This window comes from Streptomyces sp. NBC_00775 (genome assembly GCF_036347135.1).
Classification (GTDB): domain Bacteria; phylum Actinomycetota; class Actinomycetes; order Streptomycetales; family Streptomycetaceae; genus Streptomyces; species Streptomyces lutosisoli.
Genome location: NZ_CP108938.1, coordinates 9,862,423 through 9,976,793, shown reverse-complemented (window position 1 = coordinate 9,976,793; position 114,371 = coordinate 9,862,423). Strand labels below are relative to the sequence as shown.

At 69.7% G+C, this 114,371-nt stretch carries 92 protein-coding genes and 6 pseudogenes (2 of these 98 only partly in view); 36 read left to right on the top strand and 62 right to left on the bottom strand.

Going from position 1 to position 114,371, the window contains the following annotated elements; all coding sequences use genetic code 11:
- Positions 1-325, bottom strand: the start of a protein-coding gene (locus OIC96_RS44295; protein WP_330302399.1) for a basic amino acid/polyamine antiporter. Its footprint begins 1,094 nt before the window's first position; only the first 325 of its 1,419 coding nucleotides appear in the window; the start codon lies at positions 323-325; its stop codon lies beyond the left edge, outside the window.
- A 131-nt stretch (positions 326-456) separates the two neighbouring features.
- On the opposite strand from OIC96_RS44295, the gene OIC96_RS44290 reads away from it, so the two are divergent.
- Positions 457-1,551, top strand: a complete 1,095-nt coding sequence (locus OIC96_RS44290) for a baeRF3 domain-containing protein (RefSeq protein ID WP_330302400.1) — start codon at positions 457-459, stop codon at positions 1,549-1,551.
- A gap of 69 nt (positions 1,552-1,620) precedes the next feature.
- A complete protein-coding gene (locus OIC96_RS44285; RefSeq protein WP_330302401.1) occupies positions 1,621-2,646 on the top strand; it encodes a Gfo/Idh/MocA family protein in 1,026 nt (341 codons plus the stop codon).
- On the opposite strand, the gene OIC96_RS44280 is transcribed toward OIC96_RS44285, so the two are convergent.
- Together OIC96_RS44280 and OIC96_RS44275 are read right to left on the bottom strand one after the other, a co-directional pair.
- Complete coding sequence (locus OIC96_RS44280) at positions 2,636-4,666, bottom strand: phosphocholine-specific phospholipase C (RefSeq protein WP_330302402.1); 2,031 nt, start codon at positions 4,664-4,666, stop codon at positions 2,636-2,638. The genes OIC96_RS44285 and OIC96_RS44280 overlap by 11 nt on opposite strands.
- A gap of 238 nt (positions 4,667-4,904) precedes the next feature.
- Positions 4,905-5,975 (bottom strand): medium chain dehydrogenase/reductase family protein, encoded by a 1,071-nt coding sequence (locus OIC96_RS44275; protein ID WP_330302403.1) that lies wholly within the window; start codon positions 5,973-5,975, stop codon positions 4,905-4,907.
- 116 nt (positions 5,976-6,091) lie between these two features.
- On the opposite strand from OIC96_RS44275, the gene OIC96_RS44270 reads away from it, so the two are divergent.
- Entirely contained in the window at positions 6,092-6,772 is a 681-nt protein-coding gene (locus OIC96_RS44270) for a TetR/AcrR family transcriptional regulator (protein WP_330302404.1), read from the top strand.
- 319 nt (positions 6,773-7,091) lie between these two features.
- On the top strand, positions 7,092-8,558 hold the full coding sequence (locus OIC96_RS44265) for a PP2C family protein-serine/threonine phosphatase (RefSeq protein WP_330302405.1): 1,467 nt from the start codon (positions 7,092-7,094) through the stop codon (positions 8,556-8,558).
- 30 nt (positions 8,559-8,588) lie between these two features.
- Here the strand turns inward: OIC96_RS44265 and OIC96_RS44260 are convergent, their stop codons facing one another.
- Positions 8,589-10,088: a DNA-binding protein NsdB gene (locus tag OIC96_RS44260; RefSeq protein WP_330302406.1), complete on the bottom strand. Its 1,500-nt coding sequence runs from the start codon at positions 10,086-10,088 to the stop codon at positions 8,589-8,591.
- Between the two features lie 233 nt (positions 10,089-10,321).
- Here OIC96_RS44260 and OIC96_RS44255 point away from each other — a divergent pair, with 233 nt between their 5' ends.
- The 3 genes from OIC96_RS44255 (at position 10,322) to OIC96_RS44245 (ending at position 16,337) form a co-directional block, all read left to right on the top strand.
- On the top strand, positions 10,322-11,464 hold the full coding sequence (locus tag OIC96_RS44255; protein ID WP_330302407.1) for an aminoglycoside phosphotransferase family protein: 1,143 nt from the start codon (positions 10,322-10,324) through the stop codon (positions 11,462-11,464).
- A 313-nt stretch (positions 11,465-11,777) separates the two neighbouring features.
- Positions 11,778-13,757, top strand: coding sequence for an N-acetylmuramoyl-L-alanine amidase (locus tag OIC96_RS44250; protein ID WP_330302408.1), 1,980 nt, complete (start codon positions 11,778-11,780; stop codon positions 13,755-13,757).
- Between the two features lie 261 nt (positions 13,758-14,018).
- Complete coding sequence (locus OIC96_RS44245; protein WP_330462152.1) at positions 14,019-16,337, top strand: SpoIIE family protein phosphatase; 2,319 nt, start codon at positions 14,019-14,021, stop codon at positions 16,335-16,337.
- A 70-nt stretch (positions 16,338-16,407) separates the two neighbouring features.
- Here the strand turns inward: OIC96_RS44245 and OIC96_RS44240 are convergent, their stop codons facing one another.
- From OIC96_RS44240 to OIC96_RS44205, 8 genes are all read right to left on the bottom strand, one after another.
- A complete protein-coding gene (locus tag OIC96_RS44240) occupies positions 16,408-16,905 on the bottom strand; it encodes a hypothetical protein (RefSeq protein ID WP_327426428.1) in 498 nt (165 codons plus the stop codon).
- A 102-nt stretch (positions 16,906-17,007) separates the two neighbouring features.
- Positions 17,008-19,911, bottom strand: a complete 2,904-nt coding sequence (locus OIC96_RS44235) for an ATP-binding protein (RefSeq protein ID WP_330302409.1) — start codon at positions 19,909-19,911, stop codon at positions 17,008-17,010.
- A 145-nt stretch (positions 19,912-20,056) separates the two neighbouring features.
- Positions 20,057-20,656, bottom strand: coding sequence for a CGNR zinc finger domain-containing protein (locus tag OIC96_RS44230; protein WP_330302410.1), 600 nt, complete (start codon positions 20,654-20,656; stop codon positions 20,057-20,059).
- 127 nt (positions 20,657-20,783) lie between these two features.
- Entirely contained in the window at positions 20,784-21,026 is a 243-nt protein-coding gene (locus tag OIC96_RS44225; protein ID WP_099502242.1) for a DUF397 domain-containing protein, read from the bottom strand.
- An 83-nt stretch (positions 21,027-21,109) separates the two neighbouring features.
- A complete protein-coding gene (locus OIC96_RS44220) occupies positions 21,110-22,276 on the bottom strand; it encodes a thiolase domain-containing protein (protein ID WP_330302411.1) in 1,167 nt (388 codons plus the stop codon).
- A complete protein-coding gene (locus OIC96_RS44215) occupies positions 22,273-23,328 on the bottom strand; it encodes a thiolase domain-containing protein (protein WP_330302412.1) in 1,056 nt (351 codons plus the stop codon). Before OIC96_RS44215 ends, OIC96_RS44220 begins: the two co-directional genes overlap by 4 nt.
- Positions 23,329-24,270 carry a Zn-ribbon domain-containing OB-fold protein gene (locus OIC96_RS44210; protein ID WP_330302413.1) on the bottom strand — a complete coding sequence of 314 codons (942 nt, stop codon included), beginning with the start codon at positions 24,268-24,270 and terminating at the stop codon, positions 23,329-23,331.
- A 48-nt stretch (positions 24,271-24,318) separates the two neighbouring features.
- A complete protein-coding gene (locus OIC96_RS44205) occupies positions 24,319-25,119 on the bottom strand; it encodes a crotonase/enoyl-CoA hydratase family protein (RefSeq protein WP_327426434.1) in 801 nt (266 codons plus the stop codon).
- 186 nt (positions 25,120-25,305) lie between these two features.
- Between OIC96_RS44205 and OIC96_RS44200 the strand changes: the two genes are divergently transcribed.
- Entirely contained in the window at positions 25,306-26,925 is a 1,620-nt protein-coding gene (locus OIC96_RS44200; RefSeq protein WP_330302414.1) for an acyl-CoA synthetase, read from the top strand.
- A gap of 39 nt (positions 26,926-26,964) precedes the next feature.
- On the opposite strand, the gene OIC96_RS44195 is transcribed toward OIC96_RS44200, so the two are convergent.
- Genes OIC96_RS44195 through OIC96_RS44185 form a run of 3 tightly spaced genes read right to left on the bottom strand, consistent with a single transcriptional unit; the run spans position 26,965 to position 32,859 of the window.
- Positions 26,965-29,832, bottom strand: coding sequence for a TIR-like protein FxsC (locus OIC96_RS44195; protein WP_330302415.1), 2,868 nt, complete (start codon positions 29,830-29,832; stop codon positions 26,965-26,967).
- Positions 29,825-30,775, bottom strand: a complete 951-nt coding sequence (locus tag OIC96_RS44190) for an AAA family ATPase (RefSeq protein ID WP_330302416.1) — start codon at positions 30,773-30,775, stop codon at positions 29,825-29,827. The genes OIC96_RS44195 and OIC96_RS44190 overlap by 8 nt, the downstream gene beginning before the upstream one ends.
- A 26-nt stretch (positions 30,776-30,801) precedes the next feature.
- Positions 30,802-32,859, bottom strand: coding sequence for a hypothetical protein (locus OIC96_RS44185; protein ID WP_330302417.1), 2,058 nt, complete (start codon positions 32,857-32,859; stop codon positions 30,802-30,804).
- Between the two features lie 599 nt (positions 32,860-33,458).
- Here OIC96_RS44185 and OIC96_RS44180 point away from each other — a divergent pair.
- Positions 33,459-35,429, top strand: coding sequence for a sulfatase (locus tag OIC96_RS44180; protein WP_406501298.1), 1,971 nt, complete (start codon positions 33,459-33,461; stop codon positions 35,427-35,429).
- A gap of 89 nt (positions 35,430-35,518) precedes the next feature.
- On the opposite strand, the gene OIC96_RS44175 is transcribed toward OIC96_RS44180, so the two are convergent.
- On the bottom strand, positions 35,519-36,307 hold the full coding sequence (locus tag OIC96_RS44175; RefSeq protein ID WP_330302419.1) for an IclR family transcriptional regulator: 789 nt from the start codon (positions 36,305-36,307) through the stop codon (positions 35,519-35,521).
- A 107-nt stretch (positions 36,308-36,414) separates the two neighbouring features.
- On the opposite strand from OIC96_RS44175, the gene OIC96_RS44170 reads away from it, so the two are divergent.
- The 3 genes from OIC96_RS44170 (at position 36,415) to OIC96_RS44160 (ending at position 40,308) form a co-directional block, all read left to right on the top strand.
- Entirely contained in the window at positions 36,415-37,374 is a 960-nt protein-coding gene (locus tag OIC96_RS44170; protein ID WP_330302420.1) for a 5-dehydro-4-deoxyglucarate dehydratase, read from the top strand.
- Between the two features lie 196 nt (positions 37,375-37,570).
- On the top strand, positions 37,571-38,908 hold the full coding sequence (locus OIC96_RS44165; protein ID WP_330302421.1) for a gluconate:H+ symporter: 1,338 nt from the start codon (positions 37,571-37,573) through the stop codon (positions 38,906-38,908).
- Positions 38,909-38,976: 68 nt separating this feature from the next.
- Positions 38,977-40,308 carry an enolase C-terminal domain-like protein gene (locus tag OIC96_RS44160; RefSeq protein ID WP_330309973.1) on the top strand — a complete coding sequence of 444 codons (1,332 nt, stop codon included), beginning with the start codon at positions 38,977-38,979 and terminating at the stop codon, positions 40,306-40,308.
- A gap of 24 nt (positions 40,309-40,332) precedes the next feature.
- Here the strand turns inward: OIC96_RS44160 and OIC96_RS44155 are convergent, their stop codons facing one another.
- Positions 40,333-40,791 carry a hypothetical protein gene (locus tag OIC96_RS44155; RefSeq protein ID WP_330302422.1) on the bottom strand — a complete coding sequence of 153 codons (459 nt, stop codon included), beginning with the start codon at positions 40,789-40,791 and terminating at the stop codon, positions 40,333-40,335.
- A gap of 33 nt (positions 40,792-40,824) precedes the next feature.
- The gene (locus OIC96_RS44150; RefSeq protein ID WP_330302423.1) at positions 40,825-42,321 is read right to left on the bottom strand and encodes an acyl-CoA synthetase; all 1,497 of its coding nucleotides are present in this window, start codon (positions 42,319-42,321) and stop codon (positions 40,825-40,827) included.
- A 130-nt stretch (positions 42,322-42,451) separates the two neighbouring features.
- Here OIC96_RS44150 and OIC96_RS44145 point away from each other — a divergent pair, with 130 nt between their 5' ends.
- A complete protein-coding gene (locus tag OIC96_RS44145; RefSeq protein WP_330302424.1) occupies positions 42,452-44,884 on the top strand; it encodes a penicillin acylase family protein in 2,433 nt (810 codons plus the stop codon).
- Between the two features lie 66 nt (positions 44,885-44,950).
- Here OIC96_RS44145 and OIC96_RS44140 read toward each other — a convergent pair whose 3' ends face one another.
- From OIC96_RS44140 to OIC96_RS44125, 4 genes are all read right to left on the bottom strand, one after another.
- Complete coding sequence (locus OIC96_RS44140) at positions 44,951-45,874, bottom strand: RNA polymerase sigma-70 factor (protein WP_330302425.1); 924 nt, start codon at positions 45,872-45,874, stop codon at positions 44,951-44,953.
- 17 nt (positions 45,875-45,891) lie between these two features.
- Positions 45,892-46,812 (bottom strand): NAD-dependent epimerase/dehydratase family protein, encoded by a 921-nt coding sequence (locus tag OIC96_RS44135; RefSeq protein WP_327426446.1) that lies wholly within the window; start codon positions 46,810-46,812, stop codon positions 45,892-45,894.
- A gap of 118 nt (positions 46,813-46,930) precedes the next feature.
- The gene (locus OIC96_RS44130) at positions 46,931-48,487 is read right to left on the bottom strand and encodes an acyl-CoA synthetase (RefSeq protein WP_330309974.1); all 1,557 of its coding nucleotides are present in this window, start codon (positions 48,485-48,487) and stop codon (positions 46,931-46,933) included.
- A 62-nt stretch (positions 48,488-48,549) separates the two neighbouring features.
- Positions 48,550-49,662, bottom strand: a complete 1,113-nt coding sequence (locus OIC96_RS44125) for an NAD(P)H-dependent flavin oxidoreductase (RefSeq protein WP_330302426.1) — start codon at positions 49,660-49,662, stop codon at positions 48,550-48,552.
- A 183-nt stretch (positions 49,663-49,845) separates the two neighbouring features.
- On the opposite strand from OIC96_RS44125, the gene OIC96_RS44120 reads away from it, so the two are divergent.
- Entirely contained in the window at positions 49,846-51,666 is a 1,821-nt protein-coding gene (locus OIC96_RS44120; protein WP_330302427.1) for a serine hydrolase, read from the top strand.
- Positions 51,667-51,705: 39 nt separating this feature from the next.
- Here OIC96_RS44120 and OIC96_RS44115 read toward each other — a convergent pair whose 3' ends face one another.
- The 5 genes from OIC96_RS44115 to OIC96_RS44095 form a co-directional block, all read right to left on the bottom strand.
- Complete coding sequence (locus OIC96_RS44115; RefSeq protein ID WP_330302428.1) at positions 51,706-53,280, bottom strand: phytoene desaturase family protein; 1,575 nt, start codon at positions 53,278-53,280, stop codon at positions 51,706-51,708.
- Positions 53,281-53,390: 110 nt separating this feature from the next.
- Positions 53,391-55,670: a serine/threonine-protein kinase gene (locus OIC96_RS44110; protein WP_330302429.1), complete on the bottom strand. Its 2,280-nt coding sequence runs from the start codon at positions 55,668-55,670 to the stop codon at positions 53,391-53,393.
- A gap of 62 nt (positions 55,671-55,732) precedes the next feature.
- The gene (locus tag OIC96_RS44105; protein WP_330302430.1) at positions 55,733-56,590 is read right to left on the bottom strand and encodes an oxygenase MpaB family protein; all 858 of its coding nucleotides are present in this window, start codon (positions 56,588-56,590) and stop codon (positions 55,733-55,735) included.
- Positions 56,591-56,866: 276 nt separating this feature from the next.
- Positions 56,867-58,240, bottom strand: a complete 1,374-nt coding sequence (locus OIC96_RS44100) for a chloride channel protein (protein ID WP_406501301.1) — start codon at positions 58,238-58,240, stop codon at positions 56,867-56,869.
- 693 nt (positions 58,241-58,933) lie between these two features.
- On the bottom strand, positions 58,934-59,377 hold the full coding sequence (locus OIC96_RS44095) for a DUF7144 family membrane protein (RefSeq protein ID WP_330302432.1): 444 nt from the start codon (positions 59,375-59,377) through the stop codon (positions 58,934-58,936).
- A 273-nt stretch (positions 59,378-59,650) separates the two neighbouring features.
- On the opposite strand from OIC96_RS44095, the pseudogene OIC96_RS44090 reads away from it, so the two are divergent.
- Positions 59,651-60,159 (top strand): annotated as a pseudogene (locus OIC96_RS44090) (phosphotransferase); the annotation flags it as partial.
- A 525-nt stretch (positions 60,160-60,684) separates the two neighbouring features.
- On the opposite strand, the gene OIC96_RS44080 reads toward OIC96_RS44090, so the two are convergent.
- The 5 genes from OIC96_RS44080 to OIC96_RS44060 form a co-directional block, all read right to left on the bottom strand.
- A complete protein-coding gene (locus OIC96_RS44080) occupies positions 60,685-63,114 on the bottom strand; it encodes a beta-glucosidase family protein (protein WP_443058477.1) in 2,430 nt (809 codons plus the stop codon).
- A gap of 112 nt (positions 63,115-63,226) precedes the next feature.
- Complete coding sequence (locus tag OIC96_RS44075; protein ID WP_330302434.1) at positions 63,227-64,045, bottom strand: carbohydrate ABC transporter permease; 819 nt, start codon at positions 64,043-64,045, stop codon at positions 63,227-63,229.
- Positions 64,042-64,947: a carbohydrate ABC transporter permease gene (locus OIC96_RS44070; protein WP_330302435.1), complete on the bottom strand. Its 906-nt coding sequence runs from the start codon at positions 64,945-64,947 to the stop codon at positions 64,042-64,044. The genes OIC96_RS44075 and OIC96_RS44070 overlap by 4 nt, the downstream gene beginning before the upstream one ends.
- Positions 64,948-64,988: 41 nt before the next feature.
- Positions 64,989-66,272, bottom strand: a complete 1,284-nt coding sequence (locus tag OIC96_RS44065) for an ABC transporter substrate-binding protein (protein WP_330302436.1) — start codon at positions 66,270-66,272, stop codon at positions 64,989-64,991.
- 269 nt (positions 66,273-66,541) lie between these two features.
- Entirely contained in the window at positions 66,542-67,576 is a 1,035-nt protein-coding gene (locus OIC96_RS44060) for a LacI family DNA-binding transcriptional regulator (protein WP_330302437.1), read from the bottom strand.
- A gap of 236 nt (positions 67,577-67,812) precedes the next feature.
- On the opposite strand from OIC96_RS44060, the gene OIC96_RS44055 reads away from it, so the two are divergent.
- Positions 67,813-70,080: a glycosyl hydrolase family 95 catalytic domain-containing protein gene (locus OIC96_RS44055; protein ID WP_330302438.1), complete on the top strand. Its 2,268-nt coding sequence runs from the start codon at positions 67,813-67,815 to the stop codon at positions 70,078-70,080.
- Positions 70,081-70,158: 78 nt separating this feature from the next.
- Here OIC96_RS44055 and OIC96_RS44050 read toward each other — a convergent pair whose 3' ends face one another.
- The 4 genes and pseudogenes from OIC96_RS44050 to OIC96_RS44040 form a co-directional block, all read right to left on the bottom strand.
- Positions 70,159-71,157: a LacI family DNA-binding transcriptional regulator gene (locus OIC96_RS44050; protein WP_330302439.1), complete on the bottom strand. Its 999-nt coding sequence runs from the start codon at positions 71,155-71,157 to the stop codon at positions 70,159-70,161.
- A gap of 221 nt (positions 71,158-71,378) precedes the next feature.
- Positions 71,379-71,705 carry an SRPBCC family protein gene (locus OIC96_RS49995; protein WP_443058609.1) on the bottom strand — a complete coding sequence of 109 codons (327 nt, stop codon included), beginning with the start codon at positions 71,703-71,705 and terminating at the stop codon, positions 71,379-71,381.
- A 25-nt stretch (positions 71,706-71,730) separates the two neighbouring features.
- Positions 71,731-71,907 (bottom strand): annotated as a pseudogene (locus OIC96_RS49990) (SRPBCC family protein); the annotation flags it as partial.
- A gap of 110 nt (positions 71,908-72,017) precedes the next feature.
- On the bottom strand, positions 72,018-72,515 hold the full coding sequence (locus OIC96_RS44040; protein ID WP_330302440.1) for a winged helix-turn-helix transcriptional regulator: 498 nt from the start codon (positions 72,513-72,515) through the stop codon (positions 72,018-72,020).
- A gap of 106 nt (positions 72,516-72,621) precedes the next feature.
- Here OIC96_RS44040 and OIC96_RS44035 point away from each other — a divergent pair, with 106 nt between their 5' ends.
- On the top strand, positions 72,622-73,518 hold the full coding sequence (locus OIC96_RS44035; RefSeq protein WP_330302441.1) for a short-chain dehydrogenase/reductase: 897 nt from the start codon (positions 72,622-72,624) through the stop codon (positions 73,516-73,518).
- A 34-nt stretch (positions 73,519-73,552) separates the two neighbouring features.
- Here OIC96_RS44035 and OIC96_RS44030 read toward each other — a convergent pair whose 3' ends face one another.
- Positions 73,553-74,236 carry a TetR/AcrR family transcriptional regulator gene (locus OIC96_RS44030; RefSeq protein ID WP_330309975.1) on the bottom strand — a complete coding sequence of 228 codons (684 nt, stop codon included), beginning with the start codon at positions 74,234-74,236 and terminating at the stop codon, positions 73,553-73,555.
- Between the two features lie 260 nt (positions 74,237-74,496).
- On the opposite strand from OIC96_RS44030, the gene OIC96_RS44025 reads away from it, so the two are divergent.
- The 5 genes from OIC96_RS44025 to OIC96_RS44005 all read left to right on the top strand — a co-directional run bounded on the left by OIC96_RS44025 (position 74,497) and on the right by OIC96_RS44005 (position 80,615).
- Positions 74,497-75,471, top strand: coding sequence for an enoyl-CoA hydratase/isomerase family protein (locus OIC96_RS44025; RefSeq protein WP_330302442.1), 975 nt, complete (start codon positions 74,497-74,499; stop codon positions 75,469-75,471).
- A 7-nt stretch (positions 75,472-75,478) separates the two neighbouring features.
- The gene (locus tag OIC96_RS44020; RefSeq protein ID WP_330302443.1) at positions 75,479-76,402 is read left to right on the top strand and encodes an alpha/beta hydrolase; all 924 of its coding nucleotides are present in this window, start codon (positions 75,479-75,481) and stop codon (positions 76,400-76,402) included.
- Between the two features lie 36 nt (positions 76,403-76,438).
- Positions 76,439-77,911 (top strand): class I adenylate-forming enzyme family protein, encoded by a 1,473-nt coding sequence (locus OIC96_RS44015; protein ID WP_330302444.1) that lies wholly within the window; start codon positions 76,439-76,441, stop codon positions 77,909-77,911.
- 425 nt (positions 77,912-78,336) lie between these two features.
- Complete coding sequence (locus tag OIC96_RS44010) at positions 78,337-79,035, top strand: SDR family oxidoreductase (RefSeq protein ID WP_330302445.1); 699 nt, start codon at positions 78,337-78,339, stop codon at positions 79,033-79,035.
- Between the two features lie 128 nt (positions 79,036-79,163).
- A complete protein-coding gene (locus OIC96_RS44005) occupies positions 79,164-80,615 on the top strand; it encodes a DHA2 family efflux MFS transporter permease subunit (protein ID WP_330302446.1) in 1,452 nt (483 codons plus the stop codon).
- Positions 80,616-80,661: 46 nt separating this feature from the next.
- On the opposite strand, the gene OIC96_RS44000 is transcribed toward OIC96_RS44005, so the two are convergent.
- Positions 80,662-81,534: an alpha/beta fold hydrolase gene (locus OIC96_RS44000; RefSeq protein WP_330302447.1), complete on the bottom strand. Its 873-nt coding sequence runs from the start codon at positions 81,532-81,534 to the stop codon at positions 80,662-80,664.
- An 82-nt stretch (positions 81,535-81,616) separates the two neighbouring features.
- Between OIC96_RS44000 and OIC96_RS43995 the strand changes: the two genes are divergently transcribed.
- Positions 81,617-82,222, top strand: coding sequence for a CGNR zinc finger domain-containing protein (locus tag OIC96_RS43995; protein WP_330302448.1), 606 nt, complete (start codon positions 81,617-81,619; stop codon positions 82,220-82,222).
- A 16-nt stretch (positions 82,223-82,238) separates the two neighbouring features.
- On the opposite strand, the gene OIC96_RS43990 is transcribed toward OIC96_RS43995, so the two are convergent.
- Positions 82,239-82,712: a winged helix-turn-helix transcriptional regulator gene (locus tag OIC96_RS43990; RefSeq protein ID WP_330309976.1), complete on the bottom strand. Its 474-nt coding sequence runs from the start codon at positions 82,710-82,712 to the stop codon at positions 82,239-82,241.
- A gap of 113 nt (positions 82,713-82,825) precedes the next feature.
- On the opposite strand from OIC96_RS43990, the pseudogene OIC96_RS43985 reads away from it, so the two are divergent.
- Positions 82,826-83,395 (top strand): annotated as a pseudogene (locus OIC96_RS43985) (TetR/AcrR family transcriptional regulator); the annotation flags it as partial.
- Between the two features lie 165 nt (positions 83,396-83,560).
- Here OIC96_RS43985 and OIC96_RS43980 read toward each other — a convergent pair.
- Entirely contained in the window at positions 83,561-84,427 is an 867-nt protein-coding gene (locus tag OIC96_RS43980) for an alpha/beta fold hydrolase (protein WP_330302449.1), read from the bottom strand.
- Positions 84,428-84,984: 557 nt separating this feature from the next.
- Here OIC96_RS43980 and OIC96_RS43975 point away from each other — a divergent pair.
- The 3 genes from OIC96_RS43975 to OIC96_RS43965 all read left to right on the top strand — a co-directional run bounded on the left by OIC96_RS43975 (position 84,985) and on the right by OIC96_RS43965 (position 88,719).
- Entirely contained in the window at positions 84,985-85,854 is an 870-nt protein-coding gene (locus tag OIC96_RS43975) for an alpha/beta fold hydrolase (protein ID WP_330302450.1), read from the top strand.
- Positions 85,855-85,921: 67 nt separating this feature from the next.
- Entirely contained in the window at positions 85,922-87,391 is a 1,470-nt protein-coding gene (locus OIC96_RS43970) for an amidase (RefSeq protein ID WP_330302451.1), read from the top strand.
- Between the two features lie 80 nt (positions 87,392-87,471).
- Entirely contained in the window at positions 87,472-88,719 is a 1,248-nt protein-coding gene (locus OIC96_RS43965; protein WP_330302452.1) for an NADH:flavin oxidoreductase/NADH oxidase family protein, read from the top strand.
- Here OIC96_RS43965 and OIC96_RS43960 read toward each other — a convergent pair.
- From OIC96_RS43960 to OIC96_RS43950, 3 genes and pseudogenes are all read right to left on the bottom strand, one after another.
- A complete protein-coding gene (locus tag OIC96_RS43960; RefSeq protein WP_443058594.1) occupies positions 88,714-89,208 on the bottom strand; it encodes a nuclear transport factor 2 family protein in 495 nt (164 codons plus the stop codon). The two genes, OIC96_RS43965 and OIC96_RS43960, sit on opposite strands and share 6 nt — an antisense overlap.
- Positions 89,200-89,400 (bottom strand): annotated as a pseudogene (locus OIC96_RS43955) (nuclear transport factor 2 family protein); the annotation flags it as partial. The gene OIC96_RS43960 and the pseudogene OIC96_RS43955, both read right to left, overlap by 9 nt.
- A 33-nt stretch (positions 89,401-89,433) precedes the next feature.
- Positions 89,434-90,381 (bottom strand): NADP-dependent oxidoreductase, encoded by a 948-nt coding sequence (locus OIC96_RS43950; protein ID WP_330309978.1) that lies wholly within the window; start codon positions 90,379-90,381, stop codon positions 89,434-89,436.
- 93 nt (positions 90,382-90,474) lie between these two features.
- On the opposite strand from OIC96_RS43950, the gene OIC96_RS43945 reads away from it, so the two are divergent.
- A complete protein-coding gene (locus tag OIC96_RS43945) occupies positions 90,475-91,434 on the top strand; it encodes a GlxA family transcriptional regulator (RefSeq protein ID WP_330302453.1) in 960 nt (319 codons plus the stop codon).
- 46 nt (positions 91,435-91,480) lie between these two features.
- Here OIC96_RS43945 and OIC96_RS43940 read toward each other — a convergent pair whose 3' ends face one another.
- The 8 genes and pseudogenes from OIC96_RS43940 to OIC96_RS43905 form a co-directional block, all read right to left on the bottom strand.
- Positions 91,481-92,377 carry an aminoglycoside phosphotransferase family protein gene (locus OIC96_RS43940; protein ID WP_330302454.1) on the bottom strand — a complete coding sequence of 299 codons (897 nt, stop codon included), beginning with the start codon at positions 92,375-92,377 and terminating at the stop codon, positions 91,481-91,483.
- Between the two features lie 127 nt (positions 92,378-92,504).
- Positions 92,505-92,998, bottom strand: a pseudogene (locus OIC96_RS43935) (PaaI family thioesterase).
- A 115-nt stretch (positions 92,999-93,113) separates the two neighbouring features.
- On the bottom strand, positions 93,114-93,704 hold the full coding sequence (locus tag OIC96_RS43930) for a TetR/AcrR family transcriptional regulator (protein WP_330302455.1): 591 nt from the start codon (positions 93,702-93,704) through the stop codon (positions 93,114-93,116).
- 139 nt (positions 93,705-93,843) lie between these two features.
- Positions 93,844-94,419 (bottom strand): TetR/AcrR family transcriptional regulator, encoded by a 576-nt coding sequence (locus OIC96_RS43925; protein WP_330302456.1) that lies wholly within the window; start codon positions 94,417-94,419, stop codon positions 93,844-93,846.
- 53 nt (positions 94,420-94,472) lie between these two features.
- On the bottom strand, positions 94,473-95,555 hold the full coding sequence (locus OIC96_RS43920; protein WP_330302457.1) for an SMP-30/gluconolactonase/LRE family protein: 1,083 nt from the start codon (positions 95,553-95,555) through the stop codon (positions 94,473-94,475).
- Between the two features lie 167 nt (positions 95,556-95,722).
- Positions 95,723-96,538 (bottom strand): oxidoreductase, encoded by an 816-nt coding sequence (locus OIC96_RS43915; RefSeq protein ID WP_330302458.1) that lies wholly within the window; start codon positions 96,536-96,538, stop codon positions 95,723-95,725.
- A 195-nt stretch (positions 96,539-96,733) separates the two neighbouring features.
- Positions 96,734-96,934 carry a hypothetical protein gene (locus tag OIC96_RS43910; RefSeq protein WP_330302459.1) on the bottom strand — a complete coding sequence of 67 codons (201 nt, stop codon included), beginning with the start codon at positions 96,932-96,934 and terminating at the stop codon, positions 96,734-96,736.
- Positions 96,931-97,710 (bottom strand): NAD(P)-dependent oxidoreductase, encoded by a 780-nt coding sequence (locus tag OIC96_RS43905; protein ID WP_330302460.1) that lies wholly within the window; start codon positions 97,708-97,710, stop codon positions 96,931-96,933. Before OIC96_RS43905 ends, OIC96_RS43910 begins: the two co-directional genes overlap by 4 nt.
- A 161-nt stretch (positions 97,711-97,871) precedes the next feature.
- Here OIC96_RS43905 and OIC96_RS43900 point away from each other — a divergent pair.
- Positions 97,872-98,027: pseudogene (locus OIC96_RS43900) on the top strand (MerR family transcriptional regulator); the annotation flags it as partial.
- Positions 98,028-98,165: 138 nt separating this feature from the next.
- Here the strand turns inward: OIC96_RS43900 and OIC96_RS43895 are convergent.
- Positions 98,166-98,666 carry a PaaI family thioesterase gene (locus tag OIC96_RS43895; RefSeq protein WP_330302461.1) on the bottom strand — a complete coding sequence of 167 codons (501 nt, stop codon included), beginning with the start codon at positions 98,664-98,666 and terminating at the stop codon, positions 98,166-98,168.
- Between the two features lie 104 nt (positions 98,667-98,770).
- Here OIC96_RS43895 and OIC96_RS43890 point away from each other — a divergent pair, with 104 nt between their 5' ends.
- A complete protein-coding gene (locus OIC96_RS43890; RefSeq protein ID WP_330302462.1) occupies positions 98,771-99,238 on the top strand; it encodes a winged helix-turn-helix transcriptional regulator in 468 nt (155 codons plus the stop codon).
- A gap of 112 nt (positions 99,239-99,350) precedes the next feature.
- Here the strand turns inward: OIC96_RS43890 and OIC96_RS43885 are convergent, their stop codons facing one another.
- The gene (locus OIC96_RS43885) at positions 99,351-100,916 is read right to left on the bottom strand and encodes a long-chain-fatty-acid--CoA ligase (protein ID WP_330302463.1); all 1,566 of its coding nucleotides are present in this window, start codon (positions 100,914-100,916) and stop codon (positions 99,351-99,353) included.
- A 356-nt stretch (positions 100,917-101,272) separates the two neighbouring features.
- On the opposite strand from OIC96_RS43885, the gene OIC96_RS43880 reads away from it, so the two are divergent.
- Positions 101,273-101,497: a hypothetical protein gene (locus OIC96_RS43880; protein ID WP_330302464.1), complete on the top strand. Its 225-nt coding sequence runs from the start codon at positions 101,273-101,275 to the stop codon at positions 101,495-101,497.
- A 26-nt stretch (positions 101,498-101,523) separates the two neighbouring features.
- Here the strand turns inward: OIC96_RS43880 and OIC96_RS43875 are convergent, their stop codons facing one another.
- The 3 genes from OIC96_RS43875 to OIC96_RS43865 form a co-directional block, all read right to left on the bottom strand.
- The gene (locus OIC96_RS43875; RefSeq protein ID WP_330302465.1) at positions 101,524-101,952 is read right to left on the bottom strand and encodes an ester cyclase; all 429 of its coding nucleotides are present in this window, start codon (positions 101,950-101,952) and stop codon (positions 101,524-101,526) included.
- Between the two features lie 185 nt (positions 101,953-102,137).
- Positions 102,138-103,202 carry an alkene reductase gene (locus tag OIC96_RS43870; RefSeq protein WP_330302466.1) on the bottom strand — a complete coding sequence of 355 codons (1,065 nt, stop codon included), beginning with the start codon at positions 103,200-103,202 and terminating at the stop codon, positions 102,138-102,140.
- A gap of 290 nt (positions 103,203-103,492) precedes the next feature.
- Positions 103,493-104,284 (bottom strand): SDR family NAD(P)-dependent oxidoreductase, encoded by a 792-nt coding sequence (locus tag OIC96_RS43865; RefSeq protein ID WP_330302467.1) that lies wholly within the window; start codon positions 104,282-104,284, stop codon positions 103,493-103,495.
- Between the two features lie 269 nt (positions 104,285-104,553).
- On the opposite strand from OIC96_RS43865, the gene OIC96_RS43860 reads away from it, so the two are divergent.
- Both OIC96_RS43860 and OIC96_RS43855 read left to right on the top strand, forming a co-directional pair.
- Entirely contained in the window at positions 104,554-105,132 is a 579-nt protein-coding gene (locus OIC96_RS43860; protein WP_330302468.1) for a TetR/AcrR family transcriptional regulator, read from the top strand.
- A gap of 679 nt (positions 105,133-105,811) precedes the next feature.
- A complete protein-coding gene (locus tag OIC96_RS43855) occupies positions 105,812-106,825 on the top strand; it encodes an NADP-dependent oxidoreductase (RefSeq protein ID WP_330302469.1) in 1,014 nt (337 codons plus the stop codon).
- A gap of 257 nt (positions 106,826-107,082) precedes the next feature.
- Here OIC96_RS43855 and OIC96_RS43850 read toward each other — a convergent pair whose 3' ends face one another.
- Both OIC96_RS43850 and OIC96_RS43845 read right to left on the bottom strand, forming a co-directional pair.
- Complete coding sequence (locus OIC96_RS43850) at positions 107,083-108,093, bottom strand: enoyl-CoA hydratase/isomerase family protein (RefSeq protein ID WP_330302470.1); 1,011 nt, start codon at positions 108,091-108,093, stop codon at positions 107,083-107,085.
- A 66-nt stretch (positions 108,094-108,159) separates the two neighbouring features.
- Positions 108,160-109,320 (bottom strand): iron-containing alcohol dehydrogenase, encoded by a 1,161-nt coding sequence (locus tag OIC96_RS43845; protein WP_330302471.1) that lies wholly within the window; start codon positions 109,318-109,320, stop codon positions 108,160-108,162.
- Positions 109,321-109,448: 128 nt separating this feature from the next.
- Between OIC96_RS43845 and OIC96_RS43840 the strand changes: the two genes are divergently transcribed.
- Positions 109,449-110,411: a LysR family transcriptional regulator gene (locus OIC96_RS43840; RefSeq protein WP_330302472.1), complete on the top strand. Its 963-nt coding sequence runs from the start codon at positions 109,449-109,451 to the stop codon at positions 110,409-110,411.
- 137 nt (positions 110,412-110,548) lie between these two features.
- Here OIC96_RS43840 and OIC96_RS43835 read toward each other — a convergent pair whose 3' ends face one another.
- Complete coding sequence (locus tag OIC96_RS43835; protein WP_330302473.1) at positions 110,549-111,151, bottom strand: TetR/AcrR family transcriptional regulator; 603 nt, start codon at positions 111,149-111,151, stop codon at positions 110,549-110,551.
- 169 nt (positions 111,152-111,320) lie between these two features.
- Here OIC96_RS43835 and OIC96_RS43830 point away from each other — a divergent pair, with 169 nt between their 5' ends.
- Positions 111,321-112,034, top strand: coding sequence for an SDR family oxidoreductase (locus tag OIC96_RS43830; RefSeq protein WP_330302474.1), 714 nt, complete (start codon positions 111,321-111,323; stop codon positions 112,032-112,034).
- A 123-nt stretch (positions 112,035-112,157) separates the two neighbouring features.
- On the opposite strand, the gene OIC96_RS43825 is transcribed toward OIC96_RS43830, so the two are convergent.
- Entirely contained in the window at positions 112,158-112,433 is a 276-nt protein-coding gene (locus OIC96_RS43825) for a hypothetical protein (RefSeq protein WP_330302475.1), read from the bottom strand.
- A 129-nt stretch (positions 112,434-112,562) separates the two neighbouring features.
- A complete protein-coding gene (locus tag OIC96_RS43820) occupies positions 112,563-113,393 on the bottom strand; it encodes an enoyl-CoA hydratase/isomerase family protein (RefSeq protein WP_330302476.1) in 831 nt (276 codons plus the stop codon).
- A 310-nt stretch (positions 113,394-113,703) separates the two neighbouring features.
- On the opposite strand from OIC96_RS43820, the gene OIC96_RS43815 reads away from it, so the two are divergent.
- Positions 113,704-113,958: a hypothetical protein gene (locus OIC96_RS43815; RefSeq protein WP_330302477.1), complete on the top strand. Its 255-nt coding sequence runs from the start codon at positions 113,704-113,706 to the stop codon at positions 113,956-113,958.
- 410 nt (positions 113,959-114,368) lie between these two features.
- Here OIC96_RS43815 and OIC96_RS43810 read toward each other — a convergent pair whose 3' ends face one another.
- Positions 114,369-114,371, bottom strand: partial view of an alpha/beta fold hydrolase gene (locus OIC96_RS43810; protein WP_330302478.1) — the 3' end only. Its footprint extends 864 nt past the window's final position; the window shows 3 of its 867 coding nt (coding positions 865-867); the start codon falls outside the window, past its right edge — the gene reads right to left on this strand; the stop codon is at positions 114,369-114,371.

Sequence of the window (114,371 nt, the reverse complement as noted above, 5' to 3'; positions counted from 1 at the left end):
CGACGCAGGCGCTGGCCCAGTAGCCGAAGGCCGAGAAGAAACCCAGGTACTCCCCGAAGCCCGCCTTCGCGTACGCGTAGACACCCGCGTCGAGGTCGGGTCTGCGGATCGCCAGCCGCTGGAAGACGAAGGCGAGCATCAGCATGCCGGTACCCGCGACGGCCCAGGCGATCAGGGCACCGGCCACGCCCGTCTCCTGGGCGAATCGGCTCGGCAGGGAGAAGACCCCGGCCCCGACCATCGAGCCGACGACCATCATGGTGAGGGTCAGCAGCGTCAGTTTGGCGGCCGGCGGCGTCCGCGTTTCCGTGTCGACCTGCGTCATGGGCGTCCTACGGAGACGGGCATCGTCGTACGGCGACCACGATGCGGGGGAACGTCATCTGGCGACGCGAGCGACACTAACAACCAAATGCTCCAAATGCCCGATAAGCGAATCGGTTCTATGGTTCTGGTATGGAGCACGCACTCAGCCCCGCGACCCTCACCGAGCTGCGCAGGCCGCGGCCCTATCCGGCGGTGTCCGTGCTGACGCCGACACACCGCCGTGAACCGGACAACGCTCAGGATCCGGTCCGGCTGCGCAATGTGGTGGCCGAGGCCAAGAAGCAGCTGGAAGCCGATCCCTCGGTCACCCGCGAACGGCGTACGGATGTCGTCGAGCAGCTTGAGCGGGCCCTGAGGGAGGTCGATCTGGCGCACGCCGAGGACGGCCTCGCGATCTTCGCGGCGCCGGGCGAGCACCAGGTCTGGTCGCTGGCCCGCACCGTGCCCGAACGCGTGGTGCTCTCGGACACCTTCCTGACCCGCAACCTCGTCGCCGCGCAGGCCTCGGAGCGGCCGTTCTGGGTGCTCGCGGTCTCCGCCGACCGGGTCACGCTGTGGAACGGCGGCGCGGATCATGTCGTCGCGGACGACTCCGGCGGCTTTCCGCTGAGCCGGGACCGCGAGAACTTCGACGCCGAGCGCCAGGAACAGATCGGCGACATGCCGAGCACCTTCCGCGACGAGGGGATCCGGCGCTTCCTGCGCGACGCCGACACCGCCATGAGCGCCGTCCTGCGCGAGCAGCCGCGACCGCTGTACGTCACCGGTGAGACCGCCGCGCTCTCCGCCCTCGACGAGATCGGCACCGTCACCAAGGACGCGGCGCACATCCCGCACGGCGGCCTCGCGCACGGGACTCCCCAGGCCGTATGGCAGGCGGTACGTCCACTGGTCACCGCCGACGTGAAAAAGCACACCGACGATGTGGCGCGGGAACTCGTAACGGCCCGCGGACGCAAGGAGTTCGCCGCCGGAGTCGACGAGGTGTGGCAGAACGCGACCGAGGGCCGGATCCGGCTGCTCGCCGTCGAGGAGAACTACCGTGTGACGGTGCGCGACGGCGGCGACCATCTCGTCCCGGCCGAGAGCGGTGACCTGGACGCCCGCGAGGACATCGTCGACGAGATCGTCGAACAGTGCCTGGAGACCGGCGCCGACGTCCGCTTCGTCCCCGACGGCAGCCTCGGGGACGCGAAAGGCATCGCCGGGGTACTGCGCTACTGATCTCTCCGGCCGACAATCGGACCACATGGATCACATGGACCGAGCTGTCGGCGGAGAGGTGCGGAGCGCGTGAGTGAACTGTTGGGTGTGGCGGTCCTGGGTGCCGGACACATGGGAGCCGACCATATACGTCGGATCGACCGTGTGGTGAGTGGTGCTCGGGTCGCCGCGGTGGCGGATCCCGAGACCGGCCGGGCCAAGGACGCCGTGGCCGGGATCGACGGTGTCGCGGTCCATGCCGAGGTGTCGGCGGCGCTCGACACACCCGGCGTACAGGCGGTGCTGATCGCCTCCCCCGGACCCGCGCACGAGGAAGCCCTGCTCGCCGCCTTCGAGCGCGGCCTGCCGGTGCTGTGCGAGAAGCCGCTGGTGCCGGAGTCCGCGGGCGCGCTGCGGGTGGTGGAGGCCGAGGCGCGGCTCGGCCGGCGGCTGACCCAGGTCGGGTTCATGCGCCGGTACGACGCCGAGTATCAGCGCCTCAAGTCCCTGCTGGACAGCGGGCGGCTGGGCCGTCCGCTGATGCTCCACTGCACGCACCGCAATGTCTCGTCGCCGCCGGACTTCACCTCGGCGATGCTGGTCAACAGCTCCGTGTCGCACGAGATCGACGCGGCCCGCTGGCTGCTGGGCCAGGAGCTCACGGCGGTGAGCGTGCTGCGCCCGCGACCGTCCTCGCATGCCCCGGCGGGCCTCATCGATCCTCAGTTCGTACTGTTCGAGACCGCGGACGGCGCCCTGGTCGACGTCGAGGTCTTCGTCAACTGCGGCTTCGGCTACCAGGTGCGGTGCGAGGCGGTCTGCGAGTCGGGGAGCGCCCGGATCGGGGAGGGGCACACGATGGTGGTGACGTCGGCGGCCGGTGCGTACGAGGAGGTGGCGCAGGACTATCTCGTACGGTTCGCCGACGCCTACGACCGCGAGGTGCAGGCGTGGGTGGACGCCACCCGGGCGGGCCGGGTCACCGGGCCCAGCGCCTGGGACGGGTACGCGGCGTCCGCCGTCGCCGAGGCGGGGGTCCGGGCGCTGGAGAGCGGCGGCCGGGTGACCGTCGAACTCGCCCCGCGCCCGGACCTCTACGCGTTTATCAGCCGCTGACGCTCGCCGCGCCCGACTCGATGTGCCCGGTGAACCGGCGCGACCAGCTCGCGTCGGAGTCGACGGTGATCGTGAAGTCGTACCAACCGTCCTGGTACGCCACCGCGTTGAAGAAGTCCTCCGTCGAACCGCCCGCGGCGACGGTGTATGTCCAGGGCCCGTCGCCGCGGTAGTGGTTCGAAGTGATCGTGAACTTCACCGAGGACGCGGAGGAGTTGGCCATCTTGAAGTAGATGGCGGTCTTCCCGGTGCCGGGTTCGGTCGCGTAACGGGTGCTCACCTCGGCCGACTTGCCCGCCAGCGTCGCGTCGCCCTTGAAGCGGCGCAGGAAGCGGTTGGGGCCGGCCATGGAGATGTCGTACTTGCCGTCGCCGTACCCCGAGCCGATGCTGAAGTAGTCGGAGGCGGTGCCGCCCGCGTCGACCGTGTACTGCCACGGCGTGGTGTCGCGGTAGGCGTTGGGGTGGACCGAGAAGTGCGCGGCGCTCTTGGCGGGGGTGCCCTGGTTGGCCATGGTGAACCAGGCGAGGATCTTGCCGCTCGCGCCGAACTCCAGGTGGTCCAGGTGGCCGCCCGGCTGATACGGCAGGGCGCGGGCGGGCCGGGTGCCGGACTCCTGGGCGGGCAGCGCGTTGGTGGTAGGCACCGGGTTGGGCAGCGGGCCGCAGGTGTCGTACCCGATGACGCTCGTCGCGGGCAGCGAGGCGGCGCCGTACACCGGATGCGCGAAGTCGAAGACGCCGGCCAGGTCGCCGGTGACCTTGCGGCGCCAGGCGCTGATGTTGGGGCACGCGGCGGGCTTGCCGAGGGCGCTGGTCCAGGTCTCCAGGAAGCGCAGGACGGAGGTGTGGTCGAAGACCTCCGAGGAGACCCAACCACCGCGTGTCCAGGGCGAGATGACCAGCATGGGGACGCGGAAGCCGAGGCCGTACGGGACGCCGTTCAGGAACTCCCCCGCGGTGCCGGCGGGCGGCGCCGGGGGTGGGACGTGGTCGAAGAAGCCGTCGTTCTCGTCGTAGTTGAGGAACAGGACGGTCGAGTCGAAGACGTTCGCGTCCGCGGCGAGCGCCTTGTAGACCAGGTCGACGAAGTGGGCGCCGTCGCCGGGCGGGGCGTACGGATGCTCCGAGAAGGCCTGGTTGGCGACCACCCAGGAGACCTGGGGCAGGGTGCCCGCGAGGACGTCGGCCTTGATGGCGGCGGCGATGTCGTCGGGCGTGGAGCCGGTGACCTTCGGCACGGAGGCCATGCCGCGGTCGTACAGCGGGTCGCCTGCCTTGGCCGAGGCGAACTTCTTGAAGTAGGCGCAACCGTTGTCGCCGTAGTTGTCCTGCGCGTTCTGGTAGACCTTCCAGGTCACCCCGGCCGCTTGCAGCGCCTCCGCGTAGTTCTGCCAGGTCAGTCCGGACTCGTCGCCCCCGTCGTAGCTGGAACCGTCGACCTTGCCGCTCCACAGGTACGTACGGTTGGGGCCGGTGGCGCTGAGCGAAGAGCAGAAGTAGGCGTCGCAGATGGTGTAGTTGTCGGCGAGCGCGTAGTGGAACGGGATGTCGGAGCGGTCGAGGTAGCCGAGCGAGCGTACGTTGCCGACGCCCGAAACCCAGTTGTCGAGCCGCCCCTTGTTCCAGGCGGAGTGCTGCGAGGACCACGAGTGCGGGAGGTCGCCGTTGCACTGGGCGAGGGTCTCGCCGTCCTTGCCGCCCGCGGCGGGCGTGGAGCTGAGCTTCCACGGGTACTGTCTGCCGCTGCCGTTCGGCTGGTTGAAGACGGAGTTGCCGCCGGACAGGGTGATGCCGCTGCGGTCGTCGAAGCCGCGGACGCCCTTGAGGCGGCCGAAGTAGTGGTCGAAGCTGCGGTTTTCCTGCATGAGGATGACGACGTGCTGTACGTCCGAGATCGTGCCGGTCGCCGTTGCCGCGGTGTCGGCGGCCGCCGCCGGACGCGAGCCGACGCCCATCGCGGCGCCTGCCGCCACGGATGCGCCGAGCCCCACAAAGCCCCTTCGGCTGATCGGTGTCATTCGCCCGCCCTCGTCACTGGAGTGCCCCTGCGGCACACCGCGCGCAAGCGTGCACGGGGTGATCGTCAAGGTCCATACCTGTGTGGTGAGGCGCGGGTGAACAGCGGTCGAACCTCGCCGAGTGGACGGATCCGACGCGTCTGCGGCCTTGCTGCCCGGCACGGCACCGCGAGCACGATCCGGCGCGAGTCCGCCCGTGACACCGCGTCAGGCCGCGGTCGGAAGGTCCGCAGGGATGTCACGGGGCGTGGGGCGCGTCCCGGTCCGGGTCGGGGACGAGGATCACCTTGCCGGTGACGGTGCCGGACTCGGCCAGCCGCATGGCTTCCGCGGCCCGGCCGAGCGGGATGCGGGCCGCGACCTGCGCGGTGATGGCGCCGTCGGCGAGCAGGGCGAAGACCTGGCCGAGGTCGGTACGCAGGCGCTCATGGAAGGCGGCCGAACGGCGCTTGCCGGCCCAGATGTTGTAGAAGTGCGTACGTCGGCCGTTGGGCAGGAACTTCCAGAGGAGCAGCCGTCCGATGAGCTTGAGGATCGGCAGCTTGGAGGATCCGGCGATGTCCCGGGTGGCCGCGCTGCCGTACGAGACGAGCGTGCCGCCCCGGGCCAGCAGACCGAAGGAGTCGACGATGCCCTCGCCTCCTACGTGGTCGAAGACGGCGTCGACGCCGCCCGGCGCCAACTCCCGCACCCTGGCGGGCAGATCGGGCGCGCGGTAGTCGACCGGGGTGGCGCCGAGCGCGCGCACCGCGTCGTGATGCCGGGGCGAGGCGGTGCCGATGACGCGGATGCCGGCGTGGGTGGCGAGCTGCACCAGCGTGGAGCCCACGCCGCCGTTCGCCCCGTGCACCAGTACGGTCTGGCCCGCGCGGACCCTGGCGATACGGTGCAGCATCTGCCAGGCGGTGATGCCGTTGACGACCACCGTCTCGGCGTCGCCGGGATCCAGTGTGCCGGGGACCTCGACGAGATCGGTGACGGGCAGTACGACCCGGCTGGCCCAGCCGCCGACCTTGGTCAGAGCGGCGAAGCGCCGGCCGACCAGTGACGCGTCCACCCCCGCGCCGACCCGGACCACGACGCCGACCAGGTCGTAGCCCGGCACGAAGGGGAACGGCGGCTGGTCGTAGTACTTGCCGCGGCGCATCTGCTGCTCGGCGAACGACACTCCGGAGGCCTCCAGGGCGAGGACGACCTCACCTGCGGTGGGCTGCGTCGCGGGACGCACACGGATCTCGAGGCCCGAGGGCTCCACGACTCCCGGGAGGACGACTTCGGTCACCACATCGGCCACAGTCTCCGTGTCCATGACGGTCAGAGCTCCTTCGTTATAACTTCTCGTGTTCGTGATAGGTTCTAACGAGAGCTTGCTCCTCTATATTCCGTAAGTCAAGGGCCACCCGAGAAGACGAAGAAGGCGACGACATGGCGGCAGAGAACCGCACGGAGCCCGGCCTGCGCGATCGGTTCCGCGCGCAGGTACGGCAGGAGGTCAAGACCGCGGCACTGCGACAGCTGGCCGAGGGAGGCCCGGAGGCGCTGTCGCTCAACGCCATCGCCAAGCAGGTGGGCATGACGGGGCCCGCGCTCTACCGCTACTTCACCAACCGGGACAGCCTGCTGACCGAGCTGGTGATCGACGCCTACGGGGACCTGGCGTCCGCACTCGCCCGCGCGGCCGACGCCGGCGCGACGGACGCGGTCGCCCGTCTGACCGCGGTCGTCCGGGCCTTTCGCACCTGGGCGCTGACCGAGCCACACCGCTACCGGCTCCTGTTCCGGGCACCCCTCCAGGGCTACGACGCACAGTCCACGAACCTGGTCGAGGCCTCCCAGCCCGCCATGACCGTCGTACTGGAGGTGGTGGGCGCCCTCGCGAAGCCGGACACGGCGGTTCCGGAGGGCCCGGCAGCCCAGTTCCGGGAGTGGATGAAACGGCACGGAATCGAGGACGTGCCGGAGGCGGTCGCCGCGCGAACCACCATGCTGTGGGCCCATCTGCACGGCCTGGTGAGCCTGGAGATCGAGGGCAACTTCAGCTCGATGGGCATCGACCCGGCCACTCTCTACGAGACCGAGGTGAAGGACTTCGTGCGCTCGCTCTGAGCCCCGGCTCGGCCTGATCCGCGTTTGACGGATCCCACAACGGAGCAGGCTTCGCACATATGCCCCTCGAACAGAAGAATGAAGGGCGGGCACGCGCACCCGGCAGACCATCAAGTCACGTACGCCATCTACGACTTGACCATGCCGGACGCGTACCGAATCGGTCCCACGCAGCCGGTCCGTGAGGACTGCGGCATATGCCAGAAGCACCACCGTATCGGGTGTTGCCAAATCCCTTACAGCGCGTCGCGGGCTGTGCAACAGTCGTAACGGTCCTTCCGTCAGCCTTGGTCGTACCGTCCCCGCATCGGAGTACGCAATGCCCTCCCATCTCTCTGCGGACCGCCCAGCCGCTCAGCCGCCCCAGCGCGGCACGGTCGACGCGCTCATTTCGCAGACGCGGCGGCTGCGCGGCGAGGTGGACGCCGTACGGCGTGACGCGCCCGCCGACGGCGAGGATCCGCAGGGACGCTGGCAGCGTGCGCTGTGCAATCTGGCGATGCATCAACTGAACGATCTCGACGAGCACTTGGGCCAGTTGCGGGACGGACCACCGCCTGTGCCCGTCCAACCCGCAGCCGTCCCCGCCGCCCGAGCCGTGCCGGCCGCATCCCGGCGCGGCTCGCTGCTGAGCCGGGTCGGCAGCGCCGAGTGGAACCTGCTGACGGACGAGGCCAGTTGGTCCGGTGAGCTCTATCAGATCCTGGGCCGCGATCCCGCCGCTCCCCCGCTGACGCTCGACGAACTTCCGTCGCTGGTGCTCGACGAGGACCGGCGGATGCTGACGGCGATGGTCACGGAGTGCCTCATCGACGCCAAGCCCATCGACGGGGAGTTCCGCATCATGCGCCCCGACGGCGGGGTGCGGACCGTACACATGATGGGCGAGCCCGTGCTCGACGCCGACGGCAGCACCGCCTCGATGTGGGCCGTGCTGCGCGACGTCAGCGAACTGCGCCGCAGCCAGCGGACGGTGAGCGAGACCCGTGACTCGCTGCAGCGCGAGCGGCACATCGCGCAGACCGAGCACCGGCTCGCGGTCGAACTGCAGGAGGCCGTACTGCCGCCGTGGCGCGGTTCCCTGCGGTTCCCGCAGGGGGGTCCCGGGACCCTGGACCTCGCCGCGCACTATCTCCCGTCGTCGACCAGCGCACTGATCGGCGGCGACTGGTACGACGCCCTCGAACTCCCCGACGGGGACACCCTGTTGAGCGTCGGTGACCTCACCGGCCACGGAGTCGCCGCGACCTCGGGCATGGCGATGCTGCTCGGCGCCCTGCGCGGTATGGCCGTGACAGGCACCCGGCCGGGCCAACTCCTGTCCTGGCTCAACCAGTTGCTCGACGCCTCCGTCCAGCCGGCTCTGGGCAGCGCCGTCTGCTGCCGCTACCGGCCCGAGACCCGCACCCTCAGCTGGGCGCAGGCAGGACACCCCGCCCCGCTGCTGTTCCGCAACGGGACGGGGCGCGCGCTGCCGGCACCGGACGGTGTGCTGCTCGGGGCGACCACGGGTGCCGTCTACGGGCAGGCCGAAGAGCCACTCGAAGAGGGCGACCTGCTGCTCCTGCACACCGACGGACTGGTGCCGTGGCGATCGGGGTCCCCCCGCTCGGGAGCTGCCGAGAGCGGAGGAGGAGCGGCGGCCGTCCAGAGGCTGCTCGACCTGGCCCCGCGCTTCGACGGGACCCGCACGGCCCAGGACTGTGTACGGATGGTTGTCGAGGAATTCGGCGAGACCGAGCGCGAGGACGACGCCTGCGTGCTCATCGCCCGGGTCGGCTCCTGAAGCCAACCCGTGTTGCCGACACGGGCCCCCTTACGCCCGCGCGCTGCCGCCGCCCCGTGGCTTCAACGAGCCGTTGGGCAGGGCGAGTTTGATCTCCTCCCGCAGATCGTGGATCTTCGGATAGCTGGAGTACTCCCCGGTGAGCCGGTACATCTCGCGCAGCCGGTCCCAGGTGCGGTGGGATGAGTTGGATCCCATCGACGTCAGGGCCAGTCGCGCGTACCGGTCGGCCTGTTCGGGATCGTCGGCGATGAAGCAGGCCGACGCCAGGGAGATGTGGTCGAAGATCTTCGACCGCTCCCGCCCCGACTCGCGCAGCTTCAGTGCCTCCTTGGCATGACGCTGGGCGGTGGCCGCCGCGGCCGGCTCGTGTTCGGCGAGGGTGCGGTAGGCGAGCGCCTGCATGCCGTGCATGTCGGCCTCGTCGAACAGCTGCATCCAGCTCGGCGGTGGTACGTCACCCCGGTCGGAGACGAACAGGTCCTCCGCCCGGCCCAGGGTGCGCCGCATGGCCTGGCCCTTGCCCATGGAGGCCTGTGCCCAGGCTTCGATGGTGTAGAGCATGGCCTGGGTGCGGGGCAGGGTCTCCTCGCCGGAACCGGACTTGGCGAGTTTCATGAGATCGAGTGCGTCGTCGGGCCGGCCCAGGTGCACCATCTGGCGAGCCGCTCGGGAGAGCGCCTCCCCGGCGCGGGGCCGGTCACCGCCCTCACGGGCCGCGTGGGCGGCGATGACGAAGTACTTCTGAGCCGTGGGCTCCAGGCCGACGTCGTGCGACATCCAGCCCGCGAGGACGGCGAGGTTGGCGGCGACGCCCCACAGGCGCCGCTGGAGATGGTCGGGGTGCCGGTAGGAGAGCATGCCTCCCACTTCGTTGAGCTGGCCCACCACAGCCTTGCGCTGGAGACCGCCGCCGCGGGCGGCGTCCCAGGCCCGGAACACCTCGACCGAGCGCTCCAGTTCCTCGATCTCCTGCGACCCGATGGGGGCGGCCTCGTAGCGGTCGAACCCAGCGGGGTCGGCGTGCAGGGGATCGTCGAATCGGGGAGCGTCGGCGGACAGCGTCGGATCGGTGTGCAGCCAGTCGTGCATAGCAGTGCTGAGTGCGGATCCCGCGGCGAGCGCGGCACCCGCGCCCACCAAGCCGCGTCGGTTGAGCATGAGGTCCATTCCCGTGAATTCGGTGAGGACCGCAGCAGTCCGCTCGGGCGCCCAGGGCACTCCGTCGGGATGATCCACACTCCCGCCGCCTTGCCGTTTCCCCGCGCGCCCGTGCCGGACCAGACCGAGGTCCTCGATGGTCACGACACGGCCGAGATGCTCGGTGAACAGGGCCGCCAGCACCCGCGGTACGGGATCGCGCGGGATCTCTCCCGTGTCGATCCAACGCCGCACCCGTGAGGTGTCGGTCGCCAGTTGGGGGTGGCCCATGGCCGCCGCCTGCCGGTTGACCATTCTCGCGAGTTCGCCCTTGGACCAGCCGACGAGGCCGAACAGGTCCGAAAGGCGGGTGTTGGGTTGTCCGTTCACGTCAAGCCCCCAGGTTCTCGGCTGATTTGACAGTAACCGCCTGTCAGTTGCTGAGCGACTATTCGCCAGGGTTCGCCAGGGTGCGCCAGATGGTGTGCCACTCGGCATCGGGTGTCAGGTAGGAACGCGCCACCCCGACCCGGTTGCCTCAGGGACATTCCCCAGGGTGCACCAGGGCGGCCGGGGCGGGTAGCGCGGCAACTTGCAGGCACACGAAGGGATCTGTTTCGCCCATGTACACAGCATCGTCCTCCGTGTCCGCTCCGCCCCGGTCGCTGCACCCCCGCCCGGCGGGCAGCGGCCCCTACCTCGACCCCGCGCGCCCGGCGGCGGCTCCCGTACTCGGCGCCGGCAGGACGCGGCGCGTTCCGGGGCTCGGCACCCAACCGCTCAGCGGGAGAATCGACTTGTCCGGCCCTCAGGGCGCGCAGCTGCGCACGGCGATCGCGTCGGTGCACCGGATCTGCCCGGAGTTCGCTCCGGTCCAGGTGCTGCGCCGCAGCGGACGCTCCGTGCTCCTGGTCGGCACGACCGGGCGCAGCACGGCCGTCGCCAAGTGTTTACTGGACCACTCCCCCGTCTGGGCCGAGCGGGTCCGGCATGAAATAGCGGCCTACCGCTCGTTCGTGCGGCACCGGCCACCGGTCCGGGTGCCCCGGCTGATCGCGGCGGATCCGGACAACTGCACCTTGGTGATCGAGCGGATGCCGGGCCGGGTGGCCGCTCTCCAGCGCCATCCGGCCGAGGCTCCGCCCCGCGCGGACATCCGGGCGGCACTGGGCGCGATCTGCCGGCTGAACGCGTGGCGGCCACCGGCGGGAACGTTCGACGCCCCGCTGGACTACGCGGAGCGGATCTCCCGTTTCCATGAGCTGGGTCTGCTCACGGACCGGGACATGGGCGATCTGCAGAAGCTCGTGCACGGCATCGCCCACTCGGCGGGCCGGCAGGGCATGGGCCAGTTCTGTCACGGCGACGCCCTCCTGTCCAACGTTCTCCTCTCACCGGCCGGTCCAGTGCTGGTGGACTGGGAGCATGCGGGCTGGTACTTGCCGGGATACGACCTGGCGACGCTGTGGGCGGTGCTCGGGGACGCTCCCGTGGCGCGCCGTCAGATCAGTCAGCTCGCGCAGTCGGCCGGTCCGGCGGCACGGGACGCCTTCCTGGTGAACCTGATGCTGGTACTGACCCGTGAGATCCGTACGTACGAGACGGCCGTGCAGCGCTCGATGCACGACACGACCCCGGCGGCACCGGGACCGGCCCACCCGGGTGCTGCGCCGTCCGGCGAGGAACAGCGGCTGCTGCTGAGGCGGCTGCACGACGACTGCCAGTTGGCCCGACGGGCCGTCCGAGCGGCGGTCGGCACTCGCTGACGGGGACGGAGGTCCGCGGTTGCGCCTGGACAGCGGCGCACCGCGGGCCTTCGTCATGTCCGGGTGTTGCCCGCCATCTGGCGTCCCCGTTTCCGCGGTCCCTGTTTCCAGGTGTCCCCCGTTCGGGTTATTGGTCCACTCCACTGACGCCCCGCAGGCCGGGTCACCGCCGCCACGAAACCCGCCACACCCGCCGTTGACATGGGAAATCGCCTGCCTCTGGGCATGATTGACGGATCGTCGGAGAGCCGATACCACTGACGCGTTCGGCCCCCGCACGCCCCACCGCGCCCGACCGTCCCAGGAGGCTGCTTTGCGAGGATCCGCCCCCGGCCCCAAGGCCACCGCCGGGCACAGACGCACGCGCAGGACCGCGGGCGCCGTCGCCTCGGCGGCGCTGCTGCTGCCGCTGCTCGGCGCGGCCCCGTCCGGCACCACCGAGCAGGTCTCCTCCGCACAGTTGCAGAGGGCCTTCGGCGCCGCGGCCGCCGAGTACCACGTGCCGCAGAGCGTCCTGCTCGCCGTCTCCTATCTGCAGTCCCGCTGGGACGCGCACGCCGGTGCCCCGAGCGTCAGCGGCGGCTACGGCCCGATGCACCTCACCGACGCCCGTACGGCGATCGCCGAGGCACCGCACCACAGCGAGGGCACGGAGGACGCCCGCGGCGACAGCTCGCGCGCTGCCCTCCTCCCCGACACCAAGGTGCCGGAGAACTCCGAACTCCCGGCCCGGCTCAAGACGTTGACGAAGGCGGCCGAGCTCACCGGCCTCCCGGCGGAGCAGCTGCGTACGGACGCCGCCGCGAACGTCGAGGGCGGCGCCGCGCTCCTCGCCGCCGCGCAGCAGGACCTCGGCGAGCCGCTGAGCGACGACGCGGCCGCCTGGTACGGGGCGGTGGCACGTTTCTCGGGCGCGGACGACACGGCGACGGCGGCGACGTACGCCGATGACGTCTACGAGGTGATGCGCGGCGGCGAGGAGCGCACCACGGACGCCGGTCAGCAGATGGCGCTCGCCGCCCAGCCCGAGCTGAGCCCCGACACGGCACAACTCGGGCGGACGGGGCTGCGTACGGTCTCCGCAGATGGCACGGAGTGCCCCAAGAAGGTGTCCTGCGAGTGGATCCCGGCCCCGTACGCGGAGTTCGGCGAGGGTGACTACGGCAACCACGATCTCGGCGACCGGCCCGCGTCGCAGAGCATCAAGTACATCGTCATCCATGACACGGAAGGCACCTGGGACGGCGTCCTGAAGCTGGTCCAGGACCCGACCTATGTGTCGTGGAACTACACCCTGCGCTCGACCGACGGTCACATCGCCCAGCATGTGCAGGCCAAGGACGTGGCCTGGCACGCGGGCAACTGGTACGTCAACGCCAAGTCGATCGGACTGGAGCACGAGGGCTTCCTGGCCTCGCCGGACGCCTGGTACACGGAGGAGATGTACCGGGCCTCGGCGCGGCTGGTGAAGTACCTCTCCAAGAAGTACGACATCCCGCTGGACCGGCAGCACATCCTGGGGCACGACAACGTGCCGGGCCCGACGACCGCCACCGTCCCGGGTATGCACACCGACCCGGGCCCGTACTGGGACTGGCAGCACTACTTCACGCTGCTGGGGCACCCCTTCCACCGCACATCGAAGCACGGCGGCGGGCTGGTGACCGTACTGCCGGACTTCACCGACAACCAGCCGGTGTACACGGGCTGCGTCACCAAGGGCGTGCCCTGCGCGGCGCACGGCTCCAGTGAGGTGCGCCTCTACAGCGCGGCGGACGAGAACGCGCCCCTGATCAAGGACATCGGGCTCTATCCCAAAGGCGACGCCTCGACCACCGGTGTGAACGACGTCGCCTCGCGTGTCTCCACCGGGCAGCGGTACGCGGTCGCCGGCCGTGACGGCGACTGGATGGCGATCTGGTACCTGGGCCAGAAGGCCTGGTTCAAGAACCCGCAAAAGCAGCCGACGGCGGTGAACGCGTCAGGGCTGGTCGTCACGCCCAAGGACGGCCTCACGGAGATCCCCGTCTACGGGCGCGCCTACCCGGAGAAGGAGGCGTACCCGACGGGCGTCCCCGTCCAGGCCGTCTCGCCGCTGCCGTACAAGCTGCTCGAAGGCCAGCGGTACGCGGTCGGTGACAAGGTGCCGGGCGAGTACTTCTACGCGCCGACCTTCGACACGGCAGGGCACACGGTCGTGATCGGCACGGACATGTACTACGAGATCCAGTTCGGCCACCGGGTGGCGTTCGTGCGGGCTGCGGACGTGGAGGTGATTCCGTCGCACTCGTGACGGCTTGACCGGTTGACGGCCGGGGCCGGGTCCGCTTGCCGCGGGCCCGGCCCTGTCCGTCGCTCCGGCCGGGCCGCCGATCCGGCCGGTGGTCCCGAAGCGGCAATTGCCGGTGGCGAAGGCAATGACATCCGGTCACCGGAAGCGCTGTCGATGGACAGCTTCGGCCGTGCTCGGGCCAGTAAGCGACATGTAACCGCACCCGCAGTCCATGTGAGATGGGATGCCCGAATCACGGTAAGCGGCACACCTGGGGCGGGCATGGGCGACTTTGTCGGAGAGACTTCAACTCGGCCCGCCGATGCGGCAGGCCCTCACCACTGTCGGTACGACATCGAGCAGCACAGGGCGGGTCCAGGAGGCGCGGAGGAGAGGTTTCGCGGGCTGCTCGAAGCGGCGCCCGACGCCATGGTCATCGTCGACGACACCGGCACCATCAAACTCGTCAACGCCCAGACCGAAGCCCTCTTCGGATACCAACGCGAAGAACTCCTCGGCCACCCCGTCGAACTCCTCGTTCCCGGCCGTTTCCGCGCCCACCACACCTTCCACCGCGACGGCTACGCCAACAACCGCCAAGTACGCCCCATGGGCGCCGGACTCGAACTCCACGGCCTCCGCAAGGACGGCACCGAATTCCCCGTCGAAATCAGCCTCAGCCCCCTCGAAACCACCGACGGCCTCCTCGTCTCCGCCGCCGTCCGCGACGTCAGCGACCGCAAGGCGGCGGAGGAAAGGTTTCGGGGACTGCTCGAAGCGGCGCCCGACGCCATGGTCATCGTCGACGACACCGGCACCATCAAACTCGTCAACGCCCAGACCGAAGCCCTCTTCGGATACCAACGCGAAGAACTCCTCGGCCACCCCGTCGAACTCCTGGTCCCCGGCCGTTTCCGCGCCCACCACACCCACCACCGCGACGGCTACACCAACAACCGCCAAGTACGCCCCATGGGCGCCGGACTCCAACTCCACGGCCTCCGCAAGGACGGCACCGAATTCCCCGTCGAAATCAGCCTCAGCCCCCTCGAAACCACCGACGGCCTCCTCGTCTCCGCCGCCGTCCGCGACGTCAGCGACCGCAAGCGCGCCGAAGCCCGTATCAACGAGCTGGCCGGACTGGTGGAATCGTCCCAGGACGCGATCCTCGCCAAGACCCTGAACGGCGACATCACTTACTGGAACGCGGCGGCCGAGCGGCTGTACGGATATTCGCGGGCCGAGGTCGTGGGCCGGCACGTGTCGCTTCTGGCGCCGTCGGAGCGCCGGGACGAGATAGACGTACTCCTGGACCGGCTGCGCAACGGGGAGAAGGTCGAGCACTTCGAGACACTGCGGCTCACCCGCTGCGGTGGCCTGCTGGACGTCGACATCACCCTGTGGCCCACCCGTGCCCCGGACGGCGCGATCATCGGGGCCTGCGCCATCGTCCGTGACATCAGCGACCGCAAGCGGGCCGAGGCGGAGCTGACCTTCCTCTACGAGCAGCAGCGGCATATCGCCCTCACCCTGCAGCGCAGCCTGATGGGCACGCCGCCCGCCATCCCCGGTCTCTCCACGGCGAGCCGCTACCGGCCCGCCACCCAGGGGGCCGGGGTGGGCGGTGACTGGTTCGACCTGATCCCCCTGGGGGCCGGCCGGGTCGGGGTGCTGATCGGCGACGTGATGGGCCGCGGTCTGGATGCCGCCGCCGTGATGGGGCAGCTGCGGTCCGCCGCGCATGCCCTGGCCAAGACCGGTATGCAGCCCCGCCAGCTCATGCAGGCCCTGGAGGCGGTCGTCGGGGACCTGGACGTGCCCGACCAGCTGGTCACGTGCTGCTATCTCATCATCGCCGCCGACGCGGGGGAGGTGACGGTCTGCTCCGCGGGGCACCTGCCGGTGCTGGTGGCCACTCCCGGCGACGGCGCCCGGTCTCTCCCGGCGCCCGTGAACGCGCCTCTCGGTGTCGGCGACGTCCTCTATCAGCAGTCCACCGCGGTCATGCCGCCCGGTGCCACGCTCGTCCTCTACACCGACGGTCTCATCGAAACGCCGGGCTCCGACATCGAGGACCAGCTCTCCAAGCTCACCGCGACCCTGGGGGCCCTCTTCGTCACTGTCCCGGACCTGGAGGACGCCGCCGACCAAGTGCTGGCCGCCCTGCTGCCCGACGCCGAGGGTCATAACGACGACGTCACCCTGCTGTTCACCCGGCTGCCCGACGGGCCTCTGTCGTCCGTCACGACGGACCTGCCCGCCGTTGCCGAGTCCGTGCCCGAAGGCCGTGCCTTCCTCAGCAAGGCCCTCACCTCATGGGACTGCGCGACCACCGCGGACGACGCCCGGCTTCTTCTCTCCGAGGTACTGACCAACGCCGTCCAGCACGCCCAGGGGCCGATCGGCCTGCACGTGTGCCGGACCACCACCGATCTGACCGTCGAGATCAGCGACAGCAGTCCCCATCTGCCCCAGCCCCGTCCGGCGGCCGAGGACGAGGAGTCGGGCCGGGGCCTGATCCTCGTCCGCGCTCTCGCCGACGACTGGGGTGTGCGCCCCACGGACGAGGGCAAGACCACCTGGTTCACGCTCAGGCTGTGAGGCAACGGGTGGGCAAGGCCGAGGGCTTGGGCTGTTCACCCGGGATCCCGGCCTTGCCCGGCGGTCACGTTCAGCTCTGCTGGAACAGCTCCGCCGGCAGCGGCTTCAGCAGGGCGTACAGGTCGTCGGTGATGGGGCGGTCCCAGGCCGCAATGGTCACCAGTACGTTGTCGCTGCGGTCGAACTGCACGCAGGAGATGCGGGTCTCGGAGAGCTTGAGGCGGCGCACGATCAGGAGGTTGTCGCCCTGCATCACCGGCATGTCCTCGGTGCCGGTGACGGTGACCTCCTCCTCGTTCTCCAGCGCGATCAAGAGCTGGGCCACCTCGAAGGGGACCTCGTCCTCGGCGATGTCACGGGCCGGGGAGCCCTCCGGCAGATTGCCGATGATCATCGCGGGACCACGGCCGCCGAAGAGGTCGTAGCGCAGGAAGACGCCCTGGCAGCTGCCGTCGGGCGCGGGCAGCAGGCCGGCACCGAGATTGCCCGGCCAGTCGCCCGGGTCCATGGCCAGAACGTCGAAGTCGGGCCCGGCGGGAGTGGCGCTGCGGCGGCGGAGGAAGGACATGCCGCAATGGTACGTGCACGGGCGTGAAGCGGGCCCCGGGGGCGCCCCTGTGAGCGGCCAGGGAGATGGCTGTTCCCCGGTGTTGGGGACAGCGGTACCCGGTTACGGCGCCGGTTGTTCGCCCAGTGCGGCGGCGAGTCCCGTACGGTCCGTGCCGACCTTCCGGTAGACCGCCGACAGCATGCGTACGACGGCCTGCTCGTCGGTGTGCAGTTCCTCGGCGATCCGGGCCGTGTCGAGGCCACGGACGGTGAGTGCGGCGGCGGCCCGTTCACGGGCGGTGAGCGTGTCCGTCTCGGTGCTGTGCAGGCGCCGCGGCCGCAGACCGGCGGCCGCCAGCTCGTCACGGGCCTCCTCGACCAGCCCGTCGGCTCCGCACTGGACAGCCGCGTCGAGCCCCCGGTAGAGGTGTTCGGCGGCTTCCTTGGGGCGGCCGACACGGCGCAGCTCGGTGCCGAGGGCGACCAGGGCGCAGGCGAGCTCGTACGCGGCCGGGGAGCGCTCCAGGTGGCCTACGGACTCTTCGAGGAACTTGACGCGGGCCGAGCCGGAGGAGACCTCGGCGGCGGCGCGCAGTGCCTGGCCGATCGCGGAGGGGGTGCCGTACTGGCGGGCGCGGTTCACCGCTTCGAGTGCCGTGGTGACGGCGCGTTCCGGGGCGTCGTGGCTCTCGGCGCGGGCGAGGTGGAGCTGCCAGGGGCACCAGGCGGGGTTGCGCATGCCGCGTGGGTCGAGCCGGCGGCCGGCGGCCGCGAGCTCGGCGGCGGCGTCCTTGGTGAGGCCGCGGGCGAGCAGCAGCTCGCCGTGCACGGTCTGGGCGTCGGGAAAGGTCACGGCGGCCGGGAAGGGCGCCTCGAACGCGTAGTCCTCGGCGGTCCGTGCGGCCTCGGTTGTCCGGCCGCGGGCGAGCAGGACCTCGATGAGAGTGCCGACGGCGTACCAGTGGACGGGGGTGCCGGGCCCGACCCGCTCGGCGAGCCGGAGGCCCGCGCGGACGAAGTCCTCGGCCTCTGCGAGCCGGCCGCGGCGGTAGCGGACGTACCCGAGGATGGTGTAGCCGAAGGAGAGGTGGGCGCCGTGCCAGCCCTGGGCCTCGAAGTCGGCGATTCCGGTGGCGAACAGCTCCTCCGTGCGCCCGGGCCGGTCCGCGTACATGAACGTGAGGGCGACCAGGACGGGCACCTCGAAGCCACGGTCGGCCTCGGCCCAGCCGAGCCCTCCGGCGAGGGCGCGTTCGGCGTGGTGGAGGGCGATGTGGGCGGGTTCGCCGCGCAGGGTGGCGTCCCAGGCGCGCAGCCCGATGACGTACCGCTCGGTGAGCTCGCGGCCGGTGAGCCGGTCGGCGAGACGGGTCAGGCGGCGGGAGCGGGCGGGCGAGTCGGGTTCGTCGGAACGGAACGCGTCCCACATGAACTGCTCGGACTGCATGCGCAGCCGCACCCGGGCGTCGCCGGTCACGCGGATCTCACGGGCGAGGGTGTCGGAGGCCTCACCGAGGCGGTCGCTGTGGGCGAGGACCTGGGAGAGCCGGTAGACGATGTGGTGGCGCAGCTCCGGATCGGTGATGGGTTCTTCGAGGGCGGCGCGCAGATGGTTGACCGTGGTCGCCGGTTCGGTGAGCAGGGAGGCGCAGCCCAGCTCGTACAGGACGGCGGCCCGGTCCTCGAAGGGCGGCGGTTCGCGCAGGGCGCGGGCCAGACAGCGGCGGGCGGCGTCGGGGGCTCCGGCGCGGAGGGTCTCGCGGGCGGCGGCGCGCAGCTGCTGGACGACCCAGGTGTCGCCGTCGGGGTGGGTCTCCAGGAGGTGGCGGGCGGCGGCGGACGGGCCGAGGCCCTCGTCGATGACGCACCAGGCGGCCTGACCGTGCAGGGCGACGCGGACGCCGCCGGGAATGGCGCGGTAGACGGCGGTGGCGATGAGCGGGTGGACGAATTCGAGCGTGCCCCCGGCAGTCACCGGGCCGGTGAGGATGCGGGCGCCGCGCAGGGCGTCCGCGGCGTCGGCGGCCTCCTCGGAGCCGAGGCCGGCGACGGCGGCGGCGAGCGTCGGCTGGATCTCGGTGCCGAGCACCGCGCAGGCCCAGGCGAAGCGCACGGTGGAGGTGCCGAGGCGTTCGAGGCGGGCGATCAGGCCGCTGCCCTTGACGGCGGCGGCGAGGTCGCGCAGCAGATGCGCCCCCGCCTCCGTGGGGGTCAGTCCGCGGTCGCGGACCTTGGCGGTCAGCTCGACCGCCTCGAAGGGGTTGCCCGCGGTGACCGCCCAGCACTCGCGGCAGAACGCGTCGTCGGCCTGGGTGCCCAGATCCTCCCGTACGAGACGGGCGACGGCCGCCGCGCTGAGCGGTTCGAGGTCGATGGGGCGCTGCCCGGCGCGTCCCGGCAGTCCCCTGAACGCCTCGGCGTGGTCGGGGAGTTCGTCGGGCCGGTAGGCGACGGCGAGCAGCAGTGGGAGTTCCTCGGCGCGCGGCGCGAATCCGGCGAGCCAGCTCAGTGACTCCGGGTCGGCCCAGTGCGCGTCGTCGAGGACGAGCACCATCGGGGCGCGCTGCACCGCGAGGTGCGTGAGTACCCAGTCGAGGCCGTCGCGCAGGCCCTGCTGGTCGGGCGGGGCGCCCTCGGCCGGCGCGCACAGGCCGAGCGCGGGGCCGACGATCGCGTACCAACTCCCCAGCGAGGCCCGGAGTTCGGACTCCGACGACCCGGCGAGCTGGGGTTGCAGGAGCTGGCGGGCGACATGGAAGGCGACGCCCTGCTCCTGGTCGCCGCCGCGCGCGGACAGCACGGTGCAGCCCTTGGCGGCGGCGCGCCGCCGTACTTCGGCGAGGAGGGTCGTCTTGCCGATGCCCGCGCGTCCGGCGAAGGCGAGGAGCGCGCCGCGAGGACGCTCCGGTGGCTCACCACCGTCCCTGCGCACTCCGGTGAGCTCGCTCAACGCCTCTTCGGCGGCGGCGAGTTCACTCTCACGCTCGAAAAGCGTCCGACGGCTCCGTACGCTGCGCTGTCCCATGGGGCACCCCCTGCCACGGTGGTGCAGCCGGCGCGGGGAGCAGGTGCGCACCGTGACCTACAGGCAGCTCAGCGTACGCCCGGAGCGGCCCGGCCGCGCCCATACGACGACTACTGACCGGAACCGTCGGCCAACGGCCTTCGGCCTATGCGGACTTCTTGTGCCGCTCGTGGTGCCGGGCGACCCTGGCGCGGTTTCCGCACGACGGTTTGCACCACTCCTGGCGTGGGTGTTCCTTGATGAAGTACCGCACGCAGCGCGGCGCGTGGCAGGCGCGCAGGCGTTGCCGGTCGGGGCTCGCGAGGAAGGCGACGGCGGCTCGGGCGAGCAGGGCGGGCAGGGGTGCGTCCGCGCCCACGGCTTCCTGCCGTACGACGGGATCGGCGTCCTCGGCCCAGCCGAGGACGGGGACGGTCGGGACGAGCGCCGCCGCCGTGTTCAGGCACTCCACGGCCTGCGGTACGGGCAGCAGCCGGGCGGCGTCGGCCGGGCTCGGCTCGCCGGGGCGTACGGCGCGCGCGAAGAGGGCGCGGACGGCGGCGCGCACGTCGCGTACGGCGGTGAGCGTCACCGGATCGGCGACGAACCGGCCGGCTCCCGGCAGGGCGTCGGGGTGCGCCTGGACCCAGGCCGTCAGCCCGGCGGGATCGGTGAGATCGTCGGCGACACCGCCGTGACCGTCGTGCCGAATGGTCAGCGCGAGGTCCAGGGCGAGCCTGGCGTCCCCGCTGATCGAGTCGTCCATGGCGCTAATGATAGATCCAGCGGCTTCCATTAGCGCACGGCGGAGAGGCCCTCAGTCCCGGGCCGCAGCCGAGGCAGCCGCCCCTCCCCTGTACGCAGGTGGCGGGGCGGCCCCGACCGCTGTCAGCTCAGGTCAGATCGAACTCGCCCTCGCGCGCCCCCGATACGAACGCGCCCCATTCCGCGGGTGTGAAGATCAGAGAAGGGCTCTCGGGCCGACCACTGTTGCGCATCGCGATGAAGCCCTCGACAAAAGCGATCTGGACGTCTCCCCGCCCTCGGCTGCTGGACTGCCACTCCGCGTTGCTCAGGTCCAGCTCCGGCTTGTCCCAGCCCGCGAGCGGGTGCTGCTCAATGGTGCTTTCGGCCACGTCCGTGCTCCTCCCGGTTCGTCGTCCGCCGTCAGCCTAGCGATCGGTTCGGGCGGCGGACAGGCCACGTGAGGGGGACGGTTTCAGGAGGCGGGCGGCGCGGCGCCGACCAGCCACATCGAGAAGAACTGGGATCCGCCGCCGTAGGCGTGCCCCAGCACCCTGCGAGCCCCGTCGACCTGGTGATCTCCGGCCTGACCGCGCACCTGAAGTGCCGCTTCGGCGAAGCGGATCATGCCGGAGGCGCCGATCGGATTGGTGGACAGGACACCGCCCGACATGTTGACGGGAAGGTCCCCGTCCAGCTCCGTGACCCCGGACTCGGTGAGTTTCCAGCCCTCGCCCTCCTCGGCGAAACCCAGGTTCTCCAGCCACATCGGCTCGTACCAGGAGAACGGCACGTACATCTCGACGGCGTCGATGTCCCGGCGCGGGTCCGCGATACCCGCCTGCCGGTACACATCGGCCGCGCAGTCCTTGCCCGCCTGCGGGGACACGAAGTCCTTGCCCGCGAAGAGAGTGGGCTCACTGCGCATGGCGCCGCCGTGCATCCAGGCGGGCGGCCGGGGCGAACGGGCCGCCCCCGCCCGGTCGGTGAGGATCATCGCGCAGGCCCCGTCCGAGGACGGGCAGGTCTCCGAGTAGCGGATCGGGTCCCACAGCATCGGCGAGGCCTGGACCTTCTCCAGCGTGATGTCGTGCTCGTGGAGATGCGCGTACGGGTTCTTCAGCGCGTTGCGGCGATCCTTGTACGCGACGAGCGAGCCGACCGTGTCGGGCGCGCCGGTGCGCCGCATGTACGCGCGCACGTGGGGTGCGAAGAATCCGCCGGCCCCGGCGAGCAGCGGCTGCTGGAAGGGGATCGGCAGCGACAGGCCCCACATGGCGTTCGACTCGGACTGCTTCTCGTACGCCAGGGTCAGGACGGTTCCGTGGACGCGCCCCGCGATGAGGTTCGTGGCGACCAGGGCCGTCGATCCGCCGACGGAGCCCGCCGTGTGCACCCGCAGCATCGGCTTGCCGACGGCGCCGAGCGCGTCCGCGAGATACAGCTCCGGCATCATGACGCCCTCGAAGAAGTCGGGCGCCTTGCCGATGACGACGGCGTCGATGTCGGCCCACGTCAACTCGGCGTCCTCCAGGGCCCGCCCGGCCGCCTCGCGGACCAGTCCCGCGATGGACACGTCCCGCCGTGCCGCCACGTGCTTGGTCTGGCCGATGCCTACGACGGCCACGGGCTCCTTGCTCATCGGGCATCCCCTTCGAGTACGGCGACCAGGTTCTGTTGGAGGCAGGGGCCCGACGTGGCGTGGGCGAGCGCCCGGTCGGACTCGCCGCGGTGGATGCGGGCGGCGGCCTCACCGATACGGATGAGCCCGGCCGCCATCACCGGATTGGCGGCGAGCGCTCCCCCGGAGGGGTTGACGTCCACGCCGTCGTCAAGCCGGAGCGCCTTGCGCAGGACCACTTCCTGGGAGGTGAAGGGGGCGTGCAACTCGGCGGTGTCCACGGGCCGTTCGAAGGCTCCGGCCCGCTCGGCGGCAAGGCGGGTCGACGGCGAGTCGGTCAGATCGCGTACGCCGAGGCTGTGTGCCTCGATGCGGTGGTCGATGCCCCGGATCCAGGCGGGCCGTTCGCACAGTTCACGGGCCCGCTCGCCCGCGGCGAGGATCACGGCGGCGGCACCGTCGCCGATGGGCGGGCAGTCGCCGGTGCGCAGGGGACGTACGAGGTATTCGCCCTGAGCCCTCGAACCCCTCACCTGCGCGTGGGAGTTGGTGGCCGCCGACGAACGGCTGCGGGCGGCAACTCCGGCGAGCGCGGGCTCGTCGGTGTCGCCCGCGTCGATGAGCGCCTGCGCCTGAAGCGCGGCGAGCGCGACGGAATCCGGCCACAGGGGGGCCACGTAGTACGGGTCGAGCTGCCGGCTCAGGACGTCCCGTACGGAGCCGGGCGACGACTTGCCGTACGCGTACACGAGCGCGGTGTCGGCGTCGCCGGTCAGCAGTTTCGTCCACGCCTCGTACAGCGCCCACGCCCCGTCCATCTCGACGTGCGACTCGGAGATCGGCGGCCAGGCGCCCACCCCGTCGAGCGCCATCGTGAAGGAGAAGGCGCGGCCCGCGAGATAGTCGGTGGAGCCGGAGCAGGTGAATCCGATGTCGCTGGTCTTCAGGCCGGTCCGGTCGAGGACATCGTGCAGGACCGGGATGAGCATCTCCACCTCGGAGAGCTCGTCACTGGTGCGCCGATGGTCGGTCTGCGCGAAGGCGACGACGGCGATGTCCCTGATGGGCGGCATCTACACCAGCTCCTTGTACGTCTCGTAGTCCGCGTCCGGCTCGCCGGTGGGCCGGTAGTGGTCGGGATAGCCGCCACCGTCCGTCCACACCGGCTCCACACGCAGGCCCATCCGCACCTCGTCGTAGGGGATGCCGCCGATCCGGCCGTGCAGCGCGAGGTCGGCGCCGTCGAGGGCGATGTGCGCGTAGACGTACGGCACTTCGATGTCGAGGTTCCTCGCCTTGATGTTGACGATGCAGTACGTCGTGACGGTGCCGCGCGGACCCACCTCGACCTGTTCGGCCGTGGCGACGCCACACGTGGGGCAGGCACCCCTCGGCGGGACGTACACCTTGCGGCAGGACGGGCAGCGTTCGCCGACGTTGCGCCGGCCGGAGAGGGCGTTGATGTAGCCGGACTGGGCGCGGCCGGGTGAGTAGACGTAGTCGAGGCGGGCGGGGGCGACGATGCCGGTCACCATGTCCTCGAACCGGCCGTCGTGGCCGGTGAGTTGCTCCGCCGTCCCCTCGTACGGTTCGAAGCAGGCGATGTCCGTGATCCCGCCGGAACGCTCCTTCGCCCAGCGGATCCGGACGCGCATGCCGGTGCGTACGGCGTCGGGGCCCGGGGCGTCGAGGGCGTGCAGGAGGGCGGTGTCGGCACCGTCGAGTCGCACCAGGACCCAGGCGAAGGGGGTGCCGAGGGGCTGGCCCCTGCGGGGTTCGTGGTTCCAGGCCCAGGTGGTGACGGTGCCGGTGGGGGCGACCTCGACGAGGTCGTGTATCTCCTCGGCGGTGACGGGGTCGTACTCGACGGGCGGGACGAGGGTGCGGCCGTCGGAGGTGCGCACGCCGAGGACGACGCGCTCGCGCAGGCCGGTGAGGAAGGCGCTCTGGACGGGGCCGAGCGAGCGGGTGAAGGGGAATTCGACGACGAGGGGGGCTTTGAGGACTTCGGGCATCCCGGATGTCTCCTTCGGAGGTCGGATGGGCCATGCCTCCGTGGGAGGTCAGGCGCGCCGGTAGACGGGCGGGCGCTTCTCGGCGAAGGCCCGGGAGCCCTCCTTGGCGTCGGCGGTGTCGAAGATCGGCCAGCCGCGCCCCAGTTCGGCCGCGAGGCCGTCGGTCTCGGTCATCTCGGCGGTCTCGTACACGGACGCCTTGACGGCCTCGACGGCGAGCGGGCCGCAGGCGTTGATCTGCTCGGCGACGGCGAGGGCCTTGTCCAACGCGGTGCCGTCGGGCACGACATGGCCGATCAGGCCGATGCCGGCGGCCTCCCGGGCCGAGTACGGGCGTCCGGTGAGCAGCATTTCGAGGGCGTGGGTGCGCGGGATCTGGCGTTGCAGCCGGACCGTGGACCCGCCGATGGGGAACAGGCCGCGCTTTACCTCGAAGAGCCCGAAGGTCGCCGACTCGCCGGCGACGCGGATGTCGGTGCCCTGGAGGATCTCCGTGCCGCCCGCGACGCAGTACCCCTCGACGGCGGCGATCACCGGTTTGCGGGGGCGGTGGTGGCGCAGCATCGCCTTCCAGTGCAGATCGGGGTCGGCTTTCAGCCGGTCCCGGTACTGCTCGCCCTCCATGCCCTTTCCGGCCAGCGCCTTGAGGTCCATCCCGGCGCAGAAGGCACCCCCCGCGCCGGTGAGCACGATCGAGCGGATCGCGTCGTCCTCGTCGGCCTCGACCCAGCCGTCGTACAGACCGACCAGCATCGGCAGCGAGAGCGCGTTCCTGGCCTCGGGCCTGTTGAGTGTGAGCACCAGTGTGGCGCCTTCGCGCTGCACGGTGAGGTGTTCCGTCCCACCCATTGCCGTCCTCCCGTCTCGGATGCGAGAACAGGTTGCAGGAGGCGTCGAGCCAGTACAAGGGTTTTCTGACAGACAGTCAGATTTCTTCTGCCGGGACCCTTCACAGTTGGGTCGGGCTTTGCTCTGATGACCGTCGAGCCCAGGCCCTGTCGGGGCAGCCATGGACGTTCGGGGTCAGGAGGAGCGGTGGAGTACAACCTTGCCGACCTGTTCGAGTCGGTCGTCGACGTGGTCCCGGGCCGCGAGGCGCTCGTGTACATCGACCACCCCGGCACGGGTGCGGAGCGCCGGCTGACGTACGCGCAGCTGGACGCGGCCGCGAACCGTGTCGCGCACCACCTGATCGACAGCGGCATCCGCCCCGGCGAGCACCTCGGGCTCCACCTCTACAACGGTGTCGAGTACCTGCAGACCGTGCTGGGCTGCCTGAAGGCACGGATCGTGCCGGTCAACGTCAACTACCGCTATGTGGAAGAGGAGTTGGTCTACCTCTACCGCGACGCCGATCTGGCGGCCCTGGTCTTCGACGCGGAGTTCACGGACCGGGTGGCGGCGGCGCTGCCGCATGCCTCGGCACTGCGCCATCTCGTGCGGGTGGGGATTCCCGCGCCCGACGCGGTCGCGTTGGACGCGGTGGACTTCGCGGACGCCGAGGCGGCCGGATCCCCCGAGCGGGGTTTCCCGGCGCGTTCGGCGGACGACCAGTTCATCATCTACACCGGTGGCACGACGGGCATGCCCAAGGGTGTGATGTGGCGGCAGGAGGACCTGTTCTTCTCCGGCCTCGGCGGTGGCGCTCCGACGGGCGAGCCGGTCAAGCAGCCGGAGGAACTCGCCGAGCGCGTCGCGGCGGGCGGCGAGGGCATCACCTTCTTCCCCACTCCCCCACTGATGCACGGCACCTCGACGCTCACCGCCTTCATCGGCTTCAACTTCGGCCAACGGATCGTGATCCACCGCAAGTTCGTGCCCGAGGAAGTCCTGCGGACGATCGAGAAGGAGAAGGTCACCAGCATGTCGCTGGTCGGCGACGCGATGCTGCGACCGCTGATCGACGCGTTGAGCGGGCCCCTGAAGGGCACGGACTGTTCCTCCATGTTCAGCGTGTCGTCCTCCGGCGCGATCATGTCGGACACGGTGCGCGAGCAGTTCCAGGCACTCGTCCCGAACGTGATGCTGCTGAACAACTTCGGTTCGTCGGAGTCCGGCTTCAACGGCACCGCGACGGCGGACTCGGGCCCGGAGCGCGGCTTCCGGATCCGCGTCAACTCCCGTACGCAGGTGGTGGATCCCGTCACGCACGAGCCGGTCGCGGCCGGTGAACCGGGGCGGGTGGCGCAGCGCGGCCATGTACCCCTCGGCTACTACAACGACCCCAAGAAAACCGCCGAGACCTTCTTCCAGAAGGGCGACGAGCGGTGGGTGCTCCTGGGCGACATGGCCACGGTCGACGAGGACGGCATCGTCACCGTCCTCGGCCGCGGCTCCCAGTGCATCAACACCGGTGGCGAGAAGGTCTATCCGGAGGAGGTCGAACAGGCCCTCAAATCGCATCCGGACGTGTACGACGCCCTGGTCGCCGGCGTGCCCGACGAGAAGTGGGGCAACCATGTGGCGGCGGTCGTCCAGCTCCGCGAGGGCGCGAACCACCCGTCCCTGGAGGACATCCAGACGCACTGCCGCTCCCACCTCGCGGGCTACAAGATCCCCCGCCAGCTCGTCGTCACGGAGACCATTCAGCGGTCGCCGAGCGGCAAGGCGGACTACCGGTGGGCGCGGTCGGTGGCCGCGGAGGCAGCGCACTGAGAGTTCGAGTGTCCGAGAGCCACTACTCCCTCTCTATGGTCAGGTTTCCTCTTCACCGTCGGGTCCGGCCTCGGGGTACGACTGGGGGGCGGGGCCCCGCAGACGAGGGCGGGGCATTGAGGGTGGGGTCACCCCCAATTGCTTGAGGTACTGCCGGGTCACGTGCGCGACGACGGCCGGGAGGATGTCCGTGAACGCCTTCAGGGTGGGTACGCCGTTGACGGCGAGCTGGCAGTCGGTGCGCCGGCCCCGGTCCAGGATCGACGGCAGCGTCCGCTCCAGGTCCGCCGCCAGCTTGCGGCCCTCCTCGCCGTGGCACTGCATGTCGGACCGGTTCCAGGGGACGATCGCGCTGACCCAGGGCCGGGCGCTCGCGTCGAACGCCGCGAGCCTGCGCCGCCGCTCCTCGTCGGTGAGCGCCCACCGGTCGATGAGGAGGATCTCGGGCGTCGGCACCCTGCCCGCCTCGTCGAGGGTCTCGTCAGCGATCTCGTCGTCATCGAACGAGGAGACGGTGACCCGGTAGTCGAGCGACCGGATCAGGTCCTCCGCGAGCGAGGCCAACGGACGCGTCGACGCCGCGTGGTAAGGATTCCAGTCCTCTGCGTCCTCGCCATACGACCGGGGGTCGCGGTGCTCGGGGATGCTGTGCCGGGTGGGCGCCACCACGGTCAGACGGATGTACCGTGGGCCCTCGCTGCGCGGCCGGAAGGCAACCGGCGTACGAGCGTAGTCGCGGGGCTGGCCGGGCGGCAGCGGCGACTCCCGGGCCACCTGCACGATCCGCTGGGCCAGTCCGAGTACCACCTCCTCGTACTCGTCGCGAAGCCGTTTGAGCTTGATCAGACCATAGATGCCGTTGGCCGCGTAACGTGCACCGAACGCGGCCTGATCCACATGTATATGCCGTACGGAGTCGGGGAGTTGAGCGACTTCTACATGCGTCCACAGAGCGGGCACGAAGGCCGACACCGAACCGGCACCTGCGGTCCTCGCCTGTAGAACACGTTCGTTGAAGGCGAACCATTCCCGGCCGCAACTCTCACTCGTGAAGTAGCGCGGCGACAACAACGGAACGAACACCCGGCAGCTCGCCAGATTCTCACTGAGCTTTTCCGGCCACCCCTCCCCCGAGCGCAGCTCCTGGTCCATGAAACCCGCGGGCGTGCCCGCCGGAAGGTCCGTGAGCGCCATGATGTGGTCGCACAGATCCGTGAAGAGGACGTGCACCCAGTGATCCGGATCGCCGCCGCCGGGCCCCCAGGCCGGCGTGTGGGCGTAGCTCAGGAAGAAATACGGCCGACGGTCCGGCGTCGACTCGGTCGCGGCCACCAACCGGGACTTCGCGGGTTCCTGGCGCCGTCGACCGGACCCCGCACCGCCCTCCGCCGACAACCCCAGCAGCTCCAGCGTCCGCAGGGACGCGCTGCCGAACTCCTGGAGTTCCGCAGGAAGGCCGACCCCGCCGTCCGGGTCGTGTGCCACCGCGAGCAGTTGTCCGCTCCGGTTCTCCCGAGCCGCCATCCGGCGGCTCAGCCCCCGGTGGATCCGCCAGACGTCGTGCTCCGCGAGATCCTGCCTCAACCGGCGCCGCGCGGTTTCCGGAAGGCTCAGTTCGACCGTGCCCAGCTCGTCCGCATCGAGTGAGAAGAGTCCACTGGTGAGCAGTTCGGCGACATCGGCCACCGTCGATTCGGGCACGAGTTCCTGACGGATGAGGTGTAGCAGACGCATGCTCAGACGGTCGAAGGTGGAGCACAGGACCGCCAGCCGTGCCGCCGGGGGCGACGCCGTGCGCAGGAACCTCTCCGCGGTCACGGAACCCTGGGGCCTGCGCGCACTCCCCTCGGGCCGTCCCTTGCGGGGCACCAGCACCGCGCCGCAGCCTTCGGGGTCCGTACGCATGAGCGTTCGTGACCAGCGGTCCAGCGCATGGGGCGACATAGACAACACGGGAATGGGCAGCCAGTCGCCCTCCTTCTCGTCGTCCCCCTCCCGGGGCAGCAGCGGTGGCCGGTCGAAGTCCAGCCGGGAATTGACCGAGCCGGGGACCCCGTTCGAGACCCGGACGGTCGGCAGATCCAGCCCTGTTCTGCGCCACAGCTTGGTCGGCAGCGGATTGAGCAGGGCGACGGGCGTCGACGCAGCCCACTGGTACAACTGCCGCCACACCGCAGCCTCGTGCCAGCCCGGTGAGGCGCAGTCGGACACGGTCACCAGCAACCGGCGGGCGTCGGGGGACTTCAGCTGACCTGGGCTCATCAACCTGCCCTGGCCGTCGCGGAGTTCGGGGCGGCCGTCCGCCGCGAACCCGAGACTGCGCACCTGGAGTGTCCGGAACGCGCCCAGCCGGTCCAGGACGGCCGTGAAGTCGGCGACGCTCTCCCGCCACACCTGCATCGCGAGAGAGCGGTCGACCACCAGGACGAGGTCGAACCATCGCTCGGGGGCGGGCGTGAACACGGGGAGCAGTTCGCCGCTGCGGGCGTAGTCGTCGACCGTCGCGTCGATGTCCAGGGCCGGCCTGCGGCCCTGCCGCCACCGACGCTTCCAGGGCCGCAGGGCTCGGGTCACCTCCAGCGGCGACGGCAGGCCGGAGGCGCGCGCTGTCGCCACCGGGTCGCCCCGGACCCGCGAGTTCGCTCCGCCGAGCCGTTCATGCAGCGCTCGTTCCGTACTGGTGGGAGGCGGAGCCACGTCCCGCGTCGCGGCATCGGCGGCGGGTGGCGCGCCGGCCGACTGCGGCGACGACCGTGCGGCGGATTCGTCCTCCTTGTCCCCGTCCATGCGCGAGGCGAGCCAGAGCAGGTCGGCCAGCGCCGTGCCGTCGAGCCCGGGCATCAGGCCGCTCAGCGCGGCCACCGACCGTGCGATCCCGTCCTGGTCCGGGTGACCCTGATCAGGCACGGGACAGCTCGCGCAGGACGAGGTCCATGACTTCGCGCTTCTCCGCCCCTGCGAGGGTGCCGCTGCCGATCAACAGGTGGACGGCGTTCAGCAGTTGGTCGATGGCCAGGCTCTCGCCCGCCGTGAGGCGCTGGTGGAAGTCCTCGATCAGCGTGTCGGCCGCCGTGGCCCGTTTCGTGCCCGTGCCGATCCGCAGGTGTGCCTCCACCACCCTGCGCAGTTCGTCGACCGAGGGCTTCGGCATGGTGAACCGGATGCAGCGCCGCAGGAAGGCGGCCGGAAAGTCGCGTTCACCATTGCTCGTCATCACGATGAAGGGGAAGCTGTCGCATTGCACGAATCCCCCCTTGATGGGACTGAGAACGGGATCGCGCGGGTCACTGCCCCACTCGCGCACCTCTACGGCGGCCTGGAGGTTGCCGGTGCTGTACCGGGTGAGTTCGGGGATCTCGAACTCACCCCGCTCCAGTACATCGAGGAGATCGCTAGGCAGGTCCAGGTCACTCTTGTCGATCTCGTCGATCAGCAGGGCTCGCGGATGCTGGACGGGCAGCAGAGCCGTACCCAGCGGGCCCAGCTGCAGGAACGGTGCGATGTCATCCGCGCCGCCGAGACGTTGCGCGTGAATGCGCCCCAGGGCGTCGTACCGGTACAACGCTTCCTTGAGCGTGCTGCCCGAGGTGATGTGCCAGCGCAGTACGTCGCCGAGCTTGAGCTCCGCCGCCACCTGCTCGACCACCGTGGACTTGCCCGAGCCCGCCGCCCCGGTGAGCAGCAGCGGCCGGCGCAGCACGAGCGCGGCATTGACGGCCTTGACCAGGCCGGGCGGCGGTCGAAACTGCTGGTGGAGAGCCTGCCGGGGGAAGCTGCGCCAGGGAGGCGGATCGCCGAGATCCACATCCCGGGGCGTGCCGTCCCCGACGTAGAAGGGCTGCCAGGTCATTCGGAGTTCTCCCCCTCGCTAGTGGACTACGCGAACCAGTCGCAGAAGTCGAGCCATTCGTCGTCGTGCCAGACCGTCCGCCATTGGGCCAGGTGCTCCCAGCCGTCGAGTTCGGCCCGCGTCCCCTCTTCCCGGCTACGGCGGTAGGCCTCGCTGAACTCGTCGGGAAGGAGATGCCAGAACCGGTCGAGGCTCTCCTTGAACTGGTCCGGAACACAGCCCTCGGCCCCCGGCCAGAGCACGATCGGGGCGTACGCGAGCAGCAGCTCCATGATCTGCTCGAACCTCTGGGGCCGGTGTTTCAGAGCGACCGCCCGCGCGTACGGCCCGCGCCCCAGCCTCTTTCTGAGTTCCTCGGCCCGTTCCGTCTCCCGTGCGCCGAACCAGTCGACGGGCGCGTGTCCCGCTTCACACCCGCTCATCTTGGCCAGTTGACGTCTGGCACGAGGGTTGATCCATCGCAGGTGGGACGGCGGACAGATGCGCTCGCTCCAGCGCAGTACGACATCGTGCCAGTCGCCCAACCGCTCCCCGTAGTCGGTCTCCTCGGGCCGCCACCGCAGCAGCAGCCCCGCGGAAGCGGCGATCTCGACCCGCCGGAGCTCTACGCCGAGCTTCCTCGCCTGCGTGGACGCCCAGTCCACCACGTCCGCCAGGCGCTCCTCGACCCCTGCCTGGCTGGGCAGACAGTCGAACTCCTGGTGCGTGTGCATCTCCCCGTGGTCCAGCAGCCACGCGTCGAGGGTCTCGGGCCATTCGTCCGCGACAGCCGCCCCCAGGCTGACGACGAGCCGAAGCCTCATCCCGGCGCTTCTGCGCTCCACCCGCTCGAAGGCATCACCGAGTTCGACGGCGCCCACCTCGTCCGCCCAGGCGGTCAACTCGGCACAGTCCTTGGACAGTTGGTCCTCGACGGCGAGTGTCGCGACGAAGTCCGCCAGAGGGGCGGCACTCATCCCCCTGGCACCCGGATCGACGGACGGGACACGCAGGCGCAGGAACTCGACCGCATCCCTGAGCAGCGCGCTCCCGGAGGTCTCCGGGAGCCGTTCCGCGGATCGGCCCGCTGCGGCCCACAGGGCTCTCTGCAGCCGCTCGGAGGTCAGCCGCTGCCCCGGCCAGGAGGTGGTCAGCAGCTTGATGGTGCACAGGCAGTCCAGCAGCCCGCGTACGACGCCCAGGCACCAGTCCAGCTCGAACCCGAGGCCCGACGAGCGCTCCGGCAGGATGTCCAGCAACCCCTCCAGCGCCTCGGCGCCGGTGACCGCCGTCGTCAGCAGCGCCGAGCACCCCAAGGGGGCCAGTGCCTGATCCAGCGACTCGGTCGCCACGGGCCCCAGCACCGATACGGACCGCGGCGGACGGCTCGCGTTGCGCGCCAGCCAGAGCCGCTCGCACCCCTGGGTACCGACGTGCTCCACCTCGTGCGGGACCGTCCTGGGCAGCGCATTGCATACGGCACCGACCACGGCATCGGAGCGCAGGAACTCGCCCGCTCCGACGATGCCCTCCGTGAGCAAGTGGACGACAGTCTTGGAGAAGGTCAGCGGGGAGGCCTTCCACGCGACCCCCTCGCACATGATCATGGAGAGTCGGGCCGAACCCTTGCAGACCCCGCCGTCCGTCCCTCCGGGGCCTGGGCCCGCGCCGTCGGGTCGACAGGTGTTGACGAGGGCGAACACTCCGGGAAGTCCCGGTGTTCTCAGCACCTGGGTCAGCAGTGCGCCGACGTTCACCGCGGTATCGATCTTGTCGGCCTGGGAGTTGCCCGCCATCAGGTAGAGGGGGGAGTCGCGGCCGGGCGTGATGCCGTACCCGAGCAGGACGAGGACGAGCACGGCCCCCGCCCGCCCGGCCCGCTCCGCCGCACCCCGGATCGCGGTCTCGATCTGTACCGGGCGAAGGGACGGACCGTACAGAAGTGAGGGTTCGCTGCCAGAACTCTCCCGGCACGCCCCCCGCCTCTGGTCCACGAGCAACCCGTGCAAGGACTCCGCCACCTCATCCAGTTCGTCGAGCGGTCCCAGATCCAGGCACTGCGGCGCGACGACGAGGACATGTCGGCGGGGAGTCGGTGTCTTCATCGTCGGGTGGCCGTCTCGATCGCCTCGACCACGGGACCCGCGGCCGTGGGCTGCGCGAGGCACTGAACCTCGGGGCGCACCCGGACGCTGTCCGAGCCCACGGGTCTGGTGACGGGCGGCGTGGAGAGATGGCCGGACCGGATAGCTCTCTCCATCCGCGGCCGACCGACGCCGAGACCGTGCCGGTTCCAGGATTCGAGCATCAGACGAGGCTTCATGTTCCCCCCGAAAGCCTCGGCCCGGGGCCTCCGGGCGCGTACTCAAGGCTAGCAACCACCGTGCGGACAGGGCCCCTTGTCGACGCACATCGCGCGCAGGACGAGTTTCTGCGGCGTCGGCCGGGCCCGCCGAGTCAACGCCAGTCGGACACCATTCAGCGCTCGCCGAGCGGCAAGGCGGACTATCGGTGGGCCAGGTCGGTCGCGGCGAACGCAGCCGACTGACCCGGGCGCCCATCCTGCGGCGTACTCTTTGCGCGCTGTTGACCTTCCCGGTTGAACGGGAGGCGAAGGCCGACCGTACGGATGATGACGCCGCCGCCCTGCCCCGGGGCGTGTCCGCGGTGTCAGCACGGGGCTTCGCACGGAAGGACCATCGGCGTGTCGCACTTCACGCGCTCTCGTCAACTACCGGAACAACCGGAGACGGAGCCGCATTCGGACGCCGACACGGCTGCCGCAACGACCGCGGACGCGGATACCGACACAGCTGCGGAAGCTGATACGCCAACGGATGCGGATATCGACACGCCTGGAAGTGCGAAGGCGGACGCGGAAGCCGACACGCTTGCGGAGACCGACGCGGATGAAGAGGCCGATCCGGGCGCGGAGGCCGATGCGGATGCGGATGAGGGCGGCGACACCTCTGACATAGCCGGCGCCGGTGGTGGGCGGCGAGGCTGGTGGGGCTGGCGGGTCAAGTACCCGCGTGCCGCACGGGTCGTGACCGTCGGGACCTCGGTCCTCGCCGGTGCCCTGGTGCTCTTCGCCCTCCTCGTGCCGAACCAGCTCGACCGCCTCTCCTTCGACGCCTTCCTCCGCATCCCGGCGGAGGGAGTCCTCCTCGCCGCCCTGCTGTTGGCGCTGCCGCCGAAGCCGCGGCGGATCACGGCGGTCGTCGTCGGTGTGCTGCTCGGCCTGCTGACCATCCTGAAGTTCGTCGACATGGGCTTCTACTCGGTGCTGGCCCGGCCGTTCGACCTGGTGCTGGACTGGATCCTGCTGGACGACGCCGCGGAGTGGGTGAAGGAGTCGTTCGGCCGGACCGGCGAGGTGATCGCCGTGATCGCGGTCATCGCGCTCGTCATCGCCCTGCTCGTCCTCATCACCCTCGCGGTCGTGCGGCTGACCGACCTCATGGTCCGCCACCGGCCCGTCGCCACCCGGACCACGCTGGTCCTCGGCACCGCCTGGATCACCTGTGTGACGGTCGGCGTGCAGTTCACCGACGTACCGGTGGCCTCGCAGATCAACGCCGAGCTCGTCCAGAACCGGGTGCACCAGGTGCAGGCGGGCCTGCGCGACGGGAAGGTGTTCGCCAAGGAGGCCGCCGTCGACGCCTTCGCCGACACCCCGCCCGACCAGTTGCTGACCGGACTGCGCGGCAAGGACGTCCTGTTCACCTTCATCGAGAGTTACGGCCGTACGGCGATCGACGACCCGGCGATGTCCGAGCAGATCGACTCGGTTCTCTCGGAGGGGACCAGTTCGCTGAAGGCGGCCGGGTTCTCCTCGCGCAGCGCCTGGCTGCGCTCCCCTGTCACGGGCGCCGGGAGCTGGCTGGCCCACTCCACCTTCCTGTCCGGCCTGTGGATCAAGAACCAGCAGCGCTACCGGAGTCTCACCACCAGCGACCGCTCCACGCTCACCAGCTACTTCCAGAAGACCGGTGCCTGGCGCACGGTCGGCATCGTGCCGGGTGTCCGCCGGGCCTGGCCGGAGGGCAAGTTCTTCGGCCTCGACCACATCTACGACTCCGAGCACCTCGGCTACAACGGCCCGTACTTCAGCTGGACGCCGGTGCCCGACCAGTTCAGCCTGGAGGCCTTCGAACGCCTGGAACACGGCAAGAAGGACCACAAGCCGATGATGGCCGAGATCATCCTGGCCTCCAGCCACAACCCCTGGGCGCCCATCGCCCACATGATCGACTGGAACGACCTCGGCGACGGCTCGGTCTTCGACCAGATCAAGAAGGAGGGCAAGGACCCCAAGCAGGTCTGGAAGAACCCGGAGAGCGTGCGCACCGAGTACCGGCGCGCCATCGAGTACTCGCTGCACAGCCTCACCGAGTACGTCGAGAAGTACGGCGACGAGAACACGGTGCTCGTCTTCCTGGGCGACCACCAGCCCGTTCCGACCGTCACCGCCGGCAGCACGAGCCGGGACGTGCCCATCACGATCGTCGCGCACGACCAGAAGGTGCTGGACAGGATTTCCGACTGGGGCTGGACGGACGGTCTCAAGCCCGCCAAGGACGCGCCGGAGTGGCGCATGGACACCTTCCGCGACCGCTTCATGACGGCATACGGTCCGCATCCCGACTCGTCGGCGACGGCCTCGACGCCCTGACCACCCGCGATCCGGCGTCCGCGGCCCCACGGCCGCGGACCCGACCGCGCCCGGTCACGCCGGTCGGCCGCGCCCGAGCCGAGTGACGGTCACCGCCAGTCGGGCATGCCCGAGGCGGGTGACAGGAAAGTTTCGATCTTCGTACGTGTCTCCCGCATGACGCCGACGATGCGGGCTTCGTGTTCCTCGGTGAGCCGGGCCACCGGCACCGAGCAGCTGATGGCGTCGGTGGCCGGAGTGTCGTAGCGCAGGGCGAAGCCGAAGCCCGCGATGCCGGGCACGGTCTCCTCGCGGTCGACGGAGTAGCCGCGGTCGCGCACCGCGGCGAGGTCGGCGAGCAGGGTGGCACGACCGGTGTGCGTGTTCTCGGTGAGGGCGGCGAGCGGCTCGGCGGGGAGCGGGAGCCCGTCGTCGGGGCGCTCGGCGAGGAGTGCCTTTCCGAGGGCGCCGGCGTGGGCCGGAATCCGGCGGCCGACACGGCTGAGGGTGCGCGGGTATTCGTGAGACTCGCGGGTCGCGAGGTAGACGACGTCCGAGCCGTCGAGCCGCGCCATGTGGATCGTCTCGCCCAGCGCGTCCGAGGCCTCGTCGAGATACGGGCGGACCATCCGTACGTACCGGTCGCTGTCGAGGTAGCTGGTGCCCGTGAGCAGCGCGCGGATTCCGATGCCGTAGAGGGAGCCGGTGGTGTCGGAGCGGACCCAGCCGCAGTCGACGAGGGTCTGCAGCAGCTGGTACATGCTGCTGCGCGGCACGCTCAGCTCCTCGGCGAGTTCGTCCAGGCGCGAGGGACGGTCGCCGCGGTCGGCGAGCAGTTCCAGCAGCGCGACGGTACGGGCCGCCGACTTCACTCCACGGACCCCTGGGCTCTCCGGCATGGGCCCCATCGTAAATGCGCGCCGTCGCACCCATTGACCTCGCAGGGTTCACGAACCTACCCTCCATTCTCATACATAGACGCCATCTGCATATAGGGATGAGATTCATGACAGGGTTCAGCGCGGAGGTCGAGGGCGTGGTCCAGCGGCTGCGGGACGGCATGGCGGGTGGGGTGCTGTCCTTCCCGCTCACGAGCTTCCGGGAGGACGGCGAACTCGACCTGGAGTCCTACCGGGCCTACCTGACAGCCCAGTTGGCCACCGAGCCGGGTGCGGTGTTCCCCGCCTGTGGAACCGGCGAGTTCAGCGCGTTGGACGAGGACGAGTACCGCGCGGTCGTCGAGGCCACGGTCGAGATCGCGGGCGGTCGGCTGCCCGTGGTCGCCGGCATCGGCTACGGCTGGGCGCAGGCGGTGCGGTTCGCCCGGATCGCCGAAGAAGCGGGCGCGGACGCCGCGTTGGTGCTGCCCCACTATCTGGTCGAGGCCCCGCAAGACGGCCTGGTCGAGCAGCTGCGCCGGATCGCCGCCGGCACCCGGCTGCCGCTCATCGCCTACCAGCGCGGCCCTGTCGCCTTCACCCCCGACGGCCTGCGCCGGATCGCGGAGATCCCCACGGTCGTCGGCCTCAAGGACGGGCACAGCGACCTCGACCGGCTCCAGCGCCTCACGCTCGCCGCCCCCGACGGTTTCCTCTTCTTCAACGGCGCCGCCACCGCCGAGATCCAGGCCCGCGCGTACGCCACCGTCGGCGTCCCCGCCTACTCGTCGGCCGTCCACGCCTTCGCGCCCGAGATCGCGGACGCCTGCTTCACCGCCCTGGGGGACGGCGACGACGCCACCGTGAACAAGCTCCTGGCCGAGTTCTACGTCCCCCTCGTCGAGCTGCGCGACCGCGTGCCGGGCTACGCCGTCTCTCTGGTCAAGGCCGCCGCCCGGCTGCGCGGCCTTCCGGTCGGCCCGGTACGCGCCCCGCTCACCGACCCCCGTCCGGACGACCTCGCCGAGCTGGAGAAGATCCTCGACCACGGGCTGGCCCTGGTCGGAGCGGTACGCCGGCCGGCCTGATGAGCCCGGCGGATCCTCCGGCCGCTTGATCCGCAGCCCGAAGCGTCAGCACCTCGAAGCATCCGTGCCCCGAGGCGTCCGCACCTCGAAACACCCGTGCCCCGAGGCGTCCGCACCTCGAAACACCCGTACCCCGAGGCGTCCGCACCTCGAAACACCCGCGCCCAGAAGCGTCACAGTTCAAAGGGGAACTGCCTTGCCTCTGCTCGTAGTCGGAATCAGCGTTCTGACTCTTCTCCTCCTCATGACCAAGCTGAGACTGAACGGCTTCGCCGCCCTCCTCCTCGTGGCGGTCGGCGTCGGCGTCGTCCGCGGCATTCCGCTGGAGAAGATCCCGGACGTCCTCTCGGAGGGCATCGGCGGCCAGATCGGCGACACGATGCTGACCATCGGGCTCGGCGCCATGGTCGGCCGTGTCATGGGCGACTCCGGCGCCGCGCAGCGCATAGCCGGCAAGCTCCTGGACGCCTTCGGACCCCGCTGGGTCCAGGTGGCCATGGTGGTCACGTCCATGCTCATCGGCGTCACCATGTTCTACGAGGTCGCCTTCATCATCATCGTGCCCATTGCGTTCACCCTGGTGCGGGTCACCGGGGCGAGGCTGCTCTGGGTCGGGCTGCCGATGTCGATCGCCCTGTCCACCATGCACAGCTTCCTGCCGCCGCACCCTGGCCCCACCGCCGTGGCCTCGACCTTCCACGCATCCATCGGACTGACCCTGTTCTACGGCCTGTTCATCGCTGTCCCGGTCGGTGCGCTCATCGCGCTCGTGTGGCCGCGTCTGCCGTTCATCAAGGTGATGAACCCCGCCATCCCCAAGGGGCTGGTCAGCGAGCGCGAGTTCACCGACGAGGAGATGCCGGGACTGGGCTGGTCGCTGGGCGTGGCCCTCTTCCCCGTCGTCCTGATCGCCGGCGCCGCGGTGACCGATCTGGCCACCTCCGCCGAGACCCCGTTCCTGCACTTCGTCGCCTTCATCGGTTCGGCACCGATCGCCCTGCTGCTGACCCTGCTTCTGGCGGTCTGGGCGTTCGGACCGCGGGTCGGCCGGAGCCTCGCCGAGGTCAGCGCCTCGTGCACCTCGGCGGCCCAGGCGATGGCGATGATCCTCCTGGTGATCGGGGCCGGGGGCGCCTTCAAGAACGTCCTCGTCGAAGGCGGGATCTCCGACTACATCAAGGACGCCACGGACAGCTGGTCCATCTCGCCGATCATCCTCGCCTGGCTCATCGCGGTCATCCTCCGCGTCGCGCTCGGCTCGGCGACGGTCGCCGTGGTCACAGCCTCCGGCGTGGTGCTGCCGCTACTGGCGGGCAGCGGGGTCCATCCGGAGATGATGGTGCTCGCCGTCTCCTGCGGCTCCATCGCCTTCTCGCACGTCAACGATCCCGGATTCTGGCTGTTCAAGGAGTACTTCAACCTCTCAGTCATCGACGCGATCAAGGTCCGCACCAGCTATACGACAGTGCTCGCGATCCTCGGCCTGGGTGGCGTCCTGGCCGTCGAATGGGCCCTCGACGTCCTCAGCCTCTGAACACCGCCCCCGCGACACCCCCGTACACAAGAACTTTGATGAGCAGGAAGACGAGTATGAGTACGAGCATGAACAAGCAGCCGACCGTCACCGAGTTCTCCGTCTACCCCGTCGCCGGCCGGGACTGCATGGAGCTGAACCTCTCCGGCGCGCACGGCCCCTACTTCACCCGCAACGTCCTCGTCCTCAAGGACTCCGAGGGCCGTACCGGTCTCGGCGAGGTCCCCGGCGGGGAGAAGATCACCCGGACTCTGCGGGACGCAGAGTCGCTGGTCGTCGGCGCGAGGGTGGGCGACTACAAGCGTGTCCTGCACGAGATCGGGGACCGCTTCGCCGACCGCGACGCCGGCGGGCGCGGCGCCCAGACCTTCGACCTGCGTACGACCGTCCACGCGGTGACCGCGGTCGAGTCGGCGCTCCTCGACCTGCTGGGGCAGCACCTGGACGTGCCGGTCGCGGCGCTGCTCGGTGACGGACAACAGCGGGAATCCGTACGGGTGCTGGGCTATCTCTTCTACGTCGGTGACCCTGATCGCACGGACCTGGAGTACGTCCGCGAACCCGACTCCGCCGTCGACTGGTACCGGATCCGGCACGAGGAGGCCCTCACGCCGGAGGCCATCGTCCGGCAGGCCGAGGCGGCCTACGACCTGTACGGCTTCAGGGACTTCAAGCTCAAGGGCGGTGTCCTGGCAGGTGCCGAGGAGGTGAAGGCCGTCCGCGCGCTCAAGGACCGTTTCCCCGAGGCGCGGATCACCCTCGACCCGAACGGCGCGTGGTCGCTGCGCGAGGCGATCGAGCTGTGCGAGCCCCTGGTGGGTACGCTCGCCTACGCCGAGGACCCCTGCGGGGCCGAGGGCGGCTACTCCGGGCGCGAGATCCTGGCCGAGTTCCGCCGCGCCACGGGCCTGCCGACCGCGACCAACATGATCGCCACCGACTGGCGGCAACTGACCCACGCGCTGGCCCTGCAGTCAGTCTCCATCCCGCTGGCCGACCCGCACTTCTGGACGATGCAGGGCTCGGTGCGGGTGGCCCAGCTGTGCAACGCGATGGGCCTGACCTGGGGCTGCCACTCGAACAACCACTTCGACATCTCACTGGCCATGGTGACCCACTGCGGAGCCGCGGCCCCGGGCGCGTACAACGCCCTGGACACCCACTGGATCTGGCAGGAGGGCCTGGAACGCCTCACCACCGCCCCGCCCCGCATCGTCGACGGCGAGATCGCCGTCCCCGACGCCCCCGGCCTGGGCATCCAGCTCGACATGGACCGCCTCCTCACGGCCCACGAGCTCTACCAGCAGAAGGCGCTGGACGCGCGCGACGACGCGATCGGGATGCGGTACCTCGTCCCCGACTGGGAGTTCGACGCGAAGCGGCCCTGCCTGGTGCGCTAGCCGGTGGCCCGGCTGCCGGCACCGTCAGAGAGCGATCGGGCGATAGGCCAAGATCTCGTCCACGATCCGCTCGGGCGAGGCATCCTCAAGGCCGGCCGGCGGATGGTGGATCAGGTCGGAGGCTCGTGGGTTCGTGACGTTGGCTTCCAGTACCCGCAGGTAGAACTCGTCCTCCGGGTCTCCGTCCAGAATCCTGCGCACGATCTCGACGAGTTCCTCGCGCGCGACGTCGGGCACCCTCGGGTACGCCGGCCGGGCGGCCTCCAGCGTGAAATCCTCCAGGTCACGCCATCCGGCGTATCCGGTGAAATCGGCTGAGTCATACGTGTGACCGGTCGCGTTGTTGAACGCGGTGATCGCCTCGTCCGCTTCCGCCGCACCATCGCCGAACACGAGAGTCTCGATCCGCTCGATCTCGTCAGCGAGCGCCCGCAGGCGAACCTCCGTGACGGGTGGGGGCAACAGCTCCGGTCGAAGATCCACCGACCCATTATGCGGCGTACGGCTGCGGGTCGGTCACTGGCTGAACCGGTCCCGCAGCTCCCGTTTGAGGATCTTCCCGCTGGCGTTGCGGGGCAGTTCGTCCACGAACAGGATTCGTTTGGGGGCCTTGAAGTGGGCGAGCTTCTCGCGGGCGTGGGCGAGGAGTTCGGATTCGGTCACCTCGCCGCGGGGGACGACTACGGCGGTGACGGCCTCGATCCAGCGCTCGTCGGGGAGGCCGATCACCGCCACCTCCGCGACCTGTTCGTGCGTGTAGAGGGCGTCCTCGACCTGGCGTGAAGCGACCAGTACGCCACCGGAGTTGATGACGTCCTTCACCCGGTCGACGACGGTGAAGTATCCGTGGGCGTCCCGCACGGCGAGGTCGCCCGAGTGGAACCAGCCGTCGCGGAAGGCCTCGGCGGTCTCCTCCGGCTTGTCCCAGTACCCTTCGCACAACTGCGGTGAACGGTAGACGACTTCACCCGGTGTTCCGTCGGGTACGTCCTTGCCGTTCTCGTCGACCACGCGCGCGTCGACGAAGAGGACCGGGCGGCCGCAGGAGTCCATCCGGCCCTTGTGCTCGTCGGGGCCGAGGACGGTGGCCAGGGGGCCGATCTCGCTCTGACCGAAGCAGTTGTAGAAGGCCAGCTTCGGCAGCCGCTCGCGCAGCCGTTCCAGGACGGGGACCGGCATGATCGACGCCCCGTAGTAGGCCTTGCGCAGCCCGCTGAGGTCCCGGGTCGCGAAGTCGGGGCGGTTCGACAGGCCGATCCACACGGTGGGCGGGGCGAACAGGCTGTCCGCGCGGCCGGTCTCGATCAGGTCGAAGAGCTGATCGGCGTCGGGCGAGTCGAGGATGACGTTCGACGCGCCGATCGCGAGATACGGCAGCAGGAACACATGCATCTGCGCCGAGTGGTAGAGCGGCAGCGAGTGCACCGGCCGGTCCCCCGCGCTCAGGTCGAGGGCGGTGATCGCGCTCAGGTACTCGTGCACCAGGGCGCGGTGCGTCATCATCGCGCCCTTGGGCAGGGCGGTGGTCCCGGAGGTGTAGAGCAACTGCACGAGGGTGTCGCCGCGCGGCTCGGCACCCTCGTACGCGGGTGCCGTGTCCAGCCGCGCGAGCAGCGAGTCGTCGGCGTCGCGCAGCGGCAAGGTCCGTACGCCGTCCGGGAGTTGCCCGGCGAGGTCCGGGTCGGCCAGGACCAGCGCGCTCCCGGACTGGCCGACGATGTACGCGAGGTCGTCGCCGGTGAGGTTCTGGTTGACCGGCACGTGCACGAGCCCCGCGCGGGCGCAGGCGAGGAAGCCGATCAGGTATGCGTCCGAGTTGTGGCCGTAGGCACCGACCCGGTCGCCCGGCGCGAGCCCCTGGTCGAGGAGGACGCTCGCCGCGCGGGAGACGGCCTCGTCGAGTTCCGCGTAGGTCCAGGAGCGCTCGCGGTAGTCGACCGCGACGCGCGCCGGGGTGCGCCGGGCGCTGCGCCGCAGCACCCCGTCCACCGTGCTGCCGTGTCCAGGCGTCATGACACATGATCCTCGGTCCGCGTCTCAGGGAGGTCAAGTCAACGCACGGAGGTCGAACAGATACGCCAACACCGCACATACCCGTTGGTACGCTCAACCGCCCCTTCCCTCAATGACGTTGGGAGGCACGATGCGCACCCGCCTGAGACGGCTCGTCATCACGGCCGTCGCCCTGCTCACCGCCACGACCGCACTGCCCGCGGCCGCGGCCCAGCAACAAGACCGTCAGGAACATCCCTCGCACGGCGGCCTGTCGGCCGTGATCCGCTACACCGAGTACGGCATACCGCACATCGTCGCGAAGGACTACGCCAACCTGGGCTTCGGCACCGGCTGGGCGCAGGCCGCCGACCAGGTGTGCACCCTGGCCGACGGCTTCGTGACCGTGCGCGGCGAGCGGTCCCGCTTCTTCGGGCCCGACGCGGCGCCCGACGGTTCGCTGTCCTCGGCGACCAAGAACCTCTCCAGCGACCTGTACTTCCGCGGTGTGCGGGAGACGGGCACGGTGGAGAAGCTACTCGCCGAGCCCGCGCCGCTCGGGCCGGGCCGCGACGTCAAGGACCTGATGCGCGGCTGGGCGGCCGGCTACAACGCCTGGCTCGCCCAGAACCGGATCACCGACCCGGCCTGCCAGGGCGCCGACTGGGTCCGCCCGGTGACTCCCGTGGACGTGGCCGCGCGCAACTTCGCGCTGGCCGTCCTCGGCGGCCAGGGGCGCGGGGTCGAGGGCATCACGGCAGCCCAGCCGCCGACGACGACGTCCACCGTGACGAGTACGCCCGCCGGGTCGAGCGCCGCCACCCTTGACGCGAAGAGCACCGCCGAAGCCGCGCGGGAGCTCTTCGACACCGCCGACATGGGGTCCAACGCGGTCGCCTTCAGCGGCGCCACGACGGCGAACGGCCGCGGTCTGCTGCTCGGCAATCCGCACTATCCCTGGCAGGGCGGCCGCCGCTTCTGGCAGATGCAGCAGACGATCCCCGGCGAGCTGAACGTCGAGGGCGGCGCGCTGCTCGGCTCGGCGACGGTGTCCATCGGGCACACCGCGCATGTGGCGTGGAGCCATACCGTCGCGACGGGCATCACGCTCAACCTCCATCAGCTGACGCTCGATCCGGCCGATCCGACGACGTATCTGGTGGACGGCAAGCCGGAGCGGATGACGAAGCGGACCGTCACCGTCGACGTGTTGGACGGCACGCCGGTCACGCGCACCCAGTGGTGGACCCGGTACGGCCCGGTCGTCACCTCGCTCGGCGCGCAACTGCCGCTCCCCTGGACGTCGACGACGGCCTACGCGCTCAACGACCCGAACGCGGCCAATCTCCGCGCCTCCGACACCGCGCTCGGCTTCAGCAAGGCCCGGAGCACGGCCGATGTCCTCACGGCCCTCCAGCGCACCCAGGGGCTGCCCTGGGTGAACACGATCGCCGCCGACTCGGGCGGGCACTCGCTGTTCACGCAGTCGCAGGTACTGCCGCGCATCACCGACGAGTTGGCGCAGCGCTGCTCGACGCCGCTCGGCAAGGTCACCTATCCGTCGGCCGGTGTCGCGATCCTCGACGGCTCGCGCGGGGACTGCGCGCTGGGCAGCGACCCCGACGCCGTACAGCCGGGGATCTTCGGGCCCGCGAAGATGCCGGTGCTCAAGGACGCGCCGTACGCGGAGAACTCCAACGACAGTGCCTGGCTGGCCAATACGGACCGGCCGCTGACCGGGTACGAGCGGATCTTCGGCACGATCGGCACCCAGCGCACGATGCGTACGCGCGGGGCGGCCGAGGACGTGGCGGCGATGGCCGCCAAGGGCCGGCTGAGCGTTCGGGATCTTCAGGCGCAGCAGTTCGCGAACCGGGTGCCCGCGGGTGATCTCGTCGCGGACGACGCGGCGCGCGCGTGTGCCGCGCTGCCGGGTGGCACGGCGACAGGCAGTGACGGCAAGGCTGTTGACGTGTCCGAGGCCTGCGGTGTGCTGGGGGCGTGGGACCACTCCATGAACACCGGCAGCCGGGGCGCGCTGCTCTTCGACCGGTTCTGGCGGAAGCTGGCGGTCGCGGTCCCGGCCGCGCAGCTCTGGAAGGTGCCGTTCTCGGCGGCGGACCCGGTCCGTACCCCGAACACGCTCAACACCGAGGCGCCGGGCTTCACCACGGCCCTCGCCGACACGGTGACGGAGCTGCGTACGGCGGGCATCGCGCTGGACGCGAAGCTCGGCGCGAACCAGTTCGTCGTACGCGACGGACAGCGCATCCCCGTGCCGGGCGGCACGGAGTCGCTCGGCGTGTGGAACAAGGTCGAGCCGGTGTGGAATCCGGCGGCCGGCGGATACACCGAGGTCACCACCGGGTCCTCGTACATCCAGGCCGTCGGCTGGGACGGGAGCCGCTGCCCGGTCGCCCGCACGCTGCTGACGTACTCCCAGTCGTCGAATCCGAACTCGCCGCACTACAGCGACCAGACGCGGCTGTTCTCGGGTGAGAAGTGGGTCACCTCGCGCTTCTGCGAGAAGGACATCCTGTCGTCGCCGGGGTTGCGGGTGGTGCGGGTGAGCGACCACCGCTGACAACAGTGCTGTGGTCCCGTCCTCTATGGGGCGGGACCACAGTGCCGCGGGCCGGCGCCCCGCGCGTCACAGCTCCATGTGGCCCAGCTTGTCGGGGTTGAGGACCGCGTAGACCCCGTCGATGCGTCCCTCGTGCACGGAGATGGTGACGACCTGCTCGATGCCGTCGACGGTGAGTGCCAGGGCGGGCAGCCCGTTCGCCGTGACGACGCGGGCGTCGCCGAACGGATAGCGGGTGACCAGACCCGCGATGAACGCGACCACACGCGCGCGGCCCTCGATCGGGCGCAGCGCCGCCCTGACCTTGCCGCCGCCGTCGTTCCAGGCGACCACGTCCTCGGTCAGCAGTTCGGTCAGACCCGTGAGGTCGCCGCTCTGCGCGGCCTCCAGGAAACGTGCGAGCAGTTTGGCGTGGTCGTCCTCGGCGAGCGCGAACTTGTCGCGTCCCGAGGTGACCCGGCGGCCCGCCCGGCTGTGCATCTGGCGGCAGTTCGAGGAGGTCGTGTCCAGGATGCGCGCGATCTCGTCGTACGGCAGGTCGAAGGCCTCCCGCAGGACGAACACCGCTCGCTCCGGCGGCGACAGACGCTCCATCAGATGGATGGTCGCGTAGGCCACGGTGTCGCGCAGCTCGGCCGTGTCCAGCGGGCCGAGCGCCGCCGTCGCGACGGGCTCGGGGAGCCACGGCCCGGTGTACGCCTCGCGGGTGACGCGGGCCGAGCGCAGCTGGTCGAGGGCGAGCCGGGAGACGATCGTGATGAGGAAGGCGCGCGGTTCGCGGATGTCCGCCCGGTCGGTGTTCGTCCAGCGGAGATAGGCGTCCTGGACGACGTCCTCGGCGTCCCACATGCTGCCGAGCAGCCGGTAGGCGAGGCCGAGCAGCAAGGGGCGGTAGGCCTCGAACTGCTCGGTCGCCTGCTTCGGAGTCTCCAACTCCTCAGTCCTTTCCTGCGGTTCGGCGTGCATCCGGCTCTTTGCGAGGCGGCGCACGGCCCGCTCCCAGCGGTTCAGCGTGCGGCTGTCGCGCCATTCAACTCGGCCGCGAACCCCGCGCGCCAGGAGGCGTACCGGGGCCGCCAGTCGAGGGTGAGCACGGCGCGCGCGTTGTCGGCGCCGCGCAGCCCGTTCATGAACGCCACTCCCCAGCCGCCGACCGCGAGCCGGGCGAGCGCCGCGGGTGCCTTCTTGGGCGCCGGGGCGCCGAGCATCCGGGCCAGCTCGGGCAGCCACTCGTGCAGCGGCGCCGGGTGGTCGTCGACGATGTTCAGCGGGCCGCTCGCGGGCTTGTCGAGTGCGGCGATCACCGCGGTGGCCGCGTCATGGGCGTGTGTGAAGGAGAAGACCGAGTTCCCGCCGCCGACCAGCGGCACCTTCCCCCCGGCGACCTGGTCCACGAAGGAGCCGTCCTTGGCGTAGATCGTGCCGGGCCCGTACAGGTGCCCGAAGCGCAGGACCGTGCCGCCCGCGTCGGCGGTGCGCAGCTCCAGCTCCTTCAGGGCTTCGAGCACCGGCACGAACTGCTTCGGCGGACGCTGCCACAACGGGGCGTCCTCGTCGGCCGCGCCCTGGCCGGCCGGGTCGTAGGCGTACGCGAGTCCCTGGGCGACGATCTTCTTGACCCCGGCGTCGTGCGCGGCCTCGTACAGATTGCGGGTGCCCTCGGTGCGCAGCCGGTTGGTGAGGGCGAAGTCGCGGGCCAGGTGGCGCGGGTCGATCTGGGCCGGGATGGCGGTGAGCATGTTGACCACCGCGTCGGGGGCCGCTTCGCGTACGGCCCGGTGCAGCGCGGAACGGTCGAGGGCGTCGGCCACGACGCTGCCCTCGACCGCCGTGCGCGACAGTGCCACTACGTCATGTCCCACCGAGCTGAGCAGCGGAACGAGCGCCCGCCCGATGACTCCGGTGGCTCCGGCGACGAGTACACGCATGAGAATCCCACTCCTGATGTCGGGCCCCCGGGCGGTCCGGTGATCGGTTCCCGGGGGCGTTTCGGCATCAGGACGGGCGAGTGCGGCTCCGCGTGACAGGTCACGAATGTGACCTGCGTCACACCGCCCGGGTGCGGCCCTCCCAGTAGGGATCCCGCAGCCTCCGCTTGTAGAGCTTTCCGTTGGGATCGCGGGGCATGGCCTCGATGAAGTCGACGCTCTTGGGCCGCTTGTAGCCGGCCAGCTGCCGCTCGCAGTGGCCGAGGATCTCGGCGGCGAGCGCCGGCCCCGGCTCATGGCCGGGGGCGGGCTCGACGACGGCCTTGACCTCCTCGCCCCAGTCGTCGTGCGGGATGCCGAAGGCGGCCGCGTCGGCGACGGCGGGGTGGGTGAGCAGGGCGGCCTCTATCTCGGCCGGGTAGATGTTGACCCCGCCGGAGATGATCATGTCGATCTTGCGGTCGCGGAGGAAGAGATAGCCGTCCTCGTCGAGATAGCCGAGGTCACCGACGGTGAAGAAGTCGCCGATGCGGTTCTTCTTCGTCTTGGTCTCGTCCTTGTGGTACGAGAATCCGCCGGTGCTCATCTTCATGTACACGGTGCCGAGCTCACCGGGCGGCAGCCTGGTGCCGTCGTCGTCGAAGACGGCGAGCTCGCTGATGGGCCACGCCTTGCCGACCGTGCCGGGCTTCTTCAGCCAGTCCTCGGCGGTCGCGAAGGCTCCGCCGCCCTCACTGGCCGCGTAGTACTCCTCGACACTGTCGCCCCACCACTCGATCATGGCCCGTTTCACATGGTCGGGGCAGGGGGCGGCGCCATGGATGGCGTGCCGCATGGACGAGACGTCATAGCGCGCCTTCACCTCGTCGGGAAGCGCCAGCAGACGGTGGAACTGGGTCGGGACCATATGCGTGTGCGTGCACGTGTGGGTGTCGATGACACGCAGCATCTCCTCGGGGGTCCACTTGTCCATCAGCACCAGACGGTGGCCGATGTGCAGGGACGCGCCCGCGAACTGCAGCACGGCGGTGTGGTAGAGCGGCGAGCAGACCAGGTGCACGTTGCCGTCGAACGGCTTGATGCCGAAGATGCCGAGGAAGCCGCCGAGGTACGACTCCTCGGGGAGCTTGCCGGGCAGCGGGCGCCGGATGCCGCGCGGGCGTCCCGTGGTGCCCGAGGTGTAGTTCATGACCCAGCCGAGGGTGCGTTCGGCGGGCGGCGACTCGGGCTGTCCGTCGAGGAGTTCGACGTACGGCCTGAAGCCCGCCACCTCGCCGACCGCGTACCTCTGAGCCCCTGGCAGCTTCGCCTCGTCGGCGGCGTGCCGGGCGGCGTCCGCGAACCGTTCGTGGGCGATGAGGACCTTCGCGCCCGAGTCGGAGACGATCCAGGCGATCTCGGGGCCGACGAGGTGGTGGTTGACGGGGACGAGGTAGAAGCCCGCCTGCGAGGCGGCGAGATAGGCGACGAAGAACTCGACGCCGTTGGGCAGCACGACCGCGAAGGCGTCGCCGCGTTCGAGGCCCGCGGCGCGCAGCCCGTGGACGAGCCGGTTGGCCGAGGCGTGCAGCCGTCCCGCGGTCCACTCCTCGCCGGCCGGGGTGACAAGGACGATCCGCTCGGGGTCCGCGGCGGCCTGGGCCCAGAAACCGTTCGGAGGCGTGCCCCCGCCCATTCCCCCACTCACGCTCCTGCTCCCGCCCACGCCTTCACGCGCACTGTCGCTCCCACCGGTGCTCACGACTGGACGCTCCTTCCCGCGATGCGGTTGATGCGGTCGACGGCCCGCTCGAAGCCCCGGGTCAGGTCGTCGAAGACGGCCTGGACGCTGCGTTCGCTGTTCATCCGGCCGACGATCTGCCCGACGGGGGTGCCGAGCAGCGGCTCCACCTCGTGCTTCTGGATGCGCGAGACCGCCTCGGCGACGAGCAGCCCCTGGAGCGGCATGGGGAGCGTGCCGGGCCCGTTCGGGTCGTCCCAGGCATCGGTCCACTCGGTACGCAGCTGGCGCGCCGGCTTGCCGGTCAGGGCGCGCGAGCGGACGGTGTCCCCGGACCCTGCGGCGAGCAGCTTCCGCGTCACGGCGGGCGAGTGCATGTCGGCTTCGGTGACGGTCAGCCACAGGGAGCCGAGCCACACTCCCTGGGCGCCGAGGCTGAGCGCGGCGGCCACCTGCTGTCCGCTGCCGATGCCGCCCGCCGCCAGGACGGGCAGCGGGTCGACGGCGTCCACGACTTCGGGCGTGAGCACCATCGAGGCGATCTCCCCGGTGTGTCCGCCCGCCTCGTAACCCTGCGCCACGACGATGTCGATGCCCGCCTCGGCGTGCTTGCGCGCGTGCCGGGCGCTGCCCGCGAGCGCGGCGACCCGTACGCCCTTCTCGTGGGCGCGTTCCACCACGTCGACGGGCGGTGAACCCAGCGCGTTGGCGAGCAGTCCGATCGGATAGTCGAAGGCGACGTCGAGCTGGGTGCGGGCGACCTGCTCCATCCACCCCGTGATACGCCACCCGGACACCTCGCCCTCGACGAGTTCGGGCACGCCGTACTTGGCGAGGGTGTCCCTGACGTACTGCCGGTGCCCCTCGGGGATCATCGCCTCGACATCGGCCTCGCTGACGCCCTCGACCTTCTTGGCGGGCATGACGACGTCCAGGCCGTAGGGCTTGCCGTCGACGTTCGCCTCGATCCAGTCGAGGTCGCGCTTGAGGTCGTCGGGTGCGGTGTAGCGGACCGCGCCGAGCACACCGAATCCGCCCGCACGGCTGATGGCCGCGGCGACGGCGGGAAACGGCGTGAAGCCGAAGATGGCGTGCTCGACTCCCAGTTCCTTGCTCAGCTCCGTCTGCATGGCCGCAGGATGCCGCAGTCCTCCGGACGAGGGAAGGGGTTTTCTGATGCTCCGTCAGATTTCTGGACACGGTTCGGCGCCGTTTCGGGCAGGGTTGACACACCCCACGGCTGACAGGAAAGTTTCACCCCGCACGGCGAATCCGGAAAGATACTTTCAGGCGGCGCGGCGGGAGGCTCCTCGATGACCGGAGAAGCGGCGGACAGAGCGACGGGGACGACCGAGGGCGCCCCGGACAGAGCGAGCGACAGACTGACCCGCCGTCAACTGGGCAGACGGGTGCTGGCCTTAGGCGGCGCCCTGGCCATCGCTCCCTTCCCGGCAGGTCCCGCGGCGGCTTCGGAGGCGGGTGGCGGCCGGCCGGCCCTGCGGCACGGATCGGCCGAGCAGGCTGGTCTGCTGCCGGAGCACCTGCGCCAACTGGTCACCGATGCCGAGACGTTCCTGGGCCCCTCCCCCAAGCACCCCTGGTACGCGGGCGCCGTGCTCCTCGCCGGGCGCGGCGGAACCGTGGCCCTGCATCACCCGATCGGCATGGCGGTGCGCTACTCGGCGTACGACGAGACGACGGACACCGGCGTCGAGTTCCCGGCCGACGAGCAGATTCCGGCCGCCGAGGACACGGTCTACGACCTCGCCTCCGTCTCGAAGCTGTTCACCTCGATCCTCGCCGTGCAGCAGATGGAGCGCGGCGCACTGGAACTGGAGGCCGCCGTCGCCTCCTACCTCCCGGAGTTCGCGGGCGGCGGCAAGCAGGACATCACGATCCGTCAACTGCTCACCCACACCTCGGGGTTCCGGGCCTGGATCCCCCTCTACAACGCGCCGACCCACGAGGGAAAGCTCCAGCTCATCTGGGACGAGGCACCGCTCAACCCACCCGGCACCAAGTACCTCTACTCGGACCTGAATCTGATCTCGCTCCAGCTGGTCCTGGAGAAGATCACCGGCCGCACCCTCGACGCACTCCTCCACGACGAGATCGCCGCCCCGCTCGGCATGCACCGCACCCGCTACAACCCGCCCGCCTCCTGGAAGCCGGGCATCGCCGCGACCGAGGACGCGCGGCCGCCCTGGTCGGGACTGGACCGCGGGCTCGTCTGGGGCGAGGTGCACGACGAGAACGCGTACTCCCTGGGCGGTGTCGCGGGCCACGCGGGCGTCTTCTCCTGTGCGTGGGACCTCGCGGTCCTCGGCCGTACGCTGCTGAACGGCGGCACCTACGGCAGGGCGCGCATCCTGCGGCCGGAGACGGTGGACCTGATGTTCACCGACTTCAACACCGCCTTCCCGGGCGACGAGCACGGCCTCGGTTTCGAGCTCTACCAGCACTGGTACATGGGTGCGATGGCCACGCCGCGCACCGCGGGCCACACCGGCTTCACCGGCACCTCGCTCGTCCTCGACCCGACGACCGACTCCTTCCTCGTCGTCCTCGGCAACTCCGTTCACCCGGTGCGCGGTTGGCGCTCCGGCTCCGCTCCCCGGGTCGCCACCGCGAACAGCCTGGCGCGGGCCGTCGCCGTGCGGCCCGCCCGCGGCCGTACGTCCTGGTTCTCCGGGATGGCGAGCGCGACGACGGCGACGCTGACCCTGCCCGCGCTCGACACCACCGCGGGCCCCGCGCACCTGCGCTGCGCCCTGTGGTGGGACACCGAACCCCAGTCGGACCTCCTCTTCCTGGAGTCCTCGACCGACGACGCGGCGACCTGGCAGCCGGTCCCCTTCACGACGGAGGCACCTGGCGGGGAACCCCAGGACCATCCGGCCGGTACGGCCACCGGCTGGTCGGGGCGGGTGTGGCACCGGCTCACCGCGGACCTGCCCCAGGCGCCGCGGGTCGCGCTGCGCTGGCGGTACACGACCGACCGGCTGTACGTCGGGCGTGGCGCGTACGTGGACGGTCTGCGGGTCGAGGCCGGGGACCGGGTCGCCTTCGACGAGGCACGGCCGGCGGACGCGGCGCGGATGGAAGCGGTGGGCTGGGTGGCGTCGGAGGACTGACCGACGAGCCACCTTCATCGTTCCCGTGTCGCAGCGGCCCTAGGGGGTGTCGCGTCCCCCGGCCCCCTCCTCCAGGACCGCCATGGCCGCGTTGTGCCCGGGGACCCCGCTCACCCCGCCGCCGCGCACCGCGCCCGCCCCGCACAGCAGGACGTTCGCGTGCCGGGTCTCCACGCCCCAGCGGCCCGTGCCCTCCTGCGCGTAGGGGAAGGCGAGGTCGCGGTGGAAGATGTTGCCGCCGGGCAGCCGCAGGTCGCGCTCCAGGTCGAGCGGGGTCTTCGCCTCGATGCAGGGGCGGCCGTCCGCGTCGGTGGCGAGGCAGTCGGCGAGCGGCTCGGCGAGGTGGGCGTCCAGCTGGGCCAGGGTCGACTTCAGCAGCTCGTCCCGTACGGCGTCGTTGTCGCGCTCGAACAGCCGGGCGGGGGTGTGCAGGCCGAACAGGGTGAGGGTCTGGTAGCCCTGCTCGACGAGGTCGTCGCCGAGGATGCTCGGGTCGGTGAGCGAGTGGCAGTAGATCTCGGAGGGCGGCGCGGTGGGCAGCTCGCCGGACACGGCCTGCGCGTGAGCGGTCGCCAACTGCTCGTACCCCTCGGCGATGTGGAAGGTCCCGGAGAACGCCTCGCGCGGGTCGACGGAGGTGTCGCGCAGCCTGGGCAGCCGCGTGAGCAGCATGTTCACCTTGAGCTGGGCGCCCTCGGCCGGGGTGGGCGGCTCGTCGCCGGTGAGGTGCGCGAGCTCCTGCGGCGAGGCGTTCACGAGGACGTGCCGGGCCGCGACGACGCCCTCCCCGTCCGGGGTCCGGTAGGTGACCTCGGCGGCCTCCCCGTCCGTCTCGATCCGCAGCACCTCGTGACCGGTGGCGATCACGGCGCCCGCGCTCCGTGCCGCCGCGGCGATCGCGTCGGTGAGGGCGCCCATACCGCCGACCGGCACGTCCCAGGCTCCGGTGCCGCCGCCGATCACGTGGTAGAGGAAGCAGCAGTTCTGCCGCAGCGAGGGGTCGTGGGCGTCGGCGAAGGTTCCGATGAGGGCGTCGGTGAGGACGACACCGCGGACGAGGTCGTCGGCGAAGTTCTCCTCGACGGCCGTGCCGACCGGCTCCTCGAAGAGCATCCGCCAGGCGTCCTCGTCGTCGACGCGGCCGCGCAGTTCGTCCCGGGTGGGCAGCGGTTCGGTGAGCGTGGGGAACACCCGCTGCGCGACACGGCCCGTCATGGCGTAGAAGCGCTGCCACGCCGCGTACTCGCGGTCCGAGCCGGTCAGCCGTGCGAACGCCTCACGGGTGCGCCGCTCGCCGCCGCCGACGAGCAGCCCGGTGGACCGTCCGTCGCGTTCGACGGGCGTGTACGAGGAAATGGTGCGCCCGCGGACGCGGAAGTCGAGGCCGAGATCCCGCACGATCTTCCGGGGCAGCAGGCTCACCAGGTACGAATAGCGCGACAGACGCGCGTCGACTCCGGCGAACGGCCGGGTGGACACGGCGGCGCCCCCGGTGTTCCCGAGGCGCTCCAGCACCAGCACGGACCGCCCGGCCCGGGCCAGGTAGGCGGCGGCGACCAGTCCGTTGTGGCCCCCGCCGACGATCACGACGTCGTATCCCTCGTGTGCAGGCATGCTTCTTCGTAGCACGTGATGATCTACGTCGGCCAGGGGTGCGCGGCAAGCGGCGGGCGACCGGATGGGGATGGTGAGGACGACGAGGACACTGCCGGCTCGGCGGACGGTCAGTGTCCTCCGGCCGCCCGCTGCTGCCGTAACGCCGCCACCCTCCGGTACAGCTCCACCGCCTCCTGGCCGCGCCCCAGCTGTTCCAGGCAGTGGGCCTCGTCGTTGCGGCTGGCGAGGGCGTCGGGGTGGTCGGCGCCGAGAACGTGCTCGCGGGCGATGGCGACGCGGCGGTACTCGGCGAGGGCGTCGGCCCAGCGGCCGAGCCAGCCGAGGCCGACGGCGACCTCGCGGCGGCTGACGAGGGTGTCCGGGTGGTCGGCGCCGAGGACGCGCTCACGGATCGCGCACACGTCGCGGGACTCGGCGAGCGCCTCCTCCCAGCGGCCCATCCGGCCGAGGTTCACACCGAGGCCGTGCCGGGCGCGCAGGGTTTCGGGGTGCGCGGGGCCGTGCACGCGGATGCGGTCGTCGACCAGGTCGCGGTACAGCTCCAGGGCCTGCGCGCTGCGGCCGAGCCGACCGAGGCTGATACCGACCTCGTAGCGGGCGGCGAGGGTGTCCGGGTGGTCGGGGCCGAGGGCCTGCGCGCGGGCCTCGGCCACCTCCCGGTAGGTGTGCAGCGCCTCCGGCCAGCGCCCCAACTGGCCGAGTGCGTAGGCGACTTCATAGCGCGTGACAAGGGTGTCGGGGTGGGTCGGGCCGAGCACCCGGGCGCGGGCGGCGGCGACCTCGCTCGCCATCCGGTACGAGTCCTCCAGGCGCCCGAGCCTGCTCAGGTTGAAGGCGAGGTTGTGGCGGCAGCGCAGGGTGTCGGGATGATCGGGTCCCATGGCGCGCTCGCGGGCGCCGAGCACGGACGTGTAGGCCTGGTGCGCCTCGAAGTGGCGGCCCAACTGGCCCAGCACGTATGCCATTTCCTGGCGTGCGGCCAGGGTGTCGGGGTGCTCGGCACCGAGCACCCGCTCCCTCACCTGGGCGACATGCGCGTACTCGCGCAGCGCCTCGGCGGGCCGGCCGGTGCGGCTGAGTGTGAAGCCGACCTCGTAGCGGCTGGCGAGGGTGTCGGGGTGGTCGGGCCCGAGGGCGTGCTCGCGCTCGCCTGCGACCGCCCGGTGCACCTCGCCGGCCTCGGTCCACCGGCCGAGCCGGCCCAGGCTCAGGCCCGCGTTGTGCCGTCCTGTCAGGGTGGTGATCAACTCCGGTGAGGGGGTGGGCCGTTCGGTGCGCTCGGGCTCGCGGGCGACGGCCGTGGACGGGCGGGCGATCCAGTCGCCGGTGAGGCCTGCCGCCGCGTCCGGCGGGGTGGAGCGCAGTCCCCTGCCGGTCGCCTTGTGGCCGGTGGTCATGCCCCGGGTCCAGGACGGCAGCCGGGGTTCGCGCGAGGGCGGCTGTTCGGGGCGCGACTGGGTCGAGGGCGCCAAGGGCCGCTGTTCCGGGGCGGGTTGCCGGAATGACGGGGTCACCACGGTCGGCACGTACACCGGGGTCGTGCGGCCCGCGCTGATGCGGCGGCCGAGCTCGCGGGCGTCCTGCGGGCGCTGTTCGGGCTGTTTGGCGAGCAGGTCGAGGATGATCCTCTCGACGTACTCGGGGAGTTCGGCCCGGTGGTTGCGCGGCGGCTCGGGAGGCGTGTCACGGTGGCCGACGAGAATCGCCCAGGCGTCGTCGAGGTCGAACGGCGGTGCCCCGGTGGCGATTTCATAGAGCACACATCCGAAGGAGTACAGATCGCTGCGCTGGTCGACGTGGGCTCCGCTGATCTGCTCCGGCGACATGTAGTGCGGAGTGCCCATCGCGATACCGGTGCCGGTCAGCCGTGAGGTGAAGCCGATGTCGTGGCCGAGCCGGGCAATCCCGAAGTCGCAGATCTTCACCGTGCCGTCGGCCAGCCGCATGATGTTCGCGGGCTTCAAGTCCCGGTGCACGATGCCCTGCTGATGGGTGTAGGCGAGCGCGGAGGCCACCTGGTCGGCGATGTCGACGACTTCGGAGACCGCCAGCGGATGGTGTTTGTTGTCCTCCAGGAGCTGGCTGAGGTTGCGCCCCTCCAGCAGCTCCATCACCAGATAGAGCACACCGTCGGACTCCCCGAAGTCATGGACGACGGTCACTCCGCGATGCTGCAGGGCGGCGGCCACCCGGGCCTCGCGCCGAAACCGCTCCCGCAGGACGCGCGTGAAGGACTGATCGTGGTGCGGGCCGAGCGGCTTGAGGCACTTGACGGCGACGTGCCGGCCCAGCGACTCGTCCCGCGCCCGCCACACCTCGCCCATACCGCCCCGCCCGATCAGATCGAGCAGCCGGTACCGGCTCTGGATCAGCCTGGTCTCCGCCATCTCGTGCGATCGCCCCCGTCGCTGCTCGCCGCGCCCTCCCCTGGCCCGTCCAGTATGGCGAGTTATCTGCCGACTTTGCAGGGCGCGGGGCGGGAGCCGGGGCCCAGCCGAGACATGGCGCGCAGAATGTGTTTGGGCGGGAGTTGCCAGCGCAGACGTGCGGGAACACAGCGCAGCAAGGTGCCCGTGAAACGCAGGCGCCGGGTCACCGTGGCGGGCGGCGGGGCGGCCCTGCCGTACAACTCGTGGGCGTACGGCGGCAGAGCGGCGTACGCGAGATGCGCCACACGCCGCCACAGCAGGGCGCGCGCCGGTACGAGCAAGGGGTGGACCGGCGGGCGCACCAGGAAGTCGTCCACGTCCCACGCCTCGGGCCCCGCCGACAGCTCCGGCAGCATCTTCTCGAAGTAGGCGGCCAACTCCGCCTGGTTCTCCGGTACGTCGGCGGGGTCGAGCCCCACCAGCCGTGCGCTGACCAGGTGTTCACCGATGTAGCGGTCGGCCTGCGCGTCCGTGAGGGGGAACCCCGAGCGCCGCAGGACGTGCAGATAGGAGTCGATCTCGGCGCAGTGCACCCACAGCAGCAGCCCGGGCTCGTCGACGCCGTACCGCTCCCCCGTGTCCGGGTCGGTCGCCGTGAGCATGCGGTGAATCTTTCGTATGCGTGTCCCTGCCTTCTCCGCGGCCTCACTGGTGCCGTACGTCGCCGTCCCCACGAAGTTCGCGGTGCGCATCAGCCGGCCCCAGGCGTCGCGCCGGAAGTCGGAGTTCTGCATGACTCCGCGCACCGTGCGCGGGTGCAGGGCCTGGAGGTAGAGCGCGCGGATCCCGGCGACCCACATCATGGGGTCGCCGTGCATCTGCCAGGTCACCGACTCCGGACCGAAGAGTCCCGGGTCGCCCGCCTGAAAGGCCTCCATGCCAGCAGGTGTGCCCAGGATCCATAGCTGGCACACGCGGGCATCCCTGACCTGCGGTGATGCCAAATGACTCGCCAAGTTGCCCACCATGATCACGAGCTTCGCCCGGCACTTCGGTACAAGGCAGAGGTCGCACCCGCCCGGGGCGCATCCGCCGGCTGATGGACGCGAGCCGCGGCCTGGTGGGCGGTCCGCGGACCGCCGCTCCGATCGTGGGACGGCGGGAGTTGGCCTCCGACGGAAGGTTGCGAGCTGCGGACCGGCACTCCCGGCAGCTCAGCCGCTCGGCGACCCGGCGGTGTCGTGCCCGGTGGCGGCTGCGGCGGCCGGCGGCCGGGTCAACCTGAGTGTGAGGACGTAAGAGCCCACGACCGCCACGATCACCAGAGGCATGACGGTAAGCCCCTCCGAGCCCAGAAGCAGGGTGGCCAGCAACAAGGAGGTCATGGGCAACTTGAGCATCGCTGCCGACATCGCACCCACGCCCATCGCGAGCCCAGCGGTCACGCCGAGCCCGGGCAGATGGGAAAAGGCGATGCCGCCGGCTGCGCCCAAGAACATGGCGGGGAACACCGGACCACCACGGAAAGCTGCCATGGACACGCAGTACGCCAGTCCCTTGCAGGCGACGAGCACCACAAGGGCCCCTGCCGAATACTGCGCGTTCGCAGAGACAAGAGGACCGAGGCCGCTCTGTCCCGAGTACAGGACTTCCGATGCCGCGTGGCCGGTCCACTCCGCGTAGAGCAGGGCGATCACACCGACGACGGCGCCTGCGAACACTGTGGCCTTCAGCCGTCGCGGTTCGACCAGTTTCAGCAAGCAGAGGGCGAGCCACCGAATCCCGACGCCGAACAGGGCCGCCGCTACCGCGATCAGGAGGGCCCAGCCGAACCCAGCGGCGTCCGGCGTGGCCGCATGAGGAACATTCGGCAGGGCCAGCGAGTAGGTGCCCAGGCCGGTCCACGACCCCAGGCCTGTGAAGATGAGCGCACCAATGCCGGAGGCGAGCAATCCCGGAACCAGGACGACACCCAGCATCGGTCCCCCCAAGCCGGACATCTCCATGAGCAGGAACGCTCCGAGCAGCGGTGAGCCGAGCAGGGTGCTGATCGCGGCGAAGCTCCCCGAGGCCCCCACGACGCCGGTCGCCTGCTTCGGAAACGACTTCCGCGTCAGTCGCAGCGCGGCCACGGCGAGGCCGCTGCCCAGGGCGATGAGTGGGGCCTCCGGCCCGATGACAGCGCCGAGGCCCAGTGAGGCCAGCGCGGCGAGCGCCACGCCGGGCAGATTGGCTGTCGGGGTCGGGCCCGAGGCCACGAACCCGTGGGCCGGCTCATGTCCACCGTTGCCAGGCAGATATCGGACCATCGGACCCACGAGGAGCCCCGCCACGACCAGCAGCGGCACCGGCCACCAATCGGGCGTGCCATGGAAGCCCAGGGCCTTGGGCAAGTCCGTGTAGGTGAGCGACTGAAGCTTGTTGACGAGTGCGAGAAAGCCGAAAGCCGCCGCCGAGATCGGGACGCCGAGAACCGCCGCGGTCAGGAGGAGAACCACGTAGCCGCGGCTACGGACGAGTGAGAGCGGGTCCGTGGCAGCTGCCGGTGGCTTTCCGTCAGGCTCGACCGGATGGCTTGGAGAGGTCACGCCGAGACCTCCGACATGCGCGTGACACAGCGGGATTGAGCTGTGGTTCCGGAGCTGGGGCAGCCGGCCGCGATCACCGTGACGCCTCGGAACAGCGATGAGGATTTACGGCGCCGAGAGGGATCTCCGCGAGTTCCAGAATCCGGTGGGCGGGCCGGTCCGCCGAAATCCGCATGAGGCCGGGTCAATCCTCCTCGGGTGCGTACTCTGCTTGGCAGGGCCGAGAAGGGCATCGACGAGCACTCCTGCCACCGGGCCGCTCGCCCTTCGGGAGCGGCGCGCGCTGCCGGGTTCGGAGCAGTGGCTATCTCCTGCCGCATCGCTCGCCTCCCGGCCGTAACACTGATACGTGGTCCGCCCCGGGGTGGTGCCTGCTACAGGGACGACCGGGGCACACACAGCGCAGAGTCGGTTCCAGCCCACGCGCGCACCCTCAAGACCGATCATGGTGGCCGGCGCCTGATTCGGCATCACGGCATGTCCGTGCCGAGGCTCGCCTGTCGGCAGGGTCGGGCGAAGTGAAGGTGCGCGCAGTGCAAGGCGAAGTCCTCGGTGAGTGGACGACCGTACAGCGTCTCGGTCGAGTCCGGTTGGTCCCGGCGTGGCAGTGGCTGCTCGCGAACACACCCCGGACTCGAACCGCGGACGAGACGGCTTCGAATCGGCAGACGACCCACGCCCACCGAGCGATCGTCACACGCGTGCTCCGTGTACGTGGCGTGGCTCGGCAAGCAGGCCATAGATGACCAGCACCGACAGGAGCATCACGATCACGGACCAGAAGGGGTAGACCGGCAGGAAGATCATCTGGCCGACCAGACACAGCGCCGCCAGACAGATACCCGTCCGACGCGCGCCTCTGGAGCCCACCAGCACTCCGAGGGCGGCCAGCGCCATCACGATGCCGATGACCACCCAGATCCAGCCCCAAGCCGTGTAGTTGAGGATGAGCAGCCGGTCGCCCTGGGAATAGACGGTCGAGTAGTACCCATGATTGAAGATCGCCACGAACCCATTGAGGAGGTTGAACAGAGCACTGACCAACAGCAGGATTCCGGCGAACGCCACCCAATGTGAACGCTCCATCGGCGGCACCGTGTCGTCTGGCGGCGAGGCATATTGCTCCATGGCGTCCATCAGATGCAGTATCACGGAGGACTGCAATTATTGGTGGCCCAAATGTGCTGGACGGCTATCTGGACGGCCATGGAGGGGCCGCCGACATCACGAAGTCGCCGGCCTGCAGCGGCGGGCGAGCGCGCGTGGGCGCCTCTCTTACCCAGGCTTCTTCGCATGGTCTCTGGTGGTGGTCCTCCGAGTCCGGAAAGCCTGAAGGAGTCGAGTTCTTCGTCGTCCCTTACGGTTCGACCGATGCCGCAATAGCGCTGTTCGATCGGATGCCGTTCCCCGCTGCACGTGGAGGCGCCTGCCGACGCACCGACCTCTTCGGACTTCGGCGCTCACCCCAAGCACTGCACGGACGGCTTCGAGCACTTCTTCCAGGCCGCCCCTACCGACCTCGCCGCCGAGATCCGTGAAGTCTGGGGAGAAGCGGTGGTGGCCCCAGGGTGGGAGGGCCCACCGGTGTGGGTGCACGGCGACCTGCATCCCGCGAACGTCGTCGTCGCGGACGGAACATTGGCAGGTGTCGTCGGCTTCGGCGCACTCTTCGCCGGCGACCCGGCGTGGAATCTCGCGGCCGCCTGGCTGCTGCTCCCTGCGGGTGGCGCCTCACGGTTTTTCGACAGCTACGCGCAGGCGGACGAGGCAGCGGTGCGACGGGCGCGCGGACTGGCCGCGATGAAGAGCCTGTTCCTGATGTTGATGGGCCAGAACGGGGACCATGGCCTGGCCGGCGGGAAGCCGAACTGGGGCCCGTAGGCCGGTCCGCACTTGATCGTGTCCTGAAGGGCCTTTGACGTCGGCATGGATCGACCGGGCCTCCCTGGCGGCCGGGCACTCGCTGACAGGGGTCGGTGCAGTCCCGGTTGGCCATGGGAACCGTCCAGACCAGTCCCTGCTCGATCCCGGTTCGCCAACTGGCTATGTCGGGCGGACCTGCTCGCGCCGCAGACCACGCTCCTTGGTGATGAGGAGGAATGAGGGATGCACCGGCAGCGGACAGTCCGGTCATCCAGCAGAACCTGCGTGAGAGGTCGGGGGCCTGGGCGGACAGCTGGTCCATTGCGAGTGAGTCGCCCAAGCATGATGCCGATCATCACCCAGCGGATCATGGTCTCCGAGTGAGCGGGGCTGGTCTCGTAGTCCCGCGCCAGACGCCAGTGTGCGGTCAGCCGCAATACCAATGACGCGCCCCTTGGCGGCTCTCGCCAGATCGGCTCACGTGCATTCCCGCAGCCCGTTGTGAGCCGCTGAAGATGGCATGCAAAGGAGGCTCCCCGCACCTGACACGGGGAGCCTCCTGGCCGGCGGAGTACCCAAGGTCAGCCCGGGAGCACCCTGACGGGCGTGGTCATGGTGCGGGTGCGGTCGACGATGCGCTCGTCTCCCTGCAGAGTCACCTGGACGGGAATGCCGCGGTCGCCCGCCGACCGGGCGACGGTGAGCGTGAGGTCACCGGGTTCGACGCGTCGGCGAAGGTCTCTCCCGGTGAAGCCGGCCATGTCCGTGTGGACCTCGAACTCGACGACACGGGTCTCACCGGCGGCGAGGTCGACGCGGGTGAACGCGATGAGTTGGCGGACCGGGCGGGTGACCGAGGCGACCGGGTCGGTGAGGTAGAGCTGGGGGACGAAAGTGCCCGCGCGCTCACCGGTGTTGGAGACCCTGGCCCGCAACGTGATCGTCGCGTCGACGGACACTACGGCTTCGTCGACGGACGCGCTCTCGATCTCGAAGGCCGTGTACGACAGACCGTGCCCGAACGGGAACGCGGGTGTGGGGTCGATGTTGCTCACACCATCGCTCTTGAGGGCGAGCGGAGGCGCCAGGTAGGTGCCCGGCTGGCCCGCCTCGTCGCCCGGGATCTGGACCGGAAGGCGCCCGGAGGGGTTGATCCGGCCCGAGAGGACACCGGCGATCGCCGCCGCCCCTTCCTCGCCGGGGAAGAATGCCTGGACAGTGGCGCCCGCCCGCCGGGCGTGCCGACCGATGGCGTACGGACGGCCCGAGAGGACGACGAGGACGGCTTGGTTCGCCGCGTCGAGGACGGCCTCCACCAGTTCGTCCTGGACTCCCGGGAGTGTCAGCACACTGACGTCGCAGCCCTCGCCGGAGGAACCGTGTCCGAACATCCCGGAGCGGTCACCGACGACGAGGACCGTCACGTCGGCCGCGGCGGCCGCAGCCACCGCGGCGGCGATGCCACTGCGGTCGTCCCCAATGACCTGGCAACCGGTCTCGTGGCGGACCTCGGCGTCGGGGAACTCGCGCCGGAAGGCGTCGAGCACCGTGGGCGCCTCGACGCCCAGGGGGGTGTCGGGGTGGTGGGGCAGTACGTGGTTGGGGAACGAGTAGCAGCCGAACAGGCACCGGACGTCGTCGGCCGCGGGACCGATGACGGCGACGGAGCGTGCTCCGGCGAGCGGCAGCAGGTCCGAGGAGTTGTCGAGCAGGACGACGGACTCCTCCGCCAACTCGCGGGCGACGGAGCGGTTTCGGGCCGAGTCGAAGTCCGCGGGAGCGGTGTACTGCCCGGGCTTCCAGTCGGGATCGAGCAGGCCGAGTTCGGCCTTCTGGGTCAGGACCCGCAGTACGGCGCGGTCGATGAAATCCGCCGATATGCCGTCGTCCAGGAGCGGCTGCCCGTATGCGGTGGTGTGGGGCAGTTCGACGTCGATTCCGGCCCGGAGCGCGGCATGTGCCGCGCCAGGGATGTCGGCCGCCACGTGGTGCAGGGAGGCGAGGAACGCGATCGCCCAGTAGTCGGACACCACCGTGCCCTCGAATCCCCAGCTCTCGCGCAGCAGCCGGGTCAGGAGTTCCTCGCTGGCGCCGCAGGGCACGCCGTCTATGTCGTTGTAGGCGTTCATGACCGAGCCGACCCGGCCCTTCACCACGGCCTTCTCGAACGGCACGAGGATCAGGTCGGCGAGTTCACGGGGACCGACGGCGGCGGGGGCGTGGTTGCGGGCGGCCCTGGAGGCGGAGTAGCCGGCGAAGTGCTTCAGCGTGGCGACGACGCCGGCCGACTGCAGCCCCTGCACGTAGGACAGGCCGAGTTCCGAAACGAGGTAGGGGTCCTCGCCGAGGGTCTCCTCCACCCGGCCCCAGCGGTAGTCGCGTACGACGTCCACGACGGGTGACAGTCCCTGGTGGATGCCGACGGCAGCCATGTCCGAGCCGATGGCCGCGGCCATACGGTGGACGAGGGCGGGGTTGAAGGTGGCCGCCCAGGCGAGCGGTGTGGGATAGACCGTGGCCTGCCAGGCGGTGAAACCGGTGAGGCACTCCTCGTGCGCGATGGCCGGGATACCGAAGCGGTTCGCCGCCGTCACCCGCTCCTGGAACTCCGCGAGGCGCTTGCGGCCCGCCTCCGGGTCGACCGGCGCCGTACCGAACACCCGGGTCAGATGCCCGAGGCCGTCGACGATCGCTTCTTCGAAGCTCTCGGCGCCGCGGAAGGTGTCCTGCATCGGGGCCACATCGCCGGACTCGTCGTGGCCGGGCCAGGTGCTGCCGAGCTGTGCGACCTTCTCGGCCCTGGTCATGGTGTCGAGGAGGGCCCGCGCGCGAACGGACGCCGGCAGGGCGGGATCGTTCCACAGCCCGGTCGTCGGGCGCTCGTCGCTGATCGTCAAGGTCTCATCCGTTCTGTTGCGGGGGGTGCGCGAGAGCGCGCGAGTGGTCCAAGAGGTCGAGGAGGCACCGCCGACCGGGAAGGGAGGGGGCCCGGACGCCGGTCCGGCGGTCATGGGGAGGCAGACACGCCGGACTGCGTCGCACGGAGGAGTCGGCGCCTTTCGGCGTCCGGGCCCCGAACGGGGTGGCGTCCCGGTTCGGCGAACCCGGCGGGACGCGGCACCGTTACTTGCCGCCGGCTCCCATCAGACCCGCGACGAGGGCGCGGCGGGCGAAGAGGTAGACGACGAGGATGGGGACCGCGGACATCAGCACCGCGGCCAGCAGGGCCGGCACGTTCGACCCGTACTCGGAGACGAAGTTGTACAGGCCCAGCGTCACCACCTTGTTGTCGTTCGACTGGGTCATGATCAGCGGGAACAGGAAGCCGTTCCACGCCTGCAGGGCCGTGAAGACGCACGTGGTCGCGATGGCCGACTTCGACATCGGGACGACCAGCGTCAGCAGGGTCCGTGCCGGGCTCGCGCCGTCCAGTGCCATGGCCTCGTACAGCTCGTTGGAGATGTCCCGCATCCCACCGCTGAGGACCAGCACGCTCACCGGCAGCGCGAACGCGGCGGTGGGCAGGATGATGCCCCACAGGGTGTCGTAGAAGCCGAGATCGTTGATGATCAGGAAGAGCGGGATGATCACCGCCTGCGAGGGGATCGCCAGGCCTAGCAGGAACAGGCGGAACACGCCCTTGGTCATCCAGCCCCGCCCGCGCACCACGGCGTAGCTGATCGGGATCGCGAGCGCCAGCACGATGGCGACCGTGGCCACCGCGACGACGACGGTGTTCCAGATGTACTGCAGGAAGCCGCTGTCCAGAACCGTGCGGAAGTTGTCCAGGGTCACGGTGTCGGGGATCGAGACGGGACCCTTGTCGGTGTACGTCGTCTGCGGCTGTACCGCCGTGTTCACCAGCGCGTACAGCGGAACGCCGATGATCAGCAGCCAGACGAGGGCGGCGGCGCCGGCGAGGTAGTTCGGGCGCGTCCTCACAGCCCCTCCATCGTGCTCGTCATCTTGTCGTACCCGCTGAGCTTCGTGAGGAGGACGGAGGCGGCGGTGGCGAGCAGCAGCAGGAAGCTGGCGATCGCGCTCGCGTAGCCGTAGTCGTATGTCCGGAAGGCCGTCTGGTACATGGAGAACGGCAGGATCGCCGTGTCGGTGCCGGGACCGCCGTTGGTCAGCAGCAGGACGATGTCGAAGGCCGTGAGACCGCCGACGACCATGAAGATGGTCGAAGTGATCATCGTGTTGCGCAGCTGCGGCAGAGTGATGTGGACGAACTGCCGGACCCGCCCCGCGCCGTCGATCGCCGCCGCCTGGTAGAGCGTGTGCGGGATGGCTCGGGCGGCGCCCTGGTAAAGCAGGCTGTGGAAGGGGACGAACTGCCAGGTGGTCACGAGGACCAGGCAGGCGATCGCGCCCTGCTGGGTGCCCATCGGATTGGCGCCGAAGAGCCATTCGAACTTGGACGGCAGACCGAAGTTCGGGTCCAGCAGCTGGCGCCACATGACGGCCGTTGCCGCTGTGGACAGCAGCAGCGGCAGGAAGAACAGCGCCGACAGGACCGCCCGGTTGCGCTGGGGACCGGCCGCCCAGACGCCCAGCAGGATGCTGACCGGCGCCTGTACCACGATGTTCCCGATCAGCAGGGCCCCTGTGACCAGGGTGGACTGCCGGACCTGACTGTCGCCGAAGAACCGCGACCAGTTCTCCGTGCCGGTGAACTGCGGTGTGCTCAGGCCGTCCCAGTGCGTGAAGGAGAGGTAGAGCACGCCCACCATCGGCGCGACGGCGAAGACGAGGAAGAACAGCAGCCCGGGAACCGCCCAGGCCACGCCGGGCCGCTCCAGGGTGGGCGGAGCGGCCCGGTCACGCACCCGCTGCTTGCGCATGGGCCGTGAAGTCGTTGCGGAGACCACGTGGACGCGCCTTCCTACTTCTTGATCGCCAGAACCGCGCTGACGAACTGCTCCGGCGAGCTCTGCCCGTTGAACAGCTTCTGGATCTCGGTCAGCAGCGGCGTGCCGAGGGTGAGGCCGAGCGCCTGGTCCCATGACTGGGTGAAGGAAGGGGCCTTCTGCACCAGGTCGTACTGGAACTGGGCGTACGCCGGGTCGGCCGCCTTGGTGAGGTACTGCGCGGCGTTGGAGGTGACCGGCACCTCTCCCTTCTCGACCAGTCCCTGCACGTAGCTGTCGCTGTAGGTGGTCTTCAGGAAGTCCGTCGCGGTCTGCTTGGCGGCGGAAGTGGTCACCGAAAGGTAGTTCGTGGGGTTGCCGACCACGTTGGCGGCATCGCCCTTGCCCCCCTCCACAGAGGGGAAGGCCACGTATCCCAGGCCGTTCTTCGCGAAGTCGGGGGCCTCGGCCAGCTGGGTCGCGTACTCCCACGAGCCCATCAGCACCATCGCCGCCTTGCCCTTGTTGAGCAGCGTGGAGGTGCCTCCGGCGCCGTAGTTGACCGATCCGAACTTCTTGCCGAACGCGCCGCTGTCCACCAGCTCCTTGATCATCTGCGCGGTCTTGAGGATGGCGGGGTCCTTCCACTGCGACCAGTCGCCGCCCTGGATCTTGTCGAACAGCTCCGGCCCCGCGAGGCGGTCGACGAGGTACTCGACCCACATCAACTCGGTCCACGAGGAGCTGGCGTTGCCTGCGAGCGCGAAGGGCGTGACCCCCTTGCCCTTGAAGACCTTGACCAGGTTCTGCAGCTCGGCGTAGGTCGTCGGCGGCTCGACGCCGGCGTCGGCGAAGAGCTTCTTGTTGTAGAAGAGGAACACCGGCTGGGTGCCTCGGCAGGGTATGCCGACCAGCTTGCCGCCGACCTTGCCCGCGGCCAGCGCGGACGGCAGGAAGTGCGACTCCAGGGCCGTGTCCAGCGTGACCAGCTTCCCGGCCGTGACGTAGTCGTTCAGGCTGCCGCCGCCCCAGCTGAAGAACACCCCGGGCATCTTCGCCGAGCCCATCGCGGTCCGCAGCTTGTCCTTGTACCCGTCCGTGGCGATCACGGTCATGCTGACCTTGCCCTTGCCGGCGGAGTTGAAGGTGCCCACCGCCGCCTTCTGGACCGAGTTGGTCGGGTCCTGCAGCGTCCAGAAGTCGACGTTGCCCGTGGGCGAGGACGTGGAGCTGCCGGACGAACCACAGCCGGCCACGGTGACGCTCAGCGTGGTCGCCGCCGTAGCGGTGAGGAACCATCTCCGTGACACACTGTTCATCGTTGAACACCTTTCGAGTCGGCAGGATCCCCTTCGCGGGTGCACTGCACCCGGCAGGCCGTCCCGGGCCTGCCCGCACTGAGGGATCTGGGTCGATGGCCATGACCGTCAGGCGCTGTTGCGCAAGTGTTGCGGTTCCGTTGCTCCTGCGGTTGAGCTGGCGTCGGTCACGTTAAGCGGCGCAATTCGGCCGCGGCAATATCGGAGCGAAATCACTTCCGAAAGACTTTCGTAGTCCGAGGGCTTGCGAAACCGGCTCAGGTTCGTCCCTATTTCCCGGTTTCGGGCGGCGCCGTGGACATGCGCTCGACCAGTTCCGTCGCGAGCTCCCTGCGCGTCGTCGCGGGAGGCCGGCCCTCGGCGAGGTTCAGCAGGACACGCGTGGCCTCCTGGCCCAGTTCCCTGAACGGCTGCCTCACCGCACTCAGCGGCGGCGAGGCCATGGCGGCCACGAGGGTGTCGTCGAACGACATCACCGACAGCTGACGCGGTACGGCGATGCCCAGTTGCCGGGCGGCCTCCATTGCGCCGAGCGCCTGGACGTCACTGGCGGCGAAGAGAGCGGTCGGTCTCTCGTCCCGCTCCAGCACACTGCGGGCGGCGCGCAGTGCCTCGCCGTAGTCGAAGTCCGTCGAGCGCACGAGCGCGGCGTCGTAAGGGATCCCGGCCTCCGTCAGGGCGGCCCGGTAGCCGTGCAGGCGCGCGGACCCGGCCAGGGAGTGCGACCGGCCCGCCAGCATGCCGATGCGACGGTGCCCGAGGTCGATCAGGTGCTGGACAGCGGTCGTCGCGCCGTGCCAGTTCGCCACCCCGACACTCGGGATGTCCGCGGACGGCGCGTTCAGGGGATCGACGAGCACCACCGGAATCCGCTGCTCCAGGATCCGGCGCTCGTCCCGCTCGACAAGAGTGGAGATGACGATGACGACCCCAAGCGTGTCCAGCTTCTGGCACTCATCCAACCACTGTGCGATCGAGCGCCGAGTCGTCGTGCCGACAGTCGTGTGGACACCGATTTCGGCCGCCGACTCCACGATGCCGCGGACCACTTCCAGGGTGTACGGTCCCGCCAGATCCCGGAACACCGCAAGGATCTGCCGTCGCCGACGAGCTTCGGCCTCCCACGTACGGACAAACCCGCGTTCGGCCAGCAGCGCCTCGATGCGGGCGCGTGTCGCCTCGGACACGTCACGCCGCCTGTGGACGACCTTGGACACGGTCGCCGGCGAGACGCCGACCTCGTCGGCTATCGAGGCGAGAAGCCCGTACTGGGTGTTCCGGCGCGAACTGGTTGGGCCCGTCACTGCGGTGTGGACCTCCCCTGCGCGTCCGTTGGCCTGTTCTGAGCGCGTGCTGAGTGAACGTACACGCCGGCTCGATCACGGCAGGCCGGGCCGGAGCGCCCAAAGCCCCGTACACCTGCGAAAACGCGAGTACTCAAGGGCTGCGAAAGTCTTTCGCGACCCGATCGGCCGCCTCTTGTAGGCTCCCCCGCAGCCTGTTCGAGCCGCTCAGGCACGTTACGTCCGGGAGGCCGGGAATGCCGGTGCACAGCATCCACGACACACAACCCGCCGACCGCTGGGAGGACGCTTTCCTCTCCGGCAACGGCGAGTACGGAATCATGGTGTTAGGGCATCCCCACCGGGAGCGGATCGTTCACAACCACCACCGTTACGTGCTGCCCAACGAGTCCCTCGGGATGCGGCCGCCGGCCGTCGCCGACCGTCTTGAACAGGTTCGCGACCTGGCCCTCGCCGGGGAACGGGAGCAGGCACAGCGCGAGTTCTCCGACGGCAGGGGGATGGCCTGGACACAGGCTTTCCACCCGGGGCACATGCTTCATGTGGACACGACGGCCGGGGACGGCCCTGTCGAGCACTACCGCCGCGTCACCGACTTCGCCACGGGCGAGGTGAGGGTCACCTGGTCCGACGGGGAACGGGAGTGGGTACGGCGTGCGTTCGTGTCGCGCACCGACGCCGTCGCGGTCGTCGAGATCACAGGTCCGCGGCTCGACCTGGCCCTACGACTGTCCGGAGAGCTGTCGGGCCGCCCCGCCGAGGTCACTTTCACGACGTCCGCCGAGGCCACCGGGGACGGCGAGGCGTCACTTGCCGTCGTGGGCGAGTATCCGCCCGGTCCCGGCGCGGCGGGATTCACCGGCGTGACCCGGGCCGCCGTCACGGGCGGCCGGGTCGCAGCGGAAGGGGACACGGTCCATGTCGAAGGAGCGACGCGCGTCGTTCTGCTGACCCGGATGGACCGGTCGGCGCCTCTCCCCCGCATCGACGCGCTCCGCGCGGACCTCGCCGAACTGCCCGCCGAATACGACGAGTTGCTCTCCCGGCATGCACCCGTCCACGGCGAACTCTACGGCCGCGCCGAACTCGACCTGGGTGTGCCCGACAGCGACCGCGGCCTCCCCGTGGGCAAGCTGATCGCCCGTGCCGACACCAAGACGCTGGACGGCGCGCTGATCGAGGCGCTGTTCCACTCCGGCCGCTACCTGCTGCTCAGCTCCAGCGGGGTACTGCCACCCCGGCTGACCGGCCTGTGGCTCGGCGAATGGGGCGCCGCCTGGTCCGGCGACTACACCACCGACGCCAACATCAACCTCCAGATGGCCGGGGCGGTCCTCACCGGCATGCCCGAACTCATCGCGCCGTACGCCGCCTTGATTGACGGTCAGATCGACGACTGGCGCACCAACGCCCGCACGATCTACGGCACCCGCGGGATCCTGGCCCCCAGCCGGACGGACGGCGAACACGGGCTGCTCTTCCACCTGAACGACGACTGGCCCTGGACCATGTGGCTGGCGGGCGCGGACTGGCTACTGTTCCCGCTGTACGAGTACTGGCAGGCGACCGGCGACGACGACTTTCTCGTCCGCACCCTCGTCCCCTGGCTCGTCGAGGCCGCCGTCTTCTTCGAGGACTTCCTCACCCGCGAGGATGAAGACGGACACGTCGTCCTGGTCCCCTCCTACTCCCCCGAGGTCGGCCCTCGCGACGGGCGGGGCATGTCCGGGGTGAACGCCACCATGGACCTGGCCGCGGCCCGGCACGCCCTCACCACCGCCGCCGACGTCTGCACCCGCCTCGGCATCGAGCAGCCCGCGGTCGGCCGCTGGCGCGCGCTGGCGGAGCGGCTGCCGCCCTACCGCGTCGACAGTCAGGGGGCGCTCGCCGAGTGGGCGTGGCCGGGACTGGAGACCGCCGACGACCACCGGCACATCAGCCACCTCTACCCGGTGTGGCCGCTGCACGACATCACCCCGGACGACACCCCCGACCTGGCCGCCGCCGCCCGCGAAGCCCTGCTGCGACGGGGTGACGAGAACCTCTCCGCGCACGGCAGCCTGCACCGCGCCCTGGTCGCCGCACGCCTGAAGGACAGCGGGACAGCGAAGGAGAACGTCCTCAAGATCGTGGGCCACAACATGGTCTTCCGGTCGCTCATGACCTCGCACAACCCCGATCTGGAGATCTACAACGCGGACGCCGCCCACTGTCTGCCGGCCGTGGTCGTGGAGATGCTGCTCGACTCCCGGCCCGGGATCGTGGAGCTCCTGCCGGCCCGGCCCCCGGAGTGGCGGTCCGGCAGCCTGCGCGGCCTCGCCACGCGTGCCGGGGTCGCCGTCGACGAACTGACGTGGGATGTGTCCGAGGGCCTCGCGAAGGCGGTTCTCACCTCGCCACTGGAGCGGGACATCGTCCTCGTGTGCCGTGACGGCTCGGACCAGCGGCAGACCGTACACCTGCTGCCGAACGTCCCCACCACGGTGACCGTCCCACTCGCCTGAGGCCTCAGGGGCGGGCAGACGCGGGACGCCCGCCCTCGGGGCTACCGCAACGGTGTGTGGTGTGCACCCGGCGATCACTCACTGTGTGTCGACTCGACTGCGCACCGACGTCGAGGTGCGCAGAACGAGCTCCGTCGCCAACTCGATCCGGGACGACGCGGGAGGTCGACCCTCCGCGAGTTGCACGAGCACCCTGGTGGCCTCGGCCCCCAGCTCCTCGAACGGCTGGCGCACCGCGCTCAGCGGCGGACAGGCCATGGCCGCCACGAGGGTATCGTCGAAGGACATGACCGCCAGGTCCTCGGGAACGCTGAACCCATGCTGACGGGCCGCTTCCAGGACGCCGAGCGCCTGCGCGTCACTTGCCGCGAAGACGGCGGTGGGTGGATTTGCGGAGCGCAGGATCTGCAGGCTGGCGAGCAGCCCTTCTTCGAAGTCGAAGTCGGTCGAGCGCACGATCGCCGGGTCGTACGCGATCCCCGCCTCCTCCAGAGCGGCCCGGTAGCCATGCAGCCGCGCGGCCCCGGCCAGCGAGTGCGAACGGCCAGCGACCATGCCGATCCGGGTGTGCCCGAGGCCCAGCAGGTGTTGCACCGCTTCCCTGGCCCCGCTCCAGTTCGTCACCCCGATGCTCGGAATGTCGTGGGTCGGTGCGCTCAGCGGGTCGATCAGCACTACGGGAAGCCGTCGCTCGACGATCCGGCGCTGGTCTTCCTCGGCCAGCATGGAGATCACGATGATCAGGCCCGCCGCGTCGAGTGCCACGCACTCCTCAAGCCACTGGGAGATCGAACGGTGACCCGTCGTCCCGGTCACCACATCCAGGCCCAGTTCGTCCGCCGCGTCCACGATCCCACGGACGACTTCCAAGGTGTACGGCCCCGACAGGTCACGGAACACCGCGATGATCTGACGCGGCGCCGCTGGATCAGGCTCTCCCGGGCGAACGTACCCGTGGCGGACCAACAGGTCCTCGACCCGGGCTCGCGTCGCCGCTCCGACGTCGGCACGCCGGTGCACGACCTTCGACACGGTGCTGAGCGACACTCCCGCCTCGCCGGCGATGCTCGTCAGCAAACCGTACTGCGCATCCCCGCGCGCGCTGCCCCGAACTGTCACTCGTACGCCTCGCCTTTGAGCTGCCACTCGAAACTCCGCCGCAAGCCAACAGGACGAAAGGCCCGGTGACAAGGCTGCTGCATCGACGGCGACCAGCGCACCGCGCCGGTCTCAGTCCCTGTGGATCGTCGGGGGTACGCACGGTGCGGCGAACCCAGCGGCCCACTCGCTCACGTCAGCTAGGGCGCGGCGCCCCGCTCAGCCCTGTCACGCAGGGCCAGGGCGACTTCACCGCGGACGTCATGACCGCGCGCGCTCCCGCACCCCTCGGGCCGCGGGATCTTCTGTTCCTTCTCCGGCATGCGGTCGATTGCGAAGGAGAGGCCCGAGCGGGCCGGGCCCATCTGCATCCATTCTCGCACCAGAGTGCCACCGTCCTGCGGCTCCAATGTGAACCGCCAGATGGCCGTCGGGTGCTGCGGATTCTCGACCGCCCAGGCGAACCTCCTCGGCGGCTCGTACTCGACGATGTGGGACCGTGGTGGTCCACTCCCCCAGTGCTTCATGCTTGCTCCGGCCGACGAACCGGGCGCCGAGCGCGGGGCCGCTCCTGCCGTCCAGCCATTGCACCGACCGCAGCTCGGGGCTCATGCGCGGCATCAGCTCGATGTCGGACACCAGCGCCCACACGTGTGCCGGCGCGGCGGCGATCCAGGTGTGGACCTCAGCCGTCGGCTTGTCCGCATAGCGTGCGCCCGTCCACTCCATGATCCCGAGCCTCCTGCCCGCCAAGAACACTCACGTGAGAACCTGACCAGTAAAGTTGCGTAGATAGACTTAGTTGTCAAGGCTGCCATGGCTACCCCAGGACTGCCGATTCAGCCCGCGAACCGCTCCCGCACATCCGGTCGCTCGGCCAGATGCGACGGATAGCCGGGGCCCATCCGGGGGCGGGTGTTGTCCGCGGTCATGGGCTCGCCGCAGGCGGCGCACACCACCTCGGCATGGGTCTCCTGCCCGCACACCTCGTGCCGCATCGCCACCGGCGGGCCCGCCTCACCGGCCAGCCAGCGGTCTCCCCACCGGTTCATCACCAGCAGCACGCCAAAGAAGTCGCGCCCCTTCTCGGTGAGCACGTAGTCGTACCGGACCGGCTCCGTCTGGTACGGCCGCTTCTCCAGCAGTCCTTCCTCCACCAACCGGCGCAGCCGGTCCGCCAGCGTGTTGCGGGCGATGCCGAGCGACTCCTGGAACGCGTCGAACCGCCGGATCCCGTAGAACGCCTCACGCAGTACCAACGGCGTCCACCAGTCCCCGAGCAGGTCCATGGTCCGCGCGATCGAGCAGGGCCACTGAGCAAAGGATGTCCGCCTCATGACTGCCAGCATAGGTTCGTCCAGTCATGAGACCCAGCAGGTAACTCGAGCAGCGGCCGGTGCCCGGTCTCTTGTGTTCCATCAATAACGAAGTTATGTTGCCGCCATGAAACGTGACTTGCAGGGCAGAAAGCTGGTTGTCACCGGAGGGGCACGCGGCATCGGGGAGAAGGTGGCCCGCCTGGCCGCCGCCCGAGGAGCTCGTGTGACCGTGATCGGACTGGAACCCGATCGGTTGCGCGACCTCGCCGCCGACCTGGGCCCCGCCGCCGCCTGGCGCGAGGCCGACGTGCGTGATGGCGCGGCTCTACGGTCGGCGATCGATGAAGCCGCGGAGATCATGGGCGGCATCGACCTCGTCGTCGCCAACGCCGGGGTCGTGGCGTACGGGACGGTGCGCCAGACGGACGAGGCGTCGTTCGAACGGGTCATGGACATCAACCTGAACGGCGTCTTCCGCACCCTCAAGTACGCGACGCCCCATCTGGAGCGCAGCCGGGGTCACGTGCTGGTCGTGGCGTCCGCGCTGTCGTTCATGCCGCTGGCCGCGATGGCCTCGTACGGCGCGAGCAAGGCGGCGGCCGAACTGCTCGCCCTGACCTATCGCCAGGAGGTGGCACATCTCGGGGTCACGGTCGGTCTGGTGCACCCCTCCTGGATCGACACGGACCTCGTCCGGGGCGCCGAAACGGACCTCCCCTCGTTCCAGTCGCTGCGCAACCGGCTGCCCTATCCGGGCAACGTCACCACGAGCGCCGACCGGGCTGCCGCCGCGATCGTCGACGGGCTCGTGCGCCGCCGCAGCCGCGTGTACGTCCCGCGCGCGGTTGCCGTGGCCAACTGGGCGAAGGGAGCACTGAACTCGCCGCTGGCCTGGCCCTGGGCGCGACGCTTCGCGGCCCGGGCGGTTCCGTCCCTGGAACGGGAGGTCGCGGCGCTGGGAAGGCATAACCAGCTCACGCCGGGTACCCATGCCCGTGGTGCGGGGACCAGGTCGCCCTAGCCGCCCGCGGGACTGCACCCAACCGCCCGGCTTCTCACTCGCCTTGGAGGATGGAGTCGTACAGGCGCGCGCCGGCCTCGTGCGAGGCCTCGGCACGTTCTCGCTTGTCACCCAACCCGACAGAGAAGTTAACGCCCATCGGCAGGAGCACCTGCATCACGGCGTCATCGAACTCGACGAAATGCTCGGCCAGTTCAAGGGTGATGTAACCGTGCACGAAACTCCACAACTGGGCCGCCATGACCTCGGGTTCCTGCCGCTCGACCCTGCCTGAGTGCACGAGCCGTTCGCAGGCCGCAGTGACATGAGCGTGGGCTTCGCGAAAGGCCGGGGAATGCCCGCTCAGGCGAAGGTCCGCATCCGACAGAGGCCGGTAAGTCGCCCGAGTGGACAGCCCGAACATCAGGTCGTAGAGGTGAGGGTTCTCGTGGGCCAGCCGACGACAGGTCAAGGCCATGGCGAAGAGATCCGCGATCGGGTCCTCCGTCACCGGTACCTGGGCGAACGCCCTGCCGAGTTCCTTGAACCCGTGGTCGGCAACAGCGCTCATCAGCTCGGGGATCCCGCCGAAGTGGCTGTAGACCACCATGGTCGACAGTCCGCTCGCGGAAGCCACCGTGCGCGCCTTCACAGCCGATGGCCCCTGCTCGGCCAGCAGACCGATGGCCGCCCGCACAAGCCGTTCCGGTGCATCGTCAAGCCTCGCCCGCCCTGCCATGTCTCGCACGCCTCCAGCATTGACACGCTCAAAATAACTTGGTTATGTAATTCTTCACGGCAATAGTACACATCGCACGTGACGTGCCGTCCCGGATACGCGCGTCCGTCCTTGGACGCGTCATCACGCGCTGTTCCAGTCTCGTGCCGCCTGTGCGGACACAGCCCGTTGGGGCGAAAACCGACCCCATCGCCGCGAGACGCATCCGCGGCTGTCCCACGCACTTCCCACCCCCATGAACTCAGCACGGGAGCAGATTCATGCCGTACAAAGACAAGGGCCGTCTGGAGATCGAAGATCGCGGGGCCGTCCTGATCGTCCGGGTCGACGGCGGCCGGCATCAGGAGTTCGGCCTCGATGTCGCCCGTCAGCTGGACAAGCTGGTAGCCCGTGCCGACCGCGATCCGGGCATCCGTGCGGTCGTCTTCACCGGGGCGCACCCCGAGCGGTTCGTCAGCCATGCCGCGGTGCGGTGGCTGCAGGAAGAGGGCGCCGCGAGCCCTACGGTCGGCCGACGCGGTGCCGCCGCCGTCGTACGCGCGGCGAAGCACGTGGACCGGTCCCGTCTCCTCGGGCCCGTGATGCGCAGGACCCCGATGCGCGGGGCCCTCCAACTGGAGCGTCTGCACACGACCTTCCTCCGGATGAACGCCAGCGGTGTCCTCTTCGTCGCCGCCCTCAACGGTTCGGCTCTCGGCCTCGGCGCCGAGTTCGCCTGGGCGTGCGATCTGCGCGTCATGGCCGACGGGGACTACTTCATCGGCCAGCCGGAAATCCTCCTCGGCATCATCCCGGGCGGAGGCGGCACCCAGCGGCTGACCCGCCTGATCGGCACCCACCGGTCCCTGGCCGCGATCCTCGAAGGCAAGCCGTTCACACCCGCGGAGGCTCTCGCCAACGGGGCGGTCGACCAGGTCGTCCCGCAGCACAAGGTGCTCGCGCAGGCGGTCGAACTCGCGGAACGCTTCGGCAAGCGGCCGAAGGGTTCGGTGGCGGCTGCCAAGAGGTCGGTGTACTTCGGCGGCTCGATGCCGCTGGAGGACGGCCTGCACGTCGAACGCGCCGAGTTCTTCACCAGAGTCATGTCGAAGGAGGGGCAGGAACTGATGCTCGACTACATGGAGACGACGGACGCCACCGGTGAGCTCCCCCTCTACCGGCCGGACACCTACGCGCAGGCGCTCGCCTCGGGCAGTGTGCCCGGGCGCCGCTCGACCAAGACGAAGCGGCGGTGAGCCGGCGATGACCACCGCGCACTCCTTCACCCGTCACGACATCACGTTCCCCGCCGGCGACAGCACCTGTGCCGGGTGGTTCTACCTCCCCACGGGCGTCACCTCCCCGCCCGTCGTCGTCCTCGGGCACGGCCTGGGCGCCACCCGTGAAATGCGCCTGGACGCCTTCGCCGAGCGTTTCACGCAGGCCGGCATCGCCGCCGTGGCCTTCACCTACCGGCACTTCGGCGACAGCGGCGGCCACCCGCGCCAGCTTCTGTCGATCAAGCGTCAGCTCGTCGACTGGGATGCCGCCCTCGCCTACGTCCAGGCCCGCCATGACGTCGACCGCTCCCGTGTCGCGGTCTGGGGCAGCTCCTTCGGCGGCGGCCACGCCATCACCGTCGCCTCACGCCATCCCGAACTGCGCGCGGCCGTGGCCCAGTGCCCGTTCACCGACGGCCTCGCCTCCGCGCTCGCACTGGGCCCGCTCGCCTCACTCAGGATGACCCCCGTTCTCGCCCGGGATCTGGCGGCGAAGGTCCGAGGCAGGGCGCCCGCGATGGTTCCCATCGCCGCCGCCCCCGGTTCACCGGCGCTCATGAACGCCCCGGACGCACTGCCCGGATACCAGGCGCTGCAGCCGCCCGGGACAACGTTCCGCAACGAGGTGGCGGCACGGGTAATTCCGACCATCGCCGCATACCGGCCCGGGCGTGCGGCGAAGAAGGTCACCATGCCGATCCTCTTCTGCGTCAGCAACACCGACTCGGTCACACCCCCCGCCCAGACCCTCCGGTACACGGCCACCGCACCCCGGGGAGAGATCAAGAGGTACGACGCCGGCCACTTCGACTTCTACACCGGCGAGACCTTCGAGCAACTGGTGCGCGACCAGATCGAGTTCCTCACCCGCCAGCTGCACCCGGCACCAGCCGCATCGACTCCCTGACCGGATCGCATCACACCGAGACAGGTACACCTCGCCATGAACTTCGCTTCTCTGCCCGACCGCCGCGCCGAGCTCGACCCCCACGGGGCCGCGGTCTCCGACGGGCACCAGTCCCTCACCAACACGCAGCTGCTGAGCCGGGTCCGCATGGCAGCGCGTCAGCTCCAGGACCTCGGAATCGGTCCCGATGACGTCGTCGCCCTCAAGCTGACGAACCGCGTCGAGTTCGTCGTCCTGCTCTTCGCCGCCTGGCGGCTCGGCGCCACCATCACACCGGTCAACCCGAGCATGACCGACGTCGAAGTGGTCCGACAGCTCAAGGACTCCAGTGCGCGCCTGCTGGTGGTCGAGGACGACGGGGCGGTAGTGGCGCACGGTATCGCCGTACTCGCCGTCGGCGAACTGTACGAAGGAACGGTAGAGCCGGATCAGGCACCGCTTCTGAACCCGGCCACGCTGGCCCTGCTCATCTACACCAGCGGTACGACCGGGGTGCCCAAGGGCGTGATGCTCGACCACGCCAACATCGACGCCATGGTGGAGATGGGGCGCCAGGCGTTGGAGGTCGGGCCGGCCGACCGGTGCCTGCTGATCCTGCCGCTCTTCCACGTCAACGGCATCGTGGTCAGCGTCCTTCTGCCGCTGCTCGTGGGCGCGAGCGTCGTCATCGCGGGCCGGTTCGACCCCCGCACCTTCTTCGACCTCGTCGAGCAGGAGCGGCCCACCTTCTTCAGCGCGGTGCCGACGATCTACAGCATGCTCGCGGCGCTCCCGGACGACGTCCGGCCCGACACCTCGTCGCTGCGGTTCGGAGTCTGTGGCGCCGCACCCGCCTCCGCCGAACTGCTGACCCGGTTCGAGGCCCGGTACGGGTTCCCGCTCGTCGAGGGATACGGCCTGTCCGAAGGGACCTGCGGTTCCACCATCAACCCCGTCGCCGGCCCCCGACGCGCCGGAACCGTGGGGCTCCCGTTCCCCGGACAGGAGATCCGGATCCTCGACACCGACGGCACCGAAAGGGCGCCGGGCATGGACGGTGAAGTCGTCGTCAGGGGCCCCAACGTGATGCGTGGGTATCTCGGCCGTCCGGACGAAACGGCCCGCGTCATCGTCGACGGCTGGTTGCACACGGGCGATGTGGGCCACCTCGACTCCGAGGGCTATCTGACTCTGGTCGGGCGCTCGAAAGACATGATCATCCGGGGCGGGGAGAACATCTACCCCAAGGAGATCGAGGACATGCTGGCGGGCGACCCATCGGTGCTCGAGGCCGCCGTGATCGGCGTACCCGACGAGAAGTGGGGAGAGGTGGTCGTCGCCTACGTCCAGCCGCGACCGGGGGCGACCGTCGATCCGTCGGCCCTGAAAGCCCTCTGTGCGCGCAGCCTCACCGGCTACAAGCGCCCGACCGCGTTCTTCGTGGTGGAAGCCATCGCGAGGAACGCGGTCGGTAAGATCGACAAGACCTCGTTGCGTGCCGGCCACGCAGCCCTCTCTGCCCGGTCCTGATCAACGTGGTTCCAGAGCGGCCCACAGCGTCCCGAACTTCACCGGTCAGGAGCGAGTAGACCGCTGCCGCTCTCGTCGAAGACCCTGTGGAACCTGTCCGTCACACGTTCGGACATCCTGGCCTTCACGGCCAGCGAAGAGCTGGACCTCCAGCCGGCCTTCGTCCGCGAGGTCGGCGGCCGGCGCGCCGAGCGCAAGCTCCAGGGATCGAGAACGTCGGAAACATGATCGTCAAGCTCTGAGTCCGCCTTTGGCGGACCGCAAAGGGGCCGGCCTGCATAGGGCGGGCCCCTTTCGCGTCTAGTGCGGGCCGGTCGCGCGCCAGGGGCGAGGCGCACCCTCTCCGCGCAGAGCGCTTGCGATCACCACTCCTCTCCATTTAAATTATGATCGTAATTCAATAATCCACTTCACCAGGAACCTCCATGGACCTCTCCACCAGCACCGTCCTTGTCACCGGAGCCAACCGGGGATTCGGCCGGGCCCTCGCCGCCGAACTGCTCAGCCGCGGCGCCACCGTCTACGCCGGCGCCCGCAACCCCGACCAGGTCGACCTGCCCGGCGCCAAGCCGATCGCGCTCGACATCACCGACCCCGCCTCCGTCGCGGCCGCCGCCGAGGCCACCGGCAATGTCACGGTCCTGGTCAACAACGCGGGGTCGTCCACCGGCGCCGACCTGCTGACCGCCGACCTGGACGCCGTCCGCCTGGAGATGGACACCCACTACTTCGGCACCCTCTCGGTGACCCGCGCCTTCGCACCCCAGATCGCAGCCAACGGCGGCGGGGCGATCCTGAACGTCCTGTCCGGCCTGTCCTGGGTCAGCTTCCCGGACTTCGGCGCCTACTGTGCCGCCAAGTCCGCCGAGTGGTCGCTCACCAACGCCCTGCGCCTGCAGCTCGCCGACCAGGGCATCCGCGTGGCCGGCCTGCACGTCGGCTACATGGACACCGACATGGTCCGAGCCGTCGACGCGCCCAAGTCCGACCCCACCGACATCGCCCGGATCGCCGTCGACGGCATCGCCAACGGCGCCTACGAGATCGTCGCGGACGACGCCTCACGCCAAGCGCAGGCCGCACTGGCCGGAGGCGTCTCCGCGCTCTACCCGCAGCTCCCCTGAGAGCAGCCGCCCAGCGATCCGCCCCCAATGCGGCGGATGCCGGTGCTCGCTGTCGCTTCCCCCGTGCCGTCGCCCGCCGGCCTTCACGTCATTGATCCATCGCCCAGTACGTCTGCCCAGGGAACGCCATGAAACAGCACAGTAAGCAACCGGTTCGAGGCGGCTCCGCCGTCTGGGCCGTGGTCATCACCAGCGCGGCCGGATTCATCACCGCGCTGGACAACCTGATCGTCACCACCGCCCTGCCCTCCATCCGCGAGGACCTCGGCGGCGGTCTGGAGGACCTCGAATGGACGGTCAGCGCCTACACCCTCACCTTCGCCGTCCTGCTCATGTTCGGCGCTTCCCTCGGTGACCGCTTCGGCCGCCGGAGACTGTTCGCCATCGGGCTCGGGATCTTCACCACGGCCTCGGCCGCGGCCGCACTCGCACCGGGGATGGGTGAGCTGATCGCCGCGCGGGCGGCGCAGGGCGTCGGGTCCGCGATCGTGACGCCGCTGACGCTCACCCTGCTGTCGGCCGCCGTCCCCGCCGCACGACGCGGCGCGGCCCTGGGTGTCTGGGGCGCGGCCAGTGGCATTGCCGTCGCCACCGGACCGCTCATCGGCGGCGCACTCACCGAAAACCTCTCCTGGCAGTGGATCTTCTGGGTGAACGTGCCCCTCGGCCTGGCGCTGATCCCCTTCGCCCTGCTGCGGCTGAAGGAGAGCCGCGGCCCGAACCCGACCCTCGACCTCGTCGGCACCGTTCTGGCCAGCGGCGGTCTGTTCGGCATCGTCTACGCCCTGGTGCGCGGCAACGCCGACGGCTGGAGCAGCACCCCGGTGCTGGGCGGCTTCTTCGCCGGTGCCGCCCTGCTCGTCGGGTTCGTCCTCTACGAACTGCGCGCCAAGCACCCGATGCTGCCGATGCGCCTCTTCCGACACCGCTCCTTCAGCGCCATCAACGCCGCCAGCCTGCTGATGTTGCTGGGCATGTTCGGGTCGATCTTCCTGCTCAGCCAGTACCTGCAGACCGTCGGCGGCTACTCACCCATGCAGGCCGGCATACGGATGCTGCCCTGGACCGCCATGCCCATGATCGCCGGACCGCTGGCCGGGGCACTGTCCGACCGCATCGGGGGGGCACCCGTCGTCACGGCGGGCATGGCCCTGAACGCCGTCGGCCTCGGGCTCTGGGCACTCACCGTCGAGCCGCACGAGGCCTACACCCACATGCTGCCCGCACTGATCGTCTCCGGCATCGGCCTCGGCATGTTCTTCGCCCCCAGCGCCAACCTCGTCCTGAGCACGGTCCGCCCGGAGGAGCAGGGCATCGCCTCCGGCGCCAACAACGCGATCCGCGAAGTCGGCGGCGCCATCGGCGTCGCCTCACTGGCCGCGGTCTTCTCCGCCCAGGGTGGCTACGGATCCGCCTCACTGTTCGTGGACGGGTTGATCCCGGCGCTCTGGGTCGGGGCCGGTGCGGTCGCCCTGGCGGCGGCTGTGGCGTTGCTGATGCCCCGGCAGCGCAAGGCCGACGGCCCTGCCGCCGGCTTTGCAGTGGGAGATACTCCGCCTGGTGTCACGGTCGTGACCTGAGCCCAGGACCGAGGGGCGGCTCAGCCGGTTACTGCGGGGCCGCCCCTCAGCCCCTTCTCTCACCGGCCAGGAAGGGCCGCAGATGCGCCAACAGGGCCTCCGGCTGCTCCTCCGGGATGAAGTGGCCGCACTCCGGGATCTCGGCACCGGTGACGTCGTCCGCGTAGTCACGCCAGATCTCCAGTGTCGGCAGGCGGGCAGGCAGCCCCGTGGAACCCCACAGCGCCAGCACCGGCATGGTGAGGCGGCGGCCTTCGGCGACGTCGATGTCGTCGACCGCGATGTCCTCCTCCATGGCGCGGTAGTCGTCGAGGCTCGCACGCAGGGCGCCCGGACGGGAGAACGCACGGACGTAGCCGTCGACCGCGTCCGACGTTAGTCCGTGACGGTTGTAGGTCCACCGCTCGAAGAAGTACTCGAGGTACCCCCGGATGTCGCGTCCCACGAGGCGCTCGGGCAGATCGGGCTGCATGTGGAACAGCCAGTGCCAGTACCCGGAGGCGAGTGAGGAGTCCAGGCGGCGGAACATCTCCCGGGTGGGGACGATGTCGAGCACGGCCAGCCGCTCCACCTGGTCCGGGCGGTCCAGCGCCCAGCGGTGCCCCACGCGGGCGCCGCGGTCGTGGCCCGCGACCATGGCGCGCTCGAAGCCGAGCGCCTCGACGAGGCCTGCCATGTCGGCTGCCATCCGCCGCTTGTCGTATCCCGCGGTGGGCTTGTCACTCAGGCCGTATCCCCGCAGATCCGGCGCGACGACGGTGTGGTCGGCGGCGAGATCCGCCAGTACCGGCCGCCAGCAGTCAGAGGTCTGCGGCCAGCCGTGGAGCAGGACGAGCAGCGGGCCTGCCCCGGCTCGGGCGTAGTGCAAACGGACCCCGTCCACCTGCGCCACTCCGGTCGTGACTGTCGGCTGTCCCATGAGGTGCGCCTTCCTGACGTGAGCTACGAGCCAACACGAGCTAACCGTCTTAGACAGTTAGGCTAGCGTGCAGAATGAAGACGTGGCAACGGACGACATGTGGATCTGGGACGGCGGACGGCTCTGCCTGGACTTCGCCAACACCCTCCGAAGCCGGTGGAGAGCCACTCCGGTGGAGACCCTCCGGGAACCGGACGACCTGACGGGCTGGCTCCGGGAGGCCCTTCTGCTCGCCCCGGGGACCACCGAGCCCGCCCCGGCGGCCGTTCTTATGTCCGCCCGGCGGCTGCGCGAGAGCGTCGACCGGGCCGTACTGGCGGTCGCCGACGGCCGACTGCCCATGTCCGGCGACGTGACGCTGCTCAACCGGTCGGCAGCGGCGGCCCCCAGACCCGCACTGCAACTCGTCATCACCGACGACCGCCTGGAGCCCGCCGGCCCCACGACCCTCGCCGCCGACCCCGCACTCGCCCTGGCACTCATCGCCCAGGACGCCGTCGACCTGCTTCTGTCCGCCGAGATCCAGCGCGTGCGCGTCTGTGGAGCCGACCGGTGCGCTCTGCGTTTCCTGGACCGCTCCCCAGCTCGCAACCGCCGATGGTGTTCCATGTCCCGCTGCGGAAACCGCACCAAGGTCCGCCTCCATCAAGCGCGCTCACGACAGAGCGGCCCGGCGACGGAAAACTGACCGAAGTGCCCTCAGTTCACTCGGGCGACCTCAACCGAAAAGCCGGGCCGGGGACGCTCTCGATGTCCTTCGCCTGCACCGGATGGCCCTGTTCGCAGCGGATCTGGACGTCGACGTGGGCACCGCACTCGCGATGCCGCGCCAGGACCGCCGGCCCCTCCGGGTCGGCACGGTAGCGGTCACCCCACTGCAGCAGCCCCATCACGGCCGGTACCAGATCCAAACCCTTGGACGTGATCACGTACTTCGGCCGACTCCGCGAGCCCGGCTCCTTGTAGGTCTCGGTGGCCAGGATCCCTTCCTCCACCAGCATCCGAAGCCGTGCCGCGAGCAGGTTGCGAGGACAGCCGAGGACCCGTTCGAACTCACTGAAGCGGGACGAGCCGTACCAGACCTCACGCAAGATCAGGATCGTCCACTTCTCCCCGACGACCTCAAGGGTCCGCGCGATCGAGCAGTTCGACGTGTCCCGGTCGAGCCGGGGGTCCATGCCGGTGTCTTGGAGAACTTCGGTCCACGCATCCATGAGAACGATTCTAGCCGCTTGAGTTTACTTTCAGAGACTCAGCGACCGACAACAAATCATTGCCTCACGGGCGTGATATTACGGACGTCAGACCATCGACTGGGGCTCGGCCTGTATGGCAACGGATCATCGAGAGGGCCGGCCACCGATTCAAGCAGGACGGCATCGACGGCTCGGGCATCTCCACGCTGATGGCGGACGCCGGGCTCACCAATGGAGCGTTCTACGCCCACTTCGCCTCCAAGGACGACCTCGTCGCCCACGTCGTCGCCCATGAACTGCGCACACTGGCGGATCGGTGCGACACGCTGAGGCCCGGCCAAGAGGGACTCGAGGACTTCGTTCGCGGCTATCTGTCACCCGAGCACCGTGACCGGCCCGGCACCGGATGCCCCTCCGCCGCACTGCTCGACGAGATCGGCCGAAGCACGGACGGCACCAAGCAGGCGTACACCGAGGGCGCGACGGCCATCATGGAAGAGATCGCCGCCCGCCTGGCGCCCCCGGATCCACAGGCCGCTCGCGGCAGAGCCATCGGGCTCTTCACTATGATGGTGGGGACGCTGCAGCCGTCCCGCGCCCTAGCCGACCGCGCGTTCGCCGACGAGGTCCTCGAGCGGGGAGTCGAGAACGCTCGCACGTTCATCGACCGAGACGCACTACCGCGCCGCAACGAGGGCCGCGGTCCGAGGACGGCTTCCGGCGAGCGGTGCGCGAAGGCATCGACTCGAGCCCGGATGCGAGGACGCTTCCGGGTGTCCGCCTATGAGCACTCCCGGCCAAATGCGCCGCCCGCCCGCACCTGACACCCACTACCGCTCAAGGAAGTCGAGGACTTCCGCCACGAACTGCTCGTGGAACTGGAAGATGCCTCCGTGGCCTGCGTCGGGGTAGACGACCAGGTCGGCGTTCGGCAGTCGCCTGGCCAGTTCGAACGAGTTCTTCGTCGGCACCATCCTGTCGTTGTCACCGTTGGCGACGAACACGGGCTGATGGATGACGGAGAGGTCCTGGGGCTGCGCGAGCCCCCAGCGGTGGATGGCCTTGAGCTGGGCGAAGTACGACGTGAGGGAGATCGCCTTGTCGCGGTCGTGAGTGCGCTCCTTGAGCCGGGCCAGGAACTGCTTTCCGGCTCGCCGCCCGCCCGCGGTGCGGGTGAAGAAGAGGAACTGCTTCGGGTCCTGGAGGGTGAGCAGGGCCCGGACGGTGTCGAGATGGGACAGTCGGGTCACCTTCTTGATGCCCTCACCGCCCGCGGGGCCGGTGCCCGTGAGGATCAGCCTGCGGACGAGCTGCGGTTCGTTCTGCGCGATCACCTGGGCGATCATGCCGCCCATCGAGAAGCCGTGAATGTCGACATGGTCGAGCCCGAGTCCCCGGATGAAGGTGACGGCGTCCTTCGCCATCTCTTCGATGGCCTTCGGTGTCGAGCCGCTGGATGCGCCGACGCCCCTGTTGTCGAAGGTGATGACGCGATGCCTGGCGGCGATGCCGTCGACGACTCGGGGGTCCCAGTTGTCCAGGACGGCGGAGAGGTGGGTGATGAAGACCACCGGGACGCCGGTCCTCGGGCCGAGGTCGCGGTAGGCGAAGGTCACTCCCCCGGCGGTGAGGGTGCGGGTGGGCGCCTTCCGGTACGACGTCACCACGTCGCCTCGTACTCCCTGTGCGTCGCTCACGGCCGTGCCCTTCTGCGTGGGGTTCCGGACCGCGACTGCGATCCGGACTCGGACGACGACAGAAGGCCCGCAGGGTCGGAACCCTGTCCGGTTGAGCCCTTCAGCATCACACCGACCATTGAATTATGCCCATACTTTAATGGGCCTCACGAGAGGTACGCCGCACATCACGTCGCACATGAGGTCACGCCGCCGGGATACATCCACCGCCGACCCGACCTTGCGCCATGACCATGTCCCGCCTCCAGCACAACCGGCGCGACCGACGCCGGCACGGAGCGCAGGGGGTGACACCGGCGAGACCCTGGAGCGACGAGGGCATCACGCCATGAGGGCCGCCGACCGTGGGGCATGGCGCGTGCGGGACAGCAACCCCGCTTGCGGCCCGTCGGCCAGCCACATAGAATGATGGTCGTAATTCAATTTGCGGAAGCCTGGTGTCGATCACACGGGCATCCACGACGCGAGGTAAGGCCGCCCGCACTTTCCGCCGCGGGGGAAGCCCGGGACGAACAGCACACTCGTCGACTCGCTCCACCTACTTGAAAGACCTGGCCATGAGCGCACCGCGCAATTCTCCGTCCCCCTCACGATCGTCGTACAAGAACGCGCCGACCCGCTCCGTGTCCGTCGACGGGGTGACCTTTGCCTACCGCGAACTCGGCCCCGAGGACGGCGTGCCGCTGGTTCTCCTGATCCACCTGGCCGGAAACCTGGACAACTGGGACCCGAGCATCGTCGACGGACTCGCCGCACGGCGTCGGGTGATCACCTTCGGGAACCGCGGGGTGGGCGGGTCGGGCGGCTCCACGCCGGACACGATCGAAGGGATGGCCCACGACGCGGTGCGGTTCATCCGCGCCCTCGGCTTCGACCAGGTCGATCTGTTCGGTCTGTCGATGGGCGGCTTCGTCGCCCAGGTCATCGCGGCGGAAGAACCGCACCTCGTCCGCAAGGTCATCCTCGCGGGCACCGGCCCCGCCGGCGGCCCCGGCATCGACAAGGTCCCGGCCCTGGCCGTTCAGGCCACGATCAAGGGCGCCCTGACCCGCCAGGATCCGAAGCTCTCTCTCTTCTTCACCGCCACCGCAAGCGGCCAAAGAGCAGGACGCGCCTTCCTGCGGCGGCTGGAGGAGCGTACGGACGACCGCGACCAGGACATCTCGCTGACGTCGGTCCGCGCCCAGATGAAGGCCATCAGACGATGGGGCCGCCAGGCACCGTCAGACCTGTCGGCAGTGCGCCAACCGGTCCTCGTGGCCAACGGCGAGAACGACCGGATGGTGCCCAGCCGGAACACCATCGACCTGGCCGCTCGCCTGCCCAAGAGCGAGCTTGTCCCCCTCTACCCCGATTCCGGCCATGGGGGGATCTTCCAGAACCACGAGGACTTCGTCGCCAGGGCGCTCGGGTTCCTCGAGTCCTGAGCTTGATGCCGCCCTCTCACTCGCCTACAAGCCCGCCGAATCAGCGCATACAGAAACGAGGCTCTCCGTGCGTGACCTCCCGTTCCAGTCAGCCGCGGACCAGTTGGGCGCACTGGCCTCGGGGAAGGTGTCAAGTGAGGAACTGTTCGACGCCTACCTGAGCCGCATCGACGCCCACAACGAGACGCTCAACGCGATCGTCACCCTCGACGTCGAACGGGCTCGGAGCGCGGCCAGGGATGCCGACGCGAAACGCACGAGCGGGGCGAAACTCGGCCCGCTGCACGGTCTGCCGATCACGCTGAAGGACAGCTACGAGACCGCGGGACTGCGGACCGTCTGTGGTCGGACCGATCTCAAGGACTACGTGCCCAACCAGGACGCCGAGGCGGTACGACGGCTGCGTTCCGCAGGTGCGGTGATCATCGGCAAGACCAACATGCCCGCGGGGAACCAGGACGTCCAGGCGGACAACCCGGTGTTCGGACCGACGCTGAACCCATGGAACACCGCCCGCACGTCCGGAGGCTCCGCAGGCGGTGGCGCCGTGGCCACGGCCGCAGGGCTGACGGCTCTCGACTTCGGCTCCGAAATCGGCGGCTCCACCCGGATCCCGGCACACTTCAACGGCCTCTACGGGCACAAGGCCACCTGGCGGTCCATCCCTCTCATCGGGCATGTGCCGGGCGGACCGGGTGTCGGACGGTGGGGGGAGATCGACCTCGCCTGTGCGGGCGCCCAGGTGCGCGAGGCGCGCGACCTGGTCCCTGTCCTCCACGCGACGGTGGGACCGCCCGAGCGCGACGGCGGTTTCAGCTACACCCTCGCACCACCCAGGGCGAGCGAGCTGAGCGGCTTCCGGGTCGCGGTGTGGCCCGAGGACGCGTCGTGCCCTGTCGACCACGACGTCGCCGCAGCGATGGACGACGCTCTGAGCGCCCTCAAGTTGGCCGGCGCGAAGGTCGAGTCGCGGCCCTCCGCGCTCCCCGGTGACATGGCGACCAGTCATGACATCTTCCTGCGCCTGCTCTTCGGCGCGTTCACCTATGACCGGTCCGGACTGACAGCGGCCTCCAACACCGCCCTCCTCGCGCGTCTCGCCCAGCATCCTCGGGGGGAGGCTTTGTACGCCTTGCGAGGAACCTTCCAGACCCACTACAGCTGGCTCCAGGCGGACGTCGCACGCCATGAGCTACGGCAGCGCTGGACCGAGTTCTTCCGGGACTTCGACGTCCTCCTCATGCCGGTCACACCGACCGCGGCACCGCCTCATCACAACAAACCGATCGACAGATTCGGACGCCGGATCCAGGTCGACGACCGGTCTCGCCCCTACTGGGACCAGGTCAAGTGGAGCGCCATCGCCAACGTGGCCGGCTCTCCGGCGACGACCGTCCCGGTGCGAACGAGCCGCGACGGTCTGCCTGTCGGGCTCCAGGTGATGGGCCCGAGCGGAGGCGACCTCACCACCATCAAGTTCGCCGAGCTCCTCGGCCGAGAACTCGAGGGCTACCAGCCCCCTCCGGCCTTCATCTGACGGTCCGCCGACCCCCACTCCCCTGACCCCGGCCCGCAGGCAAACCCGGCCGGCGCCGACCACACAGAAGAAGAGCCCGGATGAATACGCTGGACACCCCCCTCACCCTCCCGAACGGCCGGATACTGGCCAACCGCCTGATGAAGTCGGCACTCAGCGAGGCGCTCGGGGACAAGAACAACGCACCCGACGAGCGCCTCGTCCGTCTGTACTCCACATGGAGCCGAGGCGGCTACGGCCTGATGATCACCGGCAACGTCATGGTCGATCGCGCACAGCTCGGTGAACCGGGCAACATCGTCATCGAGGACGAACGTGATCTCGACGCGCTCTCGCGCTGGGCCAAGTCGGCCCAGGACTCGGGCGGTGCGATCTGGGCACAGCTCAACCACCCCGGGCGCCAGGCCAATCCCTTGGCACTCGGACACACGCCGGTGGCCCCCAGCCCGATCCCGACGAAACTGCCCGGAGCCAGGACACCGCGCGAACTGCGACCGGCGGAGATCGAGGAGATCATCGAGCGCTTCGCCACGGCCGCGGCCGTGTGCGAGACAGCCGGCTTCAACGGCGTACAGGTGCAAGGGGCCCACGGATATCTCATCTCGCAGTTCCTGTCCCCGCTGTCGAACCGGCGCGAGGACGGCTGGGGCGGCGATCTCGAGGGACGGATGCGTTTCGGCCTCGAGGTCGTCCGCCGCATCCGCGGCCGCGTCAGGCCAGGCTTCGCCGTGGGCATCAAACTCAACTCGGCGGACTTCCAGCGGGGCGGATTCACCGAGGACGAGTCCCAGGCCGTGCTGGCCGCGCTCGCCCACGAAGGCGTCGACCTCATCGAGGTCAGCGGCGGTAGTTACGAGTCCATGGCAATGAGCGGCTCGGCGGCCCCCAGCACCAGGGCACGCGAGGCGTACTTCCTCGAATACGCCCGCACGGTTCGCCGACTCGTGGGCGACATCCCCCTCGCCGTCACCGGCGGATTCCGCACCGGCGATGCCATGCAGCGAGCCGTACAGGCCGGCGAATGCGACGTGGTCGGCATCGGCCGGCCGACAATCACCACGCCGGACGCGGCCCGGCTCGTCCTGGAAGGGCGGGCCGAGACACTCACGGCACATCAGGTGCGCTACGGCATGAGAGCCCTGCTGGGCAGAATCGCCGACCTCAAGGTCCTGGACGGGGTACTGGACATCAGCTGGCACACCGACCAGATACATCGCCTCGGGAACGGCCTGCTCCCCGACCCGGATCGCGGCAGTCTTGCCGCCACCATCGCCATGGTGCGGCGCAACGGGCGCACCTCGTTCCGCGCCAAGCGAGGCGGGTCATGAGCGCAACCAGGCCGCCGGGCCCGACCAGTGATCACCGTGGCCGTGCGGGACATGAACCCACGCGCGCGTCCCAAGGGTCGTAACGCGACCGCTACGGCCCCTGACCCGGAAGAGGTCGAGGACCGCCCGGCCCCGCTCGCCCGGTGTGTAGACGTGGTGGCTGTGGACTGCCAGCAGATCGCCCTCGGCGATGGCCCGCTTCGGCTCCACGCTCAGCTGCGGGAACTGCTCCAAGTACGCGCCCAGTGCGGCCTTCGCGCCTGCCACGCCGTCAGGAATGTTCGGGTTGTGCTGGTGATACTCGGGGGCCACGTAGGTGTCGAAGGCGGCCAGGTCCTTGCGGACCATGAGCTGGTCGACGAAGGCGGTGACGAGCTTCTTGTTGTAGGCGCTGAACCACCGCTGCTCCGGCGCCTCGGTCTGCGGCCGGCTGAGGGTGGAGAACATGTCGTTGCCGTTGGCCGTGGTCGCCGGCACCTCCTGAAAGATGTCCCAGTGCTCGGCGATCTTCCCGTCCTGGAAGCGGAAGATGTCGAAGGCGGCGATCCCGCAGGCACCAGGAGCCGTGACGACGTTGGAGTGCAGGAGCACCAGGTCGCCCTCGGAGATGACCCGCTTGATGTCGTACTCGGTGTCCGGGTACTGCTGGCACCAGGCGACACCGAACGCCTTGAGGGCCTCGGGTCCGTCGGGGGCGAGGGGTGATCTGCGTCTTCACCTCCCTTCCACGGTCAGCACGATCTTGCCGGTGGTGCGGCCGGTCTCGCCGAGGGCGTGGGCCTTGGCCGCCTCGGCGAGCGGGAAGGTGGCCTCGATGTGGGCGCGCAGGGCGCCGGTTTCGACGAGGTCGGCGATGGCTTGCATGCCGGCGCGGTCGGCCTCGACGAGGAGGGCCTCGTAGCGGATGCCCCGTTCGGCGATGCCGGCCAGCTCATCGGGGTCGATGGGGACCGGAAGGATCGAGACGAGGGTGCCGCCCGGGCGCAGTACGGTGAGGGAGCGGGCGCGGGCGGCGGTGTCGAGCGAGACCGAGTCGAGGACCACGTCGATGTCCTTGAGGGCCTCGGTGAAGTCGACCGCGTGGTAGTCAATGGCCTCGTCCACTCCCAGGGACCGCAGAAAGTCGTGCTTGGCGGCGCTGGCGGTGCCGATGACGTAGGCGCCGCGGGACTTGGCGATCTGGACGGCGAGATGGCCGACGCCGCCGGCTGCCGCGTGGATGAGGACGCGCTGCCCGGGCTGGATGTCGGCGGTGTCGACGAGGGCCTGGTAGGCGGTCAGGGCGGCGAGCGGCAGAGCGCCGGCCTGGACGTGGTCGATGCCGGCGGGCTTGTGGGCGAAGGCGCGGGCGGGGCCGGTCACGTACTCGGCGTGGGAGCCGACACCGTGGGGGTAGGGCAGCATGCCGAAGACCTCGTCGCCCGGCTTGAACAGGGTGACGCCGGTGCCGACGGCCTCGACGACGCCGGAGACGTCCCAGCCCAGGACGAGGGGCAGCACGCTGGCGGTCATGGGCTGGGCACGGTTCCACCAGTCGGTCGGGTTGACGCCGGCCGCGCGGACGGCGATCAGGATCTCACTCAATCCCGGTTCAGGCCGGGGCACTTCGACTTCCTTGAGTACCTCCGGGGAACCGTGGGTGTCCTGGCGGATGGCGCGCATGGTGGCGGTATCGGAGTTCGTCATGCGTCCAGCGTCGCGGCCTGCCACCCGAGGCACCATGGCATGAATGCCGACTTTCAACGGGATCACGCCATGGCCTCCCCTCATCGAGTCGTCGTGCTGACCGTGGACGGCGTTTACCCCTTCGAACTGGGCATTCCCAGCCGGGTCTTCGAGGCGGCGGACGGTCGTTACGAGGTCCTCACCTGCAGCGTCGACGGCCGTCCCGTCCGCACCAACTCCGACTTCTCGATCACCGTCGAGCACGGCCCGGAGGCCCTGCGCACCGCCGACACCGTCGTCATCCCGCCCTTCACCCCCACCGCCGTCACGACGGAAGTACCGCAAGCCGTGGTGGAGGCGCTCGGCTCCGTCACCGCCGGCACGCGCCTCGTGTCCATCTGCACCGGCGCCTCCGTTCTCGCCGCGGCCGGTCTCCTCGACGGTCGTCCGGCCACCACGCACTGGATGGTCGCCGACCTCTTCCGCGCATGCTTCCCACAGGTCGCCCTCGATCCGGACGTCCTGTTCATCGACGACGGAGACGTGCTGACCTCGGCCGGTGCGGCTTCCGGGCTGGACGTCTGCCTGCACATCATCCGCAAGGACCACGGCAGTGAAGTCGCCAACCAGGTGGCCCGCATGTGCGTCGTCCCTCCGTGGCGGGACGGAGGACAGGCGCAGTACATCCAGCACCCGGTGCCCGACGCCACGGGCAGCGGAACGGCCACGGCCCGCCAGTGGGCGCTGGAGAACCTCCGCGAGCCCATGACGCTGACGGATCTCGCCGAGCACTCCCACATGAGCCTGCGCACCTTCGCCCGCCGCTTCACCGAAGAGGTGGGCATGAGCCCGGGACGCTGGCTGATCCAGCAGCGCGTCGACCGGGCACGGCACCTCCTGGAGACCACCGATCAGCCGGTGGACGAGATCGCCGGCCAAGTCGGCTTCGCCGGCGGCACATCACTGCGAGAACACCTGCATGCCGCCATCGGCATCTCACCGCTCGCCTACCGGCGCACCTTCCGCGGCACCCTGTCCCCCGCGCACTGAGCACCACCACGCAGCTCCCGCTCCGCCAACGCAGCGATGAGGCCTATCACTTGTCCGCCAGGATGCGTTCCAACGATCGTTGACCCGTCCGGCTCATGGCTGTGTTGCTTTTGACGTAGTACCAGACCAACCCCATCGCTTGGACGAAAGCCCACGCCTTGCCTCGCTCCCATTCGAGGTGGTCGCTCCCCAGGTGCTCACGGAGCTCCTGGCGCGGCCCGGCCTCGAGCAGGTGCCACGCACTCACAAGATCCAGGGAAGGGTCAGCCGGCCCGAAGCCGCCGACGTCGAGAATCCCCGCAAGCCGGCCGGCGGACACGAGCACGTTGCCAGGAATCAGATCGCAATGGGCCATGGCGTCCCCAGCTGCACCTCGCGGCAGCTCACGCAAAGTCGCCCAGCTACGGCGCAGCCGAGGGACATCCAGGAGGTGCTCACTATGTCGGAAACAGGTCTCCATCCACGCGTCGTGCGACCGCAGGTCACCTCCTCGGCCCGTGCCGGCGAACGTGCGGCCACGCGTGTCGATCGCGCGCAGTTCGCCGATGAGATCGGCCAAGTCACGGGCAAACGCAGCCGATCCGCCAGGGTCCTCGTCGGCGGCCACGACGCCGGACAGCCACGTCTGCACCGACCACGGAAGCGGATAACCCGCCCCGGGTTCACCGAGTGCCACCGGCTCAGGTGTCGGGAAACGCGTGCGACCTGCCAGCTCCCGAGCCGCTTCCGCTTCGGACTCCAGCCAGCGCCGCGTCGACTCGACGTCTGCGGACTCAAGAGGGAATCGGGCTGCCAACCGGTCGCCAATGCGGAAGACGGCGTTGACCGTGCCCTGCGCCGCGATGCTCCTGACCGGCAGGCTCCGCCACTCAGGAAACTGCTGCTCCACCAACATGCGCACGGTCTCAGGTGACACGGTCAGCTGATTGGCGTGCATCTTCATGGGGGAAGCATTCGCGTCACGATCTTCAGCTGCAACCCATTTCCGTCGCGCAACGTCGCCTGCTGGTAGTCCTGCACGCGTCGGTTCCACCGGGAGCGCTCCCGACCGGGACCTCGCCCGTAGCGGATCAGGGCGCGGGGAGTGGAAAGAGCATGCAGCTGCTGGTGGCGTGGGCCAGCAGGCGATCCGCCTCGTCGACCAAATAGGCCTGGGCGAGAGCGGTTTGGCGCCCTCCGTCGACGACCGTACCGATGGCCCGGACCTTGCCGGTGTCCACGGTGATCCGCCGGAGGAACTTCACGGTCAGATCAAGCGAGGTGTATCCCGTGCCCTGCGGGAGGGTCGACTGGACCGCCCCGCCTGCCGCCGAGTCGAGCAGGGGGGCGTACATCCCTCCGTGCACACTGCCGAGGGAGTTGTAGTGCTCCTCGCCCGGCATCAGCGAGAAGACCACACGGCCCTCCTCCACCTCCTCGAGGGCGAAGTCCAGAGCGGCTATGAGAGGCGGTGGGGCAGGTGCCCCTCCAGCAGGTCGCGCAGCACCTCCACGCCCGAGACGCGTCCTGCGATTGCTCCCACAATCGCGGGATCCTGCCACTCATACGTACGCGTCCGTCCCACGCCCCGCCCCCCACCTGGGTTCGAGAAATGAACCTAGCCATGGCATACCTGACTACCAATGCTGAAGTCAGAGCTCTGCCCCGGGCGGCACTGCCGGTCCGCGCGCGGAAGTGCGTCAGACACGCTGCCAGGCGTCCAGTACGGTGAGGGCGTTGTCCACCCCCTGATCGAGGAGCTCGTCGGCGAGTCGACTGTCGGTCAAGGCGCGGGACAGCTGCAATGTCCCGGCCATCATGCCGAGGAGACTGAGCGCCTTCACGCGTGCGGAGGACGGGGCCTCGGGCGCCATGCGGGCGGCAATGCCCTCGACAAGGATCAGCACACCGTCGGTGTACGCCTGCCTGGTCGTCTCGGTGCAGCGCCCGATCTCGTCGAGCAGAGCGGCGTTGGGGCAGCCGTCGCCGAGCCTCTCGCGGTGCTGGGGGGAAAGGTACCCCCGCACTATCTGCTCGAGTCCGGCACGGCCGGGCTCGGCCAGCGCGACGACGCTCTCGGCCTGCACTTTCAACTGGTCGGCGATGGCCGTGGTGACGAGATCATCCTTGGATGCGAAGTGAGCATAGAAGGCCCCATTGGTCAGCCCCGCGTCCTTCATGAGCGTCGAGACCCCGGAGCCGTCGATACCGTCTTGCTTGAACCGGCGGCCCGCTGTCTCGATGATCCGCCGCCTGGTCTCCGACTTGTGCTCTTTTCCGTACCGCACCACGCCACACGCTCCTTCGCCGGCCGGAAGGACCGGTTGCCCTTCACCGACTCAACCATTCTATGGTATTGCAAACGTAATCCAAAGAGTCGGCAGAGGCGACGGGCGAGCGAGCGTGTGGGCTTCTTCAGTGGTTGCGCTGTCAGGCGTCTATCAGTGCGAGGGCGTTGCGGATGCCCTGTTCGAGGAGTTGGTCGGCGAGTTGCCGGTCGGTCAGGGCGCGGGAGAGTTGCAGGGTGCCTGCCATCATGCCGAGGAGGCTGAGTGACTTCAGGCGTGCCAAGGGCGGGTCGTGGGGTGCCAGGCGGGCGGCGAAGCCGTCGATGAGGGTCAGCGCGCCGTCGGTGTAGGCCTGCCGGGTTGCGTCCGTGGAGCGTGCGATCTCGTCGAGGAGGGCGGCGTTGGGGCAGCCGTCCTCGATGCTGTCGCGCTGCTCGGTGGAGAAGTACCAGCGGATCATCTGCTCGAGTCCGGCGCGACCGGGTGCCGCCTGCGCGACGATGTTCTCGTGCTGTGCGCGCATCTGGTCGGCGACGGCGGTGGCGACGAGGTCGTCCTTGGAAGTGAAGTAGGCGTAGAAGGTGCCGCCCGTCAGGCCCGCGTCCTTCATGAGGGTCGCGACTCCCGAGCCGTCGATGCCGTTGCGCTTGAGCCGGCGGCCGGCCGTCGTGACGATCCGCTGCCGTGTCTGGTGTTTGTGTTCTTTCGGGTACCGCACTCTGTTCCTCCGTCGCAGCCGGGGCGTGTGCCCCGGCTGCCGTCCTGGTCGGGTCAGTGGGCCGCGCCTGCAAGGAGCGCGGGGAAGTTGATCCTGGCGGTCTGCAGCTTCGGGTCGTGGGGCTCGGGGACCCCGCCGTCGGTGACGTACAGGCGATCTCCGCGAACCGCGGTCGCTGAGGGTGAGGCGAGGCCGTCCGCGCTGGTCAGGACGGGCTTGTAGGTGCCGTTGGGGTAGATCACCACGACCCTGTCCGGGCCGTTGTTCGAGGACGAGCCGTTCTGCGCGGCGAACACCACATCGGACCAGGGGGTCAGGAAGCTGAGGTCGTCGATGTTGGGCAGGCCGCCCGCGACCTGGCGGATGGGGCCGGGAGCGCCGGCGGGGGTGATCGGTACGCGCAGCAGCGTTCCCTTGTTGAAGTTGCTGATCCACAGGGCGCCGTTGTGGAACCTGAGGCCGTTGGCGCCGATCGGCAGGGCTTCGGTGGGCACGGCGGCGAGAGCGGTGTCGGTCAGCCACGGCGTCGCCGATCCGCCGGACACCGGAACGGACCAGATGACGCCCTTGAGGCTGTCCGCGATGTAGAGGGTGCCTGTGGCCGGGTCAACGGCCAGCCCGTTGGGGCCCGAGTCGGCGGGCAGAGCGGCGACGCGCTGCGGGCTACCGTCCGCAAGCAGCTTGTAGACGCCGTTGCGGTCCGCGTTGCCCGGGGCCCACAACGCGTAGTAGACGGTGCCGTCGCTGCCACGGGCGTTGCCGCTGATCGCCTCACCCACCTGCCCGGTGACCAGCACCGTGCGCTCTCCGGAGGCGGAGATACGCATCAGCTCCGGACCGTGGGTGCGCTGGCACACCGCGCAGCTGCCGAGCATCGACAGAGTCACCGAGCCGTCGGGGTTGACGGTGATGTTCTCGGGGATCCCGCCGGCCGCGAAGTCGAACGTCGCCGCCGTCCGTACGTCGGTGACCACGGACCCGCCGTACGAGCCTCCCGTCCAAGCGGACGCGGACGGCGCCGAGGCCAGGACGGCCGCCGCGGCGGTGACCGCCAGCGCTATGCCGACCTTCTTCTTCAGGAAACGCTGTGCGCTCGATGCGCTGCGCCGGGCGGTGTGCTGGTGTTGCTGCTGCATGACTCTCCTGGGCAAATCGACAAGTGGCCGATCAATGGACTTCGCGACACGCTGGGTACATCGGGGAGGTCGGGCGGTGGCGACCCTGTTCGACCACCGCATCCGCTGCCACCTCGTCGAAGACGCGCCGTCGTTTTCGGGCGGGTCGGGCACGCGACAGGTGGGTGTCAGTTCGGCATCCGGTTGAACCGGCGGACGATGCGGTCAAAGATCCGGGCCGGAAGGACGCGGTGGAACACGCTGATGCCCGCGGCCGTCGAGCCGGCGGTGCGCCGCAGTTTCGGGCTCTTGTCGGTGGCCGCCGCGACGATCACCTTGGCCACGGTGGCGGGATCGTCGCCGCCGCTGGTGTTCTTCGCCAGCACCTCGTCGAAGGTGCGCCGCCCCGCCGCATAGAGCGGCAAGGGGGTGTCGCCCTGCACGCTATGGTCCCCGAACGGGGTGTTGATCGGGCCGGGCTCGACGAGCAGGACCCGGACGCCGTGCTCGCGGACCTCGTGGTCCAGCGACCCGGAGTAGCCCTCGACCGCGTGCTTGGTGGAGGTGTAGATGGCCATGAACGGGCTGGGGACGAACCCACTGAGGGAGGAGACGTTGATGACGCGTCCGCGCCGTTGCGCGCGCATGTGCGGCAGAACCGCCTTGGTCATCCGCATGATGCCGTAGACGTTGACGTCGAAGACCTCCTGCGTCCGGGCGACGGAGAACTCCTCGGCGGCGCCGTTGGCGCCGACGCCGGCATTGTTGACCAGGACGTCGATACGCCCGAACCGGTCGATCACCTTCTTGACCACCGAAGCGACCGATTCGTCGCTGGTCACGTCGAGGTCGAGGTAGGTCACCCCGGCGGGGGCGGTGACCCGCGCGGTGTTGCGAGCGGTTCCGATCACCTCGAAGCCCGCCGCGGCGAAGGCGCGGGCCGTCTCCTTGCCGACCCCCGATGAGGCACCTGTCACGAGCACCACCGGTCGATTTGTCGCCATCACGAGCTCCCTTGATATTGGCGTACGCCCGTATACCTTACGGCCGTTTGCCTTACGTTCGTACGACCATATGTCGGTCGTAAGCCAATGGCAAGTGGTCACGCCCGTTGATCCGGAAAGGGTCCGGGAAATGTGGGGTTCGGTTCGCCAGTACGCCCAGCGCCGACGGACAGGGTTACCTGCTCACGCCAGGGTTCATGCGATCTTGTCGCCGTAGATCTGGCTGACATGGAGCTCGACGAGAACTGGCCGGTCGGCGATCATCACCTGGCTGTAATCGTGGATCGTCAGGCGCGGCGCCGGGTCCGTCCAGCGTGACGACGCCTTCGACGGTGTGGCGAGTACGCCGAGCGAGCCGGCAGCCAGAAGCTCCCGAAGATCGCGGTCCTGGCTCATTCCGGGCTCCGGAACTGGCTGATCATCGCGGCATAGCTCGACCGGCCGAGCCCTTCGGCGACAGCACGGTCGGCGACCGCCTTGATCTGACGTGGCAGATCGGTGCCGACTCCCCGGGCGCTGTTCTCGTCGACGAGTTGAGTCATGGCGGCCAGGTGGGTGGCAATCGTGGCGTCGTCTCCCGGGAAGGCTCCCGCGTCGATCTGCTCGGCGTAGCCGGCGAGCCATCCGGTGGTGGTGGCGATGCCGCCTTCCAGGACGGGAGCGAGTGCGGTCGCGGAGACACCAGCCGACTGGAGGAGTGCGGCGGCATGGAGGAAGGCGTTCAGGATGGTCCACATCATGCCCAGCACGGCAACGTCGTGGGGCGCGGCGAGACCTGGATCATTGCCGAGGAACGTCGGGGCGCCCAGCTTTCGCAGCACGGAGTTGTGTTTGTCGAAGGCATCCCTGTCGCCGGAGTAGAGGATGGCGGCCTCGTCGGTGCCGATGCCGCCGGGAGCAGCCAAGACGGCCCCGTGGACATAGGCGATCTCATGCTGGGCAGCCCACCCGGAGATGTCGCCGGCCTCGCTGGAGGACCCGGATGTCAGGTTGATGAGCGTGCGGCCCCGTAGCTCGGCGGCGAGTGGTTGAACAAGCTCACGGACGGCGTTGTTGTCGGTGATGCAGACGATGACGAGGGAGCTGGCTGCAATCGCTTCGCCTGCCGAGGCTGCCCGGCGTGCACCGCGGCCGATCAGGTCGGCGCCCTTGCCAGTGGAGCGGTTCCACACCGTCGTCGGGTGCCCCGCAGCCAGGAGCGTGTCGGCCAGGGCGTACCCCCATCAGCCCCAGACCGAGGAGGGTCACCGATCCAGCCTGGTCGGATCCTGCGTGATCGTGTTCTGGACTGGTCATGCCGATACCCTCAACGTTGACTCCGGCATGAAGGTCAGTGACGGTGCATCAATTGCGCTACTACGAAGCCCAAGGGCTGTTGGCTCCGGCACGAGCTGCCAACGGATACCGGGACTACGGGGAAGAGTCGGTGGCGACGGTCACTCAGATCCGCAAGCTGCTGGAGGCCGGGCTCTCGGCCGAGGAAAGCGCACCGTCAACGTGCGCCACCAGGTGAACCCTGCTTCAGCACCACGCGCGGCGTAAGAGGAATGCAGCCCCCCTCCGCCCTGCACATCCAGAACAGGACAGCGGGCCGCCGCCGAGCGGATCGAGGGGCCTGCCTGCAGGGTCACACCCGAGGGGCGGGTACCGGGAAGAGCATGCAGCTGCTGGTGGCGTGGGCGAGGAGACGGTCCTTCGCGTCGACCAACTGGGCCTGCGCGAGGGCGGTTTGGCGGCCCTTGTTGACGACCGTTCCGATGGCGCGCACCGGGCCGGTGTCCACGGTGACCCGCCGCAGGAACTTCACCGTCAGGTCGAGCGAGGTGTACGCCATCCCCTGCGGGAGAAGCGACTGGACGGCGCAGCCCGCCGCCGAGTCGAGCAGCGTGGCGAAAACGCCGCCGTGCATGCTGCCGATGGGGTTGCAGTGCTCCTCCCCCGGTGTCAGCGAGAAGACCGCCCTGCCGGGCTCCATCTCGTCCAGAGTGAAGTCGACGGTGCTGCTGATCGGCGCCCTCGGAAGCCGACCCGCCTGCACCTCGCGCAGGAAGTCGATGCCGGCCATGCGCCCGGCGGCCTCCGCCGAGATCGCGGGATCGTCCCATTGATACGTACGCGTTCGCCCCACGGTCCAGCGCCCTTCCCTCTGATGTCAGCTGACTTTTCCCAGCGAAGCTAGGCTTTTCTTCACCTGACTGTCAATGGAGAAGCCAGGCCCCTTACGAGGGCGGGATGGAGTGGCTTGAGGCGAGCACCGAGAACTGCCCCGTCCAGCGCACGCTCGATGCGATCGGGGAGAAATGGACGCTGCTGATCCTGCGTGACGCCGTCAATGGCGTCCGCCGCTTCGACGACTTCCACCGCCACATCGGCCTCTCGGAAGCCGTGCTCAGCGACCGCCTCCGCAAGCTGACCTCGGCCGGCATCCTGAAGACCGCCCCCTACCGGGAGCCCGGCAGCCGCCCCCGCAACGAATACCGCCTGACCCGCAAGGGCTGGGACTTGTGGCCCGTCCTGATGGCACTGACCCAGTGGGGCGAGGCATACGCCCTCGGTCCGGAGGGGCCTGTCCTGGACGTCCGTCACACCGACTGCGACGCTCCGGTCCGCGTCGTCGTCGAATGCTCCGCGGACCACTCCCCCCTCACCCCCCGTGAAGTCACCGCCCGGCTGGGGAAGGGCGCCCGCCTCCGGTCCTGAGCCATCCACCTCGCGGTCGCGGGCCGGACAGCGGTCAGACCGCGCAGGACCGAACGTGATCCGGGTTGCGGCCGAAGCGTTCGGTCGCCCAGCCGCGCAGCGGCCGACCTGCTCAGGCGAGTTCCCGCTTCATGATCTTGCCGGTGGATGTCAAGGGCAGTGCGTCGACGAATTGGACGACGCGCGGGTACTTGTACGCTGCGAGCCGCTCCTTCGCCCAGGCGGCGAGCTCCTCCTCGGTCGTGCCACTCCCGGCCTTCTTCACCACGACGGCCTTGACCTCCTGGCCGTGGGATTCGTGCGGTACGCCGATGACGGCCACCAGTGAGATGGCGGGGTGCTCCATGAGCACTTCCTCGACCTCGCGCGGGTAGACGTTGAAGCCGCCGCGGATGATCATGTCTTTGGACCGGTCGACGATGTAGTAGAAGCCGTCCTCGTCCCTGTGCGCAAGGTCGCCGGAGCGGAACCAGCCCTCCCTGATCGCCTCGGCCGTCGCCTCGGGCCGTTTGTAGTAGCCCTTCATGACGTTGTGGCCCTTGATCGCGATCTCCCCGATCTCGTCAGTACCGTCCTCGATGTCGGCCCAGTCGTCCCGGATGAGCTTCATCTCCACGCCCGGGATCGGCACGCCGATCGAGCCGACGCGGGGCTCCTCCCCGAAGCGGGAGAAGGAGGCGATCGGAGAGGTCTCGGACAGTCCGTATCCCTCGAGGATCGTGACGCCGAAGCGGTCCTTGAACTGCTTATGGGTCTCGCCGGGCAGCGCTGAGCCACCGGCCGCCGCAACGCGAAGATTCGCGGCCAGGCGGGCGACGTCGACCGTGTCGTCCAGTGCGGCGAGAAGACCCCAGTACATCGTCGGGACGCCGGCGAAAAACGTCACGTCATGGTCGAGCATGAGACGCAGGGCTGAGCGCGCCTCGAACCTCGGCTGCATCACGATCGTGCCGCCGAAGGCGAGAGCGCCGTTCTGGATCACGGTCTGACCAAAGGCATGGAACAGCGGCAACGCGCACAGGTACGTGTCGGGGCGCTCGGGATCCGCGGCGAACAGGTCGATGCCGGCAAGCGCGTTGTCGTACACGTTGCGGTGACGCAGCTCGGCACCCTTGGGCCGGCCGGTCGTGCCGGAGGTATAGAGGACCACCGCCGTGTCGTCCTCGTCGCGCTCGACCGTCTGGAACGTCACCGGCTGCTCGGCGACGACCGTGGTGTACGAGTCCGGCGTCCCGTCCCCGGCCCACGGCGCGCCACCGCCCTCGATCAGGAAGAACTCGCCACAGCCTTCGGCCGCCTGGAATCCCTCCCATGCCGCCTGTCCGATCGGCAGCTCCGTCGTGCCCTCGAACGCGAAGTACGCCTTCGCGTCGGAATCGGTGAGGTGGTAGGCGACCTCGCGAGCCTTCAACAGCACGTTCAGCGGCACGACCGCCGCCCCGGCCTTGAGGATGCCGAAGTAGACGCTGCTGAAGTGGGGCAGGTTGGGGCAGGACAGTGCGACCTTGTCACCCGGCTGGATGCCGCGCGAGACGAGCAGGTTCGCGACCCGGTTGGCCGCGGCGTCGAGAGCTCTGTACGTGATGAGTTCGTCACCGAAGACGATTGCGGCGCGCTCCGGGTACCGAGACGCGGAATCCGTCAGTACGCGTGACACGTTGCGGGTCGGTCTGTGCATCGTCGTTCTCCTGGTTGTCGAGGTGGCAGTCGCGTCTGGACGAAGTCCCGAGGCGGACACGAAGCCGTCGGCTTCCCGGCCCAGCAGCGCGGCGAACTCGAGCCGCGAGCTTCCGTCCCTACGCCGATGACGGTCCACGCGAGGTCGTTGCCGAGGATCAGCGGCCACTCGTCGGGCAGGACCTGCTGGAACTCACCTGCGGGGCCCTTTTCGCCCAGCGAGCTGAGCCCGGCGGCCTCCACTCGCACGAGCCAGTCGCGGGAGCACGACGGGCTCGTGCGAGTGGAGCTGCCGATCCGCAGCCGCTCGCGCCGCCGGCCCCGAAACTGCCGGACCAACCGGCCTACCAGCGGATCATGGCGCTGGTCGCCGCGGCCGACGCGCGGCCGCTGCGGCGCGGTAGGTGTGCGAGGCGATGGACATGGATCGCGCCCAGCGACATCAACAACACCCGCCTGGAACTCGAGCGGCTGACCGAGCGCGGAATCCCGCTCGAGACGAGCAGGGCTTCTTCACCCAGCCGCGACCATGCCCGCCCGGCGACGCTGCGGCCGGCCCGCCTGCCCCTTGCGAAAGGGTGAAACAGACATCAACTCACGTAATCCTCTCAGGACTGCAACTGGGCGAACAGCGTCGCCAGGTCGATGAGGCCCCAGTGCTCGGCGAGCTTCCCGTCGGCTACCTTGAACATGCGGAGCTCCAGCACCTTGATCGATCCGCCGGTGGCGGGAGTGCCGTTGAAGGACCCGGTGTTCGTGCCGGTGAGGATGAAGCTGATCGCGAACCAATCGTCCTCGGCGACGACACGGACCGGCGTGGCAGCGAAGTCGGGGACCGCGTCGAGGAACGACGCCAGCACCGCGCGGGTCTCCTCGACGCCGGTGGTGGTTCCGTCGGCGGCGTGGGAGCGGAAGTCCGGCGCGTACAGGTCGAACAGGGCGTCGAGGTCACGCAGGTTGACGCGCCTGACGTACTCATCCGCAAGCCGGTGCAAGTCGGCGGTGGACGTTTGGGTTTTGACGTTCGAAGAAGACATGCGCTTCCCCCATATGGATGGACCGGAGCGGCTCCGCCCCGGTGACGGACCGTGGAATCGGATCGAACAGACGGGAGGATGGCCCACATTAACTTATGACCATAATGTTATCGGGCCCATCTGTGCATACCGGCTAGCCAGGACCGGTAGCGCCGGGGTTTGTCAGGCGGTGCGGACCGGGTTCATCACTCGGGGAGGGCGGGGTAATCGGTGTAGCCGGCCTCGTCGCCGCCGTAGAAGGTGGCGGGGTCAGGGGCGTTCAGCGGCGCGCCGGCGCGTACGCGCTCGACCAGGTCGGGGTTGGCGAGCGCCATGGTGCCGACGGTGACGACGTCGGCCAGGCCGTCTTCGACGTCCTTCGCGCGGGTGGCGATGTCGGTGCCGGCCCGGTTGAGGACCAGGGTGGTCGGCCACAGCTTGCGGAGGGTGTGCAGGAGTTCGTCGTCGCCGCCGTGGTTTCCGATGTGGAGGTAGGCGAGGTCGAGCGGGGCGAGGGTGCGCACGAGTGCCGGGTACAGCTCGTGGGTGCCGCTCTCGGCGATGTCGTTGAACGGGTTGCCGGGAGAGATCCGGAGGCCGGTGCGGCCGGCGCCGATCTCGTCGGCCACGGCGGTGGCCACCTCGACGGCGAAGCGGATGCGGTTCTCGACGGAGCCGCCGTAGCGGTCGGTGCGCTGGTTGGTGTTGGTGGCGAAGAACTGGTGCAGGAGGTAGCCGTTGGCACCATGGATCTCGACGCCGTCGGCGCCGGCCGCGATGGCGGCCGCGGCGGCGCGCCGGAAGTCCTCGACCGTGGCGGCGACCTCCTCGGTGGACAGTTCGCGCGGTACTGGCATCTCCTGGAGCCCTGAGGCGGTGAACATGGTGCCCTCCGGCTGGACCGGGGAGGGGGCGACAGGCTGTCGCCCGTGGGGGGTGTTGTCGGGGTGGGCGATGCGTCCGGCGTGCATGAGCTGGATGACGATGCGTCCGTCGGCCTTGTGCACGGCGTCGGTGACCTTGCGCCAGCCTGCGATGTGTTCGTCGGTGTAGATGCCCGGGGTCACGGGGTAGCCCTGTCCGTCGGCGTTGGGCTGGGTGCCCTCGGTGATGATGAGGGCGTGCGAGGCGCGCTGGGCGTAGTACTCGGCGTTCAGCTCGGTCGGTACGCCTTCGGGGGTGGACCGGTTCCGGGTCAGGGGTGCCATGGCCAGCCGGTGCGGCAGGGGGATCTCCCCGACGACGATCGGGTTCCACAGGGCGTTCGACATGGATGTTTCCTCAAAATAAAGAGTGGGAGAGACTTGCGGGGTGGCGGGCCGGATGGGCCTGGTGGCCTTCCACCGTGGAAGGGCAGACCGCGCGGAGGGGCAGTGGACGGTGCGGAGGAGCTTGCCGCGCTCATGACCGCCGCCATTGGAGGGCTGGGCCCCGGCTGTCCGGCCAGTTGGGAGGACGCCCAGTGCGGCGGTCTTCACCCACGCCCGAGGTGGCATCGGTCGTGTGCGGCACCAGCCGCACCGTAGAAAAGGGACTCCTGCACCGGAGTCCGGAGCGGCGGTCAGCCGCGGTAGCGATCGGCGGGGACCCGCAGCGACAGGTTCGGGACGAGCGTCTGACGCGCCTTCTCGAACGACTCCCAGTCGCTGATCTGGGGCAGTGACGGAATGGTGACGGGCTCCCCGGCGTCGAGGCCGGCGAGCGCCGCGGCGACGACGTCGTCCGCGCTCATGATCCACTCATCGGGGAACGCCCCGAGGTCGGCGCCGGAGCCGTCCCAGAACTCCGTGCGGACAGCGCCCGGCAGCACGGCCTGCACCACGACGGGGCTCTCGGCGAGCTCCTGCTGCAGGGCCTGGGTGAACGTCAGCACGTAGCTCTTGGTGCCGCTGTAGACGGCGCTGACGGGCAGGATGTTGAGAGCCAGCGCAGAGGAGATGTTCACCACGGTGCCGTGCCCGCGGGCCGTCAGACCCGGCAGGACCGCGGTGGTCAGCCTGGTCAGCGAGGTCACGTTGAGGTTGATCAGCGCCTCGGAGGCCGCGGCGTCGGAGGTCGCCAGCGGCGTGAACAGCCCCCCTCCGGCGTTGTTGATCAGTACCTCGATGCTCTCGTCGGTGCGCAGACGCTCCTCGACCACGGAGATCTGCGCCGCATCGGTGAGGTCGGCGGTGACGACGTCCACCGCACGGCCCGTGCGGCTGCGGATGTCCGACGCCAGCGTCTCCAGCCGCGCAGCGTTGCGGGCCACCAGGATCAGGTCGTAACCCCGGTCGGCAAGCCGCTGCGCGTAAGCGGCACCCAGGCCGGCGGACGCGCCGGTGACGACAGCGGTCTTGTTCTGCGTGGTCATGGGAGGGATCTCATTTCTTGGCTGGCGGATGAGTAGAGGGGCCAGAGCGTCGGCCCGCTTTAGATTACGATAGCTATCTAAAGAACTCCGGTCAACGGCCCGCGATCCCACCAACTACCGCCCGCGACCGGAGACCGAAGCGGATCCACAGGCTCCCCGCCGTGCAGCAGTGCGAGAAAGCGCCGTACGGGAAGAGGGCGTCGCGGCCTGCCGCCCGCCACTTCGCGTACGATAGATGCACGTAACTATCTAACGTGGGCAGGTGAGTGATGAGTCGGGTTTCGCAGGCACAAGCGCTCGAGAACCGCAGGCGCGCGGTCGCCGCGGCCTCCCAGCTGTTCCGGGAACGCGGCGTGAACGGCATCAGCGTCGCCGACCTGATGAAGTCCATCGGGCTGACCACGGGCGGCTTCTACAAGCAGTTCCCGTCCAAGGAGGCGCTGGTGGCCGAGGCGGCTCAAGCCGGTTTCGGGGACCTGGACGTACTCCTGGCGGGGTTCGACACGGACCACGGCGATCACGACACCGCGCGCGCCGCCCTCATCGACTTCTACCTGTCGGCCGAGCACCGTGACCAGCCCGGCACCGGTTGTCCCACCGCGGGCTTCGCAGGCGACATGGCTCGCGAGCCCATAGCCGGGGAGGTGCGCGAAACGTACGCAACCGGAGTCCAGGCATTCGCCGCATGGCTGTCCACCGACGCCAACGACGGCCTCCCCATGGTGGCCACTCTGGTCGGCGCGATCCTGCTCGCCCGGGCCACGGCGGGCACAGAACTGTCGGAGAAGATCTTGGAATCGACCCACAAGGCCCTGACTGCGTCACAGGGCATTGAACCGGAGTCCTGAGACGGGCCATTCGACTGCGCCAACGCACGGGTGAGCGGACCCGAGCGCCCCGCGCTTCCTGGACCGCTCCCCCGCCCGCAACCGCCGTCGGCGCTCCATGTCCCGCTGCGGCGACCGCACCGAGGTCCGCCCCCCACCAAGCCCGAGGCCAGGCAGTGCGGCCACCCCCGGCGGACTGAGCCACTACGAACACCTGGCGCAACCGCGCCCAGCCCAGTCGACGGGCCTCATGCGAAATGCGGGGCCGGGGCGCAGCATCCGCGGCGTCGCCCAGTACGGCCGGACCTTCCGTGCCGGCGCGGTAACGGTCGCCCCACTGCAGCAGCCCCATTACCGCCGGGACGAGATCCATGCCCTTGGGTGTGATCACGTACTTCGGCCGGCTCCGCGAGCCCGGTTCTTTGCAGGTCTCGGCGGCCTCCCTTCCTCCACCAGCATCCGGAGCCGCACCGCGAGGAGGTTGCGAGGACAGCCGAGGACGCGTTCGAAGCCGCTGAAGCGGGTCGGACCGTACCAGACGTCGCGCACCCAGCCTCAGCTGAGTTTACTTTTCCATAGCCAGCCGGTAGCGTCATGACCCGCACATCAACCCGGCCGCACGCGGGAAACGGGCGCGCGAGGAGACCTGCGCGAAGAATCACATCGACCACCGGAAAACCCACATGGAAAGGCGGCCGGCATGAAGGCCTTCGTCGTCGAGAAGTACGGCAAGGACGGCGCACGCGCCGCAGAGGTACCCGAGCCCACGGTCGGGGACCGCGACGTCCTGGTCAAAGTGAGCGCCGCCAGTATCAACCCGCTGGACAAGATGGTCCGCAACGGGGAGTTCAAGCAACTCCTGAAGTACAAGCTTCCGTTCGTGCTCGGCCACGACGTGGCTGGTGTCGTGACTCGGGTCGGCTCCGCCGTACACGGCATCGAAGTCGGCGACGAGGTCTACGCCCGTCCGCGCGACCTGCGGATCGGCAGCTTCGCGGAGTTCATCGCGATCGACATGGACGACGTCGCACCCAAGCCGGCCTCCCTCACCCTCAACGAGGCAGCCGCAGTGCCGCTGGTGGCCCTGGCCGCCTGGCAGATCCTCGTCGACAAGGCCCACGTGAAGCCGGGGCAGAAGGTGCTCATCCACGCCGGTGCCGGTGGCCTCGGCTCGACGGTCATCCAGCTCGCCAAGCACCTCGGCGCCACGGTCGCCACGACCACGAACACCGACACGGAGAAGCTGGTCAGCAGCCTCGGCGCCGACATCGTCGTCGACTACACCAAGGAAGACTTCTCGAAGATGCTGTCCGGCTACGACCTCGTGCTGGACTCAGTGGGCGGAGCGAACCTCGAGAAGTCGCTGACCGTACTGAAGCCCGGCGGCCTGGCCATCAGTGTCGTCGGCCCGCCGGACGCCGGGTTCGCCAAGCAGCTCGGCGCGCCCTCCTTCATGGGCCTGGTCATGAACGTGCTCAGCCGCAAGGTGCGGAAGCAGGCCAAGGCGCTGGGCGTGCGCTACCAGTTCTTCTTCATGCAGGCCAACGGCTCCCAGCTCCGCAAACTCGGCGCCCTCTACGACAGCGGGAAACTCCGCCCGGTCATCGACAGCACCTTCCCGTTCGACCAGACGCTCGAGGCGATGGCGCACGTCGAGCAGGGCCGCACCAAGGCCGGCAAGGTCGTGGTCTCGATGACGCCCGACAACGACTGAGAGCAGTCCGGTCCCAGCTCCTCCGTCAGGCACGGCCACTGGAGGGGAGACGGCGCCGTCGGCGATCCAGTGGCGGCTACGGTCACGAAGAGCCGCCGCTGTAGGCGTCTCGGTGCCTCCCCATGCCGTACGGCTTGCGACACAACGCGCCGCACAGCTCCACGACGCCCCGAGCCGTGGTCAGGCCCTCGCACTCGTCACGTTTCAGGAGTGTGATCGCGGCGGACGGACCGCCCCGCATGCGTGGGCAGACATGCTCAGGACAGCAGCGTCCGCCCGCCGAGCGACGCACGTCGCCAGTTGGGGGTGCGGTCCTTGTCGACCAGGGCCGCACGGACACCTTCCAGGAAGTCCGGCGTGCGGATGGTCGTGCGCGTCAGGGCGAGTTCGGCGTCGAGGCACTCTCGCAGCGTGTGCTGCTTGCCCCGGGCCAGCAGGGCGTGAGTGATCTCCAGGCTCTGGGGCGAAGCGGACTCCAAGGCGGCCAACGCGGCTGCCGCCCAGGGGGTGTCGAGGTGGCGCAGGCGTTTCTCGATCTCGCCGAGGGCCGGCGCGGCGAACGCCCAGTCCACGTCCCCGCGTGCCGCCGCCAGCCCGCTGCCCGCCACCGGGGAACGGCCGGCCAGGCGGTTCAGGACCACGTCCACCGGGTCGCCGGGGTTGTCGGCCAGGGCCTCTCCGACCGCGCCGAGCCCGCCCGCGGGGACGAAGTGCGTGGCCAGCCCCGTGTACAACGCGTCGGCCGCGTCGAGCCGGTGCCCGGTCAGTCCCAGGTACATGCCGATCGCGCCGGGCAGCCTCGGCAGGAAGTAACTGGCCCCGACGTCCGGGAAGAACCCGATACCGGTCTCCGGCATCGCCAGCACCGCGCGCTCGGTGACGACGCGGAAGCTGCCGTGGACGGACAGACCGAGACCGCCGCCCATGCACAGGCCGTCGATGAGCGACACGACCGGCACGGGATACTCGGCGATCCGGGCGTTGAGCCGGTACTCGGAGGCGAAGAACCGCTCACTGGCCTCGGCATCCCCGGCGAGGCTGTACTCGCGGATCGTACGGATGTCTCCCCCGGCACAGAACGCCTTCGTGCTGGTACTGGCGATCAGCACAGCGGACAGCGGTGTGTCCTCCCACGCGGCGAGCACGCGGTCGATGGCGGCGACCATGTCTGCCGTCAGGGCGTTGAGCGCCTTGGGCCGGTTCAGCAGGATTCGGCCGACGCCCCGATGGACGTGGGCGAGAATCTCGACCGCTGCGGTGTCAGTCATCGGTCGTCACCTCGCCATCCGTGCGGACCTGCTGTCGTGGCCATCACGTTCCTCACTCGCCGGGGATCAGGCGTAGATCTGTGCGTAGAGATCCTGGATCTCTTCCACGGTCGGTACGACGGGGTTGTTGCCGGGGGATCCGGACGCGAGCGCCTGCTCGGCCATGAGGGGCGACAGGCGGAACCACTCGTCCTCGTCGATGCCGTGGGCTTTCGGGCTGGGCACCTCAAGATCCTGGCACAGGGCTCGGAGCGCCTCCGCGAGCCTGTCGGCAGCCAAGGCGTCGCTGTCGGCGTCGGTGGCGGCTCCGAGGGCGCGGGCGCAGTCGGCGTACCGGCGCTCGGCGGCGGGCACGGAGAACGCGGTCACCGCGGGGAAGAGCATCGCGTTCGACAGACCGTGGGCGACGTGGAAGTGAGCGCCGACCGGGCGGCTCATGCCGTGCACGAGCGCCACGCTGGAGTTGGAGAAGGCGATGCCGGCCTGGGTCGCGGCGAGCATCATCGCCTCGCGCGCCACGAGGTCTCCCCCGTCGGCGTAGACGCGGCGGAGGTGGTGGCCGATGGTCCGGATCGCGGTCAGCGCGAGGCCGTCGGAGAACGGGTTGGCCCTGCGGCTCACGTACGCCTCGACGGCATGGGTGAGCGCGTCGACACCGGTGTCGGCGGTCAGCCGGGCCGGCATCGACAGGGTGAGTTCGAAGTCGACGACGGCGGCGACCGGCAGGAAGGCCGGCCCCGGGCAGAGCATCTTCTCGTCCGTGGCGCTGTCGGTGATGATGGTGAACTGGGTGGCCTCCGAACCACTGCCCGCGGTGGTCGGGACCGCGATCAACGGAAGCGCCGGGCCGAGGCTGGTGTGCGGGGCCTTGTAGTCCCGCATCCGGCCGCCCTGGACACCCAGCAGGCCGAGGGCCTTGGCCGTGTCCATCGGGCTGCCCCCGCCGAAACCGATCACCGAGTCCGCCCCGTGTTCCCGCAGCACGGCCAGACCCGCCTCGAGCGAGTCGGTCGTCGGATCCGGGACGGTGCCGGCGAACAGACACGGTTGCAGCCCGGCGTCCCTCAGCGCCGACATCAGGCGTTCCGCCACACCGGTCCTGGCCAGGAACGCGTCCGTCACCAGCAAGGGGCTGCGCAGGCCCAACTGCCGGACGACGTCACCCAGCTCGCCGACGGCGCCGCCGCCGACGCGCAGGATCCGCGGGAGGGAAAGGCTGGCAACCATGGCGGCCCTTTCAGCAAGTACGGCGGGGCATGTCACGCCCACTGCCACGACTGTGCGACCCCGCACCGTGTGCGGACAACCACCAATCACGCACACCCACTGTGCGCAATTGCAGATACGGTCGGGCCGTGCACCCCCACTCTCCGGACGAGAACCCCGCCCCGCAGCCGGGCGACTCCGGTCGCCCCGTCGATCCCCGCAGAGTTCGCGCGGACGATCTGCGCTACCTGCTCGCGTTGTCCCGCACCGGACGCCTGGTGACAGCCGCCGACGCACTCGGCGTGGACCACACCACCGTGTCACGCCGTATCGCCGCACTGGAGAAGAGCATCGGCCTGCGCCTCATCGAGCGCGGCCAGGAGGGATGGACGCTCACGGACATCGGGAGAGCGGTCTCGGCCGACGCCCGCGCGATCGAGGAGGCCGTCGACCGCGTCGCCGACACCGTGGCGGGTCGGGACTCGCCGTCCCTGCACGGTACGGTGCGCGTCAGCGCGCCCGACGGCTTCGGCACCGCCTTCGCCACTCCCGCCCTCGTACGGGTACGCCGCCAACACCCCCGGCTCCAGCTCGAACTCATCACCGCGACACGGCAGCTCGCTCTGCACCCGTCCGGATTCGACCTCGCTCTCGTCATCGGCGTTCCCTCCAGCAGTCGTCTGGTGACCGAGCACCTCACCGACTACACGCTGGGTCTCTACGCCTCCGAGGACTACCTCGCCCAGTACGGCCGGCCCGAGACGGTGGCCGAGCTGCGCGAGCATCCGCTCATCTTCTACATCGAGTCGATGCTGCAGGTCGGCGACCTCGGCATCGAACGCCACCTTCCCGGCCTGACCCCCGCCTTCTCCTCGACGAACGTCTTCGCCCAGCTCGAAGCCACCCGTCAGGGAGCCGGCATCGGCGTCCTGCCGGCCTTCCTGACCCAGCGGACGCGACTGCGCCGACTGCTCTCCGACGAGATCGACATCCGGCTCCCCATCACCCTGGCCGTCCGCCGCGAGGCGGTGACACACGCCGCCGTACGCGCCCTGTGGGCCGCTCTTCGGCAAGAGGTCGCCGAACGGGCCGACGAACTGCTTCCGGAGTGAACGCCGGCGAGATTCGGGTGCGGTGAACTCCCGCCGATCGAACCACAGCCGCCGCACGGTCGCGGCGGTCGGGATCAGAGCCATACCGCAGCCGAAGACCACCCTGATGATCGCCTGAGCCTGAGGCTGGCCGCGCTTCAGCGAGGCAGCAGGACGTCGACCTGCCTCCGGATGTCCTGCACGATCTCCTCGACGCTCAAGCCGATGTTCACGCTCGCCGCCGTGCTGAGGAACATCACGGCGGACACGATGTGTGCCAGCGTCGCGGCGTCGCTTTCCGTGACCCGCTCGTCTCGGCGTAGCACGGCGGCGATGGCCTCCTCGGCCTGCGCGACGATGGCGAGTGCCGCGCTGTGCCGGGGCTCCTCAGGGTCGCCGAAGACCATCTCTCGCAGGTAGGTACGTCCGTTGTCGATCTGGGTGCGGTTGCACTCCACGATCGGCCGGACGATCGCCAGCACCGCGTCCAGCACGCCCGGGACGGTCTCGGCGTCTGCCCGGCCCTCCTCGAGCGCTTCGGCGTACTTGGCGTTCTGCACGAGCAGGAGGAGTTCGCCCTTGGTCTTGGCATAGAGGAACAGGGTCCCGGTGCCGATGTCGGCCTTGTCGGCGATCTGCTGGGTCGTGACCTCATCGATGCCGTGTTCGGCGAACAGATCAGTGGCGGCAGCGACGATGCGGTCGAATTTCTCCTGCTTGTTCCGCTCGCGCCGTCCGACCGGCCGGGGGGCGACAGACATGGCGGTGTCCTCCAGGAATACTATTCTGACTGCAGTCAGTTATGATTACAGTCGCTACCGTGTGGGCTCGAATATGGCTGTGCTCATTCTCCCACGGCAGGGCGAGGAGTCATCGCTCCATCCGTGCAGAGCCACGCACTTCACATCCCCCTGGAACGAAGGAACACCCATGCCCTCCCTCGATGAAGCAGTCGTCCTCGTCACCGGCGCCAATGGCGGTATTGGCACCCACTTCGTCCACGAGGCCCTGGCTCGCGGCGCCGCCAAGGTCTACGCCACCGCCCGTTCCCCCCGCGCCTGGGACGACGAGCGCATCGTCCCCCTGGCCCTTGACGTCACCGACCGCGCGTCGATCGCCGGGGCCGTCTCCGCCGCGGCGGACGTCACCGTGCTCGTCAACAACGCGGGCGCCACCCCGCCGAGCGCGAGTCTGCTGGACGTCTCCGAGGCGGACATCCGGGCGAACATGGAGACGAACTTCTTCGGACCGGTCCTCCTTGCCCGCGCCTTCGCACCGATCCTCGCCGCCAAGCAGGGGTCGATCCTCGTCGACGTGCACTCCGTTGCCAGCTGGTACGCCTTCGGCGGCGTCTACAGCGCGTCCAAGGCCGCACTGTGGTCGGCCACCAACTCGCTGCGTATCGAGCTCGCACCCATGGGCGTCCACGTGACGGGTGTGCACATGGGCTACGTAGACACCCGGATGGCCGCGCACGCCGACGGACCCAAGATGCTGCCGACACAGCTGGTGACGACGGTCTACGACGCGGTCGAGGCCGGCGAGTACGAGGTTCTGGCCGACGAGTTGACCCAGGGGGTCAAGGCGGCTCTGAGCGGCCCGGTCGAGGCGCTCTACCCTGACCTGCGCAGCACGAACGCCTGAGCTTGTCCTTCGGTCCCGATGTGATCTCCTGACGTCGGGACCGCGTGATCCATGAGGTTCGAACGGTTTGCCGGCATCGCGGCTGTCGGGCCACGGGCGCAGGTGGTGCCAGGTGCCGCGAGTTCACCCCGGTCGGTTTCGTTTTCGGTGTCGGTGTCGGTGAAACTCGGACAGGCCATGCCCGGCGAGCGCTTCGTCGAGCATCATCCGGTGCAGTTCGCCCGGCGACCGCCAGGGCACTTCCCCGACACCACCCGCAGCCCTGTCGGCGTACAGGCCGCACCACTGGATGGTGAGCCCTGGCCAGTCGGCCTGTGCCCCGACGCGGGCGCCGACGCGCTCGAATGCGCCGGCGATGCCGGGGCGCCGGTCGACCAGGGTACGGACGACGCCGAACACCGCACCGCGTCCGCAGCAGCGCAGATCCGTCGGTCGTCCTCGGCGGTGACCGAGCTTCGCGCCATTGTTCCCCTCCCCCGTCGGGCACGCGCGGCATCCGCTGCGTACGTGCTCGCTTCCTGCCGGGTATCAGCGTTGCTGGTTGGCGACGCCGATGTGGTGCCCGAGACGGTATTCGAAGTCGATGCCGGCCTGTTCGGCGACGGCCTGCGTGCCTGCGGCCCGGGTGAGGAAACCGGGGAGGGTGAGGGAGTGGGTGAACTCGCCGTACGCGGCGACCAGGTCCGCGTCCGGGGGCAGGGACGCCCGGTTGATCTGGGCTTTGGCCGAGGCGAGTGAGGTGCGGTCGAAGGAGGCGAGCCGGGCGGCGACGGTGCCGACGAAGGCGTCGAGTTCGCTGTCGGGGAGGGCACGGGTGACCCAGCCCCAGCGCTCGGCGGTGTCGGCGTCGTAGTCGTCGCTGGTGAGGATGGCTTCCAGGGCGCGGTCGCGTCCGATGGCGCGAGGGAGGCGTTCGGTGCCGCCACCGCCGGGCAGCAGTCCGCTGCCGACCTCGGGCTGTCCGAAGATCGCTTTCTCCCGACTGGCGTAGCGCAGATCGAGGGCGAGGGCGAGCTCGTTCCCGCCGCCGCGGGTGCGTCCCCGGATGGCCGCGATGGTGATGTACGGCGCCCTGGAGAGTTCCAGGACCAGATTCGTCCATGCCGGCACCGCGTCCGGGTCCTCGGGGGCGGGGAAGTCGGCGGCGGCGGCCAGGTCGAAGTGGTTGTAGAAGAAGTCGGGGGTGGCGCTGTCGAACAGCACGACCTGGATGGCCGGGTCGGTGGCCAGTTCTTCGACGATCTCGATGAGGCGCAGGACGGTCTCGCCGGCGATGAGGTTGACGGGCGGGTTGGCGAAGGTGATCTTCGCGATCTGCGGTGAGGTGCGCTCGTAGTGGATGGTGCTGTGCTCGCTCATGGCTGGCTCCGGATACGGAATCGGATGCGTGATGGGTGTCAGACGGCGACGGGGGCGCGAGGAGGGCCGGGAAGCGTGGGGCGGATGAATTGCTGAGCAGATCCGGCGGTCCGCTTCTCGCCCGCGCCGCTCGCTCCTCGTAGTGCGGGAGGATGGCGCCGTTCTTGACGTAGGTGAGCGCGGCGGTGACGTCGTAGGCGTGGATCGCGGAGACCTGCGGTGCCAGCCGGTCGGACAGGTCCTGGATCACCTGGCCGGTGAAGAAGGCGTCCCGTGCTGCGGTGTCGGTGAACCCGAGGCTGAGGGAGGTGTGGAAGCGCTGGTCGTGGGGGTTGTCGTGGGCGACGTCCGGGGTGTCCCAGAGCTTTTCGATCCAGGGCAGGAACGTCTGCGTGCGCAGTTCCTTCAGCACTCCGGTGCCGGCGAGCGCGGGAGGGAGCTGCTCGTTGACGAACTTCCGGAAGGTGCCGGCGCCGACGCCGACGCCGTCTCTGCGGCGCAGGTAGACGAGGGTGCGGGCACCGACCGTCTGTCCGGGGCCTGCGACGTCGTACCAGCGGGATGAGTTCGGCGGGCCGGCGTAGAGCAGGGTGCGGCGGAACACGTTGATCTCGTCGGCGTAGGCCAGCTTCGTCTGCTTGCGCCCTTTCAGGGGTGCAAGCGCCGATTGGAAGGTGACTTCCGCGACGCCGTCGATCTTCCGGTCTGCGGGGATCGCGGTCTGGACCCCGTCGGTGGCCGGCCACCGGCCCGGGTTGTGCTCGGCGAGGTGGATCTCCGGTACTCCTCCAGGCCCGGGGTGGCGGAGATGATCCCGGAGTGCGGGCCCTTCCAGTGGTCCATGCCGGTCTGGCGGGGCTGATCGGCCCGCACCCACAGCAGGATCGAGGAGGTGAGGTGCTTCTTCACTTCCAGGGGTGCGACGGCCGGTGACGTGCTCATGGTGTTGCCCTTCTCTTCCTGGTCAGGCGGTTGTCA

What these genes read in the sequence shown, in the direction of transcription:
- OIC96_RS44290 (WP_330302400.1), top strand. Translation starts at nt 457, where the DNA reads ATGGAGCACGCACTCAGCCCCGCGACCCTCACCGAGCTGCGCAGGCCG.
- OIC96_RS44280 (WP_330302402.1), bottom strand. Translation starts at nt 4,666, where the DNA reads ATGACACCGATCAGCCGAAGGGGCTTTGTGGGGCTCGGCGCATCCGTG.
- OIC96_RS44275 (WP_330302403.1), bottom strand. Translation starts at nt 5,975, where the DNA reads ATGGACACGGAGACTGTGGCCGATGTGGTGACCGAAGTCGTCCTCCCG.
- OIC96_RS44270 (WP_330302404.1), top strand. Translation starts at nt 6,092, where the DNA reads ATGGCGGCAGAGAACCGCACGGAGCCCGGCCTGCGCGATCGGTTCCGC.
- OIC96_RS44265 (WP_330302405.1), top strand. Translation starts at nt 7,092, where the DNA reads ATGCCCTCCCATCTCTCTGCGGACCGCCCAGCCGCTCAGCCGCCCCAG.
- OIC96_RS44255 (WP_330302407.1), top strand. Translation starts at nt 10,322, where the DNA reads ATGTACACAGCATCGTCCTCCGTGTCCGCTCCGCCCCGGTCGCTGCAC.
- OIC96_RS44245 (WP_330462152.1), top strand. Translation starts at nt 14,019, where the DNA reads ATGGGCGACTTTGTCGGAGAGACTTCAACTCGGCCCGCCGATGCGGCA.
- OIC96_RS44240 (WP_327426428.1), bottom strand. Translation starts at nt 16,905, where the DNA reads ATGTCCTTCCTCCGCCGCCGCAGCGCCACTCCCGCCGGGCCCGACTTC.
- OIC96_RS44235 (WP_330302409.1), bottom strand. Translation starts at nt 19,911, where the DNA reads ATGGGACAGCGCAGCGTACGGAGCCGTCGGACGCTTTTCGAGCGTGAG.
- OIC96_RS44230 (WP_330302410.1), bottom strand. Translation starts at nt 20,656, where the DNA reads ATGGACGACTCGATCAGCGGGGACGCCAGGCTCGCCCTGGACCTCGCG.
- OIC96_RS44220 (WP_330302411.1), bottom strand. Translation starts at nt 22,276, where the DNA reads ATGAGCAAGGAGCCCGTGGCCGTCGTAGGCATCGGCCAGACCAAGCAC.
- OIC96_RS44215 (WP_330302412.1), bottom strand. Translation starts at nt 23,328, where the DNA reads ATGCCGCCCATCAGGGACATCGCCGTCGTCGCCTTCGCGCAGACCGAC.
- OIC96_RS44210 (WP_330302413.1), bottom strand. Translation starts at nt 24,270, where the DNA reads ATGCCCGAAGTCCTCAAAGCCCCCCTCGTCGTCGAATTCCCCTTCACC.
- OIC96_RS44205 (WP_327426434.1), bottom strand. Translation starts at nt 25,119, where the DNA reads ATGGGTGGGACGGAACACCTCACCGTGCAGCGCGAAGGCGCCACACTG.
- OIC96_RS44190 (WP_330302416.1), bottom strand. Translation starts at nt 30,775, where the DNA reads ATGACCTGGCAGCCCTTCTACGTCGGGGACGGCACGCCCCGGGATGTG.
- OIC96_RS44185 (WP_330302417.1), bottom strand. Translation starts at nt 32,859, where the DNA reads ATGAAGACACCGACTCCCCGCCGACATGTCCTCGTCGTCGCGCCGCAG.
- OIC96_RS44175 (WP_330302419.1), bottom strand. Translation starts at nt 36,307, where the DNA reads ATGCCGGAGAGCCCAGGGGTCCGTGGAGTGAAGTCGGCGGCCCGTACC.
- OIC96_RS44170 (WP_330302420.1), top strand. Translation starts at nt 36,415, where the DNA reads ATGACAGGGTTCAGCGCGGAGGTCGAGGGCGTGGTCCAGCGGCTGCGG.
- OIC96_RS44160 (WP_330309973.1), top strand. Translation starts at nt 38,977, where the DNA reads ATGAACAAGCAGCCGACCGTCACCGAGTTCTCCGTCTACCCCGTCGCC.
- OIC96_RS44150 (WP_330302423.1), bottom strand. Translation starts at nt 42,321, where the DNA reads ATGACGCCTGGACACGGCAGCACGGTGGACGGGGTGCTGCGGCGCAGC.
- OIC96_RS44145 (WP_330302424.1), top strand. Translation starts at nt 42,452, where the DNA reads ATGCGCACCCGCCTGAGACGGCTCGTCATCACGGCCGTCGCCCTGCTC.
- OIC96_RS44135 (WP_327426446.1), bottom strand. Translation starts at nt 46,812, where the DNA reads ATGCGTGTACTCGTCGCCGGAGCCACCGGAGTCATCGGGCGGGCGCTC.
- OIC96_RS44130 (WP_330309974.1), bottom strand. Translation starts at nt 48,487, where the DNA reads ATGGGCGGGGGCACGCCTCCGAACGGTTTCTGGGCCCAGGCCGCCGCG.
- OIC96_RS44125 (WP_330302426.1), bottom strand. Translation starts at nt 49,662, where the DNA reads ATGCAGACGGAGCTGAGCAAGGAACTGGGAGTCGAGCACGCCATCTTC.
- OIC96_RS44120 (WP_330302427.1), top strand. Translation starts at nt 49,846, where the DNA reads ATGACCGGAGAAGCGGCGGACAGAGCGACGGGGACGACCGAGGGCGCC.
- OIC96_RS44115 (WP_330302428.1), bottom strand. Translation starts at nt 53,280, where the DNA reads ATGCCTGCACACGAGGGATACGACGTCGTGATCGTCGGCGGGGGCCAC.
- OIC96_RS44110 (WP_330302429.1), bottom strand. Translation starts at nt 55,670, where the DNA reads ATGGCGGAGACCAGGCTGATCCAGAGCCGGTACCGGCTGCTCGATCTG.
- OIC96_RS44105 (WP_330302430.1), bottom strand. Translation starts at nt 56,590, where the DNA reads ATGGAGGCCTTTCAGGCGGGCGACCCGGGACTCTTCGGTCCGGAGTCG.
- OIC96_RS44095 (WP_330302432.1), bottom strand. Translation starts at nt 59,377, where the DNA reads ATGGACGCCATGGAGCAATATGCCTCGCCGCCAGACGACACGGTGCCG.
- OIC96_RS44080 (WP_443058477.1), bottom strand. Translation starts at nt 63,114, where the DNA reads ATGACCGCCGGACCGGCGTCCGGGCCCCCTCCCTTCCCGGTCGGCGGT.
- OIC96_RS44070 (WP_330302435.1), bottom strand. Translation starts at nt 64,947, where the DNA reads ATGCGCAAGCAGCGGGTGCGTGACCGGGCCGCTCCGCCCACCCTGGAG.
- OIC96_RS44065 (WP_330302436.1), bottom strand. Translation starts at nt 66,272, where the DNA reads ATGAACAGTGTGTCACGGAGATGGTTCCTCACCGCTACGGCGGCGACC.
- OIC96_RS44055 (WP_330302438.1), top strand. Translation starts at nt 67,813, where the DNA reads ATGCCGGTGCACAGCATCCACGACACACAACCCGCCGACCGCTGGGAG.
- OIC96_RS49995 (WP_443058609.1), bottom strand. Translation starts at nt 71,705, where the DNA reads ATGAAGCACTGGGGGAGTGGACCACCACGGTCCCACATCGTCGAGTAC.
- OIC96_RS44040 (WP_330302440.1), bottom strand. Translation starts at nt 72,515, where the DNA reads ATGAGGCGGACATCCTTTGCTCAGTGGCCCTGCTCGATCGCGCGGACC.
- OIC96_RS44035 (WP_330302441.1), top strand. Translation starts at nt 72,622, where the DNA reads ATGAAACGTGACTTGCAGGGCAGAAAGCTGGTTGTCACCGGAGGGGCA.
- OIC96_RS44030 (WP_330309975.1), bottom strand. Translation starts at nt 74,236, where the DNA reads ATGGCAGGGCGGGCGAGGCTTGACGATGCACCGGAACGGCTTGTGCGG.
- OIC96_RS44025 (WP_330302442.1), top strand. Translation starts at nt 74,497, where the DNA reads ATGCCGTACAAAGACAAGGGCCGTCTGGAGATCGAAGATCGCGGGGCC.
- OIC96_RS44020 (WP_330302443.1), top strand. Translation starts at nt 75,479, where the DNA reads ATGACCACCGCGCACTCCTTCACCCGTCACGACATCACGTTCCCCGCC.
- OIC96_RS44015 (WP_330302444.1), top strand. Translation starts at nt 76,439, where the DNA reads ATGAACTTCGCTTCTCTGCCCGACCGCCGCGCCGAGCTCGACCCCCAC.
- OIC96_RS44010 (WP_330302445.1), top strand. Translation starts at nt 78,337, where the DNA reads ATGGACCTCTCCACCAGCACCGTCCTTGTCACCGGAGCCAACCGGGGA.
- OIC96_RS44005 (WP_330302446.1), top strand. Translation starts at nt 79,164, where the DNA reads ATGAAACAGCACAGTAAGCAACCGGTTCGAGGCGGCTCCGCCGTCTGG.
- OIC96_RS44000 (WP_330302447.1), bottom strand. Translation starts at nt 81,534, where the DNA reads ATGGGACAGCCGACAGTCACGACCGGAGTGGCGCAGGTGGACGGGGTC.
- OIC96_RS43990 (WP_330309976.1), bottom strand. Translation starts at nt 82,712, where the DNA reads ATGGACCCCCGGCTCGACCGGGACACGTCGAACTGCTCGATCGCGCGG.
- OIC96_RS43975 (WP_330302450.1), top strand. Translation starts at nt 84,985, where the DNA reads ATGAGCGCACCGCGCAATTCTCCGTCCCCCTCACGATCGTCGTACAAG.
- OIC96_RS43965 (WP_330302452.1), top strand. Translation starts at nt 87,472, where the DNA reads ATGAATACGCTGGACACCCCCCTCACCCTCCCGAACGGCCGGATACTG.
- OIC96_RS43950 (WP_330309978.1), bottom strand. Translation starts at nt 90,381, where the DNA reads ATGCGCGCCATCCGCCAGGACACCCACGGTTCCCCGGAGGTACTCAAG.
- OIC96_RS43945 (WP_330302453.1), top strand. Translation starts at nt 90,475, where the DNA reads ATGGCCTCCCCTCATCGAGTCGTCGTGCTGACCGTGGACGGCGTTTAC.
- OIC96_RS43940 (WP_330302454.1), bottom strand. Translation starts at nt 92,377, where the DNA reads ATGAAGATGCACGCCAATCAGCTGACCGTGTCACCTGAGACCGTGCGC.
- OIC96_RS43920 (WP_330302457.1), bottom strand. Translation starts at nt 95,555, where the DNA reads ATGCAGCAGCAACACCAGCACACCGCCCGGCGCAGCGCATCGAGCGCA.
- OIC96_RS43915 (WP_330302458.1), bottom strand. Translation starts at nt 96,538, where the DNA reads ATGGCGACAAATCGACCGGTGGTGCTCGTGACAGGTGCCTCATCGGGG.
- OIC96_RS43910 (WP_330302459.1), bottom strand. Translation starts at nt 96,934, where the DNA reads ATGAGCCAGGACCGCGATCTTCGGGAGCTTCTGGCTGCCGGCTCGCTC.
- OIC96_RS43890 (WP_330302462.1), top strand. Translation starts at nt 98,771, where the DNA reads ATGGAGTGGCTTGAGGCGAGCACCGAGAACTGCCCCGTCCAGCGCACG.
- OIC96_RS43885 (WP_330302463.1), bottom strand. Translation starts at nt 100,916, where the DNA reads ATGCACAGACCGACCCGCAACGTGTCACGCGTACTGACGGATTCCGCG.
- OIC96_RS43880 (WP_330302464.1), top strand. Translation starts at nt 101,273, where the DNA reads ATGGCGCTGGTCGCCGCGGCCGACGCGCGGCCGCTGCGGCGCGGTAGG.
- OIC96_RS43875 (WP_330302465.1), bottom strand. Translation starts at nt 101,952, where the DNA reads ATGTCTTCTTCGAACGTCAAAACCCAAACGTCCACCGCCGACTTGCAC.
- OIC96_RS43870 (WP_330302466.1), bottom strand. Translation starts at nt 103,202, where the DNA reads ATGTCGAACGCCCTGTGGAACCCGATCGTCGTCGGGGAGATCCCCCTG.
- OIC96_RS43865 (WP_330302467.1), bottom strand. Translation starts at nt 104,284, where the DNA reads ATGACCACGCAGAACAAGACCGCTGTCGTCACCGGCGCGTCCGCCGGC.
- OIC96_RS43860 (WP_330302468.1), top strand. Translation starts at nt 104,554, where the DNA reads ATGAGTCGGGTTTCGCAGGCACAAGCGCTCGAGAACCGCAGGCGCGCG.
- OIC96_RS43855 (WP_330302469.1), top strand. Translation starts at nt 105,812, where the DNA reads ATGAAGGCCTTCGTCGTCGAGAAGTACGGCAAGGACGGCGCACGCGCC.
- OIC96_RS43850 (WP_330302470.1), bottom strand. Translation starts at nt 108,093, where the DNA reads ATGACTGACACCGCAGCGGTCGAGATTCTCGCCCACGTCCATCGGGGC.
- OIC96_RS43845 (WP_330302471.1), bottom strand. Translation starts at nt 109,320, where the DNA reads ATGGTTGCCAGCCTTTCCCTCCCGCGGATCCTGCGCGTCGGCGGCGGC.
- OIC96_RS43835 (WP_330302473.1), bottom strand. Translation starts at nt 111,151, where the DNA reads ATGTCTGTCGCCCCCCGGCCGGTCGGACGGCGCGAGCGGAACAAGCAG.
- OIC96_RS43830 (WP_330302474.1), top strand. Translation starts at nt 111,321, where the DNA reads ATGCCCTCCCTCGATGAAGCAGTCGTCCTCGTCACCGGCGCCAATGGC.
- OIC96_RS43820 (WP_330302476.1), bottom strand. Translation starts at nt 113,393, where the DNA reads ATGAGCGAGCACAGCACCATCCACTACGAGCGCACCTCACCGCAGATC.